105 protein-coding genes, 3 tRNA genes and 1 riboswitch (1 of these 109 cut by a window edge) are annotated in these 113,664 nt (G+C 65.1%); of the genes, 28 read left to right on the forward strand and 80 right to left on the reverse strand.

What is annotated here, in order from left to right:
* Positions 1-120: 120 nt before the first annotated feature.
* The 8 genes from Q2T94_RS01780 to Q2T94_RS01815 all read right to left on the reverse strand — a co-directional run bounded on the left by Q2T94_RS01780 (position 121) and on the right by Q2T94_RS01815 (position 8,657).
* Positions 121-510 carry a CBS domain-containing protein gene (locus tag Q2T94_RS01780; protein WP_302262671.1) on the reverse strand — a complete coding sequence of 130 codons (390 nt, stop codon included), beginning with the start codon at positions 508-510 and terminating at the stop codon, positions 121-123.
* Between the two features lie 40 nt (positions 511-550).
* Positions 551-901: a P-II family nitrogen regulator gene (locus Q2T94_RS01785; RefSeq protein WP_302262672.1), complete on the reverse strand. Its 351-nt coding sequence runs from the start codon at positions 899-901 to the stop codon at positions 551-553.
* Positions 898-2,379 (reverse strand): DUF1538 domain-containing protein, encoded by a 1,482-nt coding sequence (locus Q2T94_RS01790; protein ID WP_302262673.1) that lies wholly within the window; start codon positions 2,377-2,379, stop codon positions 898-900. Before Q2T94_RS01790 ends, Q2T94_RS01785 begins: the two co-directional genes overlap by 4 nt.
* Before the next feature lie 371 nt (positions 2,380-2,750).
* Complete coding sequence (locus Q2T94_RS01795) at positions 2,751-4,130, reverse strand: M50 family metallopeptidase (protein ID WP_302262674.1); 1,380 nt, start codon at positions 4,128-4,130, stop codon at positions 2,751-2,753.
* Positions 4,127-5,377, reverse strand: coding sequence for a 1-deoxy-D-xylulose-5-phosphate reductoisomerase (gene dxr, locus Q2T94_RS01800; RefSeq protein WP_302262675.1), 1,251 nt, complete (start codon positions 5,375-5,377; stop codon positions 4,127-4,129). Before dxr ends, Q2T94_RS01795 begins: the two co-directional genes overlap by 4 nt.
* A 140-nt stretch (positions 5,378-5,517) precedes the next feature.
* A complete protein-coding gene (locus Q2T94_RS01805; protein ID WP_372342857.1) occupies positions 5,518-7,128 on the reverse strand; it encodes a tripartite tricarboxylate transporter permease in 1,611 nt (536 codons plus the stop codon).
* A 21-nt stretch (positions 7,129-7,149) separates the two neighbouring features.
* Positions 7,150-7,653 (reverse strand): tripartite tricarboxylate transporter TctB family protein, encoded by a 504-nt coding sequence (locus Q2T94_RS01810; protein ID WP_302262676.1) that lies wholly within the window; start codon positions 7,651-7,653, stop codon positions 7,150-7,152.
* On the reverse strand, positions 7,650-8,657 hold the full coding sequence (locus Q2T94_RS01815) for a Bug family tripartite tricarboxylate transporter substrate binding protein (protein ID WP_264268086.1): 1,008 nt from the start codon (positions 8,655-8,657) through the stop codon (positions 7,650-7,652). The genes Q2T94_RS01810 and Q2T94_RS01815 overlap by 4 nt, the downstream gene beginning before the upstream one ends.
* A 258-nt stretch (positions 8,658-8,915) precedes the next feature.
* Here Q2T94_RS01815 and Q2T94_RS01820 point away from each other — a divergent pair, with 258 nt between their 5' ends.
* Positions 8,916-10,490 carry a sensor histidine kinase gene (locus tag Q2T94_RS01820; RefSeq protein ID WP_302263341.1) on the forward strand — a complete coding sequence of 525 codons (1,575 nt, stop codon included), beginning with the start codon at positions 8,916-8,918 and terminating at the stop codon, positions 10,488-10,490.
* Positions 10,487-11,152, forward strand: coding sequence for a response regulator (locus Q2T94_RS01825; protein WP_302262677.1), 666 nt, complete (start codon positions 10,487-10,489; stop codon positions 11,150-11,152). The genes Q2T94_RS01820 and Q2T94_RS01825 overlap by 4 nt, the downstream gene beginning before the upstream one ends.
* Positions 11,153-11,164: 12 nt before the next feature.
* Here the strand turns inward: Q2T94_RS01825 and Q2T94_RS01830 are convergent, their stop codons facing one another.
* Positions 11,165-11,695 carry a MaoC family dehydratase gene (locus Q2T94_RS01830; RefSeq protein WP_264268088.1) on the reverse strand — a complete coding sequence of 177 codons (531 nt, stop codon included), beginning with the start codon at positions 11,693-11,695 and terminating at the stop codon, positions 11,165-11,167.
* A 109-nt stretch (positions 11,696-11,804) separates the two neighbouring features.
* A complete protein-coding gene (locus Q2T94_RS01835) occupies positions 11,805-12,968 on the reverse strand; it encodes an acyl-CoA dehydrogenase family protein (RefSeq protein WP_302262678.1) in 1,164 nt (387 codons plus the stop codon).
* Positions 12,969-13,209: 241 nt separating this feature from the next.
* Between Q2T94_RS01835 and Q2T94_RS01840 the strand changes: the two genes are divergently transcribed.
* Both Q2T94_RS01840 and Q2T94_RS01845 read left to right on the forward strand, forming a co-directional pair.
* Positions 13,210-13,824 (forward strand): TetR/AcrR family transcriptional regulator, encoded by a 615-nt coding sequence (locus tag Q2T94_RS01840; protein WP_264268090.1) that lies wholly within the window; start codon positions 13,210-13,212, stop codon positions 13,822-13,824.
* A 37-nt stretch (positions 13,825-13,861) separates the two neighbouring features.
* The gene (locus Q2T94_RS01845) at positions 13,862-14,326 is read left to right on the forward strand and encodes a GNAT family N-acetyltransferase (RefSeq protein ID WP_264268091.1); all 465 of its coding nucleotides are present in this window, start codon (positions 13,862-13,864) and stop codon (positions 14,324-14,326) included.
* 97 nt (positions 14,327-14,423) lie between these two features.
* Here the strand turns inward: Q2T94_RS01845 and Q2T94_RS01850 are convergent, their stop codons facing one another.
* The 11 genes from Q2T94_RS01850 to pdhA form a co-directional block, all read right to left on the reverse strand.
* The gene (locus Q2T94_RS01850; protein WP_302262679.1) at positions 14,424-16,127 is read right to left on the reverse strand and encodes an ABC transporter ATP-binding protein; all 1,704 of its coding nucleotides are present in this window, start codon (positions 16,125-16,127) and stop codon (positions 14,424-14,426) included.
* The gene (locus Q2T94_RS01855; protein WP_264268093.1) at positions 16,124-17,164 is read right to left on the reverse strand and encodes an ABC transporter permease; all 1,041 of its coding nucleotides are present in this window, start codon (positions 17,162-17,164) and stop codon (positions 16,124-16,126) included. The genes Q2T94_RS01850 and Q2T94_RS01855 overlap by 4 nt, the downstream gene beginning before the upstream one ends.
* A gap of 40 nt (positions 17,165-17,204) precedes the next feature.
* Positions 17,205-18,722, reverse strand: a complete 1,518-nt coding sequence (locus tag Q2T94_RS01860) for an ABC transporter permease (RefSeq protein ID WP_302262680.1) — start codon at positions 18,720-18,722, stop codon at positions 17,205-17,207.
* Positions 18,723-18,835: 113 nt separating this feature from the next.
* On the reverse strand, positions 18,836-20,638 hold the full coding sequence (locus tag Q2T94_RS01865; protein ID WP_302262681.1) for an ABC transporter family substrate-binding protein: 1,803 nt from the start codon (positions 20,636-20,638) through the stop codon (positions 18,836-18,838).
* A 452-nt stretch (positions 20,639-21,090) separates the two neighbouring features.
* Positions 21,091-22,791, reverse strand: a complete 1,701-nt coding sequence (locus tag Q2T94_RS01870) for a dipeptide ABC transporter ATP-binding protein (RefSeq protein ID WP_302262682.1) — start codon at positions 22,789-22,791, stop codon at positions 21,091-21,093.
* Positions 22,792-22,795: 4 nt separating this feature from the next.
* Positions 22,796-23,782: an ABC transporter permease gene (locus Q2T94_RS01875; RefSeq protein WP_264268593.1), complete on the reverse strand. Its 987-nt coding sequence runs from the start codon at positions 23,780-23,782 to the stop codon at positions 22,796-22,798.
* A 19-nt stretch (positions 23,783-23,801) separates the two neighbouring features.
* On the reverse strand, positions 23,802-24,728 hold the full coding sequence (locus Q2T94_RS01880) for an ABC transporter permease (protein ID WP_264268097.1): 927 nt from the start codon (positions 24,726-24,728) through the stop codon (positions 23,802-23,804).
* Between the two features lie 165 nt (positions 24,729-24,893).
* Positions 24,894-26,537 (reverse strand): peptide ABC transporter substrate-binding protein, encoded by a 1,644-nt coding sequence (locus tag Q2T94_RS01885; protein ID WP_264268098.1) that lies wholly within the window; start codon positions 26,535-26,537, stop codon positions 24,894-24,896.
* A 217-nt stretch (positions 26,538-26,754) separates the two neighbouring features.
* Positions 26,755-28,149, reverse strand: coding sequence for a dihydrolipoamide acetyltransferase family protein (locus tag Q2T94_RS01890; RefSeq protein ID WP_302262683.1), 1,395 nt, complete (start codon positions 28,147-28,149; stop codon positions 26,755-26,757).
* Positions 28,146-29,153, reverse strand: coding sequence for an alpha-ketoacid dehydrogenase subunit beta (locus Q2T94_RS01895; protein WP_264268100.1), 1,008 nt, complete (start codon positions 29,151-29,153; stop codon positions 28,146-28,148). Before Q2T94_RS01895 ends, Q2T94_RS01890 begins: the two co-directional genes overlap by 4 nt.
* On the reverse strand, positions 29,150-30,280 hold the full coding sequence (gene pdhA, locus Q2T94_RS01900) for a pyruvate dehydrogenase (acetyl-transferring) E1 component subunit alpha (protein ID WP_302262684.1): 1,131 nt from the start codon (positions 30,278-30,280) through the stop codon (positions 29,150-29,152). Before pdhA ends, Q2T94_RS01895 begins: the two co-directional genes overlap by 4 nt.
* Before the next feature lie 184 nt (positions 30,281-30,464).
* Here pdhA and Q2T94_RS01905 point away from each other — a divergent pair, with 184 nt between their 5' ends.
* A complete protein-coding gene (locus Q2T94_RS01905; protein WP_264268102.1) occupies positions 30,465-30,980 on the forward strand; it encodes an Lrp/AsnC family transcriptional regulator in 516 nt (171 codons plus the stop codon).
* A gap of 178 nt (positions 30,981-31,158) precedes the next feature.
* Here the strand turns inward: Q2T94_RS01905 and Q2T94_RS01910 are convergent, their stop codons facing one another.
* Positions 31,159-32,787 (reverse strand): monocarboxylic acid transporter, encoded by a 1,629-nt coding sequence (locus Q2T94_RS01910; RefSeq protein WP_264268103.1) that lies wholly within the window; start codon positions 32,785-32,787, stop codon positions 31,159-31,161.
* A gap of 3 nt (positions 32,788-32,790) precedes the next feature.
* Positions 32,791-33,135 (reverse strand): DUF485 domain-containing protein, encoded by a 345-nt coding sequence (locus Q2T94_RS01915; RefSeq protein WP_264268104.1) that lies wholly within the window; start codon positions 33,133-33,135, stop codon positions 32,791-32,793.
* Between the two features lie 241 nt (positions 33,136-33,376).
* Between Q2T94_RS01915 and Q2T94_RS01920 the strand changes: the two genes are divergently transcribed.
* From Q2T94_RS01920 to Q2T94_RS01935, 4 genes are read left to right on the forward strand one after another with little or no spacing between them, the layout of a single operon-like run.
* Complete coding sequence (locus Q2T94_RS01920; protein WP_302262686.1) at positions 33,377-34,576, forward strand: sensor histidine kinase; 1,200 nt, start codon at positions 33,377-33,379, stop codon at positions 34,574-34,576.
* Positions 34,577-34,623: 47 nt separating this feature from the next.
* Positions 34,624-35,340: a LytR/AlgR family response regulator transcription factor gene (locus Q2T94_RS01925; RefSeq protein WP_264268106.1), complete on the forward strand. Its 717-nt coding sequence runs from the start codon at positions 34,624-34,626 to the stop codon at positions 35,338-35,340.
* The gene (locus Q2T94_RS01930) at positions 35,337-35,765 is read left to right on the forward strand and encodes a hypothetical protein (RefSeq protein ID WP_302262687.1); all 429 of its coding nucleotides are present in this window, start codon (positions 35,337-35,339) and stop codon (positions 35,763-35,765) included. The genes Q2T94_RS01925 and Q2T94_RS01930 overlap by 4 nt, the downstream gene beginning before the upstream one ends.
* Positions 35,765-37,246: a sodium/solute symporter gene (locus tag Q2T94_RS01935; protein WP_302263342.1), complete on the forward strand. Its 1,482-nt coding sequence runs from the start codon at positions 35,765-35,767 to the stop codon at positions 37,244-37,246. The genes Q2T94_RS01930 and Q2T94_RS01935 overlap by 1 nt, the downstream gene beginning before the upstream one ends.
* 103 nt (positions 37,247-37,349) lie before the next feature.
* Here the strand turns inward: Q2T94_RS01935 and Q2T94_RS01940 are convergent, their stop codons facing one another.
* The 6 genes from Q2T94_RS01940 to rpsB form a co-directional block, all read right to left on the reverse strand.
* Entirely contained in the window at positions 37,350-37,934 is a 585-nt protein-coding gene (locus tag Q2T94_RS01940) for a DivIVA domain-containing protein (protein WP_264268108.1), read from the reverse strand.
* A gap of 139 nt (positions 37,935-38,073) precedes the next feature.
* Positions 38,074-39,006, reverse strand: coding sequence for a phosphatidate cytidylyltransferase (locus tag Q2T94_RS01945; RefSeq protein ID WP_436836807.1), 933 nt, complete (start codon positions 39,004-39,006; stop codon positions 38,074-38,076).
* Complete coding sequence (frr, locus tag Q2T94_RS01950; RefSeq protein WP_264268109.1) at positions 39,006-39,563, reverse strand: ribosome recycling factor; 558 nt, start codon at positions 39,561-39,563, stop codon at positions 39,006-39,008. The genes Q2T94_RS01945 and frr overlap by 1 nt, the downstream gene beginning before the upstream one ends.
* 97 nt (positions 39,564-39,660) lie before the next feature.
* Complete coding sequence (gene pyrH / locus Q2T94_RS01955; protein ID WP_264268110.1) at positions 39,661-40,404, reverse strand: UMP kinase; 744 nt, start codon at positions 40,402-40,404, stop codon at positions 39,661-39,663.
* Between the two features lie 206 nt (positions 40,405-40,610).
* Positions 40,611-41,450 (reverse strand): translation elongation factor Ts, encoded by an 840-nt coding sequence (tsf, locus tag Q2T94_RS01960; RefSeq protein ID WP_264268111.1) that lies wholly within the window; start codon positions 41,448-41,450, stop codon positions 40,611-40,613.
* 140 nt (positions 41,451-41,590) lie between these two features.
* Positions 41,591-42,475, reverse strand: a complete 885-nt coding sequence (rpsB, locus tag Q2T94_RS01965) for a 30S ribosomal protein S2 (protein ID WP_264268112.1) — start codon at positions 42,473-42,475, stop codon at positions 41,591-41,593.
* 465 nt (positions 42,476-42,940) lie between these two features.
* Here rpsB and Q2T94_RS01970 point away from each other — a divergent pair, with 465 nt between their 5' ends.
* A complete protein-coding gene (locus Q2T94_RS01970; protein ID WP_302262688.1) occupies positions 42,941-43,432 on the forward strand; it encodes a M23 family metallopeptidase in 492 nt (163 codons plus the stop codon).
* Here Q2T94_RS01970 and Q2T94_RS01975 read toward each other — a convergent pair.
* From Q2T94_RS01975 to dusB, 13 genes are all read right to left on the reverse strand, one after another.
* Positions 43,429-44,619: a glycosyltransferase gene (locus Q2T94_RS01975; protein ID WP_302262689.1), complete on the reverse strand. Its 1,191-nt coding sequence runs from the start codon at positions 44,617-44,619 to the stop codon at positions 43,429-43,431. The two genes, Q2T94_RS01970 and Q2T94_RS01975, sit on opposite strands and share 4 nt — an antisense overlap.
* Positions 44,620-44,893: 274 nt before the next feature.
* Positions 44,894-44,967, reverse strand: a tRNA-Ile gene (locus tag Q2T94_RS01980).
* 124 nt (positions 44,968-45,091) lie between these two features.
* Positions 45,092-46,279 (reverse strand): glycosyltransferase, encoded by a 1,188-nt coding sequence (locus Q2T94_RS01985; RefSeq protein WP_302262690.1) that lies wholly within the window; start codon positions 46,277-46,279, stop codon positions 45,092-45,094.
* Between the two features lie 90 nt (positions 46,280-46,369).
* Positions 46,370-47,281, reverse strand: coding sequence for a DMT family transporter (locus Q2T94_RS01990; RefSeq protein WP_264268116.1), 912 nt, complete (start codon positions 47,279-47,281; stop codon positions 46,370-46,372).
* Positions 47,269-47,922, reverse strand: a complete 654-nt coding sequence (locus Q2T94_RS01995) for a CDP-alcohol phosphatidyltransferase family protein (RefSeq protein WP_310288794.1) — start codon at positions 47,920-47,922, stop codon at positions 47,269-47,271. Before Q2T94_RS01995 ends, Q2T94_RS01990 begins: the two co-directional genes overlap by 13 nt.
* A 129-nt stretch (positions 47,923-48,051) precedes the next feature.
* Positions 48,052-48,933 carry a phage holin family protein gene (locus tag Q2T94_RS02000; RefSeq protein ID WP_302262691.1) on the reverse strand — a complete coding sequence of 294 codons (882 nt, stop codon included), beginning with the start codon at positions 48,931-48,933 and terminating at the stop codon, positions 48,052-48,054.
* 162 nt (positions 48,934-49,095) lie between these two features.
* Positions 49,096-49,168, reverse strand: a tRNA-Asn gene (locus tag Q2T94_RS02005).
* Between the two features lie 89 nt (positions 49,169-49,257).
* Positions 49,258-50,940, reverse strand: coding sequence for an ABC-F family ATP-binding cassette domain-containing protein (locus Q2T94_RS02010; protein ID WP_302262692.1), 1,683 nt, complete (start codon positions 50,938-50,940; stop codon positions 49,258-49,260).
* Between the two features lie 202 nt (positions 50,941-51,142).
* Entirely contained in the window at positions 51,143-52,567 is a 1,425-nt protein-coding gene (locus Q2T94_RS02015; protein WP_302262693.1) for a lipase maturation factor family protein, read from the reverse strand.
* Positions 52,568-52,803: 236 nt separating this feature from the next.
* Positions 52,804-52,879 (reverse strand) — tRNA-Asn (locus Q2T94_RS02020).
* A gap of 67 nt (positions 52,880-52,946) precedes the next feature.
* The gene (gene dnaG, locus Q2T94_RS02025) at positions 52,947-54,824 is read right to left on the reverse strand and encodes a DNA primase (RefSeq protein WP_302262694.1); all 1,878 of its coding nucleotides are present in this window, start codon (positions 54,822-54,824) and stop codon (positions 52,947-52,949) included.
* A gap of 72 nt (positions 54,825-54,896) precedes the next feature.
* Entirely contained in the window at positions 54,897-56,180 is a 1,284-nt protein-coding gene (locus Q2T94_RS02030) for a deoxyguanosinetriphosphate triphosphohydrolase (RefSeq protein WP_264268121.1), read from the reverse strand.
* Between the two features lie 8 nt (positions 56,181-56,188).
* Positions 56,189-57,385, reverse strand: coding sequence for a tRNA dihydrouridine synthase DusB (gene dusB / locus Q2T94_RS02035; RefSeq protein ID WP_302262695.1), 1,197 nt, complete (start codon positions 57,383-57,385; stop codon positions 56,189-56,191).
* Between the two features lie 129 nt (positions 57,386-57,514).
* On the opposite strand from dusB, the gene Q2T94_RS02040 reads away from it, so the two are divergent.
* Entirely contained in the window at positions 57,515-58,528 is a 1,014-nt protein-coding gene (locus Q2T94_RS02040; RefSeq protein WP_302262696.1) for an LLM class flavin-dependent oxidoreductase, read from the forward strand.
* Between the two features lie 79 nt (positions 58,529-58,607).
* On the opposite strand, the gene Q2T94_RS02045 is transcribed toward Q2T94_RS02040, so the two are convergent.
* The 7 genes from Q2T94_RS02045 to Q2T94_RS02075 form a co-directional block, all read right to left on the reverse strand.
* Positions 58,608-59,852 carry a hypothetical protein gene (locus Q2T94_RS02045; RefSeq protein ID WP_302262697.1) on the reverse strand — a complete coding sequence of 415 codons (1,245 nt, stop codon included), beginning with the start codon at positions 59,850-59,852 and terminating at the stop codon, positions 58,608-58,610.
* Positions 59,853-59,976: 124 nt separating this feature from the next.
* Entirely contained in the window at positions 59,977-60,411 is a 435-nt protein-coding gene (locus Q2T94_RS02050; protein ID WP_302262698.1) for a GntR family transcriptional regulator, read from the reverse strand.
* 209 nt (positions 60,412-60,620) lie between these two features.
* A complete protein-coding gene (locus tag Q2T94_RS02055) occupies positions 60,621-61,538 on the reverse strand; it encodes a GNAT family N-acetyltransferase (RefSeq protein WP_302262699.1) in 918 nt (305 codons plus the stop codon).
* A 4-nt stretch (positions 61,539-61,542) separates the two neighbouring features.
* Positions 61,543-62,928, reverse strand: coding sequence for a glycine--tRNA ligase (locus Q2T94_RS02060; RefSeq protein ID WP_264268127.1), 1,386 nt, complete (start codon positions 62,926-62,928; stop codon positions 61,543-61,545).
* Positions 62,929-63,166: 238 nt separating this feature from the next.
* On the reverse strand, positions 63,167-63,760 hold the full coding sequence (locus Q2T94_RS02065) for a carboxymuconolactone decarboxylase family protein (protein ID WP_302262700.1): 594 nt from the start codon (positions 63,758-63,760) through the stop codon (positions 63,167-63,169).
* 177 nt (positions 63,761-63,937) lie between these two features.
* Positions 63,938-64,927, reverse strand: a complete 990-nt coding sequence (locus tag Q2T94_RS02070) for a DMT family transporter (RefSeq protein WP_302262701.1) — start codon at positions 64,925-64,927, stop codon at positions 63,938-63,940.
* Positions 64,924-65,904, reverse strand: coding sequence for a DMT family transporter (locus Q2T94_RS02075; RefSeq protein WP_302262702.1), 981 nt, complete (start codon positions 65,902-65,904; stop codon positions 64,924-64,926). The genes Q2T94_RS02070 and Q2T94_RS02075 overlap by 4 nt, the downstream gene beginning before the upstream one ends.
* A 144-nt stretch (positions 65,905-66,048) precedes the next feature.
* Here Q2T94_RS02075 and Q2T94_RS02080 point away from each other — a divergent pair, with 144 nt between their 5' ends.
* Complete coding sequence (locus tag Q2T94_RS02080) at positions 66,049-66,276, forward strand: RNA-binding S4 domain-containing protein (RefSeq protein ID WP_302262703.1); 228 nt, start codon at positions 66,049-66,051, stop codon at positions 66,274-66,276.
* 31 nt (positions 66,277-66,307) lie between these two features.
* Here Q2T94_RS02080 and Q2T94_RS02085 read toward each other — a convergent pair whose 3' ends face one another.
* The 3 genes from Q2T94_RS02085 to Q2T94_RS02095 form a co-directional block, all read right to left on the reverse strand.
* Entirely contained in the window at positions 66,308-66,658 is a 351-nt protein-coding gene (locus Q2T94_RS02085) for a GntR family transcriptional regulator (protein ID WP_264268131.1), read from the reverse strand.
* Entirely contained in the window at positions 66,655-67,716 is a 1,062-nt protein-coding gene (locus tag Q2T94_RS02090; RefSeq protein WP_302262704.1) for a hypothetical protein, read from the reverse strand. Before Q2T94_RS02090 ends, Q2T94_RS02085 begins: the two co-directional genes overlap by 4 nt.
* Positions 67,717-67,822: 106 nt before the next feature.
* Positions 67,823-68,479, reverse strand: coding sequence for an alpha/beta hydrolase (locus Q2T94_RS02095; RefSeq protein WP_302262705.1), 657 nt, complete (start codon positions 68,477-68,479; stop codon positions 67,823-67,825).
* Positions 68,480-68,571: 92 nt separating this feature from the next.
* Between Q2T94_RS02095 and Q2T94_RS02100 the strand changes: the two genes are divergently transcribed.
* On the forward strand, positions 68,572-69,432 hold the full coding sequence (locus Q2T94_RS02100) for an SGNH/GDSL hydrolase family protein (protein WP_264268135.1): 861 nt from the start codon (positions 68,572-68,574) through the stop codon (positions 69,430-69,432).
* A gap of 140 nt (positions 69,433-69,572) precedes the next feature.
* On the opposite strand, the gene metX is transcribed toward Q2T94_RS02100, so the two are convergent.
* Both metX and Q2T94_RS02110 read right to left on the reverse strand, forming a co-directional pair.
* Positions 69,573-70,745, reverse strand: coding sequence for a homoserine O-acetyltransferase MetX (metX, locus tag Q2T94_RS02105; protein ID WP_264268598.1), 1,173 nt, complete (start codon positions 70,743-70,745; stop codon positions 69,573-69,575).
* A 2-nt stretch (positions 70,746-70,747) separates the two neighbouring features.
* A complete protein-coding gene (locus Q2T94_RS02110; protein WP_302262706.1) occupies positions 70,748-72,091 on the reverse strand; it encodes a bifunctional o-acetylhomoserine/o-acetylserine sulfhydrylase in 1,344 nt (447 codons plus the stop codon).
* A 74-nt stretch (positions 72,092-72,165) separates the two neighbouring features.
* A riboswitch (SAM riboswitch) is annotated at positions 72,166-72,281 on the reverse strand.
* A 165-nt stretch (positions 72,282-72,446) separates the two neighbouring features.
* On the opposite strand from Q2T94_RS02110, the gene Q2T94_RS02115 reads away from it, so the two are divergent.
* Positions 72,447-73,091, forward strand: coding sequence for a VOC family protein (locus Q2T94_RS02115; RefSeq protein WP_264268137.1), 645 nt, complete (start codon positions 72,447-72,449; stop codon positions 73,089-73,091).
* 208 nt (positions 73,092-73,299) lie between these two features.
* Here Q2T94_RS02115 and Q2T94_RS02120 read toward each other — a convergent pair whose 3' ends face one another.
* Entirely contained in the window at positions 73,300-74,058 is a 759-nt protein-coding gene (locus Q2T94_RS02120) for a CPBP family intramembrane glutamic endopeptidase (protein WP_302262707.1), read from the reverse strand.
* 118 nt (positions 74,059-74,176) lie between these two features.
* On the opposite strand from Q2T94_RS02120, the gene Q2T94_RS02125 reads away from it, so the two are divergent.
* Positions 74,177-75,022 (forward strand): phosphotransferase family protein, encoded by an 846-nt coding sequence (locus Q2T94_RS02125; protein WP_302262708.1) that lies wholly within the window; start codon positions 74,177-74,179, stop codon positions 75,020-75,022.
* Positions 75,023-75,133: 111 nt separating this feature from the next.
* On the opposite strand, the gene arfB is transcribed toward Q2T94_RS02125, so the two are convergent.
* The 8 genes from arfB to Q2T94_RS02165 all read right to left on the reverse strand — a co-directional run bounded on the left by arfB (position 75,134) and on the right by Q2T94_RS02165 (position 83,826).
* Entirely contained in the window at positions 75,134-75,556 is a 423-nt protein-coding gene (arfB, locus tag Q2T94_RS02130; RefSeq protein ID WP_264268140.1) for an alternative ribosome rescue aminoacyl-tRNA hydrolase ArfB, read from the reverse strand.
* A 157-nt stretch (positions 75,557-75,713) separates the two neighbouring features.
* Positions 75,714-76,214 carry a thiol peroxidase gene (gene tpx, locus Q2T94_RS02135; protein ID WP_264268141.1) on the reverse strand — a complete coding sequence of 167 codons (501 nt, stop codon included), beginning with the start codon at positions 76,212-76,214 and terminating at the stop codon, positions 75,714-75,716.
* A gap of 45 nt (positions 76,215-76,259) precedes the next feature.
* A complete protein-coding gene (gene hutI / locus Q2T94_RS02140) occupies positions 76,260-77,459 on the reverse strand; it encodes an imidazolonepropionase (RefSeq protein ID WP_302262709.1) in 1,200 nt (399 codons plus the stop codon).
* Positions 77,456-78,703 carry a formimidoylglutamate deiminase gene (locus Q2T94_RS02145; protein WP_302262710.1) on the reverse strand — a complete coding sequence of 416 codons (1,248 nt, stop codon included), beginning with the start codon at positions 78,701-78,703 and terminating at the stop codon, positions 77,456-77,458. Before Q2T94_RS02145 ends, hutI begins: the two co-directional genes overlap by 4 nt.
* Entirely contained in the window at positions 78,700-79,983 is a 1,284-nt protein-coding gene (locus tag Q2T94_RS02150) for an allantoate amidohydrolase (protein WP_264268144.1), read from the reverse strand. Before Q2T94_RS02150 ends, Q2T94_RS02145 begins: the two co-directional genes overlap by 4 nt.
* 5 nt (positions 79,984-79,988) lie before the next feature.
* Positions 79,989-81,332: a YjiH family protein gene (locus tag Q2T94_RS02155; protein ID WP_302262711.1), complete on the reverse strand. Its 1,344-nt coding sequence runs from the start codon at positions 81,330-81,332 to the stop codon at positions 79,989-79,991.
* 33 nt (positions 81,333-81,365) lie between these two features.
* On the reverse strand, positions 81,366-83,045 hold the full coding sequence (gene hutU / locus Q2T94_RS02160; protein ID WP_302262712.1) for a urocanate hydratase: 1,680 nt from the start codon (positions 83,043-83,045) through the stop codon (positions 81,366-81,368).
* Between the two features lie 94 nt (positions 83,046-83,139).
* Positions 83,140-83,826, reverse strand: a complete 687-nt coding sequence (locus Q2T94_RS02165; RefSeq protein ID WP_264268147.1) for an IclR family transcriptional regulator — start codon at positions 83,824-83,826, stop codon at positions 83,140-83,142.
* Between the two features lie 213 nt (positions 83,827-84,039).
* Here Q2T94_RS02165 and hutH point away from each other — a divergent pair, with 213 nt between their 5' ends.
* On the forward strand, positions 84,040-85,623 hold the full coding sequence (gene hutH / locus Q2T94_RS02170) for a histidine ammonia-lyase (RefSeq protein ID WP_302262713.1): 1,584 nt from the start codon (positions 84,040-84,042) through the stop codon (positions 85,621-85,623).
* A gap of 359 nt (positions 85,624-85,982) precedes the next feature.
* On the opposite strand, the gene Q2T94_RS02175 is transcribed toward hutH, so the two are convergent.
* From Q2T94_RS02175 to Q2T94_RS02185, 3 genes are all read right to left on the reverse strand, one after another.
* Positions 85,983-86,261, reverse strand: coding sequence for a hypothetical protein (locus Q2T94_RS02175; RefSeq protein ID WP_264268149.1), 279 nt, complete (start codon positions 86,259-86,261; stop codon positions 85,983-85,985).
* A gap of 124 nt (positions 86,262-86,385) precedes the next feature.
* Entirely contained in the window at positions 86,386-87,021 is a 636-nt protein-coding gene (locus Q2T94_RS02180; protein WP_302263343.1) for an HpcH/HpaI aldolase family protein, read from the reverse strand.
* A 31-nt stretch (positions 87,022-87,052) separates the two neighbouring features.
* A complete protein-coding gene (locus Q2T94_RS02185) occupies positions 87,053-87,340 on the reverse strand; it encodes a hypothetical protein (protein WP_264268151.1) in 288 nt (95 codons plus the stop codon).
* On the opposite strand from Q2T94_RS02185, the gene Q2T94_RS02190 reads away from it, so the two are divergent.
* Positions 87,339-87,995, forward strand: coding sequence for a LysE family translocator (locus Q2T94_RS02190; protein WP_264268152.1), 657 nt, complete (start codon positions 87,339-87,341; stop codon positions 87,993-87,995). The two genes, Q2T94_RS02185 and Q2T94_RS02190, sit on opposite strands and share 2 nt — an antisense overlap.
* Before the next feature lie 20 nt (positions 87,996-88,015).
* Positions 88,016-88,621, forward strand: coding sequence for a HutD/Ves family protein (locus tag Q2T94_RS02195; protein WP_302262714.1), 606 nt, complete (start codon positions 88,016-88,018; stop codon positions 88,619-88,621).
* Between the two features lie 32 nt (positions 88,622-88,653).
* On the opposite strand, the gene Q2T94_RS02200 is transcribed toward Q2T94_RS02195, so the two are convergent.
* Together Q2T94_RS02200 and Q2T94_RS02205 are read right to left on the reverse strand one after the other, a co-directional pair.
* Positions 88,654-88,917 carry a hypothetical protein gene (locus tag Q2T94_RS02200; protein WP_264268154.1) on the reverse strand — a complete coding sequence of 88 codons (264 nt, stop codon included), beginning with the start codon at positions 88,915-88,917 and terminating at the stop codon, positions 88,654-88,656.
* 117 nt (positions 88,918-89,034) lie between these two features.
* Entirely contained in the window at positions 89,035-89,937 is a 903-nt protein-coding gene (locus tag Q2T94_RS02205; RefSeq protein ID WP_302262715.1) for an N-acetylglucosamine kinase, read from the reverse strand.
* A 241-nt stretch (positions 89,938-90,178) separates the two neighbouring features.
* On the opposite strand from Q2T94_RS02205, the gene Q2T94_RS02210 reads away from it, so the two are divergent.
* The gene (locus tag Q2T94_RS02210) at positions 90,179-90,583 is read left to right on the forward strand and encodes a hypothetical protein (protein ID WP_302262716.1); all 405 of its coding nucleotides are present in this window, start codon (positions 90,179-90,181) and stop codon (positions 90,581-90,583) included.
* Positions 90,552-90,926 (forward strand): redoxin domain-containing protein, encoded by a 375-nt coding sequence (locus Q2T94_RS02215; RefSeq protein WP_302262717.1) that lies wholly within the window; start codon positions 90,552-90,554, stop codon positions 90,924-90,926. The genes Q2T94_RS02210 and Q2T94_RS02215 overlap by 32 nt, the downstream gene beginning before the upstream one ends.
* Positions 90,927-91,829: 903 nt before the next feature.
* Here Q2T94_RS02215 and Q2T94_RS02220 read toward each other — a convergent pair.
* Positions 91,830-92,216, reverse strand: a complete 387-nt coding sequence (locus Q2T94_RS02220; protein WP_264268158.1) for a hypothetical protein — start codon at positions 92,214-92,216, stop codon at positions 91,830-91,832.
* Between Q2T94_RS02220 and Q2T94_RS02225 the strand changes: the two genes are divergently transcribed.
* From Q2T94_RS02225 to Q2T94_RS02235, 3 genes are all read left to right on the forward strand, one after another.
* Positions 92,185-94,428, forward strand: coding sequence for a biotin carboxylase (locus Q2T94_RS02225; protein WP_264268159.1), 2,244 nt, complete (start codon positions 92,185-92,187; stop codon positions 94,426-94,428). The genes Q2T94_RS02220 and Q2T94_RS02225 overlap by 32 nt on opposite strands.
* 166 nt (positions 94,429-94,594) lie before the next feature.
* Positions 94,595-95,821 carry a serine hydrolase domain-containing protein gene (locus Q2T94_RS02230; protein WP_302262718.1) on the forward strand — a complete coding sequence of 409 codons (1,227 nt, stop codon included), beginning with the start codon at positions 94,595-94,597 and terminating at the stop codon, positions 95,819-95,821.
* 45 nt (positions 95,822-95,866) lie between these two features.
* A complete protein-coding gene (locus Q2T94_RS02235) occupies positions 95,867-98,632 on the forward strand; it encodes an aminotransferase class I/II-fold pyridoxal phosphate-dependent enzyme (RefSeq protein ID WP_302262719.1) in 2,766 nt (921 codons plus the stop codon).
* A gap of 51 nt (positions 98,633-98,683) precedes the next feature.
* On the opposite strand, the gene Q2T94_RS02240 is transcribed toward Q2T94_RS02235, so the two are convergent.
* From Q2T94_RS02240 to Q2T94_RS02260, 5 genes are all read right to left on the reverse strand, one after another.
* On the reverse strand, positions 98,684-99,172 hold the full coding sequence (locus Q2T94_RS02240; protein WP_264268162.1) for a universal stress protein: 489 nt from the start codon (positions 99,170-99,172) through the stop codon (positions 98,684-98,686).
* A gap of 59 nt (positions 99,173-99,231) precedes the next feature.
* Positions 99,232-100,413, reverse strand: coding sequence for a TerC family protein (locus tag Q2T94_RS02245; protein WP_302262720.1), 1,182 nt, complete (start codon positions 100,411-100,413; stop codon positions 99,232-99,234).
* Between the two features lie 242 nt (positions 100,414-100,655).
* On the reverse strand, positions 100,656-101,198 hold the full coding sequence (locus Q2T94_RS02250) for a ferritin (protein ID WP_264268164.1): 543 nt from the start codon (positions 101,196-101,198) through the stop codon (positions 100,656-100,658).
* Between the two features lie 253 nt (positions 101,199-101,451).
* Positions 101,452-102,303, reverse strand: a complete 852-nt coding sequence (locus Q2T94_RS02255) for an alpha/beta fold hydrolase (protein WP_264268165.1) — start codon at positions 102,301-102,303, stop codon at positions 101,452-101,454.
* Positions 102,304-102,547: 244 nt separating this feature from the next.
* Positions 102,548-102,772: a helix-turn-helix domain-containing protein gene (locus Q2T94_RS02260; protein WP_302262721.1), complete on the reverse strand. Its 225-nt coding sequence runs from the start codon at positions 102,770-102,772 to the stop codon at positions 102,548-102,550.
* Between the two features lie 265 nt (positions 102,773-103,037).
* On the opposite strand from Q2T94_RS02260, the gene Q2T94_RS02265 reads away from it, so the two are divergent.
* Complete coding sequence (locus Q2T94_RS02265; protein ID WP_302262722.1) at positions 103,038-104,408, forward strand: NAD(P)-binding protein; 1,371 nt, start codon at positions 103,038-103,040, stop codon at positions 104,406-104,408.
* 136 nt (positions 104,409-104,544) lie between these two features.
* On the opposite strand, the gene Q2T94_RS02270 is transcribed toward Q2T94_RS02265, so the two are convergent.
* Complete coding sequence (locus Q2T94_RS02270) at positions 104,545-105,786, reverse strand: serine hydrolase domain-containing protein (protein WP_302262723.1); 1,242 nt, start codon at positions 105,784-105,786, stop codon at positions 104,545-104,547.
* A 375-nt stretch (positions 105,787-106,161) separates the two neighbouring features.
* On the opposite strand from Q2T94_RS02270, the gene Q2T94_RS02275 reads away from it, so the two are divergent.
* On the forward strand, positions 106,162-106,422 hold the full coding sequence (locus tag Q2T94_RS02275) for a GlsB/YeaQ/YmgE family stress response membrane protein (RefSeq protein WP_264268168.1): 261 nt from the start codon (positions 106,162-106,164) through the stop codon (positions 106,420-106,422).
* Positions 106,423-106,577: 155 nt separating this feature from the next.
* Entirely contained in the window at positions 106,578-107,477 is a 900-nt protein-coding gene (locus Q2T94_RS02280) for a diacylglycerol/lipid kinase family protein (protein ID WP_302262724.1), read from the forward strand.
* 515 nt (positions 107,478-107,992) lie between these two features.
* Here Q2T94_RS02280 and Q2T94_RS02285 read toward each other — a convergent pair.
* Together Q2T94_RS02285 and tdh are read right to left on the reverse strand one after the other, a co-directional pair.
* On the reverse strand, positions 107,993-109,192 hold the full coding sequence (locus Q2T94_RS02285; protein WP_302262725.1) for a glycine C-acetyltransferase: 1,200 nt from the start codon (positions 109,190-109,192) through the stop codon (positions 107,993-107,995).
* Positions 109,193-109,241: 49 nt separating this feature from the next.
* The gene (gene tdh / locus Q2T94_RS02290; protein WP_302262726.1) at positions 109,242-110,288 is read right to left on the reverse strand and encodes an L-threonine 3-dehydrogenase; all 1,047 of its coding nucleotides are present in this window, start codon (positions 110,286-110,288) and stop codon (positions 109,242-109,244) included.
* A 130-nt stretch (positions 110,289-110,418) separates the two neighbouring features.
* Here tdh and Q2T94_RS02295 point away from each other — a divergent pair, with 130 nt between their 5' ends.
* Complete coding sequence (locus tag Q2T94_RS02295; protein WP_302262727.1) at positions 110,419-111,327, forward strand: LysR family transcriptional regulator; 909 nt, start codon at positions 110,419-110,421, stop codon at positions 111,325-111,327.
* 74 nt (positions 111,328-111,401) lie between these two features.
* Here the strand turns inward: Q2T94_RS02295 and Q2T94_RS02300 are convergent, their stop codons facing one another.
* The 3 genes from Q2T94_RS02300 to Q2T94_RS02310 are packed head-to-tail and all read right to left on the reverse strand — an operon-like array spanning position 111,402 to position 113,163.
* Complete coding sequence (locus Q2T94_RS02300; RefSeq protein ID WP_302262728.1) at positions 111,402-112,343, reverse strand: aminoglycoside phosphotransferase family protein; 942 nt, start codon at positions 112,341-112,343, stop codon at positions 111,402-111,404.
* A complete protein-coding gene (locus Q2T94_RS02305) occupies positions 112,340-112,735 on the reverse strand; it encodes a VOC family protein (protein WP_302262729.1) in 396 nt (131 codons plus the stop codon). Before Q2T94_RS02305 ends, Q2T94_RS02300 begins: the two co-directional genes overlap by 4 nt.
* Positions 112,732-113,163 carry an ArsR/SmtB family transcription factor gene (locus Q2T94_RS02310; RefSeq protein WP_302262730.1) on the reverse strand — a complete coding sequence of 144 codons (432 nt, stop codon included), beginning with the start codon at positions 113,161-113,163 and terminating at the stop codon, positions 112,732-112,734. The genes Q2T94_RS02305 and Q2T94_RS02310 overlap by 4 nt, the downstream gene beginning before the upstream one ends.
* A 200-nt stretch (positions 113,164-113,363) precedes the next feature.
* Here Q2T94_RS02310 and Q2T94_RS02315 point away from each other — a divergent pair, with 200 nt between their 5' ends.
* On the forward strand, positions 113,364-113,664 hold the beginning of the coding sequence (locus Q2T94_RS02315) for an SH3 domain-containing protein (protein ID WP_302262731.1). The gene runs 755 nt beyond the window's last position; the window shows 301 of its 1,056 coding nt (coding positions 1-301); the start codon lies at positions 113,364-113,366; its stop codon lies beyond the right edge, outside the window.

The following is a 113,664-nucleotide window of genomic DNA, read 5'->3' on the forward strand; positions in this document are numbered from 1 at the left end:
TATGCCCCGGACCATCATTCATGTCATGTGGACTACTCAGGCCTTGATGTGAGCGGGAACCGCTCGGCAGGTCCGCGAAAGATCGGGGAAATCACTGCGGCCATCCAACGGCCCGTGCCCCTAGACCAGGTCGTCCATCAGCCGGGCGAGGATGTCGTTCATGGCGAGCAGACCGACCAGCTGGCTGCCTTCAACCACGATGAGCCGGCTGAGTTGGTAACGGCTCATCAGTGCCGCCGCCTGACGCACGGAGAGGTCCTCGTTCACGGCGATGGCCGGTATCGTGGCGGTGTCATAAACGTTGAGAAGATCCACGTCCCCTTCTTCGGCGACGACGGTCTGCAGGAGTTCCCGGTAGCTGAGCATCCCATAGGCGTCATGGGCATGCTGCCGCTCCACCACCAAGCTCTTCACCTGGCGATCCTTCATCAGCGACAGTGCTTCCCGCAGCGTGTTGTACGGGGAAATCGTGACGACATTGGGGACCATGATGTCCTTGACGGTGAGCATGTTCTTCCTCCTCGTGTGTCGGGCCCGGATGGGCACGGCGTCAGTCTTCTCCGCGGCGCAGATGTTCTTCAAAACTTTGCACCTGTTGCGGGTCGATCCCCGTCAGGTGCTCGATGGGCACAGCGAAGGCCAGACCACGGGAGTCGGTCCCCCGCACCAATATGCCGTGAAGTTCTTTCAGGATGGGTGCTGTCAGGTGTTTTCCCACGACCATCAGCAACACCGACTGTGTACCTTCAAAGGTCAACCCGAAGAAGGTCTTTCTGGATTCGCCCCCGATGCCCTTGCCCGACAGGATCGTCACGCCCGTGGCCCCGACTTGCTGGGCATGCCTGATGACCTTGTCTTCCAGTTCCTCCGGGGCGATGACGATGATGGCGGTGAATTTCATGTCCGTTCCTTCCTCAGCCGGGGAAATCTCTCCATCACCATGGCATACACCATGACGGCAATGACAGGGAAGATCGAGGCAAATGCGATCAATCCGAACCCGTCAATGAGTACGTCGCGTCCTTCGACAGCAGCAGCAAGGCCGATGCCCAGAGCGGTGACCAGCGGCACCGTGACTTCCGAGGTCGTCACTCCTCCCAGGTCGAATGCCAAGCCGATGATATGTCTCGGGGCGAAAAAGACCAGAACAACCGCGACCGCGTAGGCGGCCATGATGAAGTAGTGGAAGGGTCCCCCGGTCAAGATGCGGTATACGCCGAAGCCGATCCCCAGCCCTACCCCGACGGCGACAATAACCCGCAAGGTGACCGCGCCGACTTTCCCTGGGGATGCAGCCTGTGCCTGCTCGCCGATCGCCACCAGCGCGGGCTCGGCCATGGTGGTGGCAAAACCAATCAGGAGCGCAAAGAGCAGGATCATGGCCGGCACCCCCTGGGCGATGAGTTGCTCCGCCATGAGCGTCCCCAGGGGAAAGAGCCCGATCCGCAGCCCCACGACGAAGGCGTACAGACCCACCAAGACCATGGCGAAGCCGGTGACGACCCGTAGCGGGTGGGCCAGTCTGCGCCGAAGCACAACCCACTGGAAAAATAGGACCACGGCCACGATGGGCAGCACCTCCCGGATCATGGATGCCAGCCCAAGGATCATGCCCACTACCCAGCCCGTCGGATTCTCCGCGGGCTCCGCGACCGGCCCTGCCCCGATATCGCCGAAGCGGAAGACCCAGATCCCGTACAGCTGCACGCCGATCATGGGCACCATCACGCTCAGCGCCACCAGGCCGAACCCGTCCGACAGCAGGCTGCGCCCCCTGATCGAGTTGGCCAGTCCCAGTCCGATGGCAGCGATCAGCGGGACGCTCACAATGTTGGTGGTCACCCCGCCGGAATCGTACGCTAGGCCGATGATCTCCGCCGGGGCCACATAGGTCAGCGACAGCACCACGGCGTATCCGGCGATCAACAGCCAATGCACCGGCCAGCCGCGCAGCACGCGCAGGATTCCCACCACCAGGACCAGTCCCACCGAACCGGCAATGACAAAGCGCAGCGCCAACCCGTTGATCCGCCCGTCGCTGACCAGCTGCGCCTGCTCGGCGATGGCGATCACGGCAGGCTCCGCGACGGAGGCTGCGAATCCGATGGCAAATCCGAAGGGCAGCAGCAGTCCCAGTGCCCCGCGCCGGACGAACTGGTTGGCCAGGTTCTTCCCGACCGGGAAGATGCTGAGGTCAAGGCCGAACAGGAACAAGGCAATGCCCACCGCCACGATCAACAATCCCGCCACCAGGGTCAGGGGGTCATCGGGCATGGAGCGGAACACCAGCCACTGGAACAAGACCACGACGGCCACGATGGGCAGCAGGTTCCGCAGCGCCTTCAGGAATTCGCGGGCGAATCGGCCGAGGTGCTCCATCGGGTCCTCTCGCGAAATCGTTCCTGCACATACCTTGACCTTCAGTCTGCAGGTCTCACCTGGCAGTGTCCACCACCCGGGAACAGCGGAAAGCACCCGCAATTCACATCCGTACCGCACCTTCTGCCGGGTGCCCTTGCCTCGGTTCCGGGCGGGTCATGGTGGCCTGCATGCGGGCAGACAGCGGTAAGTTGACCGTAGACGGGTCGAGGGCACTGGTCCCGGTGGACCGGGGCGACGGCGCGCCGGATCAACAGGACATTGAAGCGCTCTGGCCGGGCTGGCGAAGCAGCCTGCCCGGTTCCAGGACATCGACGGATTCGCCGACGTCGGAAGGCGGCGTGGCGCACGGGTAATGCCTTCCCCGAAGGTCAGCCGAAGATCGACACCGGCTTGACGATGTCTGCGTAGATCAGCACCGCACCCATCACCAGCATGCCCACCGCGACCACGTAGGTCAGCGGAAGCATCTTGGCGATGTCCACCGGCCCCGGATCGGGTCGCCTAAAGACCTTGGAGAAGAACCGGCGCACCGATTCGAAGAGCGCGCCGACGATGTGCCCGCCATCCAGCGGCAGCAGCGGGATCAGGTTGAAGACGAACAGCGCGATGTTCAGCCCGCCGATCAGCGAGATCAGGCTGGCTGCCTTGTCGGCCACCCCGATCTGCTCCATGGCGCTGATTTCGCCGGCAATCCGGCCCACGCCCACCACGGAGATCGGTCCGTTCGGATCGCGCGGGGTGTCGGAGAACGCGGCCTTGCCCACCGCGGCAACGCGGGCGGGCAGATCGAGCACCACCGCCGCGACACCCGACACCTGCTGTCCCACCGCAGGAAGGACGGCCGAAACCGGCTGCTGGATGTTTCGCACGTCCGAGCCCATGCCGATGAACCCGACCTCCACGGTCTGCGGGTTACCTGCGGCGTCGGTGACGAGCTGCCCCTGGTCGTTGATCACCGGGCGTTCGGTCTTGTAGGGGGTGATGGTGGTGGAGTGTTCAACGCCCTCGCGCTCGTAGGTCAGCGGGACGGACTCGCCGGCATGGCCGCGGATGGCCTGGGTCAGCGCCACCCAGTCGGTGGTGCCCACGGGGGCTCCGTCGAAGGAGGTGACCACGTCGCCCGGGCGCAGGCCCGCGGCGTAGGCGGGGCCCGGGGCGTCGGAAGGCAGGCAGCCGTTGTTGACCGAGGAGTCGCGGGAGGATTCCTCGCCCAGGGGCACTACGCACTGGTAGACCTCCTCGACGGTGCTGGTCTGGGAGGGCATGCCGAACCCGACGGTGACGATGCCGATCATGACCACGCCGATGAGCAGGTTCATCACCGGGCCGCCGAGCATGATGATGATGCGCTTGTAAACCGGCAACTTGTAGAACAGCCGGTTCTCGTCCCCCGGCTGCAGCTGCTCCGCGGCTGCATGCCTGGCCTCGTCGGCCATCTGCTGGAACATGCCGGTGGAGGACTTGCGCAGGATCGGAGCGTCGGTGGCGCCGACGACCCCCTTGTTCTTGGCCGGCGGGTACATCCCGATCATCGCGATGTAGCCACCCAGCGGGATGGCCTTGAACCCGTATTCGGTGTCCCCGCGTTTGAAGGACCACAGCGTCTTGCCGAAGCCGATCATGTACTGGGGCACGCGCACGCCAAAGCGCTTGGCCGGGACCAAGTGCCCGACCTCGTGCAGGCCGATGGAGAAGGCGATGGCGACGACCATGACCAGGACGCCGAGGATGAAAAGGAGGGTGCTCACAGTGATTCCAAACGCTTGGCGGCTTCTGTTCGTGCCCAGGACTCTGCGGCCAGCACGGAATCCAGGTCCAGGGTGCCGGGCTCGGGGTCGTAGCCCTGCAGGATGGCGTCGACCGTTTCGACGATGTCGGTGAAGCGGATGGCCCCGGCGTGGAATGCCTCGACGGCTTCTTCGTTCACGGCGTTGTACACGGCCATGTGCGTGGGCGAGGCGGCCGCGGCGGCCTTGGCCAGCTCGATGGCCGGGAAGGCAGCGGCATCCAGCGGCTCGAAGGTCCAGGAGGAGGCCGTGGACCAGTCGCACGGGGCGGTGGCCCCCGGCACCCGCGCCGGCCAGCCGATCCCCAGGGCGATGGGCAGGGCCATGTCAGGCGGGGAGGCCTGGGCGATGGTGGAGCCGTCGATGAATTCGACCATGGAGTGCACGATGGATTGCGGGTGCACCACCGCCTCGATGTTCTCCAGCGGCACGTCGAAGAGCAGGTGCGCCTCGATGACCTCCAGGGCCTTGTTGACCATGGTGGCCGAGTTGGTGGTCACCACCTTGCCCATGTCCCAGGTCGGGTGGGCCAATGCCTGTTCCGGGGTGACCTCGCGCAGCTGCCCGCGGTCCCAGCCCCGGAAGGGTCCGCCGGAAGCGGTGACGATGAGCCTGTGCACTTCATCCGGGGTGCCGGCGCGCAGCGCCTGGGCCAGGGCGGAATGCTCGGAGTCCACCGGGACCAGCTGTCCGGGTGCGGCGGCGTCCTTGACCAGCGCGCCTCCGACGATCAGCGATTCCTTATTGGCCAGGGCCAGCAGGTGGCCCGCATTCAGCGCAGCGAGCGTGGGGGGCAGGCCGATGGAGCCGGTGATGCCGTTGAGCACCACGTCGGCGTCAGGGAACGAAGCGATTTGCGTTGCCGCGTCGGGCCCGGCGAAGAGTTGCGGGTCGTAGCCCTGGACCCCGGCGGCGTCCTTGGCCGCGGCGATCGCGGCGGAGAGCGCGTCGATATCCGGGTGGGCGCAACCCACCGCGGCGGCCCGCGTGGCCACGGCCTGGGCTGCCAGCAGGGGCAGGTTGCTGCCGCCCGAAAGGGCTGCGACGGCAAATCTGTCGGGCGCCGCGGCGATGACCTCCAGACCCTGGGTGCCGATGGATCCGGTGGAGCCGATCAGTGTGATGCGGCGGATCGTGCCGGGAAGCGGAGGCGTGAAAGCCGTGGCCGGGCGGGGGGCGGAAAACTGCGCAATGTTCACCTGACCCATTATGTCCGCTCTTCCTGTGCCTACCCAATGGGCGGCGGGCGCAACGTCGCGGTACGCGCTGCCGCCCTTAACCGGGAATGGCCCCCGTTTCCCTCCGTGAAGGGGGAATCGGGGGCCACGTCCGGATGGCACGTGCGCGGCTAGCGACGCGTCTTGCCGCTGTGGCGCGGGCCGTGGATGTCCATGACCTGAACGTCTGCGGGCTCTTCGTTCTCGCCGTTGGCGGTCCCGGCCTCGGGTACCACCTCCACCGGCTCCACCAGTTCCCCGACCTCGGCCGCGGCCTTCGGGAACAGGCGGCGCAGCGCCTTGGCCAGCAGCGGCCAGAGCAGCACCAGGGCGATGATTACGTAGACGACCACGGCGATCGGCTCGCTGAACAGGCCGGCCGGGTCCCCGCCGCTGAGCTGCAGGGACTTGCGCAGTTCCTCCTCGGCCCGGGGGCCTAGGATCACGCCAATGATCAGCGGCAGCACCGGGATGCCGAAGCGGCGCATCGCGAAGCCCAGCGTGCCCAGCACCAGCAGGATGACCAGGTCAAAGGCCTGCAGGTTCACCGCGTACGCGCCCAGCGTGGCGAAGAACAGGATGCCGGCGTAGAGGTACTGGCGCGGCAGCTGCAGCAGCTTGGCCCACAATGGCGCCATGGGCAGGTTGACCAGCAGCAGCAACGCGTTGCCGATGAACAGGCTGGCGATCAACGCCCACACCAGCTTCGGTTCCTCCTCGAAGAGCAGCGGGCCGGGCTGGACCCCCAGCTGCATGAGCGCCAGGAGCATGACCGCGGCGGTCGCGTTGGTCGGCAGGCCCAGGGCCAGCATCGGGGTCAGCGTTCCGGCGGCCGAGGCGTTGTTGGCCGCCTCGGGACCCGCGACGCCTTCGATGGCGCCGTGGCCGAATTCCTCCGGGTGCTTCGAGAGCTTCTTCTCGGTGATGTAGGACAGGAACGTCGGGATCTCCGCGCCGCCGGCGGGCAGGGCGCCGAAGGGGAAGCCGTACGCGGTGCCGCGCAGCCAGGGCTTCCAGGAGCGCTTCCAGTCGGACTTGCCCATCCAGGGGCGTCCCACGGGAATCGTCTGGCTCCGGGTCTTGCGCAGGTGCGCGGCGATCCACAGTGCCTCGCCGATGGCGAAGATCGCCACGGCCACCACTACGATGTCCAGCCCGTCGGCGAGCAGCGGCTGGCCGAAGACCAGCCGGCCCTGTCCGCTGACCGGGTCCAGGCCGACCAGGCCGATGGCCAGGCCCAGCCCCAGGGCGGCAAAACCGCGCAGCTTGGAGGTACCCAGCACGGCGGTTACGGCGATGAGCGCCAGCAGCATGATGGCCAGGTAGCTCGGGTTGCCCAAGGACACGGCGAACTTCACCACCCAGGGGGCGATGGTGGCCAGCAGCGCGGTGCCGATGGTGCCGGCGACGAACGAGCCGATGGCCGCGGTGGCCAGTGCCTGGGCGGCGCGCCCCGCCTTGGCCATCTTGTGGCCCTCAATGGCGGTGATGACCGTGGCGGACTCGCCGGGGGTGTTCAGCAGGATGGAGGTGGTCGAGCCGCCGAACATGCCGCCGTAGTAGATGCCGGCGAACATGATCATGGCGCTGGTGGGTTCCAGCCCGTAGGTCACCGGCAGCAGCAGCGCGATCGCCATGGCCGGGCCGATGCCCGGCAGCACGCCGATGGCGGTGCCCAGCAGCACGCCGATCACGGCGAAGAGCAGGTTGACGGGGGTCACTGCGGTGGCGAACCCCTGCATCAGCAGGTTGAATGTATCCACTTAGAGCACTCCCTCGAGCAGGCCGGCCGGCAGGTGGATGCCCAGCCCCAGATAGAAGCCGTAGAAGGTGCCCACGGTCAGGGCCACGGAAATCAGTCCATCACGGATGTAGTTGCGCCCGCCCAGGGCCAGGACGCTGCCCCAAAAGAGGATGGTTCCGGAGATGGGCCAGCCCACCAGGTCGATGAAGACGATATTGAGGATAAAGACCAGCATCAGGGGAACGACGACCTTCCAGTCGATGGGCGTTCCGAGCTCGATGTCCTCGCCGTCCTCAGGCTCCGCCGCTCCCCCGCGCAGGATGTTCACGGCGAGCAGGATGGCGCAGCCCAAAAGCAGGGTCCCCACGATGTAGGGAACGGTCTTGGGACCCAGCCCGTCGGACTGCTGGAATGGCACATTCAAGCCAATGGCATCGATCACCACCATGGCCCCGACCGCCCCGAGCAGGGCCGCAAAGCCCAGCTCGGGGCGGTCCTTGAGCCAAACGGCTACTGGTTTCATGCCAATCCCAGGGCGGCCAGCACGTCGGAAACCCGCTTGTCCTGATCCGTGAGGAAGGTGGAGAACTCATCGCCGGTGATGAAGGCGTCGGTCCAGCCGTTGGTCTTCAGTGCCGCCTTCCATTCCTCGGAGGCGTGCATCTTCTCCATCGTGGCGATCCAGCGGGCCTTGGCCTCGTCGCTGATGCCCGGAGGGGCCACCAGGCCGCGCCAGTTGCTGAACTCCAGGTCGATGTCCGATTCCTTCAGGGTCGGGGCGTCGACGCCCTCGAGGCGCTCGGCGCCGGAGGTTGCCAGCACGCGGACGTCGCCGGACTGGATCTGCTTGAGGAATTCCCCGGCACCGGAGGCCGCGAATCCCAGCTTGTTGCCCAGGATCGCCGGCAGCAGGTCGCCGCCGCCGTCGTAGGAGACGTAGTTGACCTTTTTGGCGTCGATCCCCACGGCCTGGGCCAGCTGCATCGGCAGCAGGTGGTCGGGGCCGCCCGGCGAGGAGCCGCCGCCCACGGCCAGCTTGGACGGGTCCTTCTTCCAGGCCGCGACGAGGTCCTCGATGGTCTTGTACGGGGAGTCCTTCGAGACCATGATGGCCCCCGGCTCCTGGATCAGCCGGGCGATCGGGGTGGTGTCGGTCAGCCGGGCGTCGGTGTCGTTGGTGTAGCTCGCGCCCACCACGCCCAGGCCCATGAGCATGCCGAGGTCGTTGTTGCCCTTTTCGTTGACGATGCGCGAAAGGCCCACGGTGCCGCCGGCGCCGGCGAGGTTGAAGACCTCCACCGACTTGGCGATCTCCGCTTCCTCCATGACCTTGGCGCCGACGCGGGCCGTGGTGTCGTAGCCGCCGCCGGGGCTGTTGGGGACCATGATCCGCAGGCCCGTCACCGGGCCGGATTCGGCCGCGCTGCCGGAGGCGCCGGCGTCATTGCCGGTGACCCCGCAGCCGGTGGCGGCGAGCATGATGCCGGCCGCAACCGCTGCCAGCTTCAAGATATTGGTTCGTCCCATGGTGATTCCCATCTCAAATGCGAGTGAATGATGTGCACCACACTAGGCCGCCGCCAAGGCCGGGCAATTCTTGTGGTCGCAAAGAAAGTTGTGTACATAGTGTTCACGGTCACATTCGGTGCGGGTGCGCGATGTCGGTAGAGTTCACGCCGAAGGCGCATGCCGGACCGGGCGATTGGCGCCGGGTGCGTCATGGCACGGAAAGGACCGCCGGTGTCCGGCCACTCCCCCGCCCCGCGTTGGGGCCGCACCGCCCGGCTGAGCCTCGCGGGCCAGTTCCTGGGACTGCAATTGTTGATCCTGCTCGCCGTCATGGCCGGGGTCCTGGCCATGTCCCTGGCCCAGGCCACCCAGACCTTTGAACGCGTCGAGTCCCGGCGCTCGCTGGCCGCTGCCGAAAACCTCGCCGCGACCCCGCTGGTGCGCGCCCTGCTGCCCGAGGCCAGGCCCCGCTTCGGCTCGGCCCTGCCCTCGATCACCGAGTCGGTGCGCTCGGTCTCCGGCAGCAGCGAGGCGGTGCTGGTCAACGCCGAGGGGACCGTGGTGACAGCCTCAAATCCCGCCCTGCTCGGTGAGAAGTTCCCGCTGGGCGAATCCGAGGTCATGGAGGGCCGCGCATGGACCGGGTCCACGCAGCGCGGCGGCATCAAGATGCTCGAGGCACACGTCCCGGTGCTCGACGACGGCGGACGGCTCGTGGGATTCGCCGCCATGGGGCGCAGCTATCCCTCGCTGCTGGAGCGCCTGCTGGAGGCCACCCCCAACCTGCTGGTCTACCTGGGGGTCTCGGTGGCGCTGGGCACCCTCGGTTCGCTCCTGCTCTCCCGCCGCGTCAAGCGCCAGACCCTGGGCCTGGAGCCGGCGGAAATCACCGGGCTGGTCGAACACCGCGAGGCCATCCTGCACGGGGTCAAGGAGGGCGTGGTGGCCATCGACCTGCGCGAGCGCATCACCCTGGCCAATGACGCGGCACGCAGGCTGCTGGGCTGGCCCGAGGACTGCGAGGGCCGGACCCTGGCGGACCTTGCCATCGACGCGGCCCTGCGCGAGGTGCTGACCATGAAACAGGCCGAGGCCGACCGGCTGGTGCTGGTCGGCGAGCGCATGGTGGTGTTCAACCGCCGCCCCATGGAGGCCCGCGGCCGGCTGGTCGGCTCGGTGACCACGCTGCGCGACCGCACCGAACTGACGACCCTTGAAAAGGAACTGGGGGCCACGCGCATGACCACCGAGACGCTACGCGCGCAGACCCACGAGTTCGCCAACCAGCTGCACACCATCTCCGGGCTGATCCAGCTGGAGGAATACGACGAGGTGCTCTCCTACGTCAACGGGGTGAGCTTCAGCCGCACCCGGCTGCTGGACGACGTCACCCACCGCGTGGCAGACCCCACGGTGGCCGCGCTGCTCATTGCCAAGTCCGCGCTGGCCTCGGAGCGGGGCGTGGGCATCGACCTGGATCCGGCCTCGCAGCTGGGCCGGGTGGACGAGGCACTGTCGCGGGACCTGACCACGGTGGTCGGCAACCTGGTGGACAACGCCATCGACGCGGTGGCGGGGCGCCCCGACGCGCAGGTCAAGGTCCGGCTGGCCGAGGAAGACGGGACGGTGGTGGTCACGGTGCAGGACTCGGGCGAGGGGGTCGACGAGTCGAACGTTGCTAAGATCTTCGTGCAGGGCTACAGCACCAAGGCCTCCGCCTCCGAGGCGGGGCGCGGCTTCGGCCTGGCGCTGACCCGCCTGGTGTGCCTGCGCCGCGGCGGCGACGTCACGGTCGCCAACGACGAGGGGGCGGTCTTCACCGCCCGCCTGGGAAAAAGGGTTCAGCCATGATCAAGGTGCTCATCGTCGACGACGATTTCATGGTCGCGCGAATCCATTCGGGGTTCGTGGCGCAGATGCCCGGCTTCGAGGTTGCAGGGGTCGCCCGCACCGGGGCCCAGGCCCTGGCCGAGGCCCGCCGCCTGCGGCCCGATTTGGTGCTGCTGGACATCCACCTGCCCGACATTTACGGGCTGGAGCTGCTGGGCCAGTTGCGCGCGGAGGTCCCGGAGCTTGACGTGCTGGTGATCAGCGCCGCCCGCGAGGCCGAGACGGTGCGCCGGGCGCTGCGCGGGGGCATCGTGCACTATCTGATGAAGCCGTTCACCCAGGAGGACCTGCACCAGCGCCTGGAGCACTACCGGCGCACCTATCGTTCGCTGGGTTCGGCAGCCACCGCCGAGCAGTCCGACGTCGATGCTGTCTTCGGCATGGCCGGGGCCGACAAGCCGCTGCCCAAGGGTTGCGCGGCGGAGACCATGGAGCGGGTGCAGGGCATCCTGCGCGAGGCGGAGGCGGATCTCTCCGCGCTGGAGGTCGGCGAGATGCTGGGCCTGTCCCGGGTCAGCGCGCGGCGCTACCTGGAGTACCTCAACGAGGTCGGCCAGGCGCAGGTGCACCTGCGCTATGGCGGCGGGCGTCCCGAGCGCAGGTACAGCCGGCGCGGGGCCTGAGCCGCGGCCCCGCTACAGCCAGTCGTCCTCGCCGAAGGACCCGTTCTGCAGCTTCTGGTGCGCCTCGCGCGTGAACATCAGGCACACGCGCGTGGCCTCGGCCACCGTGATTCCGTCCTGGTTCTTGCCCACGTGGGAGAAGGTTGCCACCCCGAGCCCCGGCCGGGAGTTGGAGGGACGCAGGTCAACGATGTGCGTCTGGGTGTAGAGCGTGTCCCCCGGGAAGAGCGGGTGCGGGAACCGCACGTCTGTCAGTCCCAGCTGGCCCATCAGCGTCCCCTGGGTCAGCTGCGACACCGACTGGCCGACCATGGTGGCCAGGGTGAACATCGAATTCATGACCCGCCGCCCGAACGGCTGGGTCGCGGCGAAGGCGGCATCCAGGTGCAGCGCCTGGGTGTTCATGCTCAAGGTGGTGAACAGGACGTTGTCCGCCTCCGTCATGGTGCGTCCGGGCGAGTGCACGTAGACGGCCCCGGCATCCAGTTCCTCGAAGTAGAGGCCCCGCTCATGGATTTCGCGCACTTCGTCCTGCTCCGACATGTACCTCACGCACCCCTCGTGCTTGTGTGCGGTTGACCGGCCCCGCGGGTGCCGGTCAATCCCCTTGTCTTGCCATCCTACAAACTTCCCGGCCCTCCGGCCGTGATCCCTACAATCCCAGCGAGCGGGCGATGAGCAGCAACTGGACCTCGGTGGTTCCCTCGCCGATTTCCAGGATCTTCGAATCCCGGTAGTGCCTGGCCACCAGTGACTCGTTCATGAACCCGTAGCCACCGAAGATCTGCGTGGCATCGCGCGCATTGTCCATGGCGGCCTCCCCGGCAACCAGCTTGGCGATCGCAGCCTCGGTCTTGAAATCCTGGCCCGCCAGCATCTTGGCCGCCGCCGCATAATAGGCCAGGCGCGAGGTGTGCACCCGGGCGGCCATCCGCGCGATCTTGAAGGAGATCCCCTGGTTGGAACCGATGGAGCGCCCGAAGGTTGTCCGGGTCTTGGCGTAGGCGGTGGCCTCGTCCAGGCAGCCCTGGGCCGCCCCGGTGCCCAGCGCCGCGATGGCGATGCGTCCCTCGTCGAGGATGGACAGGAAGTTTGCGTAGCCGCGCCCGCGCTCCCCCAGCAGGTTTTCCTCGGGCACCGTGGCGTTCTCAAACCTCAGCGGATGGGTGTCGGAGGCGCGCCACCCGACCTTGTCATAGGCGGGGTCCACGGTGTACCCCGCGGTGTCGCGCGGCACCAGGATCGTGGAGATCTCCTTGGCGATGGAGCCGTCGGCTTTTTTCATGGTGCCGGTGACGGCGGTGACCGTCACCAGGGTGGAGATGTCGGTGCCGGAGTTGGTGATGAATTCCTTGGATCCGTTGATGACCCATGACCCGTCCGCCAGGGCGGCGGTGGTGGCCGTGCCCCCTGCATCGGAGCCCGCACCGGCTTCGGTCAGCCCGAACCCGGCCAGTTCCTGGCCCGAGCACAGCGCCGGAAGCCAGCGTTCCTTCTGCTCCTGGGTGCCGAAGCGGTGGATGGGCATGGCGCCCAGGCTGACTCCCGCCTCTAGGGTGATGGCGACCGACTGGTCGACCCGCGCCAGTTCCTCGATGGCCAGCGAGAGCGCGAAGTAGTCCCCGCCCATGCCGCCCACGTCCTCGCCGAAGGGCAGCCCGAACAGGCCCATCTGCGCCATCTGGGCGATCACCCCATAGGGGAAGGAATGCGCAGCATCGTGCTTGGCCGATACCGGCGCCACGACCTCGTTGGCGAACTCGCGCACCGTCTTGGCGAGTTCCGCGTAGTCCTCGTTGAGTTCCAGGTTGATCATGTTCCCCGGTGCCCCTTTCGCTGGTAGGCGTGGATGCCCGGTGGCCGGCGGCCGGGTGGGCCGCACCGCCGAACGGTGCGCGGTTGCGCGCCGCTTGGGCTTTGTCCATTGACCACGTATTGTTAGTGATCATTAACTGAGTCCGAGGCTAGTGGCGTACGGCACACTTGTCCAGCCTCCCGGACAAGTAGTATCAGCGGCCTTTGGCGGGCCTGGCAGAAGCATGAAGGAGCGGTGCAGCGTGAGTTCACATCCCAAGGACGTCACGGCGACCGACCGCGAACGCGCCAAGGCGCAGCGACGCGAAGACCTACTGTCCGAGGCAACCCGGCTCTTTGCCATCCACGGCTACGCTGGGGTCTCGCTCGAGGACCTCGGGGCCGCCTGCGGCATCAGCGGCCCCGCCGTATACCGCCACTTTTCGGGAAAGCCGGCGGTCCTCATTGCCTTGTTGGTGGGGGTCAGCCAGGACCTTCTGGACGGCGGCCGGGAGGTTGCCGCCACCGGCGACACCGCCGCCGAGACGTTGAAGCGGCTGATTGCCTTCCACACGGATTTCGCGTTGGCCCGTCCGGACATCATCCAGGTCCAGGACCGGAACCTGGAAACCCTGCCGGCCCCCGAACTGCAATTGGTGCGCAAACTGCAGCGCGAATACATCGCCCTGTGGACCGAGCAACTGCACCGGATCCACCCGCAGGAGACCAACGCCGTCATCCGCTTCCGGGCCCACGCCGCCTTCGGATTGCTCAACTCAACAGCGCATTCCGCGCACTCCCCGCGCACCTCCAAGGCGGGATTGCGCAGGCTGCTGAACCAGATGGCGGCATCCGCCCTGTTCACACCGGTAGGCTAGGACCTAGACGATCACCACAACTAGAGAGGCAGTGACCGTGCAGCTACGGCCTTTGCAGCCCGAAGACCTGGACCAGTTCTTCGAACACCAGCAGGACCCCGAAGCCAATCTCATGGCTGCCTTCACGGCCCGCAACCCGGCGGACCGCGGGGTCTTCGACCACCACTGGGGTTCGATCATCAACGATCCCAAGGTCATTGTGCGCACCATCGAACACAACGGAGAAGTCGCCGGTTCGATCCTGGTCTTCGAAAACGACACCATCCCGGAGATCAGCTTCTGGACCGCCAGCCGTTACTGGGGCCAGGGCATCACCACCTCGGCCGTGGACGCGTTCCTGGCCGAATACACGGCACGTCCGCTGCGCGCCCGCGTGCCGCAGGACAACATCGGCTCCATCAAGGTCCTGGAACGGCGTGGTTTCAAGGTCATCGAGGAGTCTGCCGATTTCTCCAACGCCCGCGCCGCGGTCGTGAAGGAATTCATCATGGAGCTCAGCTAGCTCCTCCCCGCAGTCTTCGCCCCCGCCGGGGGCACGGCAACGGCCGGGACTCCCCCTTTTCGGTGGGGTCCCGGCCGTTGGCATGTGCGGATGACCCCTAGTTCCCCGGGGTCTCCACTTCGAGCAGCAGGCGGCGCGCCTCGCGGCGGATGGCTTGTTCACCGGGCTCCGGAACCGGGGCCGCGGCCAGCAGCCGGCGGGTGTAGTCGTGGTGCGGTGCATGCAACACATCTGCCACCCTGCCTTGTTCCACCGATTTGCCGTCCTTCATGACCACCACGCGGTGCGCCAGCAGGTCCACCACGGCCAGGTCGTGGCTGACGAAGAGGCAAGCGAACTCGTATCGGGCCTGCAGTTCCTGGATCATCTCCAGCACCGCCGCCTGCACCGAGACATCCAGTGCACTGGTCGGCTCGTCGGCGATCAGCAGCTCCGGGTCAAGGGTCAGCGCCCGGGCAATGCACACGCGCTGGCGCTGGCCGCCGGAGAGCTCATGCGGGTAGCGGTTGATCACCGTGCGCGGCAGGTGCACGGCCTCGAGCAGCTCGGAAGCGCGCCGGATGCGCTCGGCGCGGTTGCCGACCTTGTGCACCACCATGGGTTCGGTGATGCAGTCGCCGATCGGGAAACGCGGGTTCAGCGATGCCGCGGGGTCCTGGAAGATGACCCCGATCTTCGCGCGGATGGCCCGCGCTGCCTTGGGCGGCAGCGTCGCGAGGTTGGTTCCCTGGACGGCCAGCACCCCCGAGGCCACGGGCAGCAACCCCAGCACGGCCTTGGCCACCGTCGACTTTCCGGAGCCCGACTCCCCCACGATGCCCAGGATCTGCCCGCGCCCCAACTCGAAGGACAGGTCGTCCACGGCCCGGAACTTGGTGCCGCGCATGTCGTATTCGAGCACCAGGTTCCTGGCCTCGAGGACCAGCTCGCGGTCCGCGTCCAGGGGTGCCTCCGGCTCGGGCACCCACTCCGCCGTCACGTCCACCGCCTCCAGCCGGGGCACCGAGGCCAGCAGCTTCTGCGTGTAGGGGTGTTCCGGGTGGTTGAGCACCTGGTCCACGGTGCCGGTTTCCACCAGCGAGCCGTGGAACATCACCGCGACCCGGTCGGCTAGGTCCGCGACCACGCCCATGTTGTGGGTGATCAGCAGGATGCCGGTGTTCAGCTTGTCCTTGAGCTCGCGCAGCAGGTCAAGGATCTCCGCCTGCACCGTCACGTCCAGGGCGGTGGTCGGTTCGTCGGCGATGATGACCTTCGGGTCGCAGGAGATCGCCATGGCGATCACGATGCGTTGGCGCTGGCCGCCGGAGAACTGGTGCGGGTACTGCTTGATGCGCTTGGCCGGATCGGGGATGCCGACCATTTCCAGCAGTTCGATGGCGCGACGGGTGGCATCCTTGCCATAGGCCAGTCCGTGCAGCTCCAGGGATTCGGTGAGCTGGCGCTCGATGGTGAGCACCGGGTTCAGCGCGGTCATCGGTTCCTGGAAGACCATGGCAATGTCCGTGGCGCGCATCTTGCGCATCTTGTTCTCCGCCAGGCCCACCACGTTGACCCCGCCCACCAGGGCCCTGCCGGTGATGTAGGCGTTGGAGGGCAGCAGGCCGATGGCGGCGGTGGAGGTGACCGACTTGCCGGAGCCGGATTCACCCACCAGGGCCACGACCTCGCCGGGGTATACCTCCAGGGAAAGTCCCTTGACGGCGTGCACGTCGGAGAACTCCGTCTCGAAGGAGACGGACAGGTTCTCAAAGCTCAGCGCCGTGGACCGATCGCCTGCCGATGGTGCGGAGATGCTCATTCGGAAACCTCGTCTTTCTGCTTGCGGCGCCTGGCCTTGCGGGTCTGGCGCGGGTCAAAGGCATCGCGCAGCCCGTCGCCCAGGAAGTTCACGCTCAGCGCGATCGCCAGGATGATCATGCCCGGCCACCAGAACAGCCACGGGCGGTTGGTGAAGGCGTTCTGGTACTGGCTGATGAGCAGGCCCAGGGAGGAGTCCGGGGCCTTTACCCCGAAGCCGAGGTAGGACAGCGAGGTCTCCAGCAGGATGGCACCGGCGATGGCGAACGTCGCGTTCACCACGATGACGCCGATGGTATTGGGCAGGAGGTGCTTGAAGATCACCCGGCTGGTCTTGGCCCCCATGGACTGGGCGGCCGCGACGTATTCGCGTTCACGCAGCGAGAGCACCTCGCCGCGCACCAGCCTGGCCAGGCCGGTCCAGGTCACCAGCCCCAGCACCAGGGCCAGGGCCACGGTGGTGTTGCCCGAGCGCGAGGCGATCTGGCCCAGCACGGCGGCGAGGACCAGCAGCGGAATCACGATGAACAGGTCGGTCATGCGCATCAGCACCGCATCGACCCAGCCGCGGTAGTATCCGGCCACGGCGCCGACAACGGCACCGATCACGGTGGCCACGAACCCGACGATGACGGCGATGATGATCGACTGCTGCGTTCCGCGCATCACCAGCGCGAAGTAGTCCTTGCCCGTGGAGTCCTGGCCGAACGGGTTCTCGCCCCAGCGCAGCCCCTCCCCGCCGAGCCAGCCCGGGATCAGCGAAAGCGTGGGACGTCCCCCGTCGACGACGGATCCGGCCAGCGTGTAGTCCTTGTCCCACCAGCCCGGGATGCCCGCATAGCCGATGGAGGTGAAGGCCATGACGGCAATGAAGGCCAGCATCAGCGTCGATATCATGGCGGCCCGGTGAGCGAAGAAGCGGCGGCGGACCAGTTGGCCCTGGCTGAGCGAGACGCTGTCCTTGCGCGCCAGCGCCGCGTCCTCGGCCTCGGCCAGCAGGACGGCCGGGGTTTCGGTCGGTTCTTTCTCGATGGTCATCGCCGGCCCTCCCGTGCGTTGTGGTGGTTCGTGTGCTGGTTCATACCCTGATCCTCGGATCCAGAATTGCGTAGAAGATGTCGGCCAGCATGTTGAACACGACCGCGGCGGTTCCCGTCACCAGGAAGAAGGCCATTACCGGGGCCGGGTCCACTTGCAGCAGGCCGGTCCGGAACAATTCGCCCATGCCTTTCCAGCCGAAGACCGATTCGGTGATCACCGCCCCGCCGATCAACCCGGCGAAGTCGAAGGCGGCGATGGTGGCGATGGGGATCATGGCGTTGCGGAAGGCGTGGCGGAAAATCACCGTGCGTTCGCTCAGTCCCTTGGACCGGGCGGTGCGGATGTAGTCCTGCTGTCCGACTTCCAGCATCGAGGAGCGGGTGTAGCGGCTGTAGCTCGCCAGCGAGATGATGGCCAGCAGGATGGTGGGCAGCAGCAACTGGGTCCCCTTGTCCAGGAAGTCCTCCCAGAAGGTCCCGGCGAAGTTCGGGGTCTGCGAACCGATGGTGGCGATCGGCCGGGGCTTGAGGAGCAGGAAGCCGGGCCAGGCACGGAAAATGTGGTCAAGGGTGGTCAGCCCGGCCATGACCAGTCCGGTGGCCACCGAGACGCCCATGGCGGGACCGCGAAGGTGCGCCCCCATGTACTTGCCCAGGAGGGCAGGGATGAGCACTGCCAGGATGCCGCCGACGACGAGGACGAACCAGTTCGGGTTCTCCAGCACGCCGAAGGCCAGGTAGTAGACGACCGCGCCCAGCGCCACTGTGGCCAGCGCCGGGTAGAGCACCTTGGTGTTCCGCAGGCCCACCGTCATGGCGGTCCCGCTCAGTGCCACGCCGAGCCCCAGCACCAGCACTCCGCCGAATCCCAGTTGCGGGAAGCGGAAGAAGTTCAGCCAGGTGAGGTAAGGGATGACGACGGCAACGAATCCGGCTGCCACGGCGAAGGTGATGATGCGCCGCTTGAGCGGGCCGGCCAGGAAGATCTGCATCAGGAAGCCGACCAGCAGCGCGATCGCCGCTATCTGCAGCGGCGAGAAGGCCGGGTCGCGCATCCAGTCGTTGTAGCCAATGGCCAGGTATTCCTTCAGCAGCACGGCTGCCCAGAAGACCGGAAGAGAGAAGAAGAGGAAGGTCATGAAGGTGACGCCGTAGTCCAGTCCCGAGTATTGGCGGACCGCCGTCAGCACGCCGATGGCGATGCCGAGGATCGCTGCCAGTACCGTGGCCAGCAGCACCAGGCGCAGCGTGGAGCTGGCGGCCAGGCTCAGCAGCGCCCCGACATCCACGCCCTGGCGGCTGGTGCCCAGGTCGCATTGGAGGGCGAAGCACTTGCCCACACCCACCAGCCAGGTCCAGTAGCGCTGGTACCAGGGCATGTCCAGGTTCATGAAGGTGATGCGTTGCTGCATCAGGGTTTCGCGGTTTTCCGCGTTGCTTTCCCGGAGCTCCGCCAGCGGGTCGCCGGAGTTGATCACGAGGACGTAGAGCAGGAGCGAGGCCGCAAACAGGATCCCTATCGACGCGCCCAGCCTGCGGAGAATAAATCTCAACACTGCAAGTAGCTACCTTTCTAGCCGATGTGTCCGCGGCCCGTGGGCCGACGGACACGTGGGGCCCGACGCTGGTTGCGCCAGGCCCCACGTTGTTGCCGTTTTCCGTCAGTCGGCTATTCGGCGCGGACCCACTGTTCCGCGTTCCAGACCAGACCGTTCTGGGTGGCCGTCTTGCGGACGTTCAGCACGTCCTCGGCGGATGCCCCCAGTCCCGGGTGGGCGAAGAGCGGGATGCCGAAGAGGTCATCCCAGAGCAGCTTCTCGATCTTCTTGGTTTCCTCCGCGTGGACGTTGGTGTCCAGGGTGGTGGTAAGGCGCTCCCAGGCCGCGTCGACCTCGGTGTTGGAGTACTTGCCGTAGTTCTGCGGCTTGCCCGTGGCGTAGATGTTCTCGCCGGAGGTGATCTGGCCGGATCCGGCCCAGGCGAACAGTGCCACCTCGTAGTCGCCGCGCTCCTGGGTGCCGCCCGGGGCGAAGAACTTCGGGTCGCCCGCATCGACGATGTTGAAGCCAGCCTGGTCGCAGGAGGACTTGATCATGGCCACTTCCTCGGTGCGGCGCGGGTTCGGGGCCGAGTATCCGATCCGGACCTCCGGCTTGTCGACCCCTTCGGTCTCGAGGATCTTCTTGGCGCCTTCGATGTCGACGTTGTCGTACTGTCCGGCGTAGGCCGCGGACACGACGTCGCCGTAGCTTTCCTGGAACGGGAAGACCTCGCGGGTGTTCATGACCTGGGCCTCCGGGTTCAGCGGCTTGATCAGGTTATCGACGATCTGCTGGCGCGGGACGCACATGGCGAAGGCCTTGCGAAGCTCCAGGTTGTCGGCGAAGAGCGCATCCTTGGTGAAGTTGAAGTCGAGGTGCTCCCAGGTGAGCGTGTCGCCCTGGTGGACCTGCACCGTGTCACCGAGGGCGGTGAGCTGTGCGAGCGTGTCGACTGTGGGCTGCGGTTCGATGACGTCGATGTCGCCGTTCTGCAGGGCCTGGACCATGGTGTCCGGTGCGGCAAAGCGAATGACCAGTTCCTTGGTTGCCGCCGGGGTGCCGTAGTAGTTCTCGTTGGCCACCAAGGTGATGGACTGTCCGGCTTCCCAGCTGCCCAGCTTGTACGGGCCGGAAACGGGAATGAGGTCGGCGGCCGGAAGCGTGCCCGGGGAGGTGTTCCAACCCGTGTTCCAGAATTTTGCGGCCTCCTTCAGGGCATCGGAGTCGCCCGCGCGAATGGCATCGACCATTTCGGTGGTGCTCATGCCGGCTTCCTTGGCCACGATGTGTGCGGGGCTGTAGATCATCGTCTGGATGGCGAAGTCCGGATCGGGGTTCGCGTAGGTGACGGTGAATTCCTTGCCGGCCGGATCCCCCTCGGGACCCTTGGGGATGGTCTGGCCCAGGTCCTGCGAGACCGAGTCGAAGAGCGGCTTGTCGCCATCGGCGAGATTCGTGTTCTGTACGGCCCAGGCAAGCACCGAGTCGGCGACGGTGATGTCGGTGCCGTCGGACCACTTGGCCTCGGGATTGATGGTGTACTTGACGGTCATCGGGTCTTCGCTGATGACCTCGTATGAGCCGAGGTCCTCGTTCGGGTAGACCTTTCCGTCGGTGCCGAAGTACGTGAAGCTGGCGAAGAGCCTGTCGGTGACGGCGGAGTTGTAGGTGCTGTAGGACTGCGGAGTCAGGCCGTTGTAGCTGATGAAGTCTTCGGCGCCGACCGAGTAGCTGACCGAGTCGTCCTTGGTCGTGATATCGCCGAGGTCGGCAAGGCCGGTGTCTGCCGGTTCAACGCTGAACTTGCCGCTGGCTCCTGCCGCCGGTGCGGACGAGGCTGTTTCACTGGGGCCGCCAGGGGCACATGCACTTAGCGCGAGTGCGAGCGCAGCACCCACCGCGACAGCCTTGGAAATACGTTGGAAACGCATTTCTCCTCCTAATTAGCTTGATCTAGATGAAGCCGGGGGTTTAATCCGGATGCGGTCCATGCAGTGTGCGATGCCCCACAATTTAGAACCATAGCCCCGATTTCAACGTATGGATATAAAAACACCCCTTCATATTTACCTGCCATCCGTGCCGCCACTTGGCCGCTCGTGCCGCGCTTAGCGCCGAACTCCGATGTGACGGGCGCTACAACCGCGAAAAATCAAGGATTCACTTCACATTGAGGTTTGCCAATTACTACCCGCAAGTAGGTGGCGGTGGTCCGCCCGGATTTATAACAGTTTGGAAACACGGCCGCGAATGGCGCTCCGCGCCATCCGGAGCGGCTTGTTTCAGGGGCAGACAGGGTTAAGTCAATGGAGGGGCGAACCTTCCGGTTCACCCCTCCACGTCGCATCTCCTACTGCCGAATTGTCAGCAATTCCTCACTCAACTACAGGCTCAAGGTGGACCCCGGGATCGAGCGGAGCAGGTTGCTGGTGTACTCGCTCCGGGGGTTGTTGAACACCTCGTCCGTGGTGGAGTGCTCCACGATCTTGCCGTACTGCATCACGCAAACATCGTCGGCGATCTGCCGCACCACGGCCAGGTCGTGGGTAATGAACAAGTAGGTGAGGTTCAGCTCCTCCTGCAGCTTGTTCAACAGGTTCAGGATCTGCGCCTGCACCAACACGTCCAGTGCCGAGACGGCCTCGTCGCAGATAATCACTTCCGGGTTCAACGCCAGGGCGCGCGCGATGGCAATGCGCTGTCGCTGCCCGCCGGAAAGCTCGTTGGGGAACCGGTGCATCGTGGACGAGGGCATCGATACGTGTTCCAGCAGTTCCTTGACCCGTTGCTGCCGGGACTTGGCGTCACCGATTCCGTGGATCCTCAGCGGCTCCTCAATGGTTCGATAGATGCTGTACATCGGATCCAGGGAACCATAGGGGTCCTGGAAGATCGGCTGCACCCGTCGACGGAACTTGAAGAGGTCGCGTTCGGACCGGTCAGTCATGTCCTGGCCGTCAAAGCTGATGGATCCGGAGGTGGGCTTCAACAGGCTCAGCACCATCTGGGCCACCGTGGACTTGCCCGAGCCGGACTCCCCCACGATCGCCGTGGTGGTGCCGCGCTTGACGGAGAAGGACACATTGTCCACAGCGGTGAAGTCCTCGCTGCGGCCCAGTCCCTTGCGGATCTTGAAGACCTTGGTCAGGTCCTTGATCTGCAGGACGTCGTCGTCTGTCATCTCATGCTCGGCCTTGACCACCGCATTGACTTCCTCGGCCACCTCCGCCGGCTGTGATTGCAGCCGCTTGGAGGCCAGCGACGGAGCCGCGGCAACGAGGCGCTGGGTGTAGGGGTGGACCGGGTTGCGCAGGATTTCCAGGGCCGGCCCTGATTCAACGACCTGCCCCTTGTACATCACCACGATCTTTTCGGCGCGCTCCGCCGCCAGACCCAGGTCGTGGGTGATCAGCAGCACGGCCGTGCCCAGCTCGCTGGTCATGGTGTCCAAATGGTCCAGGATCTGCTGCTGCACCGTCACGTCGAGGGCGCTGGTTGGTTCGTCGGCAATCAGCAGCCGCGGGCGGCAGGCCAGGCCGATGGCAATCAGTGCGCGCTGGCGCATGCCGCCGGAGAACTCGTGCGGGTACTGCCCGGCGCGCTTTGCCGCATCGGGCAGCCCTGCGTCCGAGAGTACCTGGGCGACGCGTTCCTTGGAGTTGTTTCCGGCCAGGCCGTTGGCCTTCAGGGTTTCCTGGACTTGGAAGCCGATCTTCCACACCGGGTTCAGGTTGGACATGGGGTCCTGGGGAACCATGCCGATCGAACTGCCGCGCAGCTCAATGATGCGCTTCTCGTTGGCGTGGGTGATGTCCTCGCCGTCAAAAATGATCTGGCCGCCGGTGACCTTGCCGTTGCCGGGCAGCAGGCCGATGGCCGACAGCGCGGTGGTGGACTTTCCGGAACCGGACTCCCCCACGATGGCCACGGTCTCGCCCGGCATCACCGTCAGGTGGGCCTTGCGCACGGCGTTGACCGGCCCCTCGGGGGTGGTGAATGTGATGGCCAGGTCCCTGATTTCAAGCAGCGGAAGGTCGTCCCGGACCGAGTCGAACATAGTGGGTTTCTTCAATAATTCGCTCATGGTGCTAGCCCTTACGTGACTTTGGATCGAGTGCGTCGCGCACGGCGTCACCGAGCATGATGAAGCTCAACACCGTGATGGACAGGGCCAGTGCCGGCCACATGAGGATCTCCGGGTTGTTGCGCACGGAGATCTGCGCGGAGGCGATGTCATTGCCCCAGCTCATGATGCTCGGCGGCAGCCCCAAGCCCAGGAACGACAGCGTCGCCTCGGCGACGATGTAGATGCCCAGCGAGATGGTCGAAACCACGATGACCGGTGCCAGGGAGTTAGGCACCACGTGCTTGACCAGGGTCTTGAACTTGGACAGGCCCAACGAGCGCGAGGCCATGACGTAGTCCGAGCTCTTGGCCTCAATGACAGCGCCGCGGGTGATGCGGGCCATTTGCGGCCAGCCGAAGATCGCTAAGGTGATGATGACGGTCCAGATGCTGCGGTTCTCCCTGAATGCCGGCAGCTGCATGATGATGATGGCGCCAAGGATCAGCGGCAAGGCAAAGAAGATGTCGGCCAGTCGGGCCAGTACCGCGTCGAGCCAGCCGCCATAGTAGCCGGCCAGGGCGCCGAGGATGCCGCCAAAGACGACCACCGCGATGGTGGTGAACAACCCAACCAGCACCGAGGCTTGGGCGCCGTACATGATGCGCGCATAGATGTCGCAGCCTTGGAACGTGAAGCCCAGCGGGTGCCCGGCCGAGGGCCCTTGGCGGGCAAAGGAGAGGCTGCAGGCTGTTGGACTGGTGCTGGTGAACAGCCCGGGAAAGGCAGCCACGGCAATCACCAGGAGGATGAGCAGAGCGGAAATGATGAACAGCGGCTGCGTGCGCAACGAGCGCCAGGCCTGGGCCCACATGCTCAACGGCTGCGCGGTTTCGTCCACCTTGTCCACGGACTGCAGCGGGGTTTCCTCCAGCGGTGCCACATAGTGCTCGATGTGGCGACTGGAGATCTTTCCGGCGCGGACGCGGGGAGCCTGCGTGGTCGGTTCGATGATTTCGGGAGTTGGATTCTCAGACAAGGCGGATCCTTGGGTCAAGCCACGCGTAGAGCAAATCAACGACGAGGTTAGCGATAACAAAAACAACTACGAGGACGCTGACGACTGCCACGACGGTTGGGGTTTCACCCTTGAGTACGGCCTGGTACACCAGATTGCCGATCCCCGGGACGTTGAAGATGCCTTCGGTGACGATGGCGCCGCCCATGAGGGTTCCGAGGTCGGCACCGAGGAAGGTGACCACCGGAATCAGCGAGTTGCGCAGAATGTGGACCATGATCACGCGGCGGCGGCTCAGGCCCTTCGCGGTTGCAGTGCGCACATAGTCTGCCTGCTTGTTCTCGATGATCGAGGTGCGGGTCAGTCGCAGCACGTAGGCCAGCGAAACCAGCCCGAGGACGGTAGCCGGCAGTATCAGGTCACCCCATGGAGCCGTGGAACCGACGGTCGGTTTGGCCCAGTCGAGCTTCACTCCGACGATAAACTGCAGCACGAAACCCAGGACGAAGGTGGGTACGGCGATGACGATCAGCGAGGCAACCAGCACCGTGGAGTCGAAGAGCTTGCCTTTTTTCAGGCCGGCGATGACGCCGAAGATGATGCCGAAGAAGGCCTCGATGGCCAGGGCCATCACGGCCAGGCGCGCGGTCACGGGCATGGCCCGGGCAATGACGTCCGCCACTGGCTGGCCGGAGAAGGTCTGGCCCAGGTCGAAGGTCACCAGGTTCTTGAGGTACAGGAAATACTGGACCCAGAACGGCTGGTCCAGGTTGTACTGGGCACGCAGCGCGGATTCAACCGCGGGGCTCATCGGCTTGCCGCCGGACAGTGCGGCGATGGGATCGCCGGGGGTGGCAAAGACCAAGAAATACACCAGCAGGGTGGCCCCGAAGAATACCGGGATCAACTGCAGGAATCTCTTGAATGTAAACATGATCATGGAACTGCCACCGTGGGTGTTGTGGGGGTGATCGAATCGATCAAGGGACTACTCCTTGTAAGGAAGTTCAGGTTGGCTGGCGGGGATGCTTTGCCGGTTGACGCAAGAAGGGGGACCCTAGGGCGGGTCCCCCTTTCTCACGTGGTGGATCAGCAGCGGGACGGGCTACTTGCCGACAATGGCGTTGTAGACCGGGACACCGTTCCATCCGAACTTCACATCGGAGACGCTTTCGCTCCAACCGCCCTGGACCGCCTGGTACCACAGCGGGATGACAGGCAGATCCTTGAGCAGGATCTCCTGGGACTCGTTGAAGATCTTGTTGCCTTCCTCGACGGAGGTGGCGGCAAGGCCCTCGGCCAGCTTCTGGTCGAATTCCTTGCTTGAGTAGTCGCCGTCGTTGGAACCGGCACCGGTGCCGTACAGCGGGCCAAGGAAGTTGTAGAGCGACGGGTAGTCAGCCTGCCAGCCGGCGCGCGAGGCGCCCTTGAGATCCTTGGAGACCACCAGTTCACGCATTTCCTTGAACGTCGGGATCGGGTTCAGCTCGGCCTTGATTCCCAGGGTGTTGGAAATCTGGTTGGCCATGGCCTCGATGTATTCCTTGTTGCCCGCACCATCGATGTTCGAGGTGATGGTGAAGGTTTTGTCGGCCGGCCACGGATCGATCTTCTCGGCCTCGGCCCACAGTTCCTTGGCCTTCTCGGCGTTGAACGTCAGCACTTCGTTGCCAGGGAGGGCATCGGAGTAGCCGTCGAGCACCGGGGAGGTGAAGTCCTTCGCGACCTGCTTGCCACCGAAGAAGATGTTGTCGATGATCTCCTGGCGGTTGATGGACATGGAGATGGCCTGGCGGCGAAGCTGGCCGGCCTCGCCCTTGAACTCTGGCAGGTAGCTGGCGATCGTCATGGTCGCGTTGCCCGCGTAGGCCTGGTTGACCCAGCGGTCACCGAGGTCGTCCTGGTAGTTCTGCAGGGCGCTCGGCGGGATCTGGTCGAGCACGTCCAGGTTGTTGGCCAACAGGTCCTGGTAAGCAGCATCAAAGGTGCTGTAGATCTTGAACGACACGCCGCCGTTGGCCGCGGTGCGTGGACCGGAGTAGTCGGCATTGGGAACCAGGTCGATCTGGACGTTGTGCTTCCAGCCGTCCTCGGCCAGCTTGTACGGGCCGTTGCCTGCGGGCTTTTCGCCGAAAGCCTTGGGATCCTCGAATGCGGCGGCCGGCAGCGGGTAGAAGGCGGTGTAGCCCAGGCGCAGCGGGAAGTCGGACTCGGCGCGCTTGAGTTCAACGGTGAAGGTGGTGTCGTCGACGACCTTCAGGCCCTCCATGGTCTCCGCGGTGGCACCCTCGGCACTGACCTCGTCATAGCCCTTGATGGACTCGAAGAAGTACGAGTTCAGCTGGGCATTCTTGGCGGCTGCACCGAAGTTCCAGGCATCCACGAAGGACTTGGCCGTAACGGCCTCGCCGTTGGTGAACTTCTGCCCGGACTTGATCTTGATGGTGTAGTTCATGGCGTCGGTGGTCTCGATGGACTCCGCCAACTCATTGACCGGCTTGCCGTCGATGTCGTAGCTGACCAACCCGGTGAAGAGCAGATCCATCACGCGTCCGCCGCCGACTTCATTGGTGTTGGCCGGCAGAAGACCGTTTTGCGGTTCGGTCGAGTTTGCCGTGATGACCTTCGCCGGGTCTCCGCCTGTGGTTTCGTCGGCTTCGTTTCCTCCGCCGCCGCCACCACAGGCGGTCAGGGTCAGGGCCAGGGCTGCGGAAAGCACAAGGGCCTTCGAGGTGCGGTTGTAACGCATTCTTTCTCCTCAACGAGTTTGTTGGTTGGCGTGGGTGCCTGTTTATGCACCGCCAAACCAGGGTGAGTCTCATCACTCACATGTGAGACTACTCATAAATCTCTGAAACAACTAATGAACGACTGCACTGAAACAGAATCTTAATGATTCTGCAACTTATGACTGGATGACATTTCACCTCATTCATTGTCGGGACCCTGACATCGACCAGCCCTTCCTACAACAAACCGATCAGCATCGACGGGTCTTCAAGGACCCGTCCGATTTCCGCCAGGAACCGAGCGCCTTGCTCCCCGTCGACCACGCGATGGTCGAATGACAGCGAGAGCACCATGATGTGTCGCAGGGCAATCTCGTCCCGGTGTTCCCACGGCATCTTGCGTATCTGGCCCATGGCGAGGATTCCTGCCTGGCCCGGCGGCAGGATCGGGGTGCCTCCATCCACGCCGAAGACACCCACATTGCTGATGCTGAAGGTTCCTCCACCGAGCTGGGCCGGGGTGATCCGTCCGTCCCGCGCCGCTGAAGTCAGTTCCCCGATTTCGCGTGCCAGTTCCGCAAGGTCCATGCCCTGGGCGCCGTGGACGACAGGAACCATCAGCCCGCGATCGGTCGCCGCGGCGATCCCGAGATTCACGTGGCCGAACTCGACAATTTCGTTGTTTTCCCCGTCCCAGTGCGAGTTCAGCGTGCGGTGCCGGGCCAGCGCGAGGACGACCACCTTGGCCACCAGGGTGGTCACCGTGATCTTCACGCCGGAAAGCCGCGGCGAGGTGCGCAACCGCTCCAGCAGCGCCATGGTCTCGGTGACATCCACGCTCAGGAATTCGGTCACGTGGGGGGCGGTGAAGGCGCTGGCCACCATGGCGGCGGCGGTGGCCTTGCGCACGCCCTTGATGGGGGTGCGTGTTTCGCCCCGGGTGCCGGCGGTTTCGCGCTGCGGTTCCGCCTCAACGCCGACGCCCTCGGAGGCACGCACGACATCGTCGCGCGTGATTAGCCCGTTGGTGCCGGTGCCCTTGAGCGAGCCCAGGTCAATGTTGTGGTCCCGGGCGTATTTGCGCACCGGCGGGGTGGCCCGCAGGTGGCCGATCCCCCGCGGCACCTCATCACCGGCATCAACCATCCGGAGCCCGGGATTCGGCGAGGCGGGTTTCGTCTCGGATGACCCGCCGGCACCCCGGCCGACGGAAGCCGGAGCTGTGTGCGCCGGTTCCTGCCGCGGTGCCTGGGCCTTGCGGGCCCGGCGCGTCGGATGCCCGCTGTTTTCGACGGCAGCGCCGTATCCCACCAGGGTCGGCTGCCGCTTGGCCGGCTCATCTCCCCCGTCCCGGGGTTCCCGCCCGGAAGTTCCGGAATGGTCGGGCACGTCGAAGGAAATGAGCGGGTTGCCGACCTCCACGACGGCGCCGACCTGCTCATAGACCTTTTTCACGACCCCGCTGAACGGAGAGGGAAGTTCCACGATCGCCTTGGCGGTCTCGACCTCGGCGATGACCTGGTTCAGTTCCACGGTGTCGCCCTCGGCAACGCGCCAGGAGAGGATCTCGGATTCGGTCAGGCCCTCACCGAGATCGGGCAGCTTGAAGAGTTTCTCCATGGTGGTGTTCATCCTTCCTCTCCCAGCAGGTCGCCGGTGCGTCGCATGGCCCTGTCGACCCCATCAAGGATCCGGTCAAGATCCGGAAGATGGTGGTGTTCCAGCTTCGAGGGCGGGTAGGGGATGTCGAATCCGGTGACCCGCACCGGGGCGTGGTCCAGGTGGTCGAAGCAGCGCTCGGTGAGGCTTGCGGCAAGCTCCGCGCCGATGCCGCCGAACTTGGAGGCCTCATGGGCGATGACCACCCTGCCGGTCTTGCGGACGGATGCGGAAAGCGTGGCGAAGTCCACCGGTTCGATGCTGCGCAGGTCGATGACCTCGATGTCGATTCCCTCGTCTTGTGCCGCTGCAGCGGCATCCATGGCGGTTTTCACCAGCGGACCATAGGCAATCAGCGTCAGGTCCGCGCCCTCGCGCACCACCTGCGCGTTGTAGAGCGATCCGGACTCCGGGACCAGGTCCGTGTCAACCTCCCCCCGCACGTGGTAACGCCGCTTGGGCTCGAGGAAGATCACCGGATCGTCGTCGGCGATCGCCTGCTGGAGCATGGTGTAGGCGTCCTGCGGGTTCGACGGCGAGACCACCCTCAGACCGGCGGTGTGGGCGAAGTAGGCCTCGGGCGATTCGGAGTGGTGCTCCGGGGAGCCGATGCCGCCGCCGAAGGGGATGCGGATGGTCACCGGCAGCTTGACGTTGCCGCGGGAACGGAAATGCATCTTGGCCAGCTGGGAGACGATCTGGTCGAAGGCCGGGTAGACGAAGCCGTCGAATTGGATTTCCACCACCGGGCGGTAGCCGCGGAAGGCCAGGCCGATGGCGGTGCCGACGATGCCGGATTCGGCCAGCGGTGTGTCGATGACACGGTGCTGGCCGAAGTCTTTTTGCAGTCCGTCGGTGATGCGGAAGACGCCGCCGAGCTTGCCGATGTCCTCGCCCATGAGCACGACCTTGGAATCGTGTTCCATGGCCGAACGCAAGGAGGTGTTCAGGGCCTGTGAGAAGGTGAGGGTTTTCATTTGGTTCCCTGCCCTTGGACGGCAAAGCCGGCGAGGTAGTTGGAGTAGTTTTCGCGTTGTTCCTCCAGCCCCTGATGGGGATGGCTGTATACGTGGGCGAAGAGGTCGTCCACGGTGGGGTCCGGCATGGTGGTGATGGCCTCACGCAGGCCGGCGGCCAGCTCGTCGGCCGCGGACTCGGAGCGTTTCTTCAGCTCCCCCAGGTCCGCGCCCAGGCTGTCCAGGTGCGCGGCGACCCTGTCCAGGGGGTCCTTCGCAGCCCATTCCTCCAGCTCCAGCGCATCGCGGTAGCGCGTGGGATCGTCCGCCGTGGTGTGGGCGCCCATCCGGTAGGTGACCGCCTCGATGAATGCCGGGCCGCTGCCGGTGCGCACGTGGGCCAGGGCCGCGCGGGTGGCCGCCATGACCGCGAGAACGTCGTTGCCGTCGACCCGCCAGGTGGCCAGGCCGAAGCCTGCTGCCCGGTCGGCGATGTGCCCGGTGGTCTGCCTGGCGACGGGTTCGGAGATGGCCCAGTGGTTGTTCTGGCAGAAGAACACCAGCGGCGCCTGGTAGCTGGCGGCGAAGACCATGGCCTCGCTGACATCGCCCTGGCTGGTGGCCCCGTCCCCGAAGTACGTGATGGCCGCGGCGGCCGAGCCGTCGAACTTCAGTCCCATGGCATAGCCGGCGGCGTGCAGGGTCTGCGCCCCGATGACGATCTGTTGGTTGGCCATGTTGACCTCGTAGGGGTTCCACCCGCTGGGAGCCGCCCCGCGCCACATGCGCAGCAGGTCGTGCGGGTTCACTCCGCGGCAATAGGCGACCCCGTGTTCGCGGTAGGAAGGGAAGATGAAGTCGTCGTTTTCCAGCGCGCGGCCGGATCCGATCTGCGCGGCTTCCTGGCCCAGCAGCGGGGCCCAGAGCCCCAGCTCGCCCTGGCGTTGCAGGGCGGTCCCTTCGGCATCCAGGCGGCGGATGCAGGCCATGTCGATGTACAGCTTTTCCAGCGCGGGAACATCGATGTCACCGACCCATTCATCGAGCTCGGGGCATGGGTGGCGGGTGCCGTCGGGGGAAATCACCTGGAGGTAGGTATCGGGGCCCTCGGGGGTCTTCGGGTCAAACGTGGGGGACACGGTCGGCATCCTTTGCGTCGATGGCGAATCAGGATTGGCATTCCGGTGGGACGTGCCGTTCCTGCGGGTGCGGCCTCATCGCCGCCACCTATCTGTGATCCTACTCACGTTATGCAGGGCGCACAATCCTTGGACGACCCATTGCGCAGCTTGCACTATTCGCAGAGGTCACGCGGTGCTAATCTTGCGCATTATGCAGCAACTTGATGCCACCGACCTGCGGATCCTTTCGGCCCTGTGCCACCGACCCAAGGCCAGCGCCGTGGCGCTGGCCAGCGAACTGGGACTCAGCCGCAACACCGTCCAGGCCCGCTTGGTGCGACTGGAATCCAACGGCGCGCTGCTGCCCTTCGAACAGCGCGTGAACCCGGCTGCCCTTGGTTTCCCGCTGGTCAGTTTCGTGCACATCCACGTGCGCCAGCGCTTGCTGGGCAACATCGTGGAACGGCTGCGCGCGATCCCGGAAATTATCGAGGCGCACGGGGTGACCGGATCCGCCGACATCCTGGCGCGCGTGGTGGCGGATAGCGCGGAGGAGCTCTTCCGCGTCAACGGCCAGATCCTGGCCATCGAGGGAGTGGAACGTGCCGACACCTCGCTGTCGATGGCCGAGTTGATTCCGCACCGCACCACCGCCCTGATTCAGATGCGCCTGGCCTCCGGCCCTGGGACCAAGTCCGCGGGGAACGGCCCGGACGCCGACGACTGATCGGCGACTTCCCAAACCAGTACATACGTCCACCCCGGTGGCGCGTGATAGTTGCCAGCGATCTTCGGAGCACGACAAAGGCGGCGCCGTCTCCCTATGGGGGAAGGAAACGACGCCGCCCATGTGCCTCGGTGGAGCCGGGCCGCAGCCCGCCCGCACCGCGGATCTTGCCCGGCTGCTAGTGGTCGACGGCCTTTTCGGCACCGACACCGGTCAGCGAGCGTACTTCCATTTCCGCAGACTTGACGACGTCCTCGGAATTCTTATCCAGCACCGAGCCCAACCAACCTAGGAAGAAGGCCAGCGGGATCGAGACGATGCCGGGGTTGGCCAGCGGGAAGATCGCGAAGTCGGCGCCCGGGATCATGGACGTCGGCAGACCCGACATCACCGGGGAGAAGACGATCAGCAGGATCGCGGAGCCGAGGCCGCCAACCATGGACCAGACTGCGCCCTGGGTGGTGAACTTCTTCCAGAACAGCGAGTACAGGATGGTGGGCAGGTTGGCCGAGGCCGCCACCGCGAAGGCCAGGGCCACCAGGAAGGCGACGTTCTGCCCCTGGGCGCCGATGCCGCCGAGGATCGCGAAGACACCGATGACGATGACGGTGCGGCGTGCCACCTTCATTTCCTTCTCCGGGGTGCTCTTGCCCTTGGCGATGACCGAGGCGTAGACGTCGTGGGCGAAGGATGCCGCCGCGGTGATGGTCAGGCCCGCAACCACCGCAAGGATGGTGGCGAAGGCGACCGCGGAGATCAGGCCCAGCAGCAGCGGGCCGCCGAGTTCGAAGGCCAGCAGCGGGGCCGCGGAGTTCACGCCGCCCGGGGCGGCCTTGATCTTGTCGGCACCGATCATGGCGCCGGCACCGTAGCCCAGCACCAGGGTGAAGAGGTAGAAGCCGCCGATGAGCCAGATGGCCCAGACCACCGACTTGCGGGCCTCCTTGGCGGTGGGAACCGTGTAGAAGCGCATGAGTACGTGCGGCAGGCCGGCGGTGCCGAGCACCAGGGCCAGGGCCAGGGAGATGAAGTCCAGCTTGGAGGTCTCCGACTTGCCGTATTGCAGGCCCGGGTTCAGGATCTCCGGGGTTCCGGCGCTTTCCACCGCCGCCCCCAGCAGGGCTGAGAAGTTGAAGCCATAGTTGGCCAGGACCATGATGGTCATGATAAACGCGCCGGCAATCAGCAGGCAGGCCTTGATGATCTGCACCCAGGTGGTGCCCTTCATGCCGCCGATCAGCACGTACACGATCATCAGCGCGCCGACGACGACGATGACCAGTGACTGGCCCATCTTGTCATCGATGCCCAGCAGCAGGGAGACCAGCGCGCCGGCGCCGGCCATCTGGGCCAGCAGGTAGAACACGCAGACCGCGAGGGTGGAGATGGCCGCGGCGATGCGCACCGGGCGCTGCTTGAGGCGGAAGGAGAGCACGTCCGCCATGGTGAACTTGCCGGTGTTGCGCAGCAGCTCTGCGACCAGCAGCAGGGCCACCAGCCAGGCGACCAGGAATCCGATGGAGTAGAGGAAGCCGTCATAGCCGTTGATGGCAATGGCCCCCACGATGCCCAGGAACGATGCGGCCGAGAGGTAGTCCCCGGCGATCGCGGTGCCGTTCTGCGTCCCGGTGAAGGAACGCCCGCCGGCGTAGTAGTCGGCGGCGGTCTTGTTGTTGCTCGAGGCCTTGAGCACCACGATCAGGGTGATGCCCACGAAGATGCCGAAGATCCCGATGTTGACCCACGGGTTGCCGACCTTGGTCGATTCGGCGGCCGCGGCGAGGACCGATGAAGTAAGGACGTTCATGGCCTACTCCCCTTCCTGTGCTTCGAGGCGCTTGCGGATCGCGGTTGCCTTCGGATCAAGCTTCTTGTTGCTGTAGGAGACGTAGGCGGCGGTGATGCCGAAGGTGGAAACAAATTGCAGCAGGCCCAGCAGCAGGCCCACGTTGAAGTTGCCCCATACCTTGATGGACATGAATTCGTGCGCATAGTCGGCCAATAGGACGTAGGCGAAGTACCACAGCAGGAAAATGACTGCCATGGGGAAAACAAAGCTGCGGTGCGTCTTGCGCAGCTCGCGGAACTCTTCCGAGTCCTGCTCTTTCTCAAAATCAATGCCGGTTCCAAGGTCCGACTCTTCGGTGGTGCTCATGACTCCTCCTTCACAAGGGGCTCAAGGCGCCAGGAGCGGTACCTTGCCCGAGCCGTCCGATCAGGCCGGCCTTGTGGGGTACGCCACCTGGCAGGGTGACTAAGATCACCCTGCGCCATGGACCCTCCACGCGGGAAGGGGGCCGGGTGCGGCATCCGGCAAACGGTCCCCCGGATGCGCCAAGCGGCACCTGACGACGACGAACGGCATGCCCGTCCGGGCGCCGCGTAGGCTTGGGAACATGCTCTCCACCGCGCTGCAGATGACCCTGATTGTCGCCACCGTCGTGGTCGGCGGCACCCTGGTGGGCTATCTGGCGTTCAAGATCGCGCGCTCCAGCCGGGACCTGGGGACCGACGCCGAGAAGGCGACCTTTGAGACCCTTCACCGGGTCTCGGTGGCGGCCCCGCACCTGGCCCAGGGCCTCACCCCGGAAGGTGCCGCCACGGCAGGGAAGCACCTGCGCGCGCTGCTGGCTGCCCAGGGATTGGTCATCACCGACACCTCGGCGGTGCTCGCGGTGGACGGCACGATCCCGGACACCGGGGACCGGGGCACCGCCGCGGCGCTGGAACTTGCGGCCGCTGCGCTCTCCGCCACCCGCACCCAGGTCAAGCGCTCGGATACCGGGGACATGGTCTGCGCCCCGATCATGGTCGGGGACGTCCCGGTGGGCACCGTCTGCGCGTACATCCCGCGCGCCGGTGCCGGGTTCGTGCGCGCGGTGGCCGAGGTCGCCGCCTGGGTCGCGGCGCAGGTGGGGCTGGCCGAGCTCGATGCCTCCCGTGCATTGCTCATGGAGGCGGAGGTCCGCGCGCTGCGCGCCCAGATCAGCCCGCACTTCATCTACAACTCGCTGAACGCGATCGCCTCGTTCATCATCACCGACCCGGCCCGGGCACGCGAACTGGTGGTGGAGTTCGCCGACTTCACCCGCTATTCCTTCCGCCGCCACGGGGACTTCACCACGCTCGCCGAGGAACTCACCGCCATCGACAGGTACCTGCTGCTGGAAAAGGCGCGCTTCGGCGACCGCATCAAGGTCTCCCTGGCCATAGCCCCCGAGGTGCTGACCACCGCCATCCCGTTCCTGAGCCTGCAGCCGCTGGTGGAAAACGCCGTGCGCCACGGCCTGGAATCCAAGCCCGGCGGCGGACTGATCACCATCAGCGCCTCGGATTCGGGCGAATACGCGTTGATCACCGTGGAGGACGACGGGGTGGGCATCGACCCGGTGGCCCTGGCGGCGGTGCTGGCGGGGACCACCGAGTCCATCCATGTGGGCCTGCGCAATGTCGATGTGCGACTGCGTCAGGTCTACGGGGACGCCCACGGGCTGGTCATCGACACCGCCCCGGGTGCCGGCACGCTGATCACCATGCGCATCCCCAAGTTCCGCCCCGGGGTCGAGCCCACCGCGCCGGGCATCGCCGCCCGATAGCGCGCCGGGTCCGCCTTCCCCCGCGGGGTGCGGGTAAAATGACGTGCATGATTAACGTGGTCGTTGCCGACGATGAACTGCCTGCCGTTGCGGAACTGGCGTATTTGTTGTCGCTCGATTCACGGGTGGGCACCATCCACCGGGCCAATTCCGGGGCCGAGGCCTTGAAGGCCCTGGAGGAGTTCGAGGTCGACGCCCTCTTCCTGGACATCCACATGCCGGCGCTCTCCGGGCTGGACATCGCCCGGGTCATCTCCCGCTTCACCCGTCCCCCGGCCGTGGTCTTCGTGACCGCCGACGAGGACCAGGCGCTGGAGGCCTTCGAGCTGGCCGCGGTGGACTACGTGCTCAAGCCGGTGCGCCCCGAGCGCCTGGCCGAGTCGGTCCGCCGCATCTGCGAGCTGGCCGAGGAGGACACCGTGAAGCCGGACATGGTCACGGTGGAAAAGGGCGGCATCACCAAGATGATCCGCCGCGACGAGATCCTCTACGTGCAGGCGCAGGGCGACTACGCGCGGCTGCACACCAAGGATGCCAGCTACCTGATCCGGGTCCCGCTCAACGACCTGGAGCAGCAGTGGGGGGCGGCAGGCTACGTGCGCATCCACCGCTCCTACCTGGTGTCCATGGACAAGATCGACACCGTCAAGCTGGCCACCGGCAAGGCCGTGGTTCTCATCGGCGGCACCGAGCTCCCGGTCTCGCGCCGCGCCCTGCCCTACCTGCGCGAGAAGCTGGCCGCGAATCGAGTCCGGCCGCTGTGAGCGAATCCGGCGCCGCCGCCGAGCCGCCGCGCGAATCCCCCGGTCCGCACCCGGTCCAGGCTCCCGATGACGGGCTCCCGGCACCCACCGGAGCCCGGGTGCGGGTCAGCGCACCCGCCGGCACCATGCTGAACATCGTCCGCCGATCCGCCCCGGATGCCGCCGACACCTTCTACGTCCACTCGCTGATCCGCTCGCAGCTGCGCCTGGCGGCCTCGGTGGCCCTGGGCTTCCTGTTGGTGCTGGTGGGCCTCGCCGTCATGGTGTTCACCTGGCCGCAGATCAACGACATCCGCCTGGCGACCATCCCCTTGCCGTGGTGGTTGCTGGGCGTGGGCGTCTACCCGCTGATCTTGCTCTGTGCCTTCCTCTTCAACCGGGCGGCGGCGCGCAACGAGGCCAAGTACCGGAGCATCGCCAAATGATCAATCCGGCCGTTGCCCTGCTCTCGGTGTTGCTGGTTTCCCTGGCGACGGTGCTCATTGCCGTCAACGGGCTGCGGCTCTCGCGCACCACCGGGGACTTCTACGTGGCATCGCGCACCGTCAAGCCCTGGTGGAACGCCAGCGCCATCGGCGGGGAATACCTTTCGGCCGCATCGTTCCTGGGCATTGCCGGGCTCATCGTGGTCTCCGGGCAGGACGGGTTGTGGTTCCCCATCGGGTACACCGCCGGCTACCTCATGCTGCTGCTCTTTGTGGCGGCGCCGCTGCGCCGCTCCCGTGCGTACACCATCCCCGACTTTGCGCAGATCCGGCTGGGCTCGATGAGGCTGCGCAGGCTCACCAGCTTCTTGGTGGTGGTCATCTGTTGGCTGTACATCGTCCCGCAACTGCATGGAGCCTCGCTGACGCTGGGCATCAGCACCGGGCTTCCCGGTTGGATGGGTTCGGTACTGGTCATGGGGATCGTGTGCCTCACCGTGCTGGCCGGCGGCATGCGCTCGATCACCTTCGTCCAGGCGTTTCAGTACTGGCTCAAGCTCGCGGCCCTGGCGATCCCCGCCGTCTTCCTGCTGCTGCATCTGGGCCTGGCCGGGGAATCGGCGACCCTGGGCGGTGCCGTCTTCGATCACGCCAGCGACCCGGCGGCGAACCAGGGCCTGTACTACAACATCTCGCTGCTGGTGGCGCTGCTCTTTGGCACGCTGGGACTGCCCCACGTGCTGGTGCGCTTCTACACCAACCCGGATGGTCCCTCGGCCCGAAAGACCACCGCGATCGTGCTGGGATTGCTGGCGTTGTTCTACATCTTCCCCACGGTGCTGGGCATCCTGGGCAGGGCCTTCACCCCGGAACTTGCCACCAGCGGGAACGCCGATGCCACGGTGTTGCTGCTGCCGGGGCGCATCGTGGGCGGAACCGCCGGGGATGCGCTGACGGCGATCATCATCGGCGGTGCCTTCGCCGCGTTCCTCTCCACCTCCTCGGGCCTGGTGGTCTCCCTGGCCGGGACCATCTCGCAGGACCTGTTCCGCGGCACGGTGCGCGGATTCAGGATCTCCACGCTCATCGCCACCGCCGTCCCGCTGCTGCTGGCCATGGGCACCTCCAGCCTGGCGCTGGCCGGGGCCATCGGCTCGGTCTTTGCCTTCACCGCGGCAACCATCTGCCCGCTGCTGTTGCTGGGGATCTGGTGGCGCGGACTGACCGTTGCCGGGGCGATTTCCGGCATGGTGACCGGCGCCGTGTGCTGCGGCACGTCCCTGGTGCTGGCGGCAGCGGTGCCCAACGAGCCGCAGTCCTTCCATGCCCTGCTGGCGCAGCCGGCCGCCTGGTGCGTGCCGCTGGCATTCCTCGTGATGATCTTCGTGTCCCTGGCAACCAGGCGCCGTCCGCCCGGACGCATCGACGAGGTCATGGCCCGACTGCATGTTCCCGAGGCGCAGGCCGGAACGCTGCCCTGACGACCGGGACCGTCACGGCCCCTGATGCGGGCATAAAGAATGCGGTTGGCCTGGTGACTGCCACCAGGCCAACCGCATTGAAGACTTCGACGGAGCCGAAAGGCTAGTCGATCGAGGCCATGAGCTCCACGACGCGATCCAGGAACGCGTCGACCTGCGACTCCTCGTAGCCGTGCTCGCCCTCGGCGCGGCGGAACTCCGCCCGTCGCACGGCGTCGACGCTCATCGGGACGTCCTTCTCGAAGTAGTCAATGAGCTGGGAGCAGAGCTTGTCCACGTCCTGGACGTTGTAGCTCGACGCGCTGGAGCGCGAAGGCCTGCGGAAGCGCTCGCCCGGGGACCGGTGCAGGCGTCCACGCAGGATCGCCGAGAGCCGGCCGACCTGCTGCAGCCAGGCGTCCTCGCCATCGGCGTGGATCAGTGCATCGCGTTCCCGCTGGGCAAAGACATCCTCGAGCCTGTCCAGCGCACCGTCGACCTCGCGGGCGCTGTAGCCGCCGCGCTGGGCAGGGAAAACCGTGCGGCGGACCATGTGGCTGGTGACAATCGAATCATCGTCGCCGTCGCCATTGAACGTGGCTCGGGCGCGGGCGAGGAACACATCCACCTGTTTGGTGTTGTAGCCGAATTCCTTTTCCCCCACGCGCTCAAAGGGGCTGGGTGCCGGCTGTGCCTTGTCCTGACTCACAATTCTTTCCTTGGTGTTGGTATTGCGTACCGGAAGACCGGCACCTTGTTGCTGCGGGTGGTGCGATTGCCCGGGTTCAACCGGGGCGCGGCGGCACCAACCCGCATGTCCATCTTAGGGATGCTTTGGCACCCGCGGCCTACAGCGCGCCGGGCATCAGCAAAATGGTGAGGATATACGTCACCGGGATGGCGAAGAGCACCGAATCGAGCCGGTCCATGACCCCGCCGTGGCCCGGCAGGATGTTGCTCATGTCCTTGATGCCCAGTTCCCGCTTGACCATCGACTCGGCCAGGTCCCCGGCCGTTGCGGCGACAACCGTCGCAACCGCCAGGGGGATGCCCACCCACCAAGGGGCATCCAGCAGGAACACCGCCGCAGCGATGCCCACCACCGTGGCCCCGGCAACCGACCCGGCAAAGCCCTCCCAGGACTTTTTGGGGCTGATCTTCGGAGCCATCGGGCGCTTTCCGAACAGCACGCCCACCAGATACCCGAACGTATCGTTGGAGACCACCAGCAACAACATCGTTGTCACCAGCAAGTGCCCGTCCGGTTCGTTCAACAGCAGCACGGCAAAGCTCAGCAGTAGCGGCACCCACGTCAAGACGAAGATGCTTGCAACGATCGAGGGCACGGATTTGGCCGGCCCCTCGATGATGCGCCACAGGAAAACCAGTAGGGCGCTGGCGGTAAACGCCATGCCCAAGGCCTCGAGACCGCCGTAGTAGGCGGAGAACGGCAGGGCCACCCCGGCCACGGCCAGGGGAACCAGCGGGGTGTCGATTCCCCCGCCGATCAGTGCCCGTGAAACTTCCCAGCTGCCCACGACTCCGAAGATCGCCACCGTGGCGACGAACGCCAGCGGCAACCAAAACAGTCCGGTCAGCACCACGGCCAACAGCACCAGCCCCACGACGATTGCCGCGGGGAGGTCGCGTCCTGCCCGCGAGGGCTGGGTGCGCGTCGACTTGCGGCTTCGCCGGGTCATGGCATCAAGCCCTCCGGCATCCGGCGTCGGCTCCGGAAGGGAACCTGCGGCTCCTTCGCTCGGCTCGGTGGGATTGGCCATTAGACTTCCAGCAGCTCGGCTTCCTTGCGCTTGAGCAAGTCGTCGATGCTTTCGGCGTGCGACTTGGTCAGTGCGTCAAGTTCCTTTTCGGCGCGGGCGCCTTCGTCCTCGCCGACTTCGCCGTCCTTGACCAGCTTGTCAATGCCGTCCTTGGCCTTCCGGCGCAGGTTGCGCAGGGCCACCTTGGCGTCTTCGCCCTTGCCGCGAACGACCTTGACGTATTCCTTGCGGCGTTCCTGGGTCAACACCGGCATGATCACGCGGATGGTCTTGCCGTCGTTGGACGGGTTCGCGCCAACCTCGGAGTCGCCGAGCGCCTTTTCGATTTCACGCAGGGCGGTCACGTCGTAGGGGCTGATCAGGATGGTGCGGGCATCCGGGGTGGCGAAGGATGCCAGCTGCTGCAGCGGGGTCGGGGAACCGTAGTAGTCCACCATGACCTTGGCGTACATTCCCGGGTGCGCACGGCCGGTGCGGATCGCGGAGAAGTCTTCCTTCGCGTTCTCGATGGTGCTGTCCATCTTGTCGGATACCTCGAAGAGGATTTCCTCAATCACGGTCTACTCCTTTGAATCGGCTCCCAATCGATGGGTGGCCGGGTAATTTTGGGCTTGTGAACAATCCTATGCCACGGGAGGGCATGGCGCGGGGCACCTAGATGGTGACGCGGGTGCCGATCTTTTCGCCGAGGATGGCGCGGGTGACGTTTCCGTCGCCTTCCATGCCGAAGACCATCATCTCCAGCTTGTTGTCCTTGCACATGGTCATGGCGGTCTGGTCCATGACGCGGATGTCCTTGATGAGGGCCTCTTCGTAGGTGAGGTGCTCAAGCTTGGTGGCGGTCGGGTCCTTCTTCGGGTCCGCGGTGTACACGCCGTCGACACCGCTCTTGGCCATCAAGACCACGTCGGCGTCGACCTCGAGGGCGCGCTGGGCTGCCACGGTATCGGTGGAGAAGTACGGCAGGCCTGCCCCGGCGCCGAAGATCACGACGCGGTCCTTTTCCATATGGCGGATGGCGCGGCGCGGAATATAGGTCTCGGCGACCTGGGCCATGGAGATCGCGGACTGGACGCGGGTGTCAACGCCGGCCTGTTCCAGGAAATCCTGCAGGGCCAGGCAGTTCATGACGGTGCCGAGCATGCCCATGTAGTCGGCGCGCGAGCGGTCCATGCCCGAGGCCGAAAGTTCGGCGCCGCGGAAGAAGTTGCCGCCGCCAACCACGATGGCGACCTCCACCTTGCCCACGGTGGCGGCGATCTGCTCTGCAATGCCACGCACGGTGACCGGGTCGACGCCCAGCTTGCCGCCGCCGAAGACCTCGCCGGAAAGCTTCAGCAAGACCCTGCGGCGACGCGGGGCCTGGGTGTGTTCATGCGATTCGGGGGTTGCGTCCATGGGTGTCATTCCTCCTGCGTGCGGGTCGGTGCGGGCCCACGTTGTAGCTGTTGGGGGTGTGGCCGGCTCTCGGTCCTCGATGGCCCGGGAGCTGGCAGGAAAAAGGGGCGGCCACGTTGAAGTGGCCACCCCCTCTACCTTGGTGTGAAGCAAATGGTTACCGGTGCCGGGGCGCCGAGAACCAATTTACCTGCTGTTGAAGCTAATTAGGCTCCGACGCGGAAACGTGCGAAGGCGGTGGCGTTGACGCCGGCTTCTTCCAGCACCTTGCCCACGGTCTTCTTGGCGTCCTTGGCGAATGCCTGGTCGACCAGCACCTGCTCCTTGAAGAAGCCGGTCAGGCGGCCTTCAACGATCTTGGTCATGGCGGCTTCCGGCTTGCCCTCGGCGACAGCGGTCTCCTGGGCAATGCGGCGCTCGGACTCGACGATCTCGGCGTCGATGTCATCGCGGGAAAGCACGGTCGGTGCCATTGCAGCGGTGTGCACTGCAACGTCGTGTGCAACGGTGGCTGCGGCTTCGCCGGCGCCGTCCACTGCAACGAGAACGCCAACCTGGGCCGGGAGGTCCTTGGAGGTCTTGTGCAGGTAGGCATCAACCGATGCACCCTCGATACGGGACAGGCGGCGAACGATGACCTTCTCGCCCAAGACTGCGCCCTCTTCGGTGACGACGTCGGCAAGGGTCTTGCCCTCGACGTCGACTGCCAGCAAGGTCTCCAGGTCGGCTGCGCCGGAGGACACGGCAATGTCCAGGACCTTGGCGGCCAGGGCGATGAACTTGTCGTTCTTGGCGACGAAGTCGGTCTCGCAGGAAAGCTCGATCATGACGCCGACGGTGCCCTCGACAACCTTGGCGGCAACGAGGCCTTCCGAGGTCGAGCGGCCTTCGCGCTTGGTCGCGCCCTTCAGGCCCTTGATGCGGATGAGCTCCATGGCCTTCTCGGCGTCGCCGTTGGCCTCGTCGAGCGCCTTCTTGACGTCCATCATGCCAGCGCCGGTGCGCTCGCGCAGTGCCTTAATGTCAGCAGCGGTGTAGTTTGCCACGTGCAACCCCATTCATAAGTGGTTTTGAGCTTTTTCGCCGAAGGACGGGCCGAATGTGGCCCGTCCCGCGGTTTGTCTCCGGTTGTCGGCGCTCCCCCGCAAAAGGGGAGCGCCGACAACAAGCGACCTTGGTTTTGTGACTACTCGGCCGAAGCGGCCGGTGCTTCCTCGGCTGCCGGAGCAGCTTCAGCGGCGGGTGCTTCCTCGGCTGCCGGAGCAGCTTCGGCGGCGGGTGCTTCAGCAGCGGGTGCCTCGGCCTTGCCGGCCTCGAGCAGTTCGCGCTCCCACTCGGCCAACGGCTCGGCCGGAGCTTCGGTGTTGCCTGCAGCCTTGTTGTTGCGGGCGATCAGGCCAGCGGCAACGGCGTCGGCAACGACGCGGGTGAGCAGGTTGACGGAGCGGATGGCGTCGTCGTTGCCCGGGATCGGGTACTGGACTTCGTCCGGGTCGCAGTTGGTGTCGAGGATGGCAACAACCGGGATGCCCAGCTTGCGTGCCTCATCGATGGCCAGGTGCTCCTTCTTGGTGTCGACAACCCAGAGGACCGAAGGGGTCTTCGTCAGGTTGCGGATACCGCCAAGGTTGGTCTGAAGCTTGGTCAGCTCGCGCTTGAGCAGCAGCAGCTCCTTCTTGGTGTGGCCCGAACCGGCAACATCCTCGAAGTTGATTTCTTCCAGTTCCTTCATGCGCGAGATGCGCTTGGAAACGGTCTGGAAGTTGGTGAGCATGCCACCGAGCCAGCGCTGGTTGACGAAAGGCTGGCCAACGCGGGTAGCCTGCTCCGAAATTGCTTCCTGAGCCTGCTTCTTGGTGCCAACGAACAGAACGGTGCCGCCGTGGGCAACGGTCTGCTTGACGAACTCGTAGGCGCGGTCGATGTACGACAGCGACTGCTGCAAGTCAATGATGTAGATGCCGTTGCGCTCCGTGAAGATGAAACGCTTCATCTTCGGGTTCCAACGACGGGTCTGGTGTCCAAAGTGAACGCCGCTGTCGAGCAGCTGGCGCATGGTTACGACTGGCATGTCGCAACTCCTTCCGGCAGTAGCTGGCCGGCCCATCACTGGGCCGCGGTAACTGCCATTGTTATCGGTTGATGGTGCGCATCCGGTATTGGACGCGACCCCTGGCATGAGCAGAACGGCAAACCGTTCCTGGCCTGACCCCTCCCGAATGTATTCGGACCGCGGGCCTGCCAGTCGCACACGCAACAGATCGCCACGGAAGTGGGATTTTCAGGTGTGGATGACTCATACGCGAAGTCGGTTTCTTGTAGTCCCTCAATCAGCGCATGCTTCAAGAGGGCACAGGGAACCGCATGCTCAAGTGTACTACAGGCAGGTGGCGCCAAAATTGACACATCCGCACAAGGACAAGGGACGTGCATCACACGCCGGAAACCTCCACAAAGCGGTGGAGATCGGGCCGGGGGCCATCCGTACGGACCCATGCTTGGGGTCATGAAAATGGTTTCGTCCCTGGCAGGCTTAATGATTGGCACCGCCGTGCTGTTGGCCCCGGCCAGTGCTTCCCCGCCCGCCCCTCGCCCTGCAAGCCAAGGCCTGGTCCCGGCCGGCGCATGGAGTTGGCCATTGCCCCCGGTGCCGCGACTCGTGCGCGGATTCGACCCTCCGGCCCAACGCTGGCTCAGCGGCCACCGGGGCGCCGACCTTCAGGCAGCCCCCGGTGACACCGTCCGCGCACCTTCCGGAGGCATAGTCTCCTTCGCGGGGCACATCGTGGACCGGCCGGTCATTGTCATCAACCACGGTTCCGGTTTGCTCTCCAGCTTCGAGCCGGTGCGTAGCACCTTGGAGGTCGGCGCCATCGTCTCGGAGGGCGACGAGATCGGCATGGTCGGGGCCGGTGCGCACTGTGACGCGCTCTGCCTGCACTGGGGATTGCGGCTGGACGGTGAATACATCGACCCGCTGCTCACCATCATCGACACCCGCCCCTCGATTCTCTTGCCGCTGGACTAGCCGCTCGGCAGGCTTCGGGACCTGAATTCGCGATCCGCGTCCTCGTAGACCTTGATCATGAGTTGGGTCTGCCGGCTTTGCAGGAATGATGCAGGGTCGAAGGACGATGTCAACGGACCGTGGCCCGCCTTGACCTGGTCGACACAATCTTCCAGGGCCGTGGCGAGCGCGGCAACCGTATCGTCCTCGGTGAGCCAGTAGACGCCCTTGGGCAAGTCCTCGGCAATATTCCGGTCACTGAGCAGCGAAGGTGTGCCCAGGGCGGCCGCCTCGTAGACCGTCATGCCCTGGGTCTCGAATCCCTGGGACGTCTGGACCAGTGCATCGGCCCGCCGGAGCTCCGTAAGCATTTGCCCGTAGGGGACCTTGCCGCGGATAACCACGGTTGGCCTATCCATGGCCTGGGCCTTGGCTTCGGCCTTGGCCCGGTCCGCTCCGTCGCCAAAAACGTGGATCTCCGCGTCGATATTGGAGAGTGCCACGGCGTCGAGGAAGGGAAGCAGTCGCTTCTCCGCACTAAACCTCCCCACCCAGGCCAGCCTCGGCCGCGTGTTGGGTTTGGCGGATGGCTGGGCCAGCAAATCCGACGCGAGGCCATCGTCCATTCCGTTGGGAACGACCTCGACGCGCGCAAAAACGCGTTCGTCCTCCAACAGGCGGGCGAAATGGCTGGAGGGCGCGGTCACGCGTTGGGCGTGATCGGTGAACCGCTGCAGATATGTCCAGGCATCGGCAGCCACCGGCTTGCCCGTGCCCAGGAATGCCTTCTGGGCAAGGCCGAACCCGCGCTGGACCAGACCCGGCAGCGGCATAGTCGCGGCAATCCCCACATCGAGGCGGTTATGCATGGTGTGGACGACGGGAAGGTTGTTGTCCTTGGCGAACCGATAGCCAATGATGGCCTGCCAGAAGTCTGCCTGGACGTGCACCACGTCGACTGGTCCGCGCTCGGTCATTGCCTTGGCCAACAACTTGTCGCTGACCTTGCCGGGGATGGATATGGAGTACTCCCCCGGTCCCAGGGGCAAGGAAGGCAGCTCGATGACGGCCTGGTCGGGGATGTGCTTGCCGCGGTACTTGGGTGAAACGATCGTCACCCGGTGTCCTGCCAGCTCAAGAAACCGCCGCTGCAGCCGGACGGAGGTCTGCATGCCACCCAGGGTGTCGGGGTGCTGGTCGACAAACATAACGCAATGCATTGACCGGGCTCGTCCTTTCTGTAGTCGGGCGTGAAGCTGAAGGTGCGGCAGGCAGAGCATGCCCACGCGAGAGGCGCCAGGTTCCCTGACGATCAGGTAATTCGAGCCTAATAGAGAAGGAACGGCCATCGCCCAAAGACGTGGCGGGGCGTCTCGCGGGAATCTGGTTGTATGCTGACTTCTCCCGCAACTACCACCCCGAATGCGAAAAACGGCCTAGCCAGAATTCCTGCAAGGATTTTCTGACTAGGCCGTTGACGTGTAGGGCGGGTGGGGCTTGAACCCACGACCAAGGGATTATGAGTCCCCTGCTCTGACCAACTGAGCTACCGCCCCAACATGGATGTTCGATCGAATCACCGCCAACTGCGGCAATTGGCCAAACATCCCCAGCTATCCTAATGGATTCCTTCGCAGGTTTTCATCTTCCCTTGCCGGGAAACTCTGACTGGCGTCAGTATCAGGGAAGAAAATCCTCCGCGACGGCACCGCGATAGATCGCCTCGAAGGTGTCCATGGTCTTGCTGTGGCTGTGCAGGGCTGCCTTGGCATGGCCTGCTTTGCCCATCACCGCCTGCTCCGCAGCTGTCATGCCCAGGATCGAATCCAGCTTGCCAGCCAGTCCAGCCAGGTCCCCCGGCTCGAATAGGTAACCGTTGACTCCGTCATCAACAAGGTGCGGCAAGGCCATCGCATTGGCCAACACCACGGGCTTGGACGCCGAGAGCGCCTCCAGGGTCACCAGGGACTGGAGCTCAGCGGTTCCGGGCTGGCAGAACACATCGCAGCGCAGGTACGCTCTGCGCAGTTCTTCGTCGTCGACATGGCCCAGGAAGTGCACGCGGCTCGCAACCCCCTTTTCACGGGCAAGCTTTTCCAACGGCGCGCGCTGCTCGCCACCGCCGATGACCTCAAGGTGGGCATCGGGGACCGTCTTCATCAAAGTCAGCGCCTCAATGAGTTCGTTGACGTTCTTCTCAACCGCCAGCCTGCCCACGAATAGGATCGTGGGATATGGATTCCGGTCGATCGACTCCGCTGCGCCAAGCTCATAGTTGCTGGAGTCGATCCCGTTGGACAGCGGCAAGACCTTGTCCAAGCGCGCATACTGGGTCATCGCACGGGCAGCCAGCGGCGTCGGCGTGGTGACAACATTCGCCTTGCCCATGATCTTGCCCATGTCGCGCCAAGAGTTCCGCGCCACGATCTTCTTGAACCACTGGGGAAAAGGCAGGAACGGGTCCAGGTTTTCCGGCATGAAGTGGTTCGTTGCCACGGTTCGGCTACCGCGTTTATTGGCAAAGGCCAGGGCGCCTTGGCCGATCATGTAGTGGCATTGAGCGTGGACCACGTCCGGCTTGATCTCGTCGAGCAGCTGCTTGATCTCCGGGTTGACTTCCCAGGGGAAGCAAATACGGAAGTATTCATGCGTCGGCACGGCATGCGACCGCAGCCGGTGAACGGTGGCTTCGGGCAGGACCTCGGTGACAGTGGGCCCCTTGTCCGGCCGGGTGGCCATGACGTGCACCTCGTGCCCGCGCTCTGTCATGGCGGTGGCCAGTCGATAGCAAAAGACTGCTGCGCCGTTGACGTCCGGATGATAGGTATCCGCCGCAATCACGATTTTCAATGGTTTCTCGCCCGTCACGTGGTGCGTTCACTCCTTGACATGACCGCTATCGAGGCCACGGTTGTCGTTTCATTGTCTTGTTGGGCAATTGCAGGACTACGGCAAGCTCTATTTGCCATCGGTGACCTTGGTCCGCCGTCTGGCTTCGGCCTTGCGTTCAAGCACGTCCGGGTGATGTCGCGACAAGGCGATCACCCCTACGATAGCAATGCAACCGGCACCGACCATGCTTAGCGCGATGGCGGGTTGGACATTGGGATCCAGCTCACCCAGGATCGCGATGCCGATGGAGATCCCGACGATGGGGTCGATCACCGTCAGTCCGGCAATGACCAGGTCCGGCGGGCCCTTCGAATATGCGTTTTGCACGAAGTAGGAACCGAGCAGGCCGGCAACCACCACCGCCAGGATCGAGTACCACGAAACGTTGGCCAGGAACCGCCCGTTTGGATCGAGCAGCGACACGGAAATGGTGCGCACCAGCACCGCCACGAACCCGAAGAGGACCCCGGCACCCAGTATGTAGAAGAACGCGCCGAGTCTATGTGGGAAGACCACAACGGCCCCGCCGAAAACGGCAACGGCGATCGCCAGGATCAGGATGGTCAGCAGTTCCTGCCCGCTCGTGATCTTGTGCTCCTCGGCACTGACCTCGATGGCCAGGAAGACGAAGGCCGCACTTCCCACCATGCAGGCAATGATCGCCAGGATCGTGGGCCGATTCATCTTGATGTGGTGCTCGCGGGCATTGACCACCGTGGTGATGACCAGCGCAATTGCACCGATGGGCTGGACCACGGTCAATGGAGCGCTCGCCAAGGCATAGACATTCAGGCTCATCCCCATGGCGAGCAGGACCAAGCCCAGGACCCAGCGGGGAGTCCTAAAAAGACGAAGCATCCCCCATCCGGTCACATCCAGTCCGCCGGCGCTGGCGCGCACCGCACTGGATTGTCGCTGCGTGCCAAAGGCCAGAAAGAATGCCCCGGCAATCGCCGCCGTGACCGCTAGCCAGACCATTCAGTTCCCGACCTCAGTGCCCTGGCCTTGCTCCGCGCCTGTACAAAATACTGCATCGCAGCAATCACGTGAAGTACGCAGGCCAGCGCCAGTGCCCAAGTCGCGATGTCCCCCAGAATGCTTCCCTTGCCCCAATCCGTGTTTCCCAGCAGCAGCAACGGAGTCCCGACCAAAAGCAACGCGGTACGGAACTTTCCGAGGTTGCTCACCGGCAGATTGGGATTGCCCCGAAAGAGCACCCATGCGTTGATGATCAAGACGGCATCGGGAACCACGATGGAAAAAACCAGCCATGCCGGGGCTATTCCTGTCGACACAAAGGTCGTGGCGACAACAATCAGCGCCAGCCTGTCAGCCACGGGATCCAGCCACTTGCCAACGGTTGAGATCTGATCGAGGCGGCGGGCCGCAAATCCATCGATCCAGTCGGAGGAACCCAGGATTGCCAACGTGAGCGTAGCCCAGCCGTAATGCATGGTGAGCGTCTGCCAGACGAACACCGGCACCAGAAGGAACCTGAGAACAGTAATCAGGTTCGGCACCGTCCAGAAGGTGGCGAGCTCGCGGTATTCAAAGTTGTCGCGTGTCCCCGCTCCAAAAATGCGCATGCCCTCCTCTTTCATGGTCTGTTCTGTGCTCATGGACTGGTGGGACTATTCACGTGGCATGTAGTTCGCGCTTCCCCGTCCCCTGATCGGGTTGATCGACGGGAGTCGTGACCGGTGGTGCGGCTGTTCAGGGTTTTCAGCCTGGCCGCACCGGGTTATTGATTACTTGCTCAGTAGCTTGCGCAGGAAGATAAAGAACATCGTCACCGAGCCGGCCATGATCGCCAAGGGTTGCCACCGCTCGCGCAGGGCCTCCTTGGTGTTTTCGCCTTCAAAACCGCTGAGGGATCCCACCTTTTCGGTTGCCCGCTCCATGCCTTCGGAAAACTTCCCCGATGCGGTGTCCGCCAGGTGCCTGGCTTGGCCGGCGGCCTTGGACACCGCGTCGCCGGCGGCTTGTCCCGCGCCGGAGAATTTTTCTCCAAGGTGGAGTGGCACCTCGAGTTTTTGTCCCAGGCCGTCGCGGTGCAAGGCAATCTTTTCGCGACGTTCCCGGGTGCGGATGATCAGTTCGTTGTGCGTAGGCTTCTCGGCTTTTGCCTCGTGATCGTCCTTCTTGGCTTCCTTCTCGTCCTGCTCGTCCTTCTTCTTGGACGGTTTCGGCTCGTCAAGCGTCGAAACATCGAAGGCGCTGCCGTCCTTGACCACGCCAAGGTCGTGCCGGATCCCGCGAATTGCTTCGTCAGGCAGCAGCGGCATGGTCTTCTTGAACTTGAAGAAGGCGAATGCGGCAAGGATCAGTGCCAGAACGAGGAATCCGGCAGCGACAAGCAGTGCTGCCAGCCAAGGTTCAATGACCGTTCCGATTCCCATGATCAGGGCCACGACCAAGGCAATTATCATGAAGGCCAGCAAGGCCAGGGCCACGATACCGGCACCTGCAGCAATGCCAACGCCAATGCCCTTTGACTTCAGGACGATGGCGGCGATGCGTGCTTCGTCAGCCACCTGGTTCGGGATCAGGTGGCTAAGTCCGCTTACCTGTCCCTTGATGGTTAGTGGCGTTGACTGGTATTGGTTTCCAGTCGATTCCGATCCAGACATGGTCTCTCCGTTTCATGCGGCCTAGGCCCGGGCCGCTCAACCCAAAACTATCACCCGGACGTGCCTAAACGGCTCAACCTGCAGGGGTACACCCAGGGTATGAGATCGACTTGAGACAAGAAATCCCCGCCCTCCAATGGAGAACGGGGTTTCCTATGTGCGCTCCTCCGACTGGACTTGAACCAGTAACCCTTCGATTAACAGTCGAATGCTCTGCCAATTGAGCTACGGAGGAATGAAGCAGGTAAAACACTACCAGAGCGCCGATTGGAACCCCAAATCGAAAGCTGGTTGATCAGCCCGCACGCCCGGAGCAGGTCCCCACTACCGCTGGCGCTGTACCCGCTTCTCGTCCCAGACCGGTTCCGCTGACTCGTAGACCTTTCCATCGGAACCGAAGACCAGGAACCGGTCGAATGACCTGGCAAACCAGCGGTCGTGGGTCACCGCCAGCACGGTACCGACGAACGATTCGATGGCCCTCTCCAGCGCCTCCCCCGAATGCAGGTCAAGGTTGTCGGTCGGCTCGTCAAGCAGCAGCAAGGTTGCCCCGGAAAGCTGCAACAGAAGGATCTGGAATCGTGCCTGCTGTCCGCCGGAGAGGGAATCGTATTTCTGCTCCGCTTGGCCGGCCAGGCCGTAACCGTCAAGCGCTCCGGAGGCCGCTTCCCTGGCCATGCCCGAGCGGTGTTCGTCGCCTCGATGCAGGATGTCCAGCAACGTCCTGCCCAGGAGGTCGGGTCGGCTGTGGGTCTGGGCAAAGAACCCGGGACGGATGCGTGCCCCAAGCTTCACCGTTCCGTTGTGCGGGACCTCGGCAATCTCGACCTCCGAGACCGGCAGGTGTTCGCGTTCCGGGTCGGTTCCGCCCGAGGCCAACAGCCGCAGGAAGTGGGACTTGCCCGAACCGTTCGAGCCCAGGATCGCCACGCGGTCCCCGAACCAGATCTCGTTGCTGAAGGGTTTCATCAGCCCGGTGAGCTCAAGCTTCTCAGCGACAATGGCGCGCTTGGCCGTTCGCCCGCCCTTGAGCCGCATGTTGACGTTTTGTTCAAGAGGGATGGCCTGGGGCGGACCGGCCTCGAGAAACTTGGCAAGGCGCGTTTGGGCGGCGTGGTACCGGTTGGCCATGTCCGAGCGGAAGGCGGCCTTGTTCTTGTACATGTTCACCAGCTCCTTGAGCTTGGCGTGCTCCTCGTCCCACCGCTTGCGCAGTTCCTCGAAGCGTTCGTTGCGTTCGCGCCGTGCGTCGACGTAGGAACCGAACGCGCCGCCGTGGATCCAGGCCGTGGCGCCGGAGTGGCCGGGTTCGAGGGTGACGATGCGGTTGGCTGCGTTGTTCAGCAGTTCGCGGTCGTGACTGATGAACAGGACGGTCTTCGGCGAGGCGTTGAGCCTGGCTTCGAGCCAGCGCTTGCCCGGGACGTCGAGGTAGTTATCGGGCTCGTCAAGCAGCAACAGCTCGTCAGGGCCTTCGAAGAGGGCCTCAAGGACCAGCCGCTTTTGCTCGCCGCCGGAAAGTGTTGATGCCAGGCGGTGGGCGGCACGGTCGAAGGGCACGCCGAGCGCCGCCATGCAGACCTTGTCCCACGCGGTTTCCAGTTCGTAGCCGCCGGCATCTCCCCAGTCGATGATGGCCTGGGCATAGCGCATCTGGATTTTCTCGTCGTCGGATTCCATCATGAGCAGCTCGGTTTCATCCACGGCCTTCGCAGCTGCCGCCAGGTCCGCCGAAGCCGTGGAAACCAGCAAGTCGCGCACGGTGGACTCGTCGCGCACCTGGCCAACAAACTGCCGCATGATGCCCATGCCCCCGGATCGACTGACAGCACCCTCATCCGATTTCAGGTCCCCGGCAATGATCTTGAAGAGCGTCGTCTTTCCCGCGCCGTTGGGGCCGATCAGAGCGGTCTTTGATCCCGAGGTGACCTTGAAGGTCACGCCACCCAGGAGTTGGGTTCCGTCGGAGAGGAAGTAATGGATGTCGGATACGTCGATATGAGCCACCTTCCCATCCTACTGATGTCCCGGCCTGGAGCCCCACCGGGGGCACCCCGAGACCCCGGCAAGGTCCCCCGGTGTAGTCCAGCGTGTTCCCCGTAGTCGTGCACTGGGCGGATGCCGGCCACTTGTACCCGGTGTCGCGCACCGAACTTTGTCGAATCCGTGGCGCGAGTTGTCAGTGAAGTCGCGAACCGGTTGCGGCCGGTTATTGAAGTTCGAGCGGACCGAACTCCAGCTGCCGCCTATCGCGCACCCAATGGGCTCCGGTGTCCCTGCGCTGGGCATCGGTCGCGAAACGATAGCGATAGGTCAGTACTCGGATGAAGCGCGGCTTCCTGCCGGAAAACGGGACATGGCCCAACAGTGCCAGAGTCCGGGCATCGGCCTCCAGCAACCTGACCACGAGCGCATGGAACCAGCGCTGGTTCAAGGATCCCAGCGGCAGGAACCACATCATCCAGTCCAAGCGCAGATGATAGGGCGCGAATTGGCGCGGTCTCTTGGAAACGTCCCCCGGTTTCCCCTTGAACCCATACTCTAGCCAGGTGGCCTCGACAGGTGATTCGTCCTCGGTGCCCTCGATGACGACTTCGATCCGCTCCCTGGTGACCGAGCCGAAGGCACCGTAGGCGTTTCCCAATTGCCATCGGTTGAAGGCCGCATTCATGCGCTGATCGGATGAGAACAGGTTGCGCAGCGCTGGAACGGAGAGCACGGCCAACAGCAGCGTGCCGATCAGCACGATCACGGTCCACCAGATGGGTGCCTCCGCTCGCGCGCTGCTTTCGGGTGGCAGCCAGGGGAAGAGCCGTCGCAGCACCGGGTCGCTGACCCGGCAGAAAGCCAGCACGATGGTGATCCAGTTCAGCCACGCGAAGTTGCCGGTGGCCACCAGCCACAGCTGGGTGGCAATGATGATGCCCGCCGCGATGGAGGCCAGTGACTGGGGCGCAAACAGCAGGAACGGGATCGCCAGTTGGGCGCCGTGGTTGCCCGCCGCCTCGCAGCGGTGCCACCATTTTGGGGCCAGGTGGGCCCGGCGGCTGAACGGCCCGGGCATCGGCTGTGTTTGGTGGTGGTAGTACATGGCCGTGAGGTTTCTCCAGGCCGGGTCCCCACGCCACTTGATCATGCCCGCTCCAAACTCCAGCCGGAACACCAGCCAGGCGATCAGCAACAGAATGGTTAGCGGTGGCGGGACCTGCCGGGAACCGAGCAGGCCCACCGTGAACCCGGCCTCCAATAGCAGCATTTCCCAGCCAAAACCGTAGAAAATCTGCCCCACGTTCACGATCGACATGTACAAGCCCCAGAGGGCAAGGAAGGCGAAAAGCGGCAGCCACGGAGGTCCAGCCTGGGGAAGCCCGACCACCAGTACCCCGGAAATGGCACACCCTGCGGCGCACACCGCCACCAGTTTCCGGTCCGAGTACCCGATCCTGCTAAATATCGTAGGACGGGGGGCGCCGGGTCCGCCAAGCAGCCGGGGCGCGGGCAGCAGGCCGCGTTCGCCGGCAAGGGCCCGGAACTGGTTCAGGGTGGAAATGAAGGCAATCAGGTAGATCAGCGCAACCCCGCGTTGCAGGATTTCGCGGGCCATGCCGTAGTCGTACGCCGCCAGCCATTCCATGGCATCAGCTTAGATTCATCGGGACACGGCGGCCATGCCCTGCCAACGGGGCCATAGGCGAGAAGCGCGTGCCTGTCTGCTTGCCAGACTGAGCGGGGCCAAATCCGGTGCAACGCACTGGGTCGTTATCCCCGTCAACGCCGCCTTGGAGTGTCCTCAATGGCACCCTCCCGCCCTGGTGGGTTAACGCAAAAGAATCCGCATTTTCTGTGACGAAAATACGGATTCTTTTGTTTTGGCTCCTCCGACTGGACTTGAACCAGTAACCCTTCGATTAACAGTCGAATGCTCTGCCAATTGAGCTACGGAGGAATGCAACGAGAAATACTCTACACAAGGTTTCGGGAAAACAAAAATCGTCGCCCACACCCGGCTGCAACTAGTCCTGGCGCAGTGCCCTGCGGCGCAATTCCAGCTCCAACAGCTCGCGATTGATGCGCTGGAAGCCCTCCGGATCCCCCGCGGGATCCATACGTTGCAGCTCACCCATCTTCTCCGCCTTCAAGTGTGTGATTTGCAGCTCAAAGAGACGATTGATGATGTCATTGCAATAGCGCAGCAATGCCTCGCTGGTGCTTGCAGGCAACGGAGTCACTGCCAGTTCGGAGACAAATGATCGCAAGGGTTCCGGGACTTCCTGCCGGATGGCCTCGACCCATTGCGACGGGGTGGCACCTGCCATTCCGGCAGCGCGCACGGCATCGTGCACCGCGGCATGGGCAGGGGCCATGAAGCGGGCGTCATAGAACGCCTGCCATTGCTCCGGTGTCAACTGCGCCGGCTGCTGCAGCACGACTTCCAGTGCCTCGCGTTCCATCCGGGATACCGGATCGCGCGGATCGGGTCGGGAGTAGACCGGGGCGGCAGGTTGCTCCGGTGCCGCATGGCCGGCGCTTCCGCGGACCGGTTCCTCCGCCTTGGGCATCCGGTTGCGTCGCACCGAGGCCCCCACGGCCCGGTTGACGTCCTCCATGTCCATGCCGAGCCAACCGGCAAGTTCACGTGCGTAGGCCGGGCGAATGGCCGAATCACGGATCTCGGCAACAATCGGGGCACTGACGCGCAGCGCCTGCACCCGGCCCTCGACGGTATTCAGGTTGTAGTTCTTCAATCCCGCCTTGATGGCGAATTCGAAGAGCGGGCGCTTGGAATCGATGAGTTCGCGCACCGCCTCCGGGCCGCGCTTCTGCCGCAGGTCGCACGGGTCCGCTCCGGTCGGCTCGACGGCGACGTAGGTCTGGGCGATGAATTTCTGGTCTTCCTCGAAGGCGCGCAGGGCGGCCTTCTGGCCGGCGGCGTCGCCGTCGAAGGTGAAGACCACTTCGCCGCCGGATCCGTCGTCACGCAAGAGCCGCCGGGCAATCTTGATGTGGTCGGTGCCAAAGGCGGTGCCGCAGGTGGCAACCGCGGTGCCGATGCCCGAAAGATGGCAGGCCATCACGTCGGTGTAGCCCTCGACCACGACCAATTGGCGGGTCTTGGTAATTTCCTTCTTGGCCAAGTCGACACCGTAGAGGACCTGGGACTTCTTGTAGAGCTGGGTTTCGGGGGTGTTGAGGTACTTGGGCCCCTGGTCGTCCTCGTAGAGCTTGCGCGCTCCGAAGCCGATGGTGGCTCCGGTGAGATCGCGGATGGGCCAGATCAGGCGACCGCGGAACCTGTCGTAGATGCCACGGTTGCCCTCGGAAAAGATGCCGGTGAGCTTGAGTTCCTCGTCCTGGAAGCCACGCCCACGCAGGTGCTTGAGCAGCGCGTCCCAGCCCTGGGGCGCGTAGCCGACGCCGAAGTGCGCTGCGGCCTCCGCGTCGAAGTCGCGTTCGGACAGGAATTTCTGCCCGGCCGCGGCTCCGGGGGTGGTGAGTTGTTCGCGGAAGAACTCCTCGGAGATCTTGTGGGCGTCGAGCAGTCGCTGGCGGCGGCCGGTTTCCTCGCGGCGCGGGCCGGTGCCCCCGTCCTCGTAGTGCAGTTCGATGCCGACGCGGCCGGCCAACTGCTCCACGGTCTCGGAGAAGGTGCCGTGGTTCATCTTCTGCAGGAAGGCGATCACGTCGCCGGACTCGCCGCAGCCGAAGCAGTGGAAGGAACCGACCTGGGGGCGCACGTGGAAAGACGGGGAACGCTCGTCGTGGAAGGGGCACAGGCCCTTCCAGGAGCCGACACCGGCGGACTTCAGCGTCACATATCCGTCGATGACTTCCTTGATGTCCGTGCGGTTGCGGACTTCGTCGATATCTTCACGCTTAATCAGGCCTGCCATACACCCAGTCTAGTGACGATTCGAGGATGGAATGCGCCGTTCCGCTGCGGGCTGTGGATCGGGCTTGCCGGCCTAGAAGAGCCGTTCGTTGAAGCTCTTGCCCAACACCAGGGTGGCGTGCCATTCGATGGCCGAGGCGTCGGTGAGCGAGGCCACCTGGTCGATGACTACGCGCAGCCGGCCCGCGTCGTCGGCGGCGTCGCGCCAGTCGGCCGCGAAGAGCGGCTCGAGGTACTTGTCCCCGGTCTCGGCCAGGAGGGCCACCAGCTCGGTGAGGATTTCGCTTTGCCGCGCATAGATGGGCTTGCGTTCGTCGCTGGTCATCACATAGGCGGTGGCCAGGCCCTTCATCGCGGCGATCTCGTGTTCGGTGGATTCGGGGACGATGAGCGCGGCGTTGAAGCGGGTCAGCTCCCCCGGCCCGAACTGCTCGCGGGTGGCGTCGATGGCCGACTGGCAGAAGCGCCCGATGAACTGGCTGGTCATGTCCTTCAGTGCCGCCATGGAACGGCGCGAGCCATCGGCGTGCGGCACCCATTCATTGGTGGCCTCGAGCCGGGCGAAGGCGGCATCGATGACGCCGTCCTCGACGTGCGGCAAATACCATTGCCGGGTGAAGGTGATCGCCCGGGCCCGCTGGTCCTTGTCCTTGATCCAGCGCAGCTGGAAGCGTCCGGCGTTGATGGCGTCCTCGACGTCGTGCACCGAGTAGGAGATGTCATCGGCCAGGTCCATGACCTGTGCCTCGATGCAGGTTTGCCGAGGTTGGGCGCCGGAGCCGGAGCGCAGCCAGTCGAAGACCGGGGCATCGTCGACGTACGCCCCGAACTTGGAGGTCTTCTTGCCGTTCTTCTCCGGGGCGTCTTCGCGCAGCCACGGGTACTTGCACGCGGCATCCAGCGAGGCGCGGGTGAGGTTCAGCCCGGCGGAGGCACCGGTGTGCCTGAAGGTCTTGGTCTCGATCCGGGTGAGCAGTCGCAGGGTCTGCGCGTTGCCCTCAAAGCCGCCGATGTCGCCGGCCAGCTCGTTCAGCGCCTTCTCCCCGTTGTGGCCAAAGGGCGGGTGGCCCAGGTCGTGGGCCAGACAGGCGGTGTCCACCACGTCCGGGTCGCAGCCGAGGGTGGCGCCGAGCTCGCGGCCCACCTGGGCCACTTCGAGGGAGTGGGTCAGCCGGGTGCGGACAAAGTCGTCGGAGGAGGGCGCCACGACCTGGGTCTTGGCCCCCAGCCGGCGCAGCGCCGAGGAGTGCAGTACCCGGGCGCGGTCGCGCTCAAACGCCGTCCGGTACGCCTTCTTGGGCGGTTCGGGTACCCATCGATCCTCGTCCGCCTCGGTGTAGCCGGGAATCTGCAACATTGGGCTCCTTAGCCGCCGGAAACGTCTAGTTCGGCCGCGGAAATCATGGCCTTGTGCTTCTCGTCCATCTCGCGCGTGGCAAGCCAGCCGTCGGGCAGGTGGGTCTTCTTCGGGGATCCGGCGCGTCCGCGCTGGCCCTCGGCGTCCTTGCCGGGGTACGGCATGGACAGATCCAGCTGGTCCAGCAGTTCGCGCAGCACCTCGAGGGTGGGCACCTGGGCCAGGGCGGAGCGGATATCCCCGCCGACCGGGTAGCCCTTGAAGTACCAGGCCATGTGCTTGCGGATGTCGCGCAGGCCCTTGAACTCGTCCTCGAAGTACTCGGTGAGCAGTTCCGCGTGGCGGTAGACGGTCTCGGCGACCTTGGCCAGGCCCGGGGTGTAGCGCTTGTCGGTGCCCTCGAAGGCTGCCTGCAGGTCCCCGAAGAGCCAGGGGCGGCCCATGCAGCCGCGGCCCACGACGATGCCGTCGATGCCGGTCTGCTTGACCATGGCCACCGCGTCCTCGGCGCTCCAGATGTCGCCGTTGCCCAGCACCGGCATGTCCGGGAGGGATTCGCGCAGGCGCGCGATGGCGTCCCAGTCGGCCTTGCCGGAGTAGTACTGGCTGGCGGTGCGCCCGTGCAGGGCGACCGCGGCAACGCCGTGGTCTCGGGCGATCTTGCCCGATTCGATGTAGGTGAGGTGGTCCTCGTTGATGCCCTTGCGCATCTTGATGGTCAAGGGCACGTCCCCGCGGGCGGCCTCGGTGGTGGCCGCCTTGATGATGGAGGTGAACAAGTCGGTCTTCCACGGAAGGGCCGCTCCCCCGCCCTTGCGGGTGACCTTGGGAACCGGGCAGCCGAAGTTCAGGTCGATGTGGTCGGCGCGGTCTTCCTCCACGATCAGGCGCACGGCGGCGCCGACGGTCTTGGGATCCACGCCGTAGAGCTGGACCGAGCGCAGTTCCTCGTCCGGGTCGTGGGAGATGATGCGCATGGACTCGGCATTGCGTTCCACCAGCGCGCGGGAGGTGACCATTTCGGTGACGTACACGCCACCACCGTATTCACGGCAAAGCCGGCGGAAGGCCTTGTTGGTGATGCCGGCCATGGGGGCCAGGATCACCGGAGTGTCAATGGTGTGTTTTCCCAGCTGGAGCGGGGGCAGCTCAAGTTTCGCCGTCGAGGGCGCGCCGGTCTGGGTTACGTCGGAAATTGCAGTCACTAACCCATTCTCTCAAATAGATCCAAATCCGTGGGCGCCGGGCGCCAACTTGTGCATCACACCGGGAATAATGGGTGGCCTCGCAAGGCTGTACCCAAAGTACATACGTTTGCATGCAAAGGACAAGGCGTGAAAAAGATCGTTTTCCTGACCTTCGGCCACTCCGGAGGTTCCAGCAACTCCCCGCTGCCCACCGGGGCCGATGCCGTGCGCCAGATGATCGACTTGGCGGTCGCGGCCGAGGAATCCGGGTTCGACGGGGCCTGGATGCGGGTGCACCACTTCGGCAATTCGCTCTCCAGCCCGTTCCCGCTGCTGGCGGCCATGGCGGCGAAGACCACCACGCTCGAGGTCGGCACCGGGGTGATCGACATGCGCTACGAGAACCCGCTCTACATGGCCGAAATGGCCGGGGCCACCGACGCAATCAGCAATGGGCGCCTGCAGCTGGGCATCAGCCGTGGTTCGCCCGAATCCGCCCGCGACGGGCAGCACCAGTTCGGCTACGACCTGGAACCGGGGAACAACTGGGCGAATGAAACGCGCCGACGGGCGGCTCGCTTTCGCGCAGCCATCGCCGGGGAAGGCATGGCCCACCCGATGCCCGAACGCCACCACGACCAGGACCAATTGCTCCCGATCAACCCGGTCTCCCCGGGCCTGGAAAACCGGATCTGGTGGGGTGCCGCGACCATCGAATCGGGGCTGTGGACCGGCGAAGTCGGCATGAACCTGCTCTCTTCCACGCTTCTGCTTCAGGACGACGGGCGGCCCTTCCACGTGCTGCAGGCCGACCAGCTGCGCCAATACAAGGAGGCCTATGCCGCCAGCGGACACAGCACCGGCGGGCTGACCGCGGTGACCCGCAGCGCGTTCCCCATCACCACCGACACGGACGAGATCTACTTCGGGCGCCGCGAGCGCGGGGACTCCGTGGGCGTGCTGGACGGATCGGTTGCCCGCTCGGGCCCCACCTATGCCGGCTCCCCCGAGGAAGTCGCGCAGCAGTTCTTGGACGACGACGCGATCACCGAGGCCGACTACGTGCTCTTCGCCCTGCCGAACCAGCTCGGCGTGGACTACAACGCGCACGTGATGACCGAGATCGCGAACATCGCGCGCGAGCTGGGCTGGAAGAAGTAGTCGACCTGTCCCATCCAGTTGGCGTCCCGCCCCCCATAGCCGGGGACCGGAACGCCAAGCGCACTCCTGATTCGAAGGCCTATCGGAATTCCGGACCCGAGCCTTGTTTTTCCTCGTCCAGGGCAAGTGCCACGGCCAGTTTTCGCGCAGCGACCAGCTCAACGGCCGCCCCAACAGCCAGCACCAGCATCAGGATGGCCAGGGCAGTGAACAGCAGTCCGGCGACGTAGCTGTAGGCGCCGCTGAGCATGGTGTCGTGGTAAAAGAATTCGACGTTCTCCCCGACCGCGCGCACGTCGCCGGCCACGGTGAGCATGGCACCACCGGTGTGGACTGCCACCGGGGCAAGCGCCGCGAGCATTCCCGCACCTGCCACACCGGCAACGAATTTTGCCTTCAGCTTCCGGGCCAGGTCATCGACCCCGAACAGGCTCGGATCCCTGGGCCGCGGGGCCTGGGCCAACGAACGCAGCAACAGCACGGCAATCACCAGCAGAATTAGTGCCGCGGCAATCATGGGAACCCCAAAAAACCAGCCGTGGATATCGACCGATTGCGGCCCGGGAGTCAGCGGCAGGGCATAACCGACCTCGGGGTCGTCTGCGGCAGAGTTTCGCTGGACGACCATCCTGGTGAACCGACCGTAGGCATCCTTGCTCGAGGCCAGCCCCGTGGCCACCAGCCATCCGCACAGCAACAATGCGGCGGCCGCGGGAATTGCCATGGCCCAGCGCGGCCCGAAGCTCAGGAAACCACGGGGTTGCACGTGCGCCGATGCCGCCGTGGCGCCCGCAGCCTCGGGGTTCTTCCTCCGGGCGGCCAGCAGGGCCAGCAATCCCAGGGTCATCATCACCGCTACCAACGGCACCAGCAACCCCAGCAAGAGCGGCCACGCGTCATTGGCCTGCGGCGGGGCGAGGGGCGCTTCACCCAACGCGTCGTAGCATCTTTCCACGTCCGCCTCGGTGGCCCCCGGGCTCGACTCCGGCAAACGTTGACATGCCATGAATCCCTGGAAGTGTTCTTCGGTTTCCTCGAAATACGGCGCATGCGCTGCCGTTGCCACCCCGCGGGCCCACACTTCCATCGCCACGCGGAGCACCAGATAGACGGCAATGCCGGCCGCCAGCGCCCAGCCGGCGGCGGTGCGCCATCCGGCCAGGAGCGTTGCCGCCACACGCCGGGAGGGAACATCGAGCCGAGAGGTTTCCGCCCGCAGCTTCCCGCGGGTGCGCGGCACCGCGCGGATCAGGACCCAGAGGAGGGCCACCAACAGGATTGTTGCCGCAACCAGAATAAGAACCGTCGTCGTTGAGAGTTCCATCGTTCATCCGACCTTCCGCAGGGACCCTCAGGGGTCCGTCATCCGCAGCCTTCGACGCTGTGTCGATGTCCCGACACCTGGCGTGCGGACGCCGGCAGGTGGTGGCGGAGATGATGCGAAATCCTCAATTGGCCGTGCGATCCCACCCCACGGCCAGCAATCCCTGGGCCTGCTCGAGGCTCAGGCCCGCGGTTCGGGCAGCCCGGGCAAAGACCTGTGCCTCGGCGAGTGCCGGTTCGGCCAGGCCCCGGCCCGGATTGACCCGGGTTCCGGCGGCCCGGCCGGTGCGGACCAACCCCGCTGATTCCAATTCCTTGTAGGCCTTGGCCACCGTGCCGGCGGCCAAACGCAGGTCCCCCGCGAGCTGGCGCACGGTGGGCAGCTTCGCGTTGGCAGGCAGCACACCACTTTGAATCAATGCGGTGAGTTGGCTGCGGACTTGTTCGGCCGGCCCCGTGGGGCTGGCCGGGTCGACGGCAACTGTGCCGATATCCAGTTGACCCGCCGACGGCAAAATCGCGGGTTCGAGGGAACCACGGCCTTCATGTGCAATCGCCATGTCTGTTCCCCACCTTTCACCCCAAGCATCCGGGACGGGCAACTCCCCGTCCACTTGTACCACTGGGACAATACAACAGGGGGGCTGCGTCTTGTGTCAAGGTCCTGACACAAGATGCAACCAAACTTCTCCCGAACGTGACAATGGCGCCGGATGCTCCCCCCCCTCAAGGGGATGCATCCGACGCCATCGACGTTGCTGCGGTGAAGCTACCCGGTCGCCACGATGTGCGTGGTTGCGGTGACCGTTGCATGGTCGGCGCGAACCAGTGCGTCAACCAGCGAGGAGAGCACCACCATCGAACCGTCAACCTCCAGCTTCACCGGATACTGGTGCGCCAGCATGGCGAGCATCCCGCGGATCGGCTCCGCGGACTCGTCCAGGCCCAGCTCCGGGTTCCAGCCCAGCAACACGTCCGCGGGCGCATCGGCGCGCGCCGGGGTGTAGCTGATGGCAAAGGTGAGGATTTTCCCGCCCTTGGCCTTGGGCTTGTCGCGGAACACGATCACGCCCTGGGCGCCGGTCGCGTCGTCCAACAGCATCTTCTGCGCACTGCCCAGCGTCATATTTGCCGGGTCCCAGTGATGGGTCGCGTTGTAGAACTTGACGACGAGCTGGGTCAGCTCGACGCTGCCGGTGGCGATGTCGTCCAGGGTCAGCCCGTCGTCCTCGAACAACGGCAGCTTCAATCCGCCGGGCTCGACGACCACGTCGCGGGCGACCTGGATTTCCTTCATGCCCAGCGACGCGCAGAACCCGGCCGCAGCCACCGCGTCGGTCCCGGCGGTCCGGGTGTAGCGGGCCTTGAGCTCGGCCGGGTGCCCCGGCGGCAGCAGGGCGCGCAAGCGCGCCACCAGCTCGGTGCCCACCCCGGTGCGCCGGTGTTCGCGCGCCACCTCGACGTAGAGCCACAGGCGCGTCGGGTGCAGCGTCGAGGCGAAGACCACGCCCGCCGCGACCGCGATCCCCTCGTCGGTGGCCACCAGCGCCCGGCTGAAGGGCGCGTTCGAATCTTTCCGGAACATGGTCCGGTCCTGGTGGGCATGCGGGGATGCCGGGTCGCCGAAGATCTCCAGCAGCGCCAGGTCGTCCCCGTCACGCCAAGGCCGGAATTGGAGTGTCGACATGGTCCTAGGCTCCGTTGAGGCGCTCGGACAGGTAGGTGCGCACCTTGTCCAGGGCGACGCGTTCCTGGGTCATGGTGTCGCGGTCGCGGATGGTCACGGCCTGGTCCTCGAGGGTGTCGAAGTCCACGGTGATGCAGAACGGGGTGCCGATCTCATCCTGGCGGCGGTAGCGGCGGCCAATGGCACCCGCGTCGTCGAAGTCGATGTTCCAGGTCTTGCGCAGCTCGGCGGCCAGCGCCTTGGCCTTCGGGGACAGGTCCTCGTTGCGCGAGAGCGGCAGGACGGCGGCCTTGACCGGGGCCAGGCGCGGGTCGAGCTTGAGCACGGTGCGCTTGTCCACCCCGCCCTTGGCGTTCGGGGCCTCGTCCTCGACGTAGGCGTCGACCAGGAAGGCCATCATCGAACGGGTCAGGCCGAAGGACGGCTCGATCACGTACGGGGTGTAGCGTTCGCCGGTGGCTTGGTTGAAGTAGCTCAGCTCGGTGCCCGAGCCCTTGGAGTGGCTGGTCAGGTCGTAATCGGTGCGGTTGGCGACACCCATGAGCTCGCCCCATTCCGAACCCTGGAAGCCGAAGCGGTACTCGAAGTCGATGGTGCCGGCCGAGTAGTGGGCGCGCTCGTCCTCGGGGACGTCGAAGCGGCGCAGGTTCTCCTCGTTGATGCCCAAATCCAGGAACCAGGCCCAGCAGTCCTCGACCCACTTGTCGAAGAAGGCCGGAGCGTCCTCGGGTGCGGTGAAGAACTCGATTTCCATCTGCTCGAACTCGCGGGTGCGGAAGATGAAGTTTCCGGGCGTGATCTCGTTGCGGAAGGCCTTGCCGATCTGGCCGATGCCAAACGGCGGCTTCTTGCGGGAAGCGGTGAGCACGTTGTTGAAGTTCACGAAGATGCCCTGAGCGGTTTCCGGGCGCATAAAGTGCATGCCGGCGGCCGAGTCGACCGGGCCCAGGAACGTCTTGACCAGGCCGGAGAAGAGCTGGGGTTCGGTGAACTGGCCCTTGGTGCCGCAATCGGGGCAGGCGATTTCGCTCATGCCGTCGACCGGCTGGCGCTTCTTCTTGGCCACGAAGGCCTCGATGAGGTGGTCCTCACGGTGGCGCTTGTGGCAGGAGGTGCACTCGACCAGCGGGTCGGTGAAGGTGGCGACGTGGCCGGAGGCTTCCCAGACGGCCTTGGGCAGGATGATGGAGGAATCCAAGCCCACCATGTCCTCGCGCCCGCGCACAAAGGTCTGCCACCATTCGCGCTTGATGTTTTCCTTCAGTTCGGTGCCCAGGGGTCCGTAGTCCCATGCGGAGCGGGATCCGCCGTAGATTTCACCGGCCTGGAAGACGAAGCCGCGCCGTTTGGCGAGGGAGATGACTTGATCGAGCTTGGACTGAGGCGCCATAACAACTCCAATGGTTCACGAGGCCGCTGGTTGCGGTCCGTTGGGCGAAAACATACTCGCCCAGCCTAACGTGTTTGGGTTGTGAAGTTCGAGCGTCCCGGTGGCCGACGGTCAATGATGCGGGCCACCCCCGCACTCCCGCACCGGATGAGGTCCGGGACCCTTTCGGCCGCGGGGTGCACATAGCGAATCACCGGCTGCGGCTTCCGGGTGCAGGGTCTCCGTCGGCGGGGACGGATCAGTCGGCGACGGCAGGGAGGGCCTCGAGCGGGTCCAGCAGGGCGCCGCGCATTTCCTTGCTGAGTGTCGGCGGCACGTCGACGTCCACGTCCAGGGCCTGCAGGATCCGGCTGAGGTAGTTCCGGGCCGCCGCCGCCAGCGTGATGTCAACGATTTCCCGGTCGGAGAAGCCGAGATCGCGCAGTCGCCGGCTATCGGCCTCCCCCATGGCGGCCGAATCGGTACTCAGCTTCACGGCGAAGTCCATCATGGCGACCTCGGCGTCCTCCAGGCCCGCGGTGCGGTAGTCCCTGGCGATGCGCAGCAGTTCCTGCTCATCGAAGCACTTCAGTGACTTGTTTCCGTGGGCCAGACGGCAATGCCGGGACCCGATGCCCAGCGCCGCGGCCAGGGTCACCAGTTCGTAGCGGCGCATGCCCATGGATTTCGCGATCGACCCCTGCAGGGCTTTCCATGCCTCGAAGGCCTCGGGATTAATGGCCAGGACCTTGGTGTGGCTCGGGACGTACCCCAGGGCGGAGCGGTCGGCGGCATACGCGGCGGCGACGGCGCCCTGCGCCTCGTCCTCGCCGGCGGTGTGAAGAATACTCATGGCGTGGCGCCTCCCGGTTCCCAACGACAGGAATTCGGCCGCGCTTCCATGCCCGTTCCGTTTTCCCTGTTGGCGCGATCCTAGGACAGTCTGGCCCGCAGGCACATGGGGCCGATGCCCCAAGTTTCCGGGCATCCCCTGTCGGGTCCCTCGCCGCCAGGGTGACGGCGGGTGCGGTTATTTCCGCGCCCGGAGCATTCTGCCAAAGGGGATCGAGGCCAGCGCGACGGCTACAAGCGTCAACAGCGTCCCGGCGATCGTCGCGCCGTTGATCACGGCTCCGGGCGCGGGAACGAGAACGTCGATGAGCAGCGATCCCACGAGTTGGCCGCAGATCATGCCCAGTCCGGTCAGCAGCACGCCCAGGTGCCTGACAAGAAACGCCGACAGCCCGATGAACAGGCATCCCAGCGGGCCACCCAGGTAGTACCACCACTGGGCGGGCAGGGACTCCGGAAGCCCGACCAGCGGCAGGCGCACCAGCAGCAGGAGCGCAAGCATGGCCCCGCCGACGAAGAAGTTCACCAGCGTTGCCGCCACCGGTGTCCCGTAGGCCTGCGCCTGGACGCCATTGGCCGCGGACTGGAACCCCATGAGGAAGCCGACCACCAGCGGTATGGCCATCGGCAGCAGCAAGGCGGCAATGGACGCGGCCGACCCCATCCTGGGGCTCACGGCCCAGACGACTCCGACAATGGTCAATCCGGCGCCGAGCGCGCGGAGCGTGCTGATGCGCCGCCGCCCGCCGGGTCCGAAGCCAATGCCGTCAACCAGCAACGAACCCATGGTCTGGCCCGTGACAATGGAGACGGTGAACAGGGCGACGCCCAGCAGCGGCACCGTCAACGTCTGGGAGATCACCACGAACGCGCCGACACAGCCCGCGGCCAGGTACCAGAGGGGGAAGCGCTTCTCGCGCAGGGCGCGCGGGATCGCCATGGCCCCGGCGCGGGCACCGGGCAATAGCAGCGAAGCGATGGCCAGCACGATCAGTCCGGTGGTGAAGCTGACCAGCGAGGCGGCCACCGGATCCCCCAGCCGGAGTCCCAGGGCGCCGTTGATGCGGCTCTGGATTGGCATCGCCAACCCGGCCACCACGGCGGTCGCCACATAGAGCGGCGCCAGGGAGCGTTCCTTGCGCGGTGCGTGAGCCGGGGATGAAATCATGATGACTTCCGTGCCTTCCAGCGTGGTCGCCCGTTGGGTTGCCACGAGGCCACCAGGACCGCCAGCAGCGTGACAAGGGTTCCGACGATTTCGTTGGCGCCAACCAATTCGGGCGATATGACTAGGTCCATGACGAGGGAACCGACCAATTGCCCCGTCACCAGCCCCATGCCCAAAAGCAGGGCACCGAGCCGGGGAACCAGGGTGACACCCGTGACAACGAAGAGGATGCCCAGCGGCCCGGCAAAGTACATCCACCACAGCGGCGCGTGGGAGAATCCGAAGGATTCAATCCGCAGCACGGCCGCGAGTGCCATGGCCACCAGCAACCCGGCAGCGGCTGCCAAGTAGTTGACTGCCGTCGCGGTGGTGGTGGAGCCATAGGCCTTCCCGGCACGGCCGTTCATGGATTGCTGGAAGCTGACCAAGAGTCCTGCCCCCGCAGCTACGGCCAGGGCAATAAGAGCCTGGGGCGATTCGGCAGCCTGCGCTCCCGTACCCCAGGCGGCAATCACCGCGCCAATGACCAAGAGCCCCGCGCCAAGGAGTCGGATGCGGGTCACCGGCTGCTTCCCGGCCGGGCTGAACCCGATCATGTCGATGACGATGCTCGACAGTGTCCTGGCTCCGACAACCGCGACGGCGAAGAGGGCCAAGCCGATGCTGCCCACGCTCATGGCCTGGGCAACCATGTAATACGAGCCGACCAGTCCGGCCAGCAGGAACCACCTCGGGATGGTGCGGTCGCGCCACACGGAACCGAATTTCCTCCACCCCGCACGGGCCCCGGGAATCGCCACGCTCGCCACCAAGAGACAGGCCAGGGATGTGAGCGCGCTGAGAAGAGCCGCTGAAAGGTACCCGCCGAGGTACCCTGCGCCCTCGGAAGTGATCAAGGCCTGCAGGGGCATCAGCATCCCGGCCGACGCGGCCAGCGCCAAGGGGACTGCATGTGCTTGCGATTCGGGGCGTGCCACTGATCTCCTTGGGGACGGGTTTCCTACTAGTGCAACCTACTGCGAAGCCCCCAAGACAGCGCCATTATGTCGCCAACACCACAAAACCCGCCTGGCATCCTCTCCTCGTGCATATGCGGTCGAACGATGCGCCATGATGGATACATGGCAAATTCCGAAACATTCCCCATCCAAATCCGCGACGAGTCGATTCGACTGGGTCAACTGCTGAAACTGGCATCGTTGGCCGACGACGGATTCCACGCCAAGCAGCTGATCGAGGATGGCTTGGTGAAGGTCAACGGCGAAATTGAGACGCGCCGCGGCGCCCAGATCCGCAATGGCGACACCGTAACCGTCAACGGCGAGTCCGTCCGCGTGGAGTCCGCCTAGCAATAGTCCGCCCTCCCGGGGGCGACCGGAATCATGCGTTCCAGGTAACCGCCACGATTCCCAGCACATCATCCAAACTCATGCCCGCATTGCGCGCGGCTGCCACAAGACGCCGAACTTCCCTCAAGGCCGGTGCATCGAGCAGCTGGCCGGGATTCACGCGAGTACCGTTGGCGCGTCCAGTGCGCACCAGTCCTGCAGCCTCCAGTTCCTTGTAGGCCTTGGCCACGGTTCCGGCGGCAACCCGCAGGTCGCCGGCCAACTGGCGCACCGAGGGCAACCGTTCGTCCGCATCCAGCTCCCCCGACTGGATCAGTGCCGCTATTTGCGCACGGACCTGTTCGGCGGGTCCGCTGGGATGCGACGCGTCCAGGGTGATCATGCAATGGCCCCGGCCGTCGCGGGGAACCGCAGCGGGCGCACAGTAGCCCCCACCCACCCCAGCAACCGCACCAGCAGGACGGCGCCAACAATCAGCAGCAACAACGCGACCACAGCCATGGCCAGCGCCAGCGCGCTCAACAATGGATCCGCAGTCATGCCGGGCACGCGGCCTTCGTCGAGGACCTGGCCCACGATGTAGGGCGCGTTCATTCCGGATCCGTGCAGGGCCGAGGCCGCGAACAGCAGCAAGGGCGCGACCTGGAAGCAGAGCATCGCGCTGAAGCCCGTGCTGATGACGTAGCCGACATTGGTCCGCACCGCATCGTCGAAGGCACGCAGTCGCAGCCCGCGCATCCGCGGGCGACGGGCATTGGAACTCAGTGCCCACAGGCCCAGCCCGGCTCCCACCAACAGCAGCGCCAGCACCGGGAGTCCGTAGTACCACCCCGGAAAGGGCCCAATGGATCCGGCTCCCAGCTGGACTTGGGTCACGACCATGTCTTGGTCAAGTTCCACGCCGCCGGCTGATACATACGGGAGGTTGCGGAAGCGCCCCCGCTCGTCCGGTCCCGACAGGATGCCTGCAAGGATGAGACCCGCGGCCGATGCCCCGAGCAGCACAGCCGGCATCACGATCCCCCATGCCGGGCCGAACATTCCAGTCGAGCGCGGCGTCAGTTCGGCGCTGGTGTGCAGCGACGATTCCGGGGAGATGTCCGAGAACTCGTGCGGGAGGCGCCAGGCCACGAAGACCAAGGAGGCCAGGATCCACATGCATGCGGGGGCGGCGGCAAGGGGCAGCCCGGCCGCACCAGGGTATTCCGCGTGAAGGACCAACGCCGCGGCGCCGCCCAAGGCCATCACCGCCAGTGCCGCGACGGTGCGTGCCCGCAGGCTCCGCAGCACCCTGCCTGCGTTGGCCCGCTCGACGAAGGTGCCGGCGGCGGCAAGCGACAGCAAGTCGGAGCGTTTCTGGGTGACGATGTTTCGTCTGACCAGCAGGACGATGCCGACCGAGAAGCCAAGGAGCAGCAGTAGGGCGAATCCGTTGACCATGGTGGCTCCCGTTGTTGGACCGGGAGCCAAACAGCCACCCGCTTGTATCAATAAAGTAATACAAACAGGTGGCCGCTTCTTGTGTCAATGGGAAGGTACAAAAAACCTAGATTTTTGCACCCTTAAGCACGACATGGCTCAGGAACTCGTGCACATGGGACATTTCCTGCGCGTTCACCGAGTGGAACATGTTGGTATAAAGCACCTTGGTGACGTGGACGTCACTAGTCGCCCAGGCATGGGTGTATTCGATCTTGTCCTGCGTGATGACCGGATCGGCCTGGTCCCTTCCCCAGAACACCGGCTTCCGCATTTCCTTGAGCTTCTCGTCCTGGAAGAAGCCCTCGCCCTCTTCCGGCACGGCAAAACCGGAAAGGCCGATGACCGTGGAGATCGCATCGGGTTGGTGCCGTAGCAGGGACGTCGCCACGGCCATGCCCATGGAGAATCCCAGTAGGCTCACCGATGAATGCTGCTTGCTGACCGGCTCAAGCCAGGACCACAGGTCGGCAATGGAGTTCTTGACGGCATCAAACGAATAATCCAGGTCCTGCATCAGCGGGAACCAGGTGTATCCAGGACCCAAGGACTGCGGGGCCCGAACCGAGACAATGGTGAATTCCTCGGGCAACATGGGGGCCAACCCCATGAGGTCCTCTTCATTGGAGAGGTAGCCGTGCAAAAGCACCAGCAGCGGGGTGCCGGCGCGTTCGGATTCCGGACGGGACCAAATGACAGTGGGGTTCCAACTTGTTTCGCTCACCAGACCAGTCAAGCAGAAGAAAGCAGCATTCGGCGATCCACCAAGAAAGCTACGCTTAGGTAACTTACGTATTCTTTGATAAGAAGATCTTCGTGAACAACGTGATTGAAACACCTTCCGCAGCTTCGACCCCACCGAGCACCGGAAGGCATCCGTGGAGTCGCTACGTCGCCCTGGGGGATTCCTTCACGGAAGGCGTTGGCGATGACGACCCCCGCAGCCCCGGGAACTACCGCGGCTGGGCCGACCGGGTTGCCGAACAGCTCAGCGAGGGTGTCAATGATTTTGCCTATGCCAACCTGGCCATTCGGGGACGACTCATCACCCAGATCTTTGACGAGCAGGCGGGGCCCGCACTGGAGCTGAAGCCGGACCTCATCAGCTTGTGCGCCGGCGGCAACGACGTGATTCGCCCGGGCGGCGACCCTGATGCCATCGCCGACAAGCTCGACGCGCTCATGCGGGTATTGGCCACCTCAAATGCCACGATCCTGCTTTTCACCGGTCCCGATATCCGAGACACCCCCGTATTGGGCGGAATCCGGGGCAAGGTTGCCATTTACAACGAAAACGTGCGCACGATCGCGGCCCGCTACGATGCGGTGGTGGCGGACATGTGGTCGCTGCGCGAGTTGCACCAACCGCGCATGTGGGCGGATGACCGATTGCATTTCTCGCCTCTGGGCCACCACACCATCGCGGCAATGGCTCTGGATGCACTGAACGTCCCGCACCAGCTGAAACAGCTCGAACCGTCCGAGGCCGAGATCAAGAACTGGCGCGATGCCCGCCGCGACGACCTGATTTGGGCGCGCACGCACCTGGCGCCATGGGTACTGCGCCGCCTCCGCCACCAGTCCTCCGGTGACGGCGTCCTGCCGAAACGACCGCTCGCCACTCCCTTTACCGAGCAGCCGCCCAACTCGTCCCTCGGCAACGGTCCCGCGATCTGAGCCCCTCGGCGACAGGGTCCGCGTGTTGCCACGGTTATACCCTGCGAGATGAAAATTCGCAGGCGCGCCTGAAGTCCATTACCGACCAGGATCCGCGCACAGCCTGAATTGCATCTCCCAACCGGACCATGCCCCTTGAGCTACCCGGCGTCGGCCTGAATGTCGGGTTCCCGGACGAAAACGCGCTCGCCCAGGGCATCGCCAAGTTGCTCGATGTCGGTGAGGAAGCCATCGTGGCCAATCGGCGAGGTGATGTACTGGACCTTGCAGGGATTCGGCAGCAACGCGGCAAGTCGCTCAGACTGCTCGGGCCAATACAGGCGGTCCGAATCCACGGCAGCCACCAGGACATTTACCTCTGCCAGTCGCGCAAGGGCGGCCTCGATGGACTCGTGGCCCCTGGCAATGTCATGGCTCATGAGGGCCTCGGTCAGCACCAAATAGCTGTTGGCGTCGAAGCGGCCCACCAACTTGCTTGCCTGGTGGTCAAGGTAGCTTTCCACCTGGTATCGACCGCGGTCAAGACCGGGACTTGAGACAGGCAGTTCGTCGCCCTGCGGCATCCGCCCGAACCGAACGTCGAGTTCCGTCGCTGTCCGGTAGGTGATGTGGGCAATCCGCCGGGCAATCCCCAACCCGGCCGACGGAATGAGCTCGTTGGCGTAGTAATCGCCGCCGGCGAACTCCGGGTCCAACTTGATGGCGGCGGTCTGCGCCTGTGCGAAGGCGATCTGCTCGGCCGAGGACTCGGCCGAAGCCGCCACCACCACGCAGTTCCTGACGCGTTCAGGGAATTCGACGGCCCACTCCAGGGCACGGGCACCGCCCATGGATCCACCCAGCACCGTGTGCCACGCAGCGATACCCAGCTCGTCGGCCAGGCGTGCCTCCAGCCGCACCGAATCCTTGATGGTCGTGAAGGGGAACCGTGATCCCCAGGGGACCCCGTCCGGGTCAAGGCTGGCCGGGCCGGTGCTGCCGGAGCAACCGCCGACCATGTTGGCTGCAACCACGAAATATTTATCGGTGTCCACCGTCTTGCCCGGTCCCACAAATCCGTCCCACCAGCCGGGTTCCGTCGAGGCTCCACGGGCGACATGGCTATCGCCTGTCAGTGCATGGGCGATGAGGACGGCGTTGGAGGCATCTGCATTCAGCGTGCCCCAGGTCTCGTATCCCAGTACGATTTCCGGCAGCGTCGCCCCGGTCTCGAACGTATAGGAACCGGTTTTCAGGTGCTGCAGGATGCCGTCGGGGGCATAGTCCAACGCCGCTGCCGTTTCTGCGTCATAAAGGACCACGTTTGTCTCCACACTCACCGGGTACCCTGAAATTCAACATCGGCAGAGGTGGCCACTGATTCGAAGCCAACCTTCAGGTCGCCGATGATGTCGGCAATATTCTCAATGCCGACGCTCAAGCGGACAAGTCCCGGGGACACGCCTGCGGCAACCTGCTCCTCCTCGGTGAGCTGCGCGTGGGTCGTCGACGCCGGGTGGATAACCAGCGAACGCACGTCGCCCAGGTTGGCGACATGGGAGTGCAGCGTCAGCGCATCGACAAAGCCCTGGCCCGCCTCGCTCCCGCCGGAAATCTCGAACGAAACAATGGCGCCAATGCCCTTGGGTCCATACTTGCGCCCGCGCTCGAACCACGCGCTGGATTCGATCCCCGCGTAGTGGACGCGCTGCACCTGTGGTTGTGTCTCCAGCCATTGTGCAACTTCCACGGCGTTGGAGACGTGGCGCTCCATGCGCAGCGACAGCGTTTCCAGCCCCTGGGCAATCAGGAATGCATTGAACGGGGAAACTGCCGACCCGAGGTCGCGCAACAGTTGCACGCGTGCCTTGAGGACGTAGGCAAGGTTGGCGCCTAGTGCACCGTTGACGCCGAGGTCCCGGGCGAAGACCAGGCCGTTGTACGACTCGTCGGGGGTGTTGAAGCCGGGGAATTTCTGCGGGTCGGCGGCAAAGTCGAAATTGCCCGAGTCAACAATGACACCGGCGATTGCCGTTCCGTGTCCACCGAGGTACTTGGTGGCGGAATGGACCACGATGTCGGCTCCCCACTCGATGGGGCGGATCAGGAACGGCGTGGCCAAGGTGTTGTCAACGATCAGCGGCACACCTGCCTCATGCGCAATGGCGGAAACGGCTTCGATGTCCAGCACGTCCTGGCGCGGGTTGGAAACCACTTCGCCGAAGAACGCCTTGGTGTTGGGTTGGACGGCTGATCGCCAGCCTTCCAGGTCATCCGGGTCCGAAACAAAGGTGACTTCGATGCCCAGCTTGCGCAGCGAGTGCTTGAACAGGTTTTGGGTTCCGCCGTAGAGGCTCGGGCTGGCCACGATGTGGTCTCCGGCCTCGGCAAGGTTCAGGATCGAATAGGTGGTGGCAGCTTGTCCTGAGGCCAACAGCAGTGCGCCAACTCCACCTTCGAGGCTGGCAATGCGCTGCTCAACGGCGTCCTGCGTGGGATTTCCGATACGCGTGTAGATCGGCTCGAGCTCGGCCAGTGCAAAACGTGCAGCGGCGCTTTCGGCGCTCGGAAACACGAATGACGACGTCTGGTAGATGGGCAGTGCTCGTGCACCGGTTGCGGAGTCGGGCTCCTGTCCCACGTGGATCTGGCGGGTTTCAAAGGACCAGTTGTTAGACATATCTTCCCCTTCAAGGATTCTAGGGGGTATGCCCGAAGCCGACTCCGGCTGTGGCCGTGTCTTGGCTGGGGGCATTCCCGCGCTTGTCCCACGTCGTTTTAACGTGGGGCCTGGTCTTCACCCGGGGCACCCCACCGCGGCGGAGGGTTGCCGTTCAGCAAGCCGGGGCTTTCTGCTGAAACTCATGACCTTGTCAATAAGTCTGGCCCAGGGCTTCACATGTTCGCAACCACATCTCAAATTGTGACAAGTTGGCGGCGATCGCACTAGCCGCAGACGTTTAAAACGACCAACTGAAACACAAGTTAGGTCAACCTAAGTCGAGAGCCAGATCACAAAGTGCCATGATGGGCACATGATGAGGCTCGACCATGTAACTTACGCTTGTGGACCCGACGGTCTAGCGGCAACTGCCGCTAGGATCGGCGCGGTTCTTGGACTCGAATCAGTAAAGGGCGGTGTGCACCCACGTTTTGGTACGCGCAATGTCATCTTCCCGCTGAAGAACAACCAGTACCTGGAAGTTGTCGAAGTACTCAACCACCCGTCGTCTGACAAGGCACCGTTTGGCCAGGCCGTTCGCGCCCGCTCCGAACTCGGAGGTGGCTGGATGGGGTGGTGCGTCGCCGTTGACGACTTGGCTCCTGCCGAGGCACGCCTGGGCCGCGGCTCGGTGCCGGGAAACCGGAAATTCCCCGATGGACGGGAACTGACCTGGCGCCAGATCGGCATCAACGGCCTGATTGCGGACCCGCAGGTTCCCTACATGCTTCGCTGGGATGAGGGCACCGAGGATCTGCACCCCTCAAAGGCACTGGATCCTGTGGGGAAAATTTCCTCAATCTGCATCGCCGGCTCCAGCGAACGTGTCGCCGACTGGCTCGGACAACCCGAGCAGTTGCCCGTTGGCGACGTTGTTGTCGATTGGCAAGCGCCGAACGGGACGCCGGGAATCCTTTCGGTAACGTTTGAAACTCCCACGGGTCCCATCACGCTGTAACAAAGCAGTCATGGGAAGCACTAGCAACGTGGGGGTGTCCGGAGGTGATCCGGACACCCCCACATTGATTAATTCCTGGTCTGCTCCGCCGACGGTTACGGCGCCACGCCAAGCGGGGCGTGAGGGATGCCGGTGGGCCGGATTTCCTCGAGACTATCAATCCGGCCGGAAACCGGCAGTCATCGGCGAAAAGTAATCAAACCGTGCTTCAGGATCCCAACCCGATTGCTGTACCCACCAGCGCATAACCGACGAATCCCGCAACGTCCAGGAACGCGTGGGCGATAACCAGCGGCATGACCCTGCCTTTCCTGGAATACACGTAGCCGAACACCACGCCCATGGCGACGTTCCCGATGAACGGGCCAACGCCTTGGTACAGGTGGTAGCTGCCCCGAAGCACGGCACTGGCGCAAATGATGTGCCATTTGCCCCAGCCCAGTCGCCCGAGGCGCTCAAAGAGGTACCCGACGACGATCACTTCTTCCAGGATGCCGTGGCGGATCGCGGAGAAGACCAGAATCGGGACAGTCCACCAATAATCGTCCAATGCTGCCGGCACGATGATCGTGGTCAAGCCGAGCGCACGGCCCACCGCATAGACGCCAAGGGTTCCGATGCCCATGACCAGGAACAACCCGATTCCCCACCCCAGGTCGCGTACCGGCCGCACCAGGTCAAAGCCAAGACTGCCAAACGGATTTCCTCCGGGAATCCGCCAGAGCAGGTAGAACACCAGCATCACCGGCACCAGGGCAAAAAAGATGTCCAGCAGCTGGTAAGTCAGGTCGAAGTACTGGCGTTGGTTCAATGAGTTGTTCAGCGACGTCGTCTGTGAGCCCAGGGGCGCCCGAGTCATCTTGTCGATGAGGTTCACGATGGCGTAGATACCCGATCGGCCGAGGGACAACCCCAGAACAATAAGCAGCTCGATCTTCAGTCCACGGCGCGTAACGGCGTCAGTCATCGATCTCCCCAACACTTCGCCGAACCGGGTGTTTCCCGACGCTTCCAAACCCATGCGTTCGATCCTACGTGTTGATCCTGTGTACCCACACACCTGTTGACCTGGAAGGATGGTTGGTGTGACCCGAGAAGCGCTGCCCCACGAATACGAACTGGCCAACGCCCTTTTCGCGGGCCCGGATTGGAAGGCAGCACGAGTCGATGAGGGCGGACAATTCCACCTCGTGCTGGTGGCCCGCGACCAGGCGGTCATGCGCATGAGTCGCACCGCCGGGGCCGCCGCGGACATGCAACGACGGATGGAGCTGGTTCAGGCGCTGTCGGGCACGTTCAGTTTCCAGTTGCCCACCGCCTTGAGCCAGGTGTGGCACGGAAAGGATTTCTCCGCCGTCATCCAGCGCTACGTCCCGGGTGCCGCGTATCCGCCACACACCGGTGATGTCGTGCGCCTGCGCTCGGTTCTTGAGGAACTCGCTGCCGTCGATGTGCGTCCGTTGGCCAACCTACTGGCGCCGCCGTTTTCCTATCGGGGGCCATGGACCGCGCAGAAGATCGACGCTACCTTGAAGGCCTTGCCCCCGGACCTCGTCGATGCCGCGCGGCGGGTGCTGGACACCATCCCTGCCTTTGAAACGATTCCGGCGTCCCTGGTGCACGGGGACCTCGCCGGGCACAACATGCGCTGGCACGACGGCGAACTTCTCGGCGTCCTGGACTGGGACTTGGCCGCCGCCTGGGACCCTGCATTGAACGCCGCATATCTGGCCTCATGGCACGGCGCGGACGTCCTTGATGCCATTGCCCCGAACCAGGAAGAGGCATGGCGGGCCCGCCTGTGGCTCGGAGCCATGGCTCTGGAGAGCGTCTTCGATGCGTCGCTGAATCCGAACCGGGACATCGGTGCGTTGATTGACAAGATCAGGCCGCGCCTCGTCGCAGCGGCAGCGGCAGCCGGCCACGGTTAGACGGCGTTCGGCCTCAGATCACCGACATAGTCAGGGGCCATTCGCGGGGATGCCGCCCGATCAGGGATGCCGTCCGTGTGGGCGTGCGGCCACGGGAAACGGGTCAGGGATCTACTCGGCGGTGGGCCGTCGCCGCTGTCGTTTCGTTTCCGAGCGCTGGCCCTTCGCTGCCAGACGCCGCTGCTTCGAACCGCGGGTGGGCTTGGTCGCTCGTCGGCGGGCCGGTTCGGGGGCCAGGCCGGAGGCCACCAGTTCTGCGAGTTTGCGCAGGGCGGTATCACGATTGCGAAGCTGGGAGCGCTGCTCCGAGGCCGACACGGTGATCACCCCGTCAATGAGGCGACGCTCCAGGCGGGTGGCCAGCAACATCCGCTGGGTTTCGGTGAGCACCAACGAATCGGTGACGTTCCAGAAGAGTTCGACGCGGCTGTCGGAGGTGTTGACGTGTTGGCCGCCGGGCCCCGAGGAACGTGAGAACCGCCAGCCCAATTCCGCTGCGGGAATCGTGAGCGCGGGCGACACCAACAGATCCATGACTTAAGTGTTGCATGGTGTGACAACGGCCGATGCAACCAGCTCGGTGCCGCCCTCCGGTTCCTGCCACCGTGTCGCGCGTCCGGACACGAAAAAGGAGGCCGGGCTCCGAACCCAGGAATTCCTGGGTTCGCGCCCGGCCTCCCCGGCCTACGCGTTAGTTGGACAGTGCCGCGACGGCTGCGTCGTAGTTCGGCTCGGTGGTGATCTCGGGAACGACCTCGGTGTGCAGGACAGCGCCCTTCTCGTCCAGGACGACGATCGCGCGGGCCAGCAGGCCCTGCATCGGGCCGTCGCCCAGGGTGAGGCCGAATTCGGCGCCGAAATCGGAGCGGAAGGTCGAGGTCGGAACAACGTTTTCGATGCCCTCGGCACCGCAGAAGCGGCCCAGCGCGAACGGCAGGTCGGCCGAGGCGCAAACCACGGCGGTGTTCTCGAGTCCTGCGGCCAGTTCGTTGAACTTGCGGACCGAGGAAGCGCAGACGCCGGTGTCGATGGACGGGAAGATGTTCAGCACGACGCGCTTGCCGCGCAGCTCGGAGCTGGTCACGTTGCCGAGGTCGGCACCGGTGAGCGTGAAGTCAGGAGCGGTTTCGCCAACGGCGGGCAGTTCGCCAACGGTCTGGACAGGGGTACCTTTGAGTGCAGTAATAGCCATGCTCCTTGTTTATCACGAAGGTGCCTCCCATCACGAAGCGTTTCGCTAGAGGCGTCCCGCCGCCAACGTTCCCGCACGGAACACCGGACCAGTGAGGTTCATGCCCGGGCGGTAGGCCAGGTGCGCCACCGAGGGCGCGTTGAGCAACTGGATGTCCGCCCGCTTGCCCACCTCGAGGGAGCCCACCAGGTCCTGTACGCCCAGGGCCAGTGCTCCCCCGTAGGTTGCCGCGACAATGGCCTCTTCGATGCCCAGGTGCATCTGCAATACCGCGGTGGCCACGCAGAACGCCATCGACGAGGTGTAGGAGGTCCCGGGGTTGCAGTTCGACGCCAGGGCGATCTGCACCCCGGCATCGAGCAGTTCGCGGCCCGGTGCCAGGGGCTGGCGGGTCGAGAGGTCGCAGGCCGGCAGGCAGGTCGCCACGGTTCCGGCCGTGCCGCTCCGGGAGCCGGCATCCCAATTTTTCCAGGATCCGGCGAGCGCCGTCACATCCGCTTCATCTAGGTAGTTCACGTGGTCCACGCTGGCGGCTCCGAACTCCACCGCCAGCTGCACCCCGGGGCCGGGGCCCAGCTGGTTGCCGTGGACGCGCAGCCCCAGGCCTGCATCCCGGGACGCTGTGAGGACCTGTCGTGACTGGGCCTCGTTGAAGGCCCCGCGCTCGCAAAAGACATCGGCGAACTGCACGTAGGGCCGCACCCGCTCCAGCATCTCGCCGCAGACCAGGTCCGTGTAGTCCTGCGCGTCCATGTCGGCGGGCACCAGGTGGGCCCCCAGGAACGTCACCTGGTCCACCACGGTGGAGGCGATGCGGGCGTGCCGGGCCTCCTCCTCGACGCCGAGTCCGTAGCCGGTCTTGGTCTCCAGGTAGGTGGTGCCCCCGGCCAGCGCCTCTGCCGCCCGGCCCAGCAGCAGCCGGGTGAGGTCATAGTCGCTGGCGGCCCGGGTGGCGGCGGTGGTCACGGCGATGCCGCCGGCCGCGTAGTCCTGCCCGGCCATGCGGGCGACGAACTCCTGGCTGCGGTCCCCCGCGAAGACCAGGTGCGTGTGCGAGTCGACCCAGCCCGGCAACGCGGCCCGGTGGCCGGCGTCGATGGTTTCGTCGGCGTCGGGTGCTTCGGCGGCTTCCCCGATCCAGGCGATCTTTTCACCGTCAATGAGGATTGCCGCGTCCTTGATGACGGTCTGGGTGGCGTCCGCGGTGAAGATCTCGGACAGGTTGGTGATCAGCGAGGTGCTCATGAAAACTCCGGGTAGGTCTCGAAGAAGGCTGCGTAGAGTTCGGCGGGGTCGCCGAGTCGGGTGTGGATGCCGTTGCCGGCGACCAGTTCCCCGTTGATGTGTACCTCGGCGACGTCGGCGGCCGTGGCGGTGAGCGGAAGCTGGCTGGTGCGCGATCCGGCGGTGCGGACCGAGTCGGTGGCCACGACCAGGTGGTCGTCGTTCTCCGGAAGGCCCAGCGAACGCAATCCTCCTTCCCGTGCGGCGGCGGCAATCTCCACGGGAGAGAACCTCCCGCGCTCTCCGCTGCGCAGCCGCTCCCCGTGTTCGAGGGCGCGCTGTTCCAGGTAGGGATCGAGCACCGCGTGCTGGTCGCTGCCCAGGGCGATGTGGGCGCCCGCATCGGCGAGCTCGCGGGCCGGGCCGATGCCGTCTCCCAGGTCCGCCTCGGTGGTGGGGCACATGACGATGTTTGCCATTCCCCGGCCGAGCGCCTCGATGTCAGCCTCGCCCAGGTGGGTTGCGTGCACTGCGGAGAGCCGTGGCTTGATCAGCCCTGTTTTTTCAAGCAACCCGGTGGGGCTGAGCCCGTAGGCGGCCTGGCAGGCTTGGTTCTCCGCGGGTTGTTCGGACAGGTGGATGTGCAGTGGTTCTTCGCGGTCCAGATGGTGGCGAATGAACTCGAGGTCATCCGGTGCCACTGCCCGCACCGAGTGGATCGCCGCACCCAGGGTGAGCAGCCCGGCGCCCGCATCAAGGTCCTTCAATGCGGTGCCCAGGCGCCCGTGGCGTTCGAGCCACCCGGCGGCGGTCCCGTCACTGAAGCGCCGCTGGGTCTCATCGAGTTCCAGCACGGATCCGTCGGGCCCCAGGCCCCCTTGCAGGTAGCAGGTGTCGAGCAGCACCAGGCGGATGCCCGCGGCCAGGGCTGCCCTCCCCAGTGCGAGTTCCATGGCATGCGGCTCGGAATCCGGGCCGGACGCACCGTAGGGTGTCCCGTCGTTGCGATGGTGCAAGTAGTGGAATTCCCCCACGGCGCTGTACCCGGCGCATGCCATCTCCGCGAAGACGGCGGTGGCAAGCTGCTGGTAGGCGGCCGGGGTCAGCGAGTGCGCGGAGGCGTACATGTGCTCGCGCCAGGTCCAGAAGGTCCCCGCTCCCCCGTGTTCGCCCTCGTGCGTGCGGCCTCGCAGGATCCGGTGGAAGGCGTGGGAGTGCGCGTTCACCGGTGCCGGCACGCGCACGGCGTTCGATGGCAGGCTCACAGCAGGTCCTCCAGCACGTCGGCGAGCGCCGCGACGCCGGCAGCCGCGTCGTCGTGCTCCACGTATTCCTCCGGCGAGTGGCTGATGCCCGAGGGGTTGCGCACGTAGATCATTCCGGAGGGAACCTCGGCGGCGAGAACGCCGGCATCGTGTCCGGCCCCGGTGGGCAGCAGGGGCGCGTTGGGGATGAGCCGGTGCACGGATTTTTCCAGCGCACGGGTCAGCGCCGGGTCGAAGTTCACTGTCCCGGAGAGGGATTCCTCGGTGAGCGCCACCGAGCAGCCCTCGAAGGCGGCGATCTTCTGGGCCTGGCCGTGGATCTTTTCCACCAGCATCGCGGTGACCGCGTCATCGGGGTGGCGCACATCGAGCCAGAGGTCCACCCGCGAGGCAATCACGTTGGTGCCCCCGGGGACAGGTTCGAGCCGGCCCACGGTGGCCCGGGCATCGGCCTGGGCGCGCGCGAACTCGCGGACCTTCACCACCAGCTGCGCGGCGGCGACCATGGGGTCGGCGCGGTCCACCATCAGCGTGGTGCCGGCGTGGTTTCCCTGACCGGAGAAGCTCAACCGCCAGCGCCCGTGCCCCAGGATGGAGCTGCCGATGGCCACCGCCGGTCCGCGTCCGGCGGCGTCGGTGTGTTCCTCGGTGTTCAGCCCGCGCCCCTGCTCCACGTGCAGCTCGATGAAGTCACCGATGCTAGCCAGCGCCGCCTCGTCCCTGCCCATGCGTGCAGGGTCAAGGCCGTTGGAGGAGGCAACGTCGGCGAAGGTGTTCCCGTCGGCGTCGCGCAGGTTCAGCGCCTTGGAGGGGTCGATGGCCCCGGTGAGCAGCCTCGAGCCCAGGCAGGCCACGCCGAAGCGCGAGCCCTCCTCTTCCGGGAAGACGGTCAGGGCCAGGGCCCGGTTCCGCTGCAGCGAGCCTTCGGACTCGCGCGCCGCCAGCACGTCGAAGGCGGCCAAGGCGCTGGCCACCCCGAGCGGGCCGTCAAACGCCCCGCCCCCGGGCACCGAGTCCAGGTGGGAGCCGGTGACCAGGGCGCCGCGGCGAGAGGCCTCGTCCTTGGGCGAGCCGGGCGTATCCCACCAGGCCCAGATGATGCCGTTGGCGTCGGTGGAAACCTCCAGGGACCGGGCTTTGGCCTCGGCCATGAACCATTCGCGCAGCGTGGTTTCCGCCGATGAATACACGGGGCGCGAGTAGCCCCCGCGGGTGTTGTCGCGACCGATGTCGTTGATGGCCGCCAGCAGCGAGTTGACGGTGTGGGTTTGCACGTTCATGATTCCTATCTGCCGACCATGAGGAAGGCAACGGGGCTGGCGATGAGCAGGGTCAGGGCGACGCGCTGGGCCCAGATGACGACCAGGTGCCAGACCTTCAGCGGGATCCGGGTGGCCAAGATGCACGGCACCACGGCCGAGAAGAAGATGATGGCAGAGACACACACTACCCCGATGACCAGGCGCAGGTGCTCGGATTCGTGGCCCGCCACCACGGTGGCCGGCAGGAACATCTCGGCGATGCCCACGGCGGAGGCCTTGGCTGCCAGCACCGGATCGGGCAGGCCCACGGCCCAGGTGATCGGCACGAAGATGTAGCCCAGCCAGTCGAAGATCGGGGTGAAGCGGACCAGCAGCAACCCGATCAGCCCCACCGAGAGGATCGAGGGCAGGATCGCCATGGCCATGAGCAGCCCGTCGCGGAAGTTCACCCAGATGTTGCGCCCCAGCGAGGGAGCGTCAGCGAGCGTGCCCATGGCCTCGTTCCACGCGGTGGCCAGGCGGCGGGTGGTGACCTTCTCCTCCGGGGAGGCGACGGCCTGCGGGTAGTAGTCGTCCTTGATGCGGCTGAGCGGGGGAAGCCGCACGCAGATGGCGGTGACCAGGAAGGTGACGCCGAAGGAGAGGAAGAAGTAGGGCAGCCACAGGTGCATGATGTCCAGCGTCTTGGCCACGATCACCATGAAGGTGACCGAGACGGTGGAGAACCCGGTGGCGATGATGGCCGACTCCCGGGCGGTGTAGCGCCCGGACTGGTACATCCGGTCGGTGATCAGCAGGCCCAGCGAGTAGCTGCCCACGAAGGAGGCGACGGCGTCGACGGCCGAGCGGCCCGGGGTGCGCCAGATCGGGCGCATGACCCGCTGGACCAGCACGCCGACGAATTCCATCAGCCCGTAGCCCACCAGCAGCGCCAGGAAGATGGCCCCCACCGGAACGATCATACCCACGGGGATCACGAGCTTGTCGAAGAGGAAGGGTCCCAGGTCCGGTTCAAAAAGCAGCGCCGGGCCGGCCTTGAACACCAGCATGGTGCCGACCACCAGGCCGATGATGTTCAGGAACGCGAACACCTTCTTGATGCCCGACTCGCGCCACCGCCCGGAGGCGAAGGGGTAGATCGTCCCGGCAAGGATGAGCGCCAGGGCCACGAAGCGCACCGCGTCGCCGAGGCCCGCGATGATCCAGCCGACCAGATGGTCCAGCGGGATCGTCTCCTTGCCGCCGATGGTGATCGGGATGAAGAACATGAACACGCCGATGAGGCTGTACACGAAGAATCGCCACTTGCCCCGCGGCTGCGCGGAGGTGCGTTGGACATCGAGCTCGGTGTTGTTCGTTCCAGACATGGGAGTTGTCCTTTTCGAGTGGGAGTGGGGGGCTTATTGGGCCATCGGGATGCGTACGCCGCGCTCCTGCGCGACCTCGATGGCGCGCTCGTAGCCGGCATCCACGTGGCGGATCACGCCCATGCCGGGGTCGTTGGTCAGCAGCGCCTCCAGCTTGGCCGCGGCCAGCTCGGAGCCGTCGGCGAGCGAGACCTGTCCGGCGTGGATGGAGCGGCCGATGCCGACCCCGCCGCCGTGGTGGATCGAGACCCAGGTGGCACCGGAGGACGTGGCGGTCAGGGCGTTGAGCAGCGGCCAGTCGGCGATGGCGTCCGAGCCGTCCTTCATGGATTCGGTTTCGCGGTACGGGGATGCCACGGAACCGGAGTCGAGGTGGTCGCGGCCGATCACGATCGGCGCTGAGACCTTGCCCTCGGCGACCAGCCTGTTGAACAGCACCCCGGCCTTCGCGCGGTCGCCGTAGCCCAGCCAGCAGATGCGCGCCGGCAGGCCCTCGAATTCGACATGTTCCTGGGCCGCATTGAGCCAGCGGTGCAGGTGCTCGTTTTCCGGGAAGAGCTCCTTGAGCGCCTCGTCGGTGACGCGGATGTCCTCCGGATCCCCGGAAAGCGCCACCCAGCGGAACGGGCCAAGGCCCTCGCAGAAGAGCGGACGGATATAGGCCGGGACGAAGCCCGGGAACTCGAACGCCCGGTCGTAGCCGCCTTGGCGAGCCTCGTCGCGGATGGAGTTGCCGTAGTCGAAGACCTCGGCGCCGAGGTCCTGGAAGCCGACCATCGCCTCCACGTGGCGGGCCATGGAGGCCTGGGCCTTCTTGGTGAAGCCCTCCGGATCGGCCGTGGCCTCGGCGTCCCACTGTTCAAGCGTGTATTCCACCGGCAGGTAGGACAGCGGGTCGTGCGCGCTGGTCTGGTCGGTGACGATGTCGAAGGAGACCTCGCCGGCCTGCTGGCGGCGCAGCAGCTCCGGGAAGACCTGCGCGGCGTTGCCGACGTAGCCCACCGAGAGGCCCCGGCCCTCGCTCTTCGCGGCGGTGACCTTGGCGATGGCCGCGTCCAGGTCCAGCTCGACGTCGTCAAGGTAGCGCTTGCCCAGACGGCGGCGCAGGCGCTCCTCGGACACGTCGACGATCAGCACTGCTCCGCCGTTCAGCGTGACGGCCAGCGGCTGGGCCCCGCCCATGCCGCCGCAGCCTCCGGTCAGGGTCAGCGTGTTGGCCAGCGTGCCGCCGAAGCGCTTGGCACCGATGGCCGCAAAGGTCTCATAGGTTCCCTGCAGGATGCCCTGGGTGCCGATGTAGATCCAGGACCCGGCGGTCATCTGCCCGTACATCATCAGGCCCTCGGCCTCCAGCTTGCGGAATTCGGGCCAGGTGGCCCAGTCCCCGACCAGGTTGGAGTTGGCGATCAGCACCCGCGGCGCCCACTTGTTGGTGCGGAAGACCCCGACCGGCTTGCCGGACTGGATCAGCAGTGTTTCGTCCTCTTCCAGGTCCGTCAGCGTCTTGATGATCGCGTCGTAGGCTTCCCAGGAACGGGCGGCGCGTCCGGTGCCGCCGTAGACGACCAGGTCCTCGGGGCGCTCGGCGACCTCCGGGTCCAGGTTGTTCATCAGCATGCGCAGCGGGGCCTCGGTGGCCCAGGACTTGGCGGTCAGCATGGTGCCGCGCGGGGCGCGAATCACGCGCGAGGGATCGTGTTGGGTGAAGCTCATGGAATGGTTCTCCTTGTCGGTGGTGCCAAATCTGGTGGTGCCCTGTGGGTTGTCGCGGGGTCGCTCGAAGGGCAGGGTGGGGTTGGTGCTCCGGCTAACTGCCGACTGCGGTGCCCAGCAGCGCATGGGCCTCGGCGGCAACCAGCTGCCCGATGCGTTGAATCTCCTCCGGGTTCATCCGGTAGCTGGGTGCCACCACGGATATCGCGGCAACGGGTCCGCCGTCCACGGCCGCTCCCGGTGCCCCGAGCTGCCGCAGCGGAGCGGCGATGGCCGTGACGTCTGCCTCGACACCCTTGTCGGAAACCACGTACCCGGCATCCGGGGTGTTTCCGGCGAACACGACTCCCAGGCTTGAGCCGGCCAGCGGGACGCTGCGGCCCACCCAGGAAGCATGGCGCACCGAGTGGGTGCCCTCGGCGATGGCCAGGTACACGGCGTGGTCGCTTCCCGTGCCCTGGTGTCCGCGCACCGAAAGGTAGGCGGATTCGCCGGTCGCGTCGACCAGTCGCTGCAGCGCCGGCGCTGCCAGGTGGATCAGCGATTCGTGGCTCAGCGCCTGGGCGCCAAGCTGCACGAGGCGCAGGCCGGGCCGGTATTCGCCGTCCGCGTCCTTGCGCACGAAACCGCTGTTCTCCAGGGTGCGCAGCAGGCGCAGGGCCGTGGAGGCCGAGAGTTCGGTGCCGCGGGAGACCTCGGCCAGCGATACGGCCCCGGCATCGCAAACCGCCCCCAGAAGTTGCAGGGCTCGTTCCACTGTTCGGGTTGCCGGTTCTGCCACGGTTTTCCTCCATGTTGGTGATTCGGTGTGTGGAACCGCTCTCAGGAGCGTGCCGTTGGGCGCTCCCGGGCAAAATTCCCGTCCCCAGGGCTTGCCCCGGGACCACGTGATGCGTTTCACTTATTGAAACGCTAATTTCATCCCTTGGCAAGTGTTTGCGAGAGCCGGATCACACGGCACCTCAAAAGCCCCGCCTGTCAGAAGGAAAAATCCATGAATCCCAACGCCACCATTTCCACCGGCGCCGTCACCGTCTCCACCGGGGCATTGCTTCCGCACGATGTCGTCAAGGTCGCCCGCCACCTGGCCCCGGTCGAGCTTTCCTCCGAGTCGCTCGATGCCATGGCTGAATCCCGCACCGTCATCGACGCGCTGGTCACCGACACGGTCCCGCACTACGGCGTTTCCACCGGGTTCGGCGCACTGGCCACCAAGCAGATCCCGATCGAGCTGCGCGCCCAGCTGCAGCGCTCGCTCATCCGCTCGCACGCCGCCTCCTCCGGCGCGGAGGTGCCCCGCGAGGTCATCCGCGGGCTCATGCTCAACCGCCTCTCCACCATGGCCACCGGCCGCACCGGCGTGCGCCCGGTCGTCGCCCGGGCCTACGCGGAGCTGTTGAACGCTCAGATCACCCCGGTCATTGGCGAATACGGCTCGCTGGGCTGCTCCGGGGACCTGGCCCCGCTCTCGCACTGCGCCCTGGCCGTCATGGGCGAGGGCAAGGTCCGCAATGCCGCCGGCGAACTCGTCGATGCCTCCGCGGCCCTGGCAGCGGCCGGCATCGAGCCGGTCGTGCTGGCCGAGAAGGAAGGCCTGGCGCTGATCAACGGCACCGACGGCATGCTCGGCATGCTGCTCATGGCCGCCGCCGACCTGCGCGACCTGGTGACCATCGCGGACCTTTCCGCCGCCATGAGCGTCGAGGGCCTGTTGGGCACCGACGATGTCTTCGCCGCCGACCTGCATGCGCTGCGCCCGCACCCGGGACAGATCGACTCCGCCGCCAACATGCGCGCAGTGCTCGCCGGCTCCGCGCTGCTGGCCGAACAGAAGGCCGGGGCGCACAAGTTCACCCGCGTGCAGGACGCCTACTCGCTGCGCTGCGCCCCGCAGGTCCACGGCGCGGTGCGCGCCACCCTGGCCCACGCCGAATCCGTCGCGTCCATCGAGTTGGCCTCGGCCATCGACAACCCGGTGGTCACCATGGACGGCCGCGTCGAGTCCAACGGAAACTTCCACGGCGCACCGATGGGCTACGTGCTGGACTTCCTGGCCATCGCCGTTGCGGACCTAGCCTCGATCTCCGAGCGCCGCACCGACCGCTTCCTGGACACCGCCCGCAGCCACGGCCTGAACGCCTTCTTGGCCGACGACCCGGGGGTCGACTCCGGGCACATGATCGCCCAGTACACCGCGGCCGGCATCGTCTCCGAGCTCAAGCGCCTGGCCGTTCCCGCCTCGGTGGACTCCATCCCGTCCTCCGCCATGCAGGAGGACCATGTCTCCATGGGCTGGCACGCCGGGCTCAAGCTGCGCAAGGGCATCGACGGGCTCGCACGCGTGCTGGCCATCGAATTGCTCACCAGCTCCCGCGCCCTGGACATGCGTGACGGAGGCCTTGCCACCACCAAGTCCTCCCCCGTCATCACCGCGGTGCGCGAGGCGATCCGCACCAAGGTCGAGGGCCCGGGCACGGACCGCTTCATCTCCCCGGAAATCGAGTCCGTATTCCAGCTGATCACCGACGGCTCGTTGCTGGCCGCCGCGAACTCGGCCGCCGGCAGCCCACTGGCCTAACTAGCTCCCCCGCCGCCGAACAAATGGATCATTTGATGGAAAATGAACGGAACCGGGCATTGCTCCCCGGCAGCGTCGTGGCCTACTCCAAACTGCGTCCGGCGCCTTGGCGCAACGACGGCGGGGTGACCCGGTTGTCATTTTTCGAAGGCGACTGCGCTGGTGTCCGAAGTCCTCTGCACTGAGCTGGTGCGCCCGCCGAGGGAACCTGTACCGGGACGGTTCCCCCGGCGTGGGTAGTGATTACTTCTCAGAGCTGCCTAACATCGATCTCTCCACGACCAATTGTTGAGGATCCCCCCCCCCCCCCCCCCCCCCCCCCCCGTATGGCGGTGTCGGCGATCAACTGTGGTGCGGCGCTATGGTTGAGTCGCGTTGCGTTCAAGATGCAAACGGAGACTTTCGGCTTTTTCTTCGAGACCGTCGCGCCACGTTCCAAGCCAATGACTGACCTGCATGTGAAGTATTGCGTGGCAGCCAGACTCCCCGATATCAAGCAGCTCGGCGAGGCGAGTTAGCGCCGTTGATTCGTCCGGTGCCTCATCAATGATTTGGAAGACCTCCTCTCGACGTTCCAAGGCTTCCCGGATCGCGTTGAGGAGGTCCAGCTGTTCATGGGCTTGCCCGTTGTCATTCATGGGCCGAGTCTTCCAGATTTCATGGCAAGTGATTGCCGCCTGGACTCCGCCTAGGCCGTCCCATCTGAGGAACACTGAGCGGGTCAGTGGATTATGTGCACAGGCAGACTCCTCGGCGGCAGAATCAGCCATCCAGGGCTTGTGCGGCACCGGCCTTCAGGAGTCCCATGTCCGTATCGGTGGCCACCCAGTCGTAGCCGAGTGCTTCGAAGGCGCTGGCCCTGACTGACGAGCCGGCGAAAGCCCCAACTTCAATATGGCGGTCATGGCACGCTTTTGCGATGTATCCAAGGGGGGACTCCTTGGCGGCGAGCAACGAATCGACGTCTGTTTCGAGGCTCATTGCCAAGTCGACGGGGCCCACGAATATGGAGTTGATGCCCGGGGTGCCAAGGATTGCGTCCAGGTTTTCCAGTCCTTCGGCGGATTCAATCATCGCCGACAGGTGAATTCGAGAGTTCGCTTCCTGCGGGTTAAGCACGGGTGCCCCGAACAGCGCACTCATCGGTCCCCAGCTTCTCCCGCCCTGTGGAGCGTACCTTGCCGCGTGGGCCACCCCTTGGGCTTCTTCAGCCGTATTGACCATGGGAACCATGATGTGGGTGGTACCTGCATCGAGGGCGAACCCAATATCTGCGTAGCTTCCGCTTCGCAGCCGCACGGCGATGTTGCCACGTGGCGCGGCAGCAAGAGCGGAAACTATTTGGGGTTCACTCCACAGGCCATGCTGCATGTCCAACCCGTGCCAACCGAAACCCATCTTTGAGGTTGTTGCCAGAATTGCCGGTGAGTCAAGAAAATGCCACAGTCCACGGCCTGCATACCTTGCCAAGTTGTCCTCCTAGAATCCTGCCTGCGAACAGCAGGCAGTCCATGGAAAATTTACAGCTTTTCCGTGCGCAAGACGATTCAGTATGGGTTGTGACCTTCATCCTTTCGGCATTTATGCTGTTCATTTTCAAGCTCGCCGGTTTTGGTTTCCGGTCCACGGCGCCAGCAACCCGGATTCCAATAACCCTCATGGATTCGGCGAATCCGGTTTCACGCCGGGGCAGGCCAAGCCAGATAATGGTGTCCATGCTGTCTTCTTCTCTCCTTGGCTTCGCAGGGGTCGCGCTTGTCGTGGTGTTGGCCCCGGGCCCAGACACCTTCCTGGCCCTGCGCTATGCCCTGAATCGCCCCCGCAATGGAATCGCCGCCGCGCTGGGCATGATGACATCCATCATGGGTTGGGCGGCCCTGGCCGGTCTGGGTGTTGCGGCGCTGCTGCAGACCTACCCGGCCATCCACCAGGGAATCGCCCTCGTCGGCGGCGCATACCTGCTCTACCTCGGGATAGGTTCGCTGATCAAGGCCCAGTTCCTGGCCCGCGCGGCGGCAGCCACCGCCCGCACCACCACCCGGTCGGCCACCGCCTCCGCTACCGAATACACCTTCTTCCAGTCGGTTCGGGCGGGGATGATTTCCGCGGCCTTGAACCCGAAGCTGGGATTGCTTTTCCTTGCGCTGATGCCGCAGTTCATTCCCGTCGGATCCAACATGCTGGGTTCGGCGATGCTCCTCGGCGGGATATTCGCACTCATGGGATTTGCCTACCTGTCGTTGCTGACCGCCATCGCGGCCCGGGCCATGGCCTGGTTCAAGAGCCCCACCGTGGGCATCTGGCTGGAAGGCGTTTCATCTGCGGCGTTGGCCATCATGGGCGCGGTGGTGTTCATCGGGGCATTCCGCTAGTTCCCACTAGACTTCATGTCATGACGACGACGAACCGGTCCTTGGCAACCGGCACAATTCTGCATTTGGCCGACTCCACCAAGCGGAAATGGGCCCAGGGGGAAGTCCGGGAAATCGCCGCCGGAAAACTGGGACCCGACTCGAAGCTGTTGCCGGCAGAGGGCAAGGAATGGGATTGGCGCCTGAGTGTGGCTTCCATCGAGGCCGCCGGGGACTTCACCCCCTATGGGGGATTCGACCGGACGCTGACGGTCATTGCCGGTGAACTGCTCGAATTGACCATCGACGGCACAGCGCATGCGATGGAGGCTCTTCGCCCCTTGAAGTTCGCCGGCGGCAGCACCGCGGCCGCGGCACTGCCCACGGGAGACGTTCTGGCACTGAACCTGATCACGCGCACCGGTGCGGTGCGCGGCAACGTGCGCATCGTGGAATTGTCGAAGAAGCGCGAACAGCATCTCTTCGGTGCCCAGTTCGGCGTTCTGTTGCAGGGAAAGGCAACCGTGCTGCGCGGGGAATCGGAGGATCCACTCGAGCTGCGCGACACCGTGATCGGCGGGGAGGAGGGCTCCCCGCGCATCAGCGGTCGGGGCTTCATGGCCGTGGTGTCCCTCGACCTGCCGTGATGACACGGACCGAGGGCCGTTGAAGCCCTCGGCTAGGTGTTCAGGCCGGGCTTGACCGGAACGAATCCGACGGCGTTCTTGCGGTGGATGGCCTTCGGCGAGCGCTTGAAGCCCTTGGCATCCATCTTGTTCTGCAACCGGAATTCGGCCAGGGCCGCGTCATAGATCTCGTTCATCCGGCGCCCGCTGACCTCTTCCTGCGTCCCGTCAGCGAAGGTGACGCAGATCGTGAGGCTCTCCGGATAGTGCCGGCTCATCCGGACGTTTCCGTCCGAATCCTGCTTGAGATTGATCATTTGCTGCCTTCTTTCGTGAATGGATTCCCCCAGTCTCCACCAGGCACACCCACTTTGGGCACTCGCCACCGCCTGCGGCAGCAATTTTCTCGCCAAGTTCCCGCAAATTCCTGCGATTTAGGAGCGTGGCGCTTGGGCAATGAAGAGCGCCCCAAGGACCGGATCCACGTCCAGGAAGCGAATGCCCTCCAGGCCCATGGCCGAGAGTGCCGTGCGAATGCGTTGCTGGTAAACCGGCTGGTGCATCCCCAGTCCACCGCCGATGATCACCGGGCCCCGGATCCCGAGGACGGTCGAGACATCCCCGAGGTTCCCGGCCACGTAGGCGACAGCATCGTCGATGATCCGGGCGGCAGCAGGGTCCCCCGACTCGAGCGCCCTGAAGACCACGTCGGACTGCTGAGCCCAATAGCGCCTGTCGGTATCTCCATGGAACAGCCCAATGAGCTCGTCGGGCGATGCCACACCGTTGGCCTGGAGCACGAGGCGGGCCAACATGCCTGGCTGCTGGTTCCGGTTGAACTCTCGAAGGGTGTGCCGCACCGCTTCGCGGCCCATCCAATAACCACTTGCCTCATCCCCCAGCAGATAGCCCCACCCGCCGGCGCGCGCTTCCCGGCCCTCGGCGTTGATCCCCCAGAATGCCGAGCCCGTGCCCAGGATGACTGCCATGCCAGTGGCCGTCTCGCCGGCTGCAAGAATGAGCCGTGAATCGTGCACCACCTGGATGGCGGCCCCTGGCGCATGCACCTCGATCATCGCCCTCAGCCGCCGTGCATCCTCGGCGGTGTCTACGCCTCCGGCCCCGGCCACGACTCGATCGATGCGCCCCGACCCAAGCTCCTCAAATATCCGCCCAATGTTCCTGGTGGCCACTTCCACGCTGACGTTCTGGACATTGGCGCTGCCTGCCATAGCCTCGGCGACGATGTGTCCATTGAACCAACGCACGCCATGGGTCTTGGTGCCCCCGATGTCCAAGCCCACCAATGCCAGATTCTCGGCGTTCGCGGGTGTCATGTTTTCCTTCCGACCGGGACGGGTCCGCCCGGGTTGCGGTTGCTCGTCCTGCCTTCATTACATCACCGGCCAGCAAGCCGCAGGCGAGTTGACCCATGAGTCGGAGCCTTCGGTCGATGGCCAGGCTTTAGCCCACGGCACCAAGGATTGGCTACTCCTTGGCAATCGAGTCGCAGGTCCCCAGACGGCCCAGCCGATAGACTGGCTGCTTCATTGCCAATAGAGGGCGGGCATTTGCCCCATGGACTACAACGACTACGACTACGACCTCATCGGCTTCTGGGTGCTGACGTCCGCTGCAGCACTGGTGTCGATCACAGTTGGCAGCCTCGTGCACATGCGCGGAGGCAGCAGGGCTCCGGGACTGTACCTGGTGCTGGGAGTCGCTGCCTCGATCGTTTACGGGATCTTCGCCGGGATCGTTGTCGGCGCGATCTTCGAGCCGCCGTATGTCCCGGGACTCTCAGAGGGCCGTGGGCTGGATTTGCGTGGGATCGGCTTGATAATCGGTTCCTGGGTCGGCGGCGCGCTCGGAGTGCTGGCGACCGTCCTAATGTGGACAATTTCGACTTTCATTCGCTGGCGTCGGAAGCGGAGAACCACGGAGCCCGTGGTTGGTCCGGATCGGCAGGTCCTTCCGGATTAGTGCCCCGCCCGCATCAAAATCGACGCCCGCCTCGTGCGAGTTCCGCGATCTTGCAGCCGACTGCGCGGCCATGGGATACCGTTTTTACGGTCTCTCCAACCGGGATTCCGACTACCAGCCCGAGGCCGTCGAGCGTTTGCACTTGACCTACCCGCTACTATCGGATCCCGGCTTTTCCGCGGCCACCGAACTGGGACTTCCGTCCTTCGAGTTCGACGGCGAGAAGCTTCATGTGCGCAGCACCCTGATCGTGGTTGCGGGAAATATCGCCCATGCCAATCTTGGCATCACCGACACGGACGCCCACCCGCGTCGTCTTCTCGCGCAACTTCGGGATCCCTAGCCGACTAAAGTTTCATATCACCGCTGACGCCCGATCTTTGCTCTTTGCGCGTGTTTTCAGGATGCCTGCAACATTCGCTCGATCGAGGCCGGATGATGCATGACCCGTTCGACCAATGGCGCTTGGCACCGTCGTTCCAAGCGGTGGATTGAGGGACTCCCGCCGAGCCGCGGTGCCCGAGAACCGGGTGAACTTCTATCGATGCCTGATCGACTGTTGTCGCGCTGGAGGGGGTTGAACCACCCGTCTGAAATATCGATCGATTTGCCTCTGGTTCCCTGCGCATTCGGGCCATCACCGGAAGGCCAAGTGACTTCAAATCATACGTCATAGGTAACATTCGGAAATCTTTCAGCCGCCACTAAAACCTCAATCAACGGCCCCTATTGCATGCCTTGGATTCCATTCAAATATCTCGGTGAAGCCGAAAATGCGCCAAAAAATAAACTCATCGGTAACCTACATCACAGCATGTCGATTCAGGATCCGGAAATCCCAATCCCTTACGCGGGGTTTCATTATTTTCTGTTTCGTTCTGCCCCCCGGGAACGACCCGGAAACCGCTCCTCTACGGCGGATTCATGGCGATGCCCCCGGCCCGGCGTGCCTTTCAACACCTGCCGTTTAGGCAGTGTTCACTTCTCCCAACTACGTTTACTGGACTAGCAGATGGAAATGAAGAATCCCCATGGGTCGGTCTACCGCACCTGCGGTTGTCCGACCATGGGGAGGCGGCGAACACTCATGTTGCAGGGACCCAGTGCACACCGTGTTCACACGAAATGCGCGGCCCCGACGGCCAGAGTCAACTACCTCCCCAGGATTCGGCTATCTCCCCGATGAAAGGAGTTGGACAATGACCGCACACGCGAACAAGACCGGTAAGAAGATCGGCCAGCCGAGTCAGCTCAACAAGGTGGTGGCCAAACCGACGACAGACAAAAAATCGGTTGATGAAAAGGCTGCACCCGTGAAGAACGCTGCACCCGCAAAAACCACAGCGAGCTCAAATTCGTCGACTGCAACCGCTGCGAAAACCGCCTCTCGACAGCCTGCCGCTTCAAAGTCCGTACCGGTAAAGACCACGGCTGCTCCGTCTGCTCGAGAGACCGCCGTGATCCCGGCCAAGATTGCGAGTGAAAAGCCCTCAGCCGCAGCTTCCAAAACCACTCCGACGACTGACGCGTCGCCGGCGGCAAAGCCTGCAACCGCGGTGAAGACCCCCGCAACCAAGTCCGCAGCAGCGGCAAAGGCCTCGGTGTCAAAGCCCGCCACCGCCGCAAAATCCACGTCTGCCACTCCGGCCCAGACCGCCGCCGCAAAATCCACGTCTGCCACTCCGGCCCAGGCCACCGCAGCCAAGTCGGCCGCGAAGAAGCCCGAGACAGCTGCTACCCGGAGCGTTGCGCCCGCGGCAGCCACATCTTCCGCCGCTGCCACCTCGATCGCGGCAAAGCCGGCCACCGCCACCCAGACCACTGCCGCGAAGACGAATGACGCCGCGCCCAAGTCCCTCGGAACGGCGACGACACCGTCCCCGATCGCCAAGTCCTCCGCCGCCACCTCCAAGACCGCCCCTGCAGCAGTCAAGGCCGGCGTCGAGGCGAAGTCCACGGCCACGAAGCCAGCGGCTGCCGTTGCCACGGCAAGCCCTTCTGTTGCCCCGGTTGCGCCCCCGAAGTCCGCCGCACCCAAGACCACCGCCGATCCAAAGCCCGTCAAGTCCTCTGACAAGCCAGCAGCCGTGACCGCTCCGTCCACCCAGCCGGCCGACACGAAGTCATCCGCCAACGCAACGGGCACCACCGAAGCCAAGCTGGCAACCAAGGCTGAGCCCGCCGTTGCAACCTCGATTGCAGCCGCCAAGACCCCCGTCACGGACAAGCCTGACTCCAAGGCCACAGCCTCGACCGTTGCGACTCCGGCAGCCGACCCGATGCCGCGCGCCACCCCGTCCGGCCCCGAGGCACCCGAGGCAACCGTCGGAACCGACGCCGCCTTCGCCTCCACCGTGCCGGCCGAGACGGTCCTGCACACGGTGCGCAACATCTCCGAGGTCCGCCACTTCTTCCGCACCAACGACGTGCCGATCTTCTTCATCGGCGCCACCCCTTTCAACCTGCTGGGCCTTGACCGCTGGGTGCGTAACTTCACCTACATCAGCTACTACGATGCCTGGGACGGCGCCCACCCGCGGATCTTCACCCCCGTGCACAAGCCGTACCGCGAATTCGGCTCCGGCGAGGAGATCAACAACTGGCTGTTGCTCAACGCCGAGGTCCGCGCCCGCATGACCAAGGACCTGCGTCCCGGCACGCGGCCCAAGGTCGCCATGGTCTTCTTCGACGAGGAAACCGAGCAGATCTGCGACGAGTTGGGCTACGACCTGATCCTGCCGTCGGCCGAGCTGCGCTCCCGCTTGGATTCCAAGATCGTGACCACCGAGTTGGGCAACGAGGCAGGGGTCGCTTCGGTCCCGAACGTCCTGACCACGGGTTCGGACTGGAAGGCCCTGCGCAAGGCCGCCGACGAGGCCGGACTCGGGGACGAATTGGTCGTCCAGACTCCATACGGCGACTCGGGCAAGACCACCTTCTTCATCAACAACGAGGCTGACTGGAACAAGCACAGCGCCGAGATCGTCGACGAGGAAATCAAGATCATGCGCCGGATCAACAACCTGCCGGTAGCTGTCGAGGCAGTGCTCACGCGCTCGGGCACCCTGGTCGGGCCGTTCCTCACCGAACTGGCCGGCCACAACGACCTGACCCCGTACAAGGGCGGCTGGTGCGGCAACGAAATGCACCCGGACGTGCTCTCCGACAACCAGCGGGCGCAGGCCACCGACCTGGTCAAGCGCATGGGCGACAGGCTTTCCAAAGAAGGCTACCGCGGCTTCTTCGAGGTCGACGTGCTCGTGGACACCGACACCGACAAGGTCTACCTGGGCGAATTGAACCCGCGTATTTCCGGGGCATCGGCCATCACCAACGTGACCGCCGGCGCTTACGCGGACGTCCCATTGTTCCTATTCCACCTGCTCGAATACATGGACGTGGAATTCGACCTGGACATCGACGAGATCAACGCGCGCTGGGAAGCACTCTCGGGTGCCGACGTGTGGAGCCAGATGATCATCAAGGAGACTTCCGAGACGGTCGAGCTGCTCACCGCCACCCCGGCAACGGGCCAGTACTACCTTGACGCCAACGGCGCGCTGGTCTTCAGCCGCCCCGCCATGGACTGGCACATGCTGCAAAACGAGTCCGAGGCATTCTTCCTGCGCATCTACGGTCCCGGCGACTACCGCTGGAAGGGTGCCGACCTGGGCATCCTGGTCACCAAGGGACGACTTCAGCTTGAGCGCAACGGCTCGCCCAAGCTGACCATCCGGGCCAAGCACTTCATCGACTCCATCAGGGCAGGCTTTGCCGGCATACCGGTGGGTGGGGAATCGGCAGTGGATGCGACGGCCGGCATCGGAGTCAAAACACAGTGGTAGCTCGGCAATAGAACCAGGGCGCAAGCCCTGGCCGTTACCAAAAGCTGCACCGATGCAGCAATGACAACGCCGCATTATGCGGCAACAGAACGCTGCAATGGTGCAGCCATGGAAGGAACCAGCGTTGGACGGCACGAACCTTGATCACCACCCATCCAGGGTGGACATGCAAAATTGGCAACTGCCGCAAAACCTGCGCTGGTCCTTCCAGCACATGGCCGAGTTCCTGCCCACCGCGGTGATCTCGCGGGGGCTGGAACCGGCCTCCAAACTGCCGGCCGCCCACCGCGACCTGGACTCGATCATGCTGGCCCCGGCCGGTCCCGAGGAAGCGCCGATGAGCGTGGGCTCGGTCATGGGCATGAGCGACACCGACGGGTGGATGCTTCTGCACCGCGGCTCGGTGCTTACCGAACAGTACTTCGGGGAGATGACCGCCGACACCGAGCACCTGCTGATGTCGGTGAGCAAGTCGCTGGTCGGCGCCGTCGCCGGGGCGCTGTATGACGCGGGGATGCTGGATCCCGAGGCGCTGTTGACCGACTATGTGCCCACCCTGGCCGATTCCGGCTACGCAGGGGCCACGGTCCGCCAACTGCTGGACATGCGCTCGGGCATCGAGTTCTCCGAGGACTACCTGGATGCCGACGCCGAGGTGCGGAAGCTGGAGGAGGCGATCGGCTGGGCTCCCCCGGCGGTTCCCGGTCCCACCGGCATGTACCCGTACCTGTCGACTCTTCGACAGAAGACCGCGCACGGCGGGGTCTTCGAATACCGCTCCTGCGAAACCGACATGCTCGGCTGGATCTGCGAGGCGGTCTCCGGATCGACCATGCCCACGCTGATGTCCCACCTCTTGTGGGGCAAGATCGGCGCCGAGGCGGACGCCGTGATCGGGATCGACCAGTACGGCACCGGCATGTTCGACGGCGGGATCAACGCCACGCTGCGCGACATGGCACGCTTCGGCTCGCTCTTCCTGAACGACGGGCACTCGGTGGGCGGAAAGCGCGTGCTGTCGGCCGACTGGATCGCGCAGACACTGGCCGGGGCACCAGACTCCCGCGAGGCCTTTGCCAACAGCCCCGGCGACAACCGGATGCCCGGAGGCATGTACCGGAACCAGATGTGGTTCCCCTACGAGGGCAACGATGTGTTGCTCTGCCTGGGCATCCACGGGCAAATGGTCTACATCAACCGCCCCGCCCAAGTGGTGGGTGTGAAGCTTTCCAGCTGGCCGCTGCCGCAGGACGCCTCCAAGCTCTTCCCCACGCTGCGCGCCTTTGACGCGATTGCCGCGGAGCTGGGCTCCCAGCCGCCGGTGCCGCTCCAGGAATTCCTTCCCCTGTTCATCCGGCCGGCACGCACCCACCCCGTGGCCGAGGACGCCTAATTTCCCCCCCTGATTTGTGACGCCCCGCAAGGGCAGTTGCCCCCTATGAATGGACCAGAAGTGAAAGCGGTACTGTCGAAGGTCGACACCGAACAATACGCGACACCTTCCAACGTGTGGAGACTTCGCACCGACGCCTGGGAATATCTGGGCTATGCGGCCAAGCAGCTTCCGGGCATGGCCGATGCCGCCAACGGCGCACGCACCGTGGAGAAGGGCCTGAAAGAGGAAGTCGGCCGACAGTTGCGCTTCCTCGAGGCCGTGGAGACCTACTGGGCAGTGCCCGGCAAGGCGCACGTGCTCGAGCTTCGCACCCGCCTGCGGGAAGGCGACTACGCTGCGGCGCTGACGATGATCGAGACCGTGACGCGCGGGTTCGCGCGCTTCCGCCACGAGCTCGACGACAAGCTCGTCGAGCCGGACCCCCACGCCGAGGCGCTCGACGCGGCGGGCTTGGCCATCGCCGACCGCCGCCCGCGCTTCGAGGTGCTGGTCGTCGACGACGTATCGGCGACTGTGCGTGAGGAGTTCATCGCCGAGATGACCGGCCAGCGCCGGGAAACCGACGCCTTCATCTACCAGGTCAACGTGGTGCCTTCGCTGGAGGACGCGCTGATCGCGGTGCTGCTGAACCCCACCATCCAGGCCTGCATCGTGCGCCCGGGCTTCACCGTGCCTGCCCGGCAGCGGCCCAGCGACGACCTGCGCCGCTACCTGGACGGCGTCGTCGATCCCGGCGTAGCCTCCCAGACCCCCAGACAGCGCATCCTGACCATGGCCGACAAGCTCAAGAAGCTGCGCCCGGAACTGGACTTGTACCTGGTGGCCGACGTGTCCATCGAGGACCTCGCCGGTGCGGCGAACCGGCGCTTCGCCCGGCTCTTCCGCCGCGAGGAGTCCATGGAACTGCACCTCTCTCTGCTGGCCGGGGTCGCGGCGCGCTACCAGACCCCGTTCTTTGACGCCGTGCAGCAGCACAGCCGCAAGCCGGCCGCGGTCTTCCACGCGCTGCCCATTTCCCGCGGCGGCTCGGTGGTGAACTCCCGTTGGATCAAGGACATGGGAGAGTTCTACGGGATGAACCTGCTCCACGCCGAGACCTCGGCGACCTCCGGCGGGCTGGACTCGCTGCTTGATCCGCGCAGCACCATCCGCGACGCCCAGGTGCTGGCGGCCCGCGCCTTCGGCGCGCGGCGCTCCTACTTCGTCACCAACGGGACCTCCACGGCCAACAAGATCGTGCACCAGTCGATCCTGGCCCCGGGCGACGTGGTTATTGCCGACCGCAACTGCCACAAGTCCCACCACTATGCGCTGATGCTCGCCGGGGCGCAGGTCGCCTACGTGGACGCCTACCCGCTGAACGAGTACTCGTTCTACGGCGCCGTGCCGCTGAAGGCACTCAAGGGCATGCTGCTTGACTACCGCCGCGCCGGCCGCCTTGACGAGGTCAAGATGATCACGCTGACCAACTGCACCTTCGACGGGATCGTCTATGACGTCGAACGCGTCATGGCCGAATGCCTGGCCATCAAGCCGGACCTGGTCTTCCTCTGGGACGAGGCGTGGTTCGCCTTCGCCGGGTTCCACCCGATCTACCGCCGGCGCACCGCCATGGCTGCGGCGGCCGCGCTTGAGGAAAGCTTCAGGGACCCGGAGTACGCGGCGCGCGCCGACGCCCAGCGGGCCTCGCTCTTCGACCCGGTGACCGGGGAACCGGCCGACGACGAGGTGTGGCTGGCCACGCGGCTGCTGCCGGATCCGCGCATCGCCAGGTTGCGCGTGTACGCGACGCAGTCAACGCACAAGACGCTGACCGCGCTGCGACAGGGGTCGATGATCCATGTCTACGACCAGGACTTCAGCCACCTTAACGAGGTGACCTTCAAGGCCGCGTACATGACCCACACCTCCACCTCGCCGAACTACCAGATCCTGGCCTCGCTGGACATCGGACGGCGCCAGGCGGTGCTGGAAGGCTACGAGCTGGTCCAGCGCCAGGCCTACCTGGCGCAGTCGGTGGCCCAGGCGGTGGCGCGCCACCCCTTGCTGAAGAAGTACTTCCGCGTGCTGAGCACCTGCGACCTCATCCCGGCCGAGTACCGCCAGACCGACCGGCCGATGCCGCTGCGCGACGGGATCGCGGCGATGGACGAGGCCTGGCGCACCGACGAGTTCGTCATGGACCCCAGCAGGCTGACCCTGCACATCGGGAACACCGGAGTGGACGGGGACACGTTCAAGCACCAGTACCTGATGGACCTGCACGGGATCCAGGTCAACAAGACCTCCCGGAACACGGTGCTCTTCATGACCAACATCGGCACCTCGCGCAGCGCCGTCGCCTACCTCATCGACGTGCTGGTCAAGCTCGCGGAGCACTTCGACGCCGAGCGCGAGGACATGTCGCCCGCCGCGCTGGGGGCCCGCAAGGCCCGCGTCGCCGAGCTGGTTTCCTCCCCGCCGCCGCTGCCGGACTTCAGCCGCTTTGCCCAGCGCTTCCGCAGCGGGGAAGACACCGTCGACGGGGATTTGCGCACCGCGTACTTCACCACCTACAAGACCGAGAAATGCGGTTATTTGATGCCGCGGGAGCTAGCGGACCGGGTGCGCGCCGGGGAGGAGATCGTCTCCGCCGGTTTCGTTACCCCCTACCCGCCGGGGTTTCCGATCCTGGTGCCCGGACAGGTCGTCACCGAGGAGATCCTCTCCTTCATGGAGGCCCTGGACACTCGCGAGATCCACGGATTCGACGCGGCCCTGGGCTACCGGATCATCAACGAGGAACCGGACCCCGCCCTCGGGGTCTAGCGCAGATTGCCGGTCACCGGCCGGATGGCCGGTGACCTTTCGCGCGCCGCATCAGTCGCGCGGTCGCACCACCAGGACCGGGCAGGCGGCGTGACGCACGCACTGCTCGCTCACCGAGCCCAGCAGCATGCCCTTCAAGCCGCCGCGCCCGCGGGTTCCCACCACCATCATCAGGGCGTCGTGCGAGATCGCGATGAGGCTTTTGGCCGGCGGCGCGTGCACCGGTTCATAGGTGATCTGGACCCCGGGAAACTTTTCGGCAACAGGGTGGGCATCGCGTTCCAGTTCCTCGCGCACGGCTGCGGTGAACTCGTCCATGGCCGGGACGTAGCCGAATTCCCACCCGGCCGGCCGCGGTGCGGTGGCGATGGACCACGCCCGTGAAACGACGACCGGTGCCGACAGCTTCCGGGCCAGCTCCAGGGCCATGGCCAACGCGTCTTCCGCGCCCTTGGACCCGTCGTGTCCCACCACGATGCTGCCGGCCGGGGCGGGTTCCGGTGTATGGATCGGTATGTTGAATGTTCCTTCGGTGCTCATTGCCGTTTCTCCTTGGGTCGTGCGGAATGGTTCGAGGGGGCTCAGGGCCGCGGCCGAGGCTAGGTGTATTCGTCGTGGAGCCGATGCGCCTCGGCCACCTGCGCACGGATCTTGTCGACGTCCTTGGCCTTGTTGCGGTACTTCGGTTCCATGGCCATGATCTGGGCTTCTTCCATCGTCAGCAGCCGGTAGACACGTTCGCGTTCGGCGGGGTCTGCAGTGTAGCCGAGGTCGATGTAGTCCACCGCGTGCCGCCGGGCACTGTTGATCGCTGTCTGTGCCTTTCCCGCCTTGCTCAGCAGCGAGACGACGATGGTGATGACAAGCACCCCGATGATGAAGCCCAGGGACAGTCCGGTGGAAATTTCGATGACGGGGACGGGTTCGCCCTCGTTGATGAATGGAAGGTTGTTTTCGTGCAGCGCATGGAGCACCAGCTTGACGCCGATGAAGGCCAGGATGGCTGCCAGTCCATAGGAGAGGTAGATGAGCCGGTCAAGCAGTCCGTCCAACAGGAAGTAGAGCTGGCGCAGTCCCATCAGCGAAAACGCGGTGGCGGTGAAAACAATGTACACATTCTGCGTCAAGCCGAAGATCGCGGGAATGGAGTCCAGCGCGAACAAGATGTCGGTGCCGCCGATCGACACCATGACCAGCAGCATAGGCGTCAGCGCGCGCTTGCCGTTGTGCATGGTAAAGAGCTTGTCTCCATCGAAGTGGTCGGTCGTGTGGAGGAACCTCTTGGCCAGGCGCATCATGAAGTTGTCTGATTGCCCCGTCGCGTGGTCCCCGGGCTTGAGCAGGTTGCCGGCCGTGATCAGCAGGATCAGGCCGAAGAGGTAGAACACCCAGGCGAACGAGTTGATCAGCGCCGCACCCAGGAAAATGAACCCGGTCCGGGCCAGCAGCGAGAACACGATGCCGAAAAGCAACACCTTCTGCTGGTCCTCGCGGGGAACCCTGAAACTGGCAATGATGATCAGGAAGACGAACAGGTTGTCGACCGAAAGGGCCTTCTCCGTGATGTAGCCGGCGAAGTATTCCGACCCCATGGTCGCACCGCCGAAAACGAACACCAGGATCCCGAAGATGATGGCAATCCCCACATAGATCGATGACCAGATGGCGGCTTCCTTGAGCGCGGGGACGTGCGCCTTGCGGATGTGGAAGAAATAGTCGAAGGCGAGCAAGGCCAGGATAACGACGATGGTGATGCCCCAAATCAAGGGGGAAACTGTCATGTGTTCCTTCTTTCGGACGGCGGTGGCGGCGGTCCCGGGACCTTGCCTGGTTTTGGCATACCGCTGCCGGAGGCGCCCTCAGAGGGGCCGTCTACGGCGTCGTCGAATGCCAGCAACCAAGCAAAGCCTGTGTGTCGAAACTAGCACCTCGCTAGGCTGTTTGATACCCCTCCCTGCACGGACGATGGGAACCGTCGTTGGCAGATCGACGTTTTGGTCCGGACCGCCGTCCGCGCCACTTTTTAGAGCGTTCCCCCGGCGGCCTCGGGCGCGCCGGCTCCCCCGTCCGCACCGGGCTGCCCGGCATCTCCCACCGATTCGCGGGCCAGGAATGTCTCGATCTCGAAGAGACTGCTGGCCCTGCGCGCGATATTCAACAACGTGGACATCGACGCCACCTCCTCGACCTGCTCCTTGAGGAACCACAGCATAAACTGCTCTCCCAGCGGATCGTTTTCGGCCCGGGCTGCGGCGAACAACTCCTTGATCTGCTCGGTGACCTCGATCTCCTGGGCAAGCGCAAGCACCAGCGGATCTTCCGCCGTCGCAAAGTCGTTTCGGACCTCGCCAATGCCGGGGATGACGAACTTGATGCCTCGGTCCAGCATGTACTGCACCATCATCATGGCGTGGTTCCGCTCCTCCAAGGCCTGGCGGTAGAAGTGCTTCGCCAGCCGGGGCAGGTCCTGTCCATCGAACCAGGCCGCGATGGCAATGTACTGCTGGGACGCCGCGAACTCGTTGCCCAGTTGGCGGGTCAGTAACTCATTGAACTGATGGCTCATGATGCTCTCCTGAAGTGGGTGTGCACGCGTGCGGACCCGGCGTGCCGCGAACTGGTCGGGCCGTGGTGGCGAAGGACCTGTATCGAGCGTCCCCCGTCCTTGATACCAACGTCAAGGGCGGGCGAGGTACCGGTCGGCGAACCGGTTGCAGTTCTTCGTTTTCCCTGACCGCGGAGTGCTCCTGGCCTGCGCGGATCCGCCGGCGAGGGAAGGGACGCAAGCCAAATACAGGACGGGATTGGCCGCCCCCGGGCTACCTCCGCGCGTTCCCCACGAAGGCGAGCAGTGCCGCGTTGACCTCAGCGGCGTGTGTCCACAGCAGGCCGTGGGGTGCCCCGTCGATTTCCACGTAGTCGGCTTCCGGCAGCAATTTCCGGAACCGCCGCGCCGTGGCATCGATGGGCAGGATATTGTCGGCCGTGCCGTGCAGGATGAGCGCCGGCTTGCCGCTGGCAGCCACCGCTGCGACGTCCGCGCGAAAATCCTCGATCCAGGAGGAAACGACCGCGTAGGCGGCCACCGGCGCGCTCGAAACAGCGGTGTTCCAGTTCGCTGTGACGACTTCCTGGCTGATCCGCGACCCCAAGGTGTCATCGAGGTTGTAGAAATCGGAGAAGAAGCTCGTGAACCAGGCGAAGCGGTCACCCTGGGCCGTCTCGACGATACCGTCGAAGACTTCTTGCGGCACGCCCTCGGGATTGTCATCCCTCTGCACGAGGAATGGCTCCAGCGAAGCCAGGAAGGCGAGCTTCGCGACGCGCTTGTGCCCGAACGTGGACACATAGCGTGCCAGTTCGCCGGTGCCCATGGAGAAGCCAACTAGGATCACGTCGTTCAGGTCGAGGGTTTCGAGCACCGTGTTGAGGTCGGAGGCGAAGGTGTCGTAGTCGTACCCCGTGCCGACTTTGCTCGATTGGCCGAACCCGCGGCGGTCGTAGGTGATGACGCGGAAGCCCGCGTCGAGCAGGACACGGGTCTGGCGCTCCCAGCTATGTCCGTTGAGTGGGTACCCGTGGATGAGGACCACCGGCTGTCCCTGGCCCTGGTCCTCGTAGTAGAGGTCGATTGACGTGCTGTTCTCGTTGCCAACGCTGATGAAGCCCATGGAGGTTTGCCTTCCGTTCGGTGGTGCGTGCGATCGCTATCCCGGTCTCCCACTCACGCTAAGGAACCGCACCCCGCATTTCAAGCATCCGTGGCGACATGACCCGGTGCGAAGCCCACGGGCGCAAACGCAAGACGACGGACCCTGCCGGTGGCGTGCGGGTATGCCGCATCGAACTGGACGGGCCCACATCGGTAGCCCTACGCCCATTGAGCGCTTCCGCATCCCCGGCCGGAGGGCTCGCTTAGTTGGTTTCGGGACGGTGCTCCGATGCCGCCGCGTGTTGCTCGGCGATCAGGTATTCCTTCACTGCCTGGGCGGGCACGCGGTAGGAACGGCCGAAGCGCACGGCGGGCAATTCCCCGGAATGCACCAGCCGGTAAACGGTCATGTTGGATACCCGCATGGCCTCGGCGACCTCTGCCACGGTCATGTAGTGGGCATCCTCGAACCCCTTGAGATCCACCATGGTGTTTCTTCCCCCAATCATGTTGTATTTCATCCCCAAATGAAACTCCCAATGCCGTGCACCACTCCAACCACTTGTGCAACGTGGTTACCATGCTAGTCACAAGGCACCGACGGCACCATGGAAACGACATTGCATTTGGGCCACGGTTCCCACCTCAGGGAAGCAGCGTCTGCGCAACGACCGCGCGGGGACTGCGTTGCCGGATTAACCGGCCTCACTGCCGCTATGGATACACCCTGCACTGCGGTGCTTCAATGGGTCCATGACGCACAAGGTGCAAGCCGACTACCTGGTGGTCGGGGCCGGCGCGATGGGCATGGCATTCGCGGATGCGTTGATCGACCATGCAGACGCGCGCGTGGCCATTGTCGACAGACGCCACGGTTCCGGCGGGCATTGGCTCGACGCCTATCCCTTCGCGCGCCTGCACCAGGCCTCCGCATTTTATGGTGTCGCCTCCACGCTGCTCGGCGATTCCCGGGTGCAACAGCACGGTCCGGAAGCCGGCCTCCATGAACGGGCCGATGTCTCGGAGATCTGCGCCTACTACGCCCACATCCTGGCCGACCGGATGCTGGGCACCGACAAGGTCGAGTTCTTCAACAACTGCGAGTACGTTGCCGACCGGCAGATCGTCTCGCATATCTCCGGCCGGCGGACCGAGGTGCCATCGCAGTGCCGGATCGTCGACGCACGGTACCTTGCACCGGACATCCCGTCAGTCACCCCGCCGCGCTTCGACGTCGCGGACGATGTCCGCGTGATTCCGGTCAACAGCCTCGCCCGCACCATGGAGGCGCCGAGCCAGTATGTGATCGTGGGATCGGGCAAGACCGCAACCGATGCCTGCATCTGGCTCCTGGCCCACGGCGTGGACCCCAACGCGATCTGCTGGGTGAGGCCGCGCGATCCCTGGATGCTCAACCGCGCTGTCGTCCAGCCGGAACCGGCGGTGTTCCTCGGCATGGCCGCCGACACCATGGAGGCATCCGCCGCCGCGACGTCGCTCGAGGACCTGTTTTTCCGGCTGGAAGACGCCGGCATCATGCTCCGCATCGACCGGTCGGTCACCCCGACGATGGCCAAGACTCCGACGCTGGCGACCTGGGAACTGGAGAAACTGCGCACCATTGAGCACGTCGTGCGGCTCGGACATGTCCGGGCGGTGGAACGAAGGCGCATTTCGCTCGAGGACGGCACGGTCTCGATGGCCAAGGACGCGCTCGTGGTGCACTGTGCCGCCTCTGGCCTGCGCTACCCGCCGACCATCCCGATCTGGGGACCGTCGGCGATCACGCTGCAGCCGATCCGGGCCGGATTCCCGTGCTTCGGTGCAGCGCTGGCCGGCTACGTGGAAGCGACCCGCGACGACGACGCGGAAAAGAACCGGCTCTGCCCATCGACCCCGTATCCCAACACACTTGCCAGTTGGGCGACCATGCAGATCATGGGCACCCGTGCGGCGAAATCCTTTGGGTCGGAACCGGACATCAAGGCCTGGGCCGACGCCGTGGCGCTGAATCCGGCACGGGTTCCACCCGAGGAGGGCAGGTTGGCCGAGGTGGATGATGCGCTCTCCCGCCTGAAGACCCAGGTTCCCTTGGGCGTTGCCCGGCTGTTGGAACTGGTCTGAACCCTGGCGCTCATCCCCCCGCTCGCCGAAGACCCTCAGCGAAGGGACCTGTCCGGGGTGAGGGGCTACTCCCTCACCCCGGATTCCCGTCCCGTTGTAGCTGGCGTCGGCTATTGCCTGAACACCATACGGCGCACTACTTCGACGGTTCCGGTTCCGAAGGCGTCGGCGCCGAGGCGGTCTCGACTTCCACCAACAGTGCCGCTGCGATGGCGTCGAAGGCGCGCAAGGTGGGGAACAGCCTGGCGGGATCCTGCGGGACCGGCCAGGTCGACAGCTTCACCGCCACCACTTGGGCGGGGCGGTTGATGTAGACCATTTGCCCGTGGATGCCAAGGCAAAGCACGACGTCGCTGCCCTCGTAGGGGAACCACATCTGGTTCCGGTACATCCCGCCGGGCATGAGGTTGTCGACAGGGCTGTCAGCGAAAGCGTCTCGGGAGTCCGGTGCCCCGGCCAGTGTCTGCTCAATCCACTCGGACGAGAGTACGCGCTCACCGGTCAGGGAGAGCCCATCGTTGAGGAAAAGCGAACCAAAGCGGGCCATGTCGCGCAGCGTGGCGTTGATCCCGCCGTCAAAGACAGCGGTGCCGAACTGGTCGATGCCAACGGACGCATCGGATTCGGCACCGAGCTTGCCCCACACCAGATCCGACAGCAAGATGTCCATCGATGAGCCGGATGCGGCCTCGCAGATCCAGCCGAGCATGTCCGTTTCGCAGGAGCGGTATTCGAAAACGCCGCCGTGGGCGGTCTTTCGTTCCAAGGTCCGCAGGTACGGGTACATTCCCGTGGGCCCGGGCGCCTTGGCGGGCGCCCAGCCGATGGCTTCCTCCAGCTTCCGGATTCCGGCGGCAGGGTCTAGGTAGTTCTCGGAAAAGTCGATTCCGGAACGCATGTCCAGCAGCTCTCGCACCGTGGCCCCGGCATATCCGGTTTCAGTGAGTTCGGGGAGGTAGTCGGTCAGCTGCCCTTCAGGATCCAGGATTCCGGAGTCACACAGCGCCCCGGCCACCGCTCCGACCAGTGACTTGCTCATCGACATCAGCAGGTGCTGGGTCCCGGCGCCCATCCCACCGAAGTACTGCTCGGTGAGCACCTGGCCGCGGTGCAACAGCATCCATCCATCGGTCTCCGTGGTGGCCATGACCGAGCCCACGCTCATGGGCACTTCTCCGGCAAAGACCGGCGGCAGAATGACGGAATCCAGGTCGCGGTGCCCTTCCGGAAGCTGCGCCACCTGGCCATCCCCCCGGGAAATTGTCGCCGTAGGCAGGATCTCGGCCATGTGCTGGAAGGCCCACCGCTGGTTCTCGGGCAGCCGCCAGCTGTTCATGTCCACGGGCTGCGTCTGGAATTCCAAATTCATGTTGTTCATGGGGAAATACCCTTCAGTTGCTACACCGTTTGTTCATTTGGACATTACCACCGGGGGTTCTCACCGTCCCGATTTGTGCATCCCTTGGTCGCGTAGACAGTCAATGTGACGCGGGGGTCCGGAGGCACCGTTGTCCCATCGACCCCGGTCAGACGCAGGCGATTGGCTGTTCACCGTCGTGCCGACGGAATTACCGACGTCACGGGCGGCAGGCCAGGAGGCCTGCCGCCCGCTAAAAGGGACACTGGATCGGCCTACAGGAAAAAACGAAGGGTTCCGTGCAGATTGGGTGCACGCCAAAGCGGCATGCCATAGGCTCATAAACAACGTCGCTGCCAGCTAGCGGCAAGTCAACCAAGAGATAAGGCCAGAAAAATGATCGGATTCATCGTCGCGGGACTAGTCATCGGTGCCCTCGCGAGACTCATCAAGCCCGGCAAGCAAAATCTGAGCCTGATTGTGACTCTCCTGCTCGGACTCGCCGGTTCGGTCATCGGCGGGGTCATCGCGAACCTGCTCGGCACAGGCGACATCTTTGAGCTCAATGTGGTCGGATTTATCGTCGCCGTCGTCGCATCCGTGCTCCTCGTCGGCGTTGCCGAAGGCCTGTCGGGGCGCCGCAGCTCAGTTCGCTGAGCGGAAACAGCGTTGGAAAGAGGCATCTGCCCCCCTGAGCAAGGCGGTGCAGGTGTCTTTTTCATATCGCAACCGATTTCCCGGTCGATAGGATGTCGGCGTCAGTCACGGGGAACACACTGTCATCATTCACCGCCTATCTGGGGGAGCACTCCATGGAATCCGCGCGCATTTTCGAGTCAATCGTGATCATTTTCAACCCGAACAGCACGGGGAATGCCCCCAAATTGGCCGAAGAGTTGAGGGACCGGTTGGCAGACCGGCTCCCTTACCGAGCGGACATCAGCCTGCAGCCCACCGAACATGCAGGCCATGCCGTCGAGCTGGCCCGGGAAGCCGCCGCCAACCACGCCAACGTGCTGGTCGTCTCCGTCAGCGGGGACGGGGGCTACAACGAAGTCGTCAACGGGGTCATGCAGAGCGGCAACCGGGAGGCCGTTTGTGCTGTCATGGCCGCCGGCAACGCCAACGACCACCGCTCCAGCATCGGCACCAAGCCCCTCGATGAGGCCATTGCCGAAGGCCATGTGCGGAGGATCGACCTGCTGAACATCGCCACGGGAGAGGGAGGTGACCTTACCGGGGAGTACGCGCACTCCTACATCGGCTTCGGACTCACTCCGGTGGTGGCCATCGACCTGGAAAAGGGCAGCAAGGGAGCGCTGAAGGAAATGGTCTCCGTGGTGCGCACGTTCTCGAAGTTTACGCCCTTTGAAATGCAGCATTCGAACGGCCAGCACCTGAAGCTGGACAGCTTGGTCTTCGCGAACATCCCCGAAATGGCCAAGTACGCCACGCTCAGCGAGGCCGATGACCAGCCCCGCGACGGGAAGTTCGAGGTCATCATTCTGCCCCACCAACCCAAGTGGCGTGTCCTGCTGACCGCCGCACGCGCCGCAACGAAAGGGCTGGGAGACCAGCCGAGCACCGACCATTACGAGTTCACCACGCTCAAGCCGATACCGTACCAAATCGACGGTGAAGTCAGGAGTGCCGCAGCCAATACCGTGGTCCGCGTGACCAGCGTGCCGCGCGCCCTGCCGATCGTCGGCTAGCGGCCCTGCCGGTGCCCAACCGCCGGCTGCGTCGCACGCAGGTGGCTCTGCGCCTTGCGGGTGGGTTCGGAGTAGGTTGCCCCGGCGACCAAGAACCCGGCCGTTCGTGGTTCCCTATGCTGAGTGCCTTGACGATCCACCGCATGGACCATGTCGGAGTTGTGGTCGGGGATCTCGCGGCCGCCGTCGCGTTCTTCGTCGAATTGGCTTGGAACTGGAGGGCGAGGCAGCAGTCAAGGTCGATGGTGTGGACCAGCTCATCGGGCTTCACGTCGTGCGGGCCGACATTGCATTTGCACGGACCCCCCGACGTCCGCAACCGGGTAGAGCTGTCGACGATCCACTCGCCCGTGTCCACAGCCCCTGCACCGAGGGCACCCTTTCGAACACTCCGGGCATCGAAATCATGAGCATCACCGGCATGCCTGACACGGGTCCCACATAACGGATCATCCTGAAACAGGATCGCCTGCACTCCCCCATCTGGGGAAGTGCAGGCGATCTTTCGTTGACGTTTAGCGGCTGGCGACGAAGGCCTGCACGCAGGCCTCGATGTCCTCGGCCGAGTGCGCGGCCGAGAGCTGGACGCGGATGCGCGCCGCCCCCTTGGGCACCACCGGGAAGCTGAAGGCAGTCACGAAGACACCGTGCTCCAGCATCTTCCCGGCAACCTCTGCTGCCTTCACGGCATCGCCAAACATCACCGGGATAATGGCGTGCTCGCCCTCGAGCAGCTCGAAGCCCTCCTCGGTCATCCGTCGGCGGAAGAGCGCGGCGTTCTCAAAGAGCTTCTCGCGCAGCTCGCCCGAGCCCTCCACCAGTTCCAGAGCCTTCAGCGTCGCGGCGACGATGGCTGGGGCCAGCGAGTTGGAGAACAGGTAGGGACGTGCCTTCTGCCGCAGCATCGCCACGATCTCCCCGCGGCCCGAGACGTATCCGCCCGAGGCGCCGCCCAGGGCCTTGCCAAAGGTGCCGGTGTAGATGTCCACGCGGTCCGAGACACCCGCGTGCTCGGGGGTGCCGGCGCCGGTGGCACCCATGAAGCCCACCGCGTGGGAGTCATCGACCATGACCAGCGCGCCGTACTTGTCGGCCAGGTCGCAGATCGCTGCCAGCGGTGCCAGGTATCCGTCCATGGAGAAGACGCCGTCGGTGACGATGATGGTCCGCCGGGCACCCTTTCCGTCGTTCAGCGCCGCGGCTGCCTGCAGCTGGGTTTCCAGGTCCGCCATGTCCTGGTTCGCGTAGCGGAAGCGCGCGGCCTTGGACAGGCGGATGCCGTCGATGATCGAGGCGTGGTTCAGCGCATCGGAGATGATGGCGTCTTCCTTGCCGAACAGCGATTCGAAGACGCCCCCGTTGGCGTCGAAGCAGCTGCCGAACAAGATGGTGTCCTCGGTGCCCAGGAACTTGGAGACCTCGGCCTCCAGTTCCAGGTGCAGGTCCTGGGTGCCGCAGATGAAGCGGACCGAGGCCATGCCGAAGCCGCGGGTGTCCATGGCGTCCTTGGCTGCCTGGATGATGCGCTCGTCGTCGGCCAGGCCCAGGTAGTTGTTGGCGCAGAAATTCACGACCTTCCTGGCCTCGGCGCCGAGTTCGCCGGCCGAGATGCGGGCGGACTGGGCGGAGTCGATGTGGCGTTCGGACTTGAACAGGCCGTCGGTGCGCAGCTGCGCCAGTTCGGCGGCGAGCTCGTCTTTCATGGTGGTGTACATGTGCTTCTCCTGGAAGTCGCGTCGGAAGGTGGAAGAGGCTTGGGGAAGTTTAGAAGACGGTCCAGTCCAGGACGACCTTGCCGCCGTGGCCGGAGCGGGCGGCGTCGAAGCCCTTTTCCCATTGCGTGGCCGGCAGGTAGTCGGTGACCACGGAGGAGATGCGCTCGCGCAAAACCGGGTTGGAGGTGAGCATGGCGCTCATGGCGTACCAGGTCTCGAACATCTCCCGGCCGTAGATGCCCTTGAGCGTGAGCATGTGGGTGACGACCTTGCCCCAGTCGATGTCGATGGAGCTCGAGGGCAGGCCCAGCATCGAGATGTGCCCGCCGTGGTTCATGTTCTCGATCATTTCCGGCAGGGCCGTGGGGTGTCCGGACATTTCCATGCCGAAGTCGAAGCCCTCGAGCATCCCCAGCTCGCGCTGGGCGTCCTTGATGCGGGTCTTGGACACGTCGATCGCCAGGTCCACGCCCATGCCGCGGGCCAGTTCCAGGCGCTCGGGCGACACGTCGGTGATGGCGATCTTGCGGGCCCCTGCGTGGCGGGCGACGGCGACGGCCATCAGCCCGATCGGCCCGGCGCCGGTGATCAGCACGTCCTCTCCGACCAGCGGGAAGGACAGTGCCGTGTGCACGGCGTTGCCGAAAGGGTCGAAGATCGCCCCGAGTTCAGGGGTGATCGAGGGATCCCGGTGCACCCAGACGTTGGCTTCGGGAATGACGACGTACTCGGCGAAGGCGCCGTCGCGCTGCACGCCCACCGAGACGGTGTTGATGCACATCTGGCGTCGGCCCGCCCGGCAGTTGCGGCACATTCCGCAGACCACGTGGCCCTCGCCGGAGACCCGGTCCCCGACCTGCACGTTGTGGACGTCGGACCCGACCTCCACGACCTCGCCGTAGAACTCGTGGCCCGGGATCATCGGCGCCTTGATCATGGCCTTTGCTGCGTCGTCGTAGGCCTGGATGTGCAGGTCGGTGCCGCAGATGCCGGCTGTCATCACGCGGATCTTCACGTCGTGGAAGCCGGCGACGGGTTCGGGGCGCTCAACGAGCTCGAATCCGGCGTGGGGTCCGGACTTGTACAGTGCCTTCATCGATGTTTCCTCACTTGCGCCGATCCAAGCGCGTTCTTGGACGATTCGACTCCAGTCTGGCATCTTGCGCCATCGGTGGATACCTTAGAAGATACGCAGGTTTCTCAATCAACGATTTAGGATTGTCTACATGGAAGTCCACCAGTTGCAGATCCTGCGCGAACTCGGCGACCTTGGCTCGGTCAAGGCCGTGGCGAGCGCCCTCTATGTCACCCCCTCTGCCGTGTCCCAGCAGCTGGCCCTGCTGCAGCGCAACATCCACGTGCCGCTGACCCGCAAGGAAGGCCGGAACCTGGTGCTCACCGAGGCCGGCGAGGTGCTGGCAGCCGCCGGGGCCTCGGTGGTCTCCTCGTTGGCGGCCGCGCGGGCCGCCATCGGCGAATTCCAGGAAAGCCCTGCCGCGCCGGTGACGGTCGCCGGGTTCCACTCCGTGGGACAGGCGCTCTTCGGCCCGCTGCTGGCCAAGCTCGAGGCCCCCGGCGCCCCGGTGCCGCAGTTCTTCGACGAGGATGTCGCACAGCAGGACTTCCCGGCGCTGACCGCCCGCTACGACCTGGTGCTGGCCCACCGGATGGACTACACCCCGCCCTGGCCCGCGGACCGGGTGGTTGTCTCCGCACTCGCACACGAACCGCTGGACATCGCCCTTCCCTCCCACCACCGGCTCGCGGCCCGTGCGACCCTGCTCCCTGCGGATCTCGTCGGCGAGCGCTGGGTTGTCAGTCGCGAAGGCTACTCCCCCGCCGACGTGCTCAAGGCCATCAGCGCTGTCTCCGGGGACGCACCGCGGGTCATCCACCGCATCAACGACTACGCCACCGTCGCGGCGCTGGTGGCCTGCGGGGACGTGCTGGGCATCATCCCGCGATATACCGCCGGATCCGCGCTGGGCACCTCCGTGGTGCTCCGTCCCCTGGAGGGCATCGCCAACCGGCGGCGCATCGACCTGCTGGCGCGGCCCGAATCCATGCACCGGCGCAGCGTGCAACTGGTGGCCGCCGCCATGGGCCAGGCCATGGCCGAGCTCAGCCTCGACTGACCATCCGGGCTCCAGTGCACCACGAAGCCACGCCACGGGGACCACAAACCCCTGGATATCGGGCAGGCAGGGGTTCACGGGTCCAGCAAGTGTTCTAGGCCGTGGGTGCCAACGGCATGCAACGGGTCACCGGACGGCAGCCCGGCCATCAGCACCGCGTAGTTCACTGCCCAGGCCCGGGCGCGAGCCCATGTGCCGGGAGAATACAGGCCGTGGCCGGCCAGCCGCTCCCGGAATTCCTCCAGTCCCGAGGGTGTGAAGTGCAACCACGCAACAGCCAGGTCGCAGGCCGGGTCACCCGCCGTCAGGTCGCCGAAGTCGATCACCGCGCTGAGCCTGGCCGGCTCGTGCCCGGTGCCGGCAGCCGATTCCCCGGCACCCGCCGTGTCGTGGACGAGCATGTTGTGCGGGTGCGGATCCCCGTGCAGCCACAGGCGCGGGCCGACGTGTTCCAGTTCGGCAAGACCCTGCTCCCACATGGCCAGCAGGGCCCCGCGCATGGGTTTGCCCACGGCCTCTAGGCGCGACCGCACCGCGTCGTCCCGATCCCGCAGCGGCACCCCGCGCACCAGGTTCCGCGGGGCATCGGCCGGGGCAGGCACATGCAATGCCCTGAAGAACGCAGCCAGCGCCCCGGCATAGCCGTCGCGCGCCGCCGCCGGCACCGATGCCGCACTGCGTCCGGAAAACCAGGGCACGATCACCCAGTGGTACGGGTAGCCCTCCCCCGGCTTCCCGCGATGCACCGGCACCGAAACGGGCAGCGGCAGCCGGGGTGCCAGGAACGGCAGCCAGCGCATCTCGTTCAGCAGCAACCCATGGGCAGCCGCCCGGCGAGGCAGACGCACGGCAAGGTCAGGCCCCAGCCGGTAGATGGCATTGTCCCAGCCGTCATCGGCGAAACCCGGCTCCAGGTGGGCCAGCTCCGGGAATTGCGCGCGCACCAAGGTACCGACCATCTCCGGATCGACGCCTACGTCCGCCGCGGGCCGAGGCGTGGAGCCGGTGGGGCTCATGCGTCCTCGTTCATCGCCGCAATCTGGATCAGGTTCCCGCAGGTGTCATCGAACACCGCCGTGGTGACGGGCCCCATGGCGGTCGGTGGTTGGGTGAATTCCACGCCCAGGCCCACCAGCCGTTCGTATTCCGCCTGCACATCGGCGACCGCGAAGGAGGTGAACGGGATCCCGTCGGCCACCAGCGCGTCCCGGAACGGTTTCACGGCCGGGTGGTTGGCCGGCTCTAGCACCAGCTCCACCCCGTCGGGTTCCTCGGGCGAGACGACCGTCAGCCAGGAGAACTCCCCCATCGGCACGTCGTTCTTTTTCACGAATCCCAGCTTCTTCGTGTAGAACTCCAGCGCCTTGGCCTGGTCGCTGACCAGCACGCTGGCAAGGTTGATTCTCATGATGCATTTCCTTTCGACGACGAAGAGCCGGCGCGCGGTGCGCCCGTACCCGTGGTTGGTGTGGTGGTGAGGGTGCCGGATTCCGTGCCGGGGGCCGGCGCGGCAGGTTTCCGCTCGGGCTGCGCCTTCTCCGGGCGGGCCGTCTCTGTTCCGGCGGGCGGCCAGCGCTCGGCGATCCGGCGCAACGGCGAGGTGTCAACGTAATGGAATTTATACCGGCCCGACCGTTCACTGTGGACCAGCCCCGCTGCCTCGAGCACCTGCAGGTGTTGCGAAATCGCCTGTCTGCTGGGATTGATGCGGTGACGGGAGGCCAAACGGTTGCAGATTTCAAAGAGCGTCTGGCCGGTGCGATCCACCAGCTCGTCCAGGATCGCTGCCCTGGTCGGGTCCGCCAGCGCCTTCAGCAGCTCTTCCACATTCACCATTAAGGCAAGTCACTGCTTGCATGTCAAGGGACGGCAGCTGCTCCGGGCAGTGGCCGGCGTCGTGGCTGCGGGAGCCCGGGGTCATGGACAGCGGGGCGTGAATTCCCGCGTTCCCGAACCCCTTGTCCCGGTGGCAGCGGGGGGAGGAGAATATCCCGTTAGGGGATCGGTTGGGGCCGGTCGATATTGGGGGAAGCGTCATGGCTAAGCTGACGGGCATGTTCAGGACAATTTGCGGTGCGGCTTGTGGGATCCTTGCTGCAGCAATCGTGGCTTCCGGAGCCGGCGCCGCTCCGCCGACGGCCCACCAGGCATCCGCGGTGACGATCGCGCAGCCAGCTGCCGCGCTGCCCGCCGTCCCGGGCCCCGTGAAGGTGGCGACGGCGAAGCTGCCCGCGCTGCTGACTACCCAGGCCAACCTGAATCTTCGCGCGGGCAGCAGCACCCGGACGCGGATTATCATCACCATCCCGAAGGGGACGAGCGTCAAGGTCCAGGCCC

This window comes from Paeniglutamicibacter sulfureus, from assembly GCF_030512175.1.
Lineage (GTDB): Bacteria > Actinomycetota > Actinomycetes > Actinomycetales > Micrococcaceae > Paeniglutamicibacter > Paeniglutamicibacter sulfureus.

Bases quoted from the DNA above. Each gene is read 5' to 3' on its own strand.
- Q2T94_RS01780 (WP_302262671.1), bottom strand. From the start codon at position 510: ATGCTCACCGTCAAGGACATCATGGTCCCCAATGTCGTCACGATTTCC.
- Q2T94_RS01785 (WP_302262672.1), bottom strand. From the start codon at position 901: ATGAAATTCACCGCCATCATCGTCATCGCCCCGGAGGAACTGGAAGAC.
- Q2T94_RS01790 (WP_302262673.1), bottom strand. From the start codon at position 2,379: ATGGAGCACCTCGGCCGATTCGCCCGCGAATTCCTGAAGGCGCTGCGG.
- dxr (WP_302262675.1), bottom strand. From the start codon at position 5,377: ATGGGTCAGGTGAACATTGCGCAGTTTTCCGCCCCCCGCCCGGCCACG.
- Q2T94_RS01805 (WP_372342857.1), bottom strand. From the start codon at position 7,128: ATGCAGGGGTTCGCCACCGCAGTGACCCCCGTCAACCTGCTCTTCGCC.
- Q2T94_RS01810 (WP_302262676.1), bottom strand. From the start codon at position 7,653: ATGAAACCAGTAGCCGTTTGGCTCAAGGACCGCCCCGAGCTGGGCTTT.
- Q2T94_RS01815 (WP_264268086.1), bottom strand. From the start codon at position 8,657: ATGGGACGAACCAATATCTTGAAGCTGGCAGCGGTTGCGGCCGGCATC.
- Q2T94_RS01825 (WP_302262677.1), top strand. From the start codon at position 10,487: ATGATCAAGGTGCTCATCGTCGACGACGATTTCATGGTCGCGCGAATC.
- Q2T94_RS01830 (WP_264268088.1), bottom strand. From the start codon at position 11,695: ATGTCGGAGCAGGACGAAGTGCGCGAAATCCATGAGCGGGGCCTCTAC.
- Q2T94_RS01835 (WP_302262678.1), bottom strand. From the start codon at position 12,968: ATGATCAACCTGGAACTCAACGAGGACTACGCGGAACTCGCCAAGACG.
- Q2T94_RS01850 (WP_302262679.1), bottom strand. From the start codon at position 16,127: ATGAGCATCTCCGCACCATCGGCAGGCGATCGGTCCACGGCGCTGAGC.
- Q2T94_RS01855 (WP_264268093.1), bottom strand. From the start codon at position 17,164: ATGACCATCGAGAAAGAACCGACCGAAACCCCGGCCGTCCTGCTGGCC.
- Q2T94_RS01865 (WP_302262681.1), bottom strand. From the start codon at position 20,638: ATGCGTTTCCAACGTATTTCCAAGGCTGTCGCGGTGGGTGCTGCGCTC.
- Q2T94_RS01870 (WP_302262682.1), bottom strand. From the start codon at position 22,791: ATGAGCGAATTATTGAAGAAACCCACTATGTTCGACTCGGTCCGGGAC.
- Q2T94_RS01880 (WP_264268097.1), bottom strand. From the start codon at position 24,728: ATGATCATGTTTACATTCAAGAGATTCCTGCAGTTGATCCCGGTATTC.
- Q2T94_RS01885 (WP_264268098.1), bottom strand. From the start codon at position 26,537: ATGCGTTACAACCGCACCTCGAAGGCCCTTGTGCTTTCCGCAGCCCTG.
- Q2T94_RS01890 (WP_302262683.1), bottom strand. From the start codon at position 28,149: ATGAACACCACCATGGAGAAACTCTTCAAGCTGCCCGATCTCGGTGAG.
- Q2T94_RS01895 (WP_264268100.1), bottom strand. From the start codon at position 29,153: ATGAAAACCCTCACCTTCTCACAGGCCCTGAACACCTCCTTGCGTTCG.
- pdhA (WP_302262684.1), bottom strand. From the start codon at position 30,280: ATGCCGACCGTGTCCCCCACGTTTGACCCGAAGACCCCCGAGGGCCCC.
- Q2T94_RS01905 (WP_264268102.1), top strand. From the start codon at position 30,465: ATGCAGCAACTTGATGCCACCGACCTGCGGATCCTTTCGGCCCTGTGC.
- Q2T94_RS01910 (WP_264268103.1), bottom strand. From the start codon at position 32,787: ATGAACGTCCTTACTTCATCGGTCCTCGCCGCGGCCGCCGAATCGACC.
- Q2T94_RS01915 (WP_264268104.1), bottom strand. From the start codon at position 33,135: ATGAGCACCACCGAAGAGTCGGACCTTGGAACCGGCATTGATTTTGAG.
- Q2T94_RS01920 (WP_302262686.1), top strand. From the start codon at position 33,377: ATGCTCTCCACCGCGCTGCAGATGACCCTGATTGTCGCCACCGTCGTG.
- Q2T94_RS01925 (WP_264268106.1), top strand. From the start codon at position 34,624: ATGATTAACGTGGTCGTTGCCGACGATGAACTGCCTGCCGTTGCGGAA.
- Q2T94_RS01945 (WP_436836807.1), bottom strand. From the start codon at position 39,006: ATGGCCAATCCCACCGAGCCGAGCGAAGGAGCCGCAGGTTCCCTTCCG.
- pyrH (WP_264268110.1), bottom strand. From the start codon at position 40,404: ATGGACGCAACCCCCGAATCGCATGAACACACCCAGGCCCCGCGTCGC.
- rpsB (WP_264268112.1), bottom strand. From the start codon at position 42,475: ATGCCAGTCGTAACCATGCGCCAGCTGCTCGACAGCGGCGTTCACTTT.
- Q2T94_RS01970 (WP_302262688.1), top strand. From the start codon at position 42,941: ATGATTGGCACCGCCGTGCTGTTGGCCCCGGCCAGTGCTTCCCCGCCC.
- Q2T94_RS01975 (WP_302262689.1), bottom strand. From the start codon at position 44,619: ATGTTTGTCGACCAGCACCCCGACACCCTGGGTGGCATGCAGACCTCC.
- Q2T94_RS01990 (WP_264268116.1), bottom strand. From the start codon at position 47,281: ATGGTCTGGCTAGCGGTCACGGCGGCGATTGCCGGGGCATTCTTTCTG.
- Q2T94_RS01995 (WP_310288794.1), bottom strand. From the start codon at position 47,922: ATGAGCACAGAACAGACCATGAAAGAGGAGGGCATGCGCATTTTTGGA.
- Q2T94_RS02000 (WP_302262691.1), bottom strand. From the start codon at position 48,933: ATGTCTGGATCGGAATCGACTGGAAACCAATACCAGTCAACGCCACTA.
- Q2T94_RS02015 (WP_302262693.1), bottom strand. From the start codon at position 52,567: ATGGAATGGCTGGCGGCGTACGACTACGGCATGGCCCGCGAAATCCTG.
- dnaG (WP_302262694.1), bottom strand. From the start codon at position 54,824: ATGGCAGGCCTGATTAAGCGTGAAGATATCGACGAAGTCCGCAACCGC.
- Q2T94_RS02030 (WP_264268121.1), bottom strand. From the start codon at position 56,180: ATGTTGCAGATTCCCGGCTACACCGAGGCGGACGAGGATCGATGGGTA.
- Q2T94_RS02045 (WP_302262697.1), bottom strand. From the start codon at position 59,852: ATGGAACTCTCAACGACGACGGTTCTTATTCTGGTTGCGGCAACAATC.
- Q2T94_RS02050 (WP_302262698.1), bottom strand. From the start codon at position 60,411: ATGGCGATTGCACATGAAGGCCGTGGTTCCCTCGAACCCGCGATTTTG.
- Q2T94_RS02055 (WP_302262699.1), bottom strand. From the start codon at position 61,538: ATGTCGACACTCCAATTCCGGCCTTGGCGTGACGGGGACGACCTGGCG.
- Q2T94_RS02060 (WP_264268127.1), bottom strand. From the start codon at position 62,928: ATGGCGCCTCAGTCCAAGCTCGATCAAGTCATCTCCCTCGCCAAACGG.
- Q2T94_RS02065 (WP_302262700.1), bottom strand. From the start codon at position 63,760: ATGAGTATTCTTCACACCGCCGGCGAGGACGAGGCGCAGGGCGCCGTC.
- Q2T94_RS02070 (WP_302262701.1), bottom strand. From the start codon at position 64,927: ATGATTTCATCCCCGGCTCACGCACCGCGCAAGGAACGCTCCCTGGCG.
- Q2T94_RS02080 (WP_302262703.1), top strand. From the start codon at position 66,049: ATGGCAAATTCCGAAACATTCCCCATCCAAATCCGCGACGAGTCGATT.
- Q2T94_RS02085 (WP_264268131.1), bottom strand. From the start codon at position 66,658: ATGATCACCCTGGACGCGTCGCATCCCAGCGGACCCGCCGAACAGGTC.
- Q2T94_RS02090 (WP_302262704.1), bottom strand. From the start codon at position 67,716: ATGGTCAACGGATTCGCCCTACTGCTGCTCCTTGGCTTCTCGGTCGGC.
- Q2T94_RS02110 (WP_302262706.1), bottom strand. From the start codon at position 72,091: ATGTCTAACAACTGGTCCTTTGAAACCCGCCAGATCCACGTGGGACAG.
- Q2T94_RS02115 (WP_264268137.1), top strand. From the start codon at position 72,447: ATGATGAGGCTCGACCATGTAACTTACGCTTGTGGACCCGACGGTCTA.
- Q2T94_RS02120 (WP_302262707.1), bottom strand. From the start codon at position 74,058: ATGACTGACGCCGTTACGCGCCGTGGACTGAAGATCGAGCTGCTTATT.
- arfB (WP_264268140.1), bottom strand. From the start codon at position 75,556: ATGGATCTGTTGGTGTCGCCCGCGCTCACGATTCCCGCAGCGGAATTG.
- tpx (WP_264268141.1), bottom strand. From the start codon at position 76,214: ATGGCTATTACTGCACTCAAAGGTACCCCTGTCCAGACCGTTGGCGAA.
- hutI (WP_302262709.1), bottom strand. From the start codon at position 77,459: ATGAGCACCTCGCTGATCACCAACCTGTCCGAGATCTTCACCGCGGAC.
- Q2T94_RS02150 (WP_264268144.1), bottom strand. From the start codon at position 79,983: ATGAACGTGCAAACCCACACCGTCAACTCGCTGCTGGCGGCCATCAAC.
- Q2T94_RS02155 (WP_302262711.1), bottom strand. From the start codon at position 81,332: ATGTCTGGAACGAACAACACCGAGCTCGATGTCCAACGCACCTCCGCG.
- hutU (WP_302262712.1), bottom strand. From the start codon at position 83,045: ATGAGCTTCACCCAACACGATCCCTCGCGCGTGATTCGCGCCCCGCGC.
- hutH (WP_302262713.1), top strand. From the start codon at position 84,040: ATGAATCCCAACGCCACCATTTCCACCGGCGCCGTCACCGTCTCCACC.
- Q2T94_RS02175 (WP_264268149.1), bottom strand. From the start codon at position 86,261: ATGAATGACAACGGGCAAGCCCATGAACAGCTGGACCTCCTCAACGCG.
- Q2T94_RS02180 (WP_302263343.1), bottom strand. From the start codon at position 87,021: ATGGGTTTCGGTTGGCACGGGTTGGACATGCAGCATGGCCTGTGGAGT.
- Q2T94_RS02190 (WP_264268152.1), top strand. From the start codon at position 87,339: ATGCTGTCTTCTTCTCTCCTTGGCTTCGCAGGGGTCGCGCTTGTCGTG.
- Q2T94_RS02185 (WP_264268151.1), bottom strand. From the start codon at position 87,340: ATGGACACCATTATCTGGCTTGGCCTGCCCCGGCGTGAAACCGGATTC.
- Q2T94_RS02195 (WP_302262714.1), top strand. From the start codon at position 88,016: ATGACGACGACGAACCGGTCCTTGGCAACCGGCACAATTCTGCATTTG.
- Q2T94_RS02200 (WP_264268154.1), bottom strand. From the start codon at position 88,917: ATGATCAATCTCAAGCAGGATTCGGACGGAAACGTCCGGATGAGCCGG.
- Q2T94_RS02205 (WP_302262715.1), bottom strand. From the start codon at position 89,937: ATGACACCCGCGAACGCCGAGAATCTGGCATTGGTGGGCTTGGACATC.
- Q2T94_RS02210 (WP_302262716.1), top strand. From the start codon at position 90,179: ATGGACTACAACGACTACGACTACGACCTCATCGGCTTCTGGGTGCTG.
- Q2T94_RS02230 (WP_302262718.1), top strand. From the start codon at position 94,595: ATGCAAAATTGGCAACTGCCGCAAAACCTGCGCTGGTCCTTCCAGCAC.
- Q2T94_RS02235 (WP_302262719.1), top strand. From the start codon at position 95,867: ATGAATGGACCAGAAGTGAAAGCGGTACTGTCGAAGGTCGACACCGAA.
- Q2T94_RS02240 (WP_264268162.1), bottom strand. From the start codon at position 99,172: ATGAGCACCGAAGGAACATTCAACATACCGATCCATACACCGGAACCC.
- Q2T94_RS02245 (WP_302262720.1), bottom strand. From the start codon at position 100,413: ATGACAGTTTCCCCCTTGATTTGGGGCATCACCATCGTCGTTATCCTG.
- Q2T94_RS02250 (WP_264268164.1), bottom strand. From the start codon at position 101,198: ATGAGCCATCAGTTCAATGAGTTACTGACCCGCCAACTGGGCAACGAG.
- Q2T94_RS02255 (WP_264268165.1), bottom strand. From the start codon at position 102,303: ATGGGCTTCATCAGCGTTGGCAACGAGAACAGCACGTCAATCGACCTC.
- Q2T94_RS02260 (WP_302262721.1), bottom strand. From the start codon at position 102,772: ATGGTGGATCTCAAGGGGTTCGAGGATGCCCACTACATGACCGTGGCA.
- Q2T94_RS02265 (WP_302262722.1), top strand. From the start codon at position 103,038: ATGACGCACAAGGTGCAAGCCGACTACCTGGTGGTCGGGGCCGGCGCG.
- Q2T94_RS02270 (WP_302262723.1), bottom strand. From the start codon at position 105,786: ATGAACAACATGAATTTGGAATTCCAGACGCAGCCCGTGGACATGAAC.
- Q2T94_RS02275 (WP_264268168.1), top strand. From the start codon at position 106,162: ATGATCGGATTCATCGTCGCGGGACTAGTCATCGGTGCCCTCGCGAGA.
- Q2T94_RS02280 (WP_302262724.1), top strand. From the start codon at position 106,578: ATGGAATCCGCGCGCATTTTCGAGTCAATCGTGATCATTTTCAACCCG.
- Q2T94_RS02285 (WP_302262725.1), bottom strand. From the start codon at position 109,192: ATGTACACCACCATGAAAGACGAGCTCGCCGCCGAACTGGCGCAGCTG.
- tdh (WP_302262726.1), bottom strand. From the start codon at position 110,288: ATGAAGGCACTGTACAAGTCCGGACCCCACGCCGGATTCGAGCTCGTT.
- Q2T94_RS02295 (WP_302262727.1), top strand. From the start codon at position 110,419: ATGGAAGTCCACCAGTTGCAGATCCTGCGCGAACTCGGCGACCTTGGC.
- Q2T94_RS02300 (WP_302262728.1), bottom strand. From the start codon at position 112,343: ATGAGCCCCACCGGCTCCACGCCTCGGCCCGCGGCGGACGTAGGCGTC.
- Q2T94_RS02305 (WP_302262729.1), bottom strand. From the start codon at position 112,735: ATGAGAATCAACCTTGCCAGCGTGCTGGTCAGCGACCAGGCCAAGGCG.
- Q2T94_RS02310 (WP_302262730.1), bottom strand. From the start codon at position 113,163: ATGGTGAATGTGGAAGAGCTGCTGAAGGCGCTGGCGGACCCGACCAGG.